Origin of the sequence: Variovorax sp. 160MFSha2.1 (assembly GCF_048305075.1) — a bacterium.
In the GTDB taxonomy this organism is placed as follows: domain Bacteria; phylum Pseudomonadota; class Gammaproteobacteria; order Burkholderiales; family Burkholderiaceae_C; genus Variovorax; species Variovorax guangxiensis.
Map to the genome: position 1 here is coordinate 3,954,569 of NZ_CP157624.1, position 114,284 is coordinate 4,068,852.

99 protein-coding genes and 1 tRNA gene (2 of these 100 running past the window's edge) are annotated in these 114,284 nt (G+C 68.8%); 39 read left to right on the plus strand and 61 right to left on the minus strand.

Annotated elements, in window-relative coordinates; all coding sequences use genetic code 11:
* Positions 1–698: the 5' portion of an alpha/beta fold hydrolase gene (locus tag ABL838_RS17960; protein WP_418121348.1), read on the minus strand. The gene continues 199 nt to the left of window position 1, outside the view; only the first 698 of its 897 coding nucleotides appear in the window; the start codon lies at positions 696–698; the stop codon falls past the left edge of the window.
* A 180-nt stretch (positions 699–878) separates the two neighbouring features.
* Between ABL838_RS17960 and ABL838_RS17965 the strand changes: the two genes are divergently transcribed.
* Genes ABL838_RS17965 through ABL838_RS17975 form a run of 3 tightly spaced genes read left to right on the plus strand, consistent with a single transcriptional unit; the run spans position 879 to position 3,869 of the window.
* Positions 879–1,538: a response regulator gene (locus ABL838_RS17965; RefSeq protein ID WP_418121349.1), complete on the plus strand. Its 660-nt coding sequence runs from the start codon at positions 879–881 to the stop codon at positions 1,536–1,538.
* A 50-nt stretch (positions 1,539–1,588) separates the two neighbouring features.
* On the plus strand, positions 1,589–3,070 hold the full coding sequence (locus tag ABL838_RS17970; RefSeq protein WP_418121350.1) for a sensor histidine kinase: 1,482 nt from the start codon (positions 1,589–1,591) through the stop codon (positions 3,068–3,070).
* Between the two features lie 49 nt (positions 3,071–3,119).
* On the plus strand, positions 3,120–3,869 hold the full coding sequence (locus tag ABL838_RS17975; RefSeq protein WP_418121351.1) for a transporter substrate-binding domain-containing protein: 750 nt from the start codon (positions 3,120–3,122) through the stop codon (positions 3,867–3,869).
* 10 nt (positions 3,870–3,879) lie between these two features.
* Here the strand turns inward: ABL838_RS17975 and ABL838_RS17980 are convergent, their stop codons facing one another.
* Together ABL838_RS17980 and ABL838_RS17985 are read right to left on the minus strand one after the other, a co-directional pair.
* Positions 3,880–4,302, minus strand: a complete 423-nt coding sequence (locus ABL838_RS17980; RefSeq protein WP_369661904.1) for a hypothetical protein — start codon at positions 4,300–4,302, stop codon at positions 3,880–3,882.
* Positions 4,303–4,369: 67 nt separating this feature from the next.
* The gene (locus ABL838_RS17985) at positions 4,370–6,610 is read right to left on the minus strand and encodes a M1 family metallopeptidase (protein ID WP_184637206.1); all 2,241 of its coding nucleotides are present in this window, start codon (positions 6,608–6,610) and stop codon (positions 4,370–4,372) included.
* 308 nt (positions 6,611–6,918) lie between these two features.
* On the opposite strand from ABL838_RS17985, the gene ABL838_RS17990 reads away from it, so the two are divergent.
* Positions 6,919–7,053, plus strand: a complete 135-nt coding sequence (locus ABL838_RS17990) for a hypothetical protein (protein WP_418121352.1) — start codon at positions 6,919–6,921, stop codon at positions 7,051–7,053.
* Between the two features lie 213 nt (positions 7,054–7,266).
* On the opposite strand, the gene ABL838_RS17995 is transcribed toward ABL838_RS17990, so the two are convergent.
* From ABL838_RS17995 to alaS, 20 genes are all read right to left on the minus strand, one after another.
* Complete coding sequence (locus ABL838_RS17995) at positions 7,267–8,613, minus strand: MFS transporter (RefSeq protein WP_418121353.1); 1,347 nt, start codon at positions 8,611–8,613, stop codon at positions 7,267–7,269.
* A 40-nt stretch (positions 8,614–8,653) separates the two neighbouring features.
* Entirely contained in the window at positions 8,654–9,760 is a 1,107-nt protein-coding gene (locus tag ABL838_RS18000; protein ID WP_369661901.1) for a porin, read from the minus strand.
* 44 nt (positions 9,761–9,804) lie between these two features.
* The gene (locus ABL838_RS18005; protein ID WP_418121354.1) at positions 9,805–10,773 is read right to left on the minus strand and encodes a PDR/VanB family oxidoreductase; all 969 of its coding nucleotides are present in this window, start codon (positions 10,771–10,773) and stop codon (positions 9,805–9,807) included.
* A 19-nt stretch (positions 10,774–10,792) separates the two neighbouring features.
* Positions 10,793–11,848, minus strand: a complete 1,056-nt coding sequence (locus ABL838_RS18010; protein WP_126022085.1) for an aromatic ring-hydroxylating oxygenase subunit alpha — start codon at positions 11,846–11,848, stop codon at positions 10,793–10,795.
* A 17-nt stretch (positions 11,849–11,865) separates the two neighbouring features.
* Complete coding sequence (locus ABL838_RS18015) at positions 11,866–12,090, minus strand: recombinase-like helix-turn-helix domain-containing protein (RefSeq protein WP_126022084.1); 225 nt, start codon at positions 12,088–12,090, stop codon at positions 11,866–11,868.
* 34 nt (positions 12,091–12,124) lie between these two features.
* Positions 12,125–13,303 (minus strand): FAD-dependent monooxygenase, encoded by a 1,179-nt coding sequence (locus tag ABL838_RS18020; protein ID WP_418121355.1) that lies wholly within the window; start codon positions 13,301–13,303, stop codon positions 12,125–12,127.
* 27 nt (positions 13,304–13,330) lie between these two features.
* Entirely contained in the window at positions 13,331–14,326 is a 996-nt protein-coding gene (locus ABL838_RS18025) for a Bug family tripartite tricarboxylate transporter substrate binding protein (RefSeq protein WP_418125878.1), read from the minus strand.
* Positions 14,327–14,340: 14 nt separating this feature from the next.
* Complete coding sequence (locus ABL838_RS18030; protein ID WP_418121356.1) at positions 14,341–15,312, minus strand: VOC family protein; 972 nt, start codon at positions 15,310–15,312, stop codon at positions 14,341–14,343.
* A 150-nt stretch (positions 15,313–15,462) separates the two neighbouring features.
* Positions 15,463–16,941 (minus strand): aldehyde dehydrogenase, encoded by a 1,479-nt coding sequence (locus ABL838_RS18035; protein ID WP_418116753.1) that lies wholly within the window; start codon positions 16,939–16,941, stop codon positions 15,463–15,465.
* A gap of 12 nt (positions 16,942–16,953) precedes the next feature.
* The gene (locus ABL838_RS18040; RefSeq protein ID WP_418121357.1) at positions 16,954–17,751 is read right to left on the minus strand and encodes an aspartate dehydrogenase; all 798 of its coding nucleotides are present in this window, start codon (positions 17,749–17,751) and stop codon (positions 16,954–16,956) included.
* Between the two features lie 14 nt (positions 17,752–17,765).
* A complete protein-coding gene (locus tag ABL838_RS18045; protein WP_184637184.1) occupies positions 17,766–19,466 on the minus strand; it encodes a thiamine pyrophosphate-binding protein in 1,701 nt (566 codons plus the stop codon).
* The gene (locus ABL838_RS18050; protein WP_418121358.1) at positions 19,459–20,298 is read right to left on the minus strand and encodes an SDR family oxidoreductase; all 840 of its coding nucleotides are present in this window, start codon (positions 20,296–20,298) and stop codon (positions 19,459–19,461) included. Before ABL838_RS18050 ends, ABL838_RS18045 begins: the two co-directional genes overlap by 8 nt.
* A gap of 10 nt (positions 20,299–20,308) precedes the next feature.
* Positions 20,309–21,154: an IclR family transcriptional regulator gene (locus ABL838_RS18055; RefSeq protein WP_126022078.1), complete on the minus strand. Its 846-nt coding sequence runs from the start codon at positions 21,152–21,154 to the stop codon at positions 20,309–20,311.
* 41 nt (positions 21,155–21,195) lie between these two features.
* On the minus strand, positions 21,196–22,053 hold the full coding sequence (locus tag ABL838_RS18060) for an alpha/beta fold hydrolase (RefSeq protein WP_418121359.1): 858 nt from the start codon (positions 22,051–22,053) through the stop codon (positions 21,196–21,198).
* Positions 22,054–22,067: 14 nt separating this feature from the next.
* A complete protein-coding gene (locus tag ABL838_RS18065) occupies positions 22,068–22,616 on the minus strand; it encodes a cupin domain-containing protein (protein WP_093200616.1) in 549 nt (182 codons plus the stop codon).
* 26 nt (positions 22,617–22,642) lie between these two features.
* On the minus strand, positions 22,643–23,458 hold the full coding sequence (locus tag ABL838_RS18070; RefSeq protein WP_418121360.1) for an SDR family oxidoreductase: 816 nt from the start codon (positions 23,456–23,458) through the stop codon (positions 22,643–22,645).
* Between the two features lie 31 nt (positions 23,459–23,489).
* A complete protein-coding gene (locus tag ABL838_RS18075) occupies positions 23,490–24,473 on the minus strand; it encodes a Bug family tripartite tricarboxylate transporter substrate binding protein (protein WP_184637175.1) in 984 nt (327 codons plus the stop codon).
* Between the two features lie 182 nt (positions 24,474–24,655).
* Positions 24,656–25,915: a D-amino acid dehydrogenase gene (locus ABL838_RS18080; RefSeq protein WP_418121361.1), complete on the minus strand. Its 1,260-nt coding sequence runs from the start codon at positions 25,913–25,915 to the stop codon at positions 24,656–24,658.
* A 54-nt stretch (positions 25,916–25,969) separates the two neighbouring features.
* A complete protein-coding gene (locus ABL838_RS18085) occupies positions 25,970–26,986 on the minus strand; it encodes a 2-dehydropantoate 2-reductase (protein ID WP_184637171.1) in 1,017 nt (338 codons plus the stop codon).
* Between the two features lie 35 nt (positions 26,987–27,021).
* Positions 27,022–29,646: an alanine--tRNA ligase gene (gene alaS / locus ABL838_RS18090; RefSeq protein ID WP_418121362.1), complete on the minus strand. Its 2,625-nt coding sequence runs from the start codon at positions 29,644–29,646 to the stop codon at positions 27,022–27,024.
* Between the two features lie 264 nt (positions 29,647–29,910).
* Here alaS and ABL838_RS18095 point away from each other — a divergent pair, with 264 nt between their 5' ends.
* Entirely contained in the window at positions 29,911–30,735 is an 825-nt protein-coding gene (locus ABL838_RS18095; protein WP_418121363.1) for a ferritin-like domain-containing protein, read from the plus strand.
* A 189-nt stretch (positions 30,736–30,924) separates the two neighbouring features.
* Entirely contained in the window at positions 30,925–31,239 is a 315-nt protein-coding gene (locus tag ABL838_RS18100) for a hypothetical protein (protein ID WP_126022070.1), read from the plus strand.
* 453 nt (positions 31,240–31,692) lie between these two features.
* Here the strand turns inward: ABL838_RS18100 and ABL838_RS18105 are convergent, their stop codons facing one another.
* Together ABL838_RS18105 and ABL838_RS18110 are read right to left on the minus strand one after the other, a co-directional pair.
* Positions 31,693–31,989 carry a hypothetical protein gene (locus tag ABL838_RS18105; RefSeq protein ID WP_418121364.1) on the minus strand — a complete coding sequence of 99 codons (297 nt, stop codon included), beginning with the start codon at positions 31,987–31,989 and terminating at the stop codon, positions 31,693–31,695.
* A gap of 270 nt (positions 31,990–32,259) precedes the next feature.
* Entirely contained in the window at positions 32,260–32,697 is a 438-nt protein-coding gene (locus ABL838_RS18110) for a hypothetical protein (RefSeq protein ID WP_418121365.1), read from the minus strand.
* Positions 32,698–32,813: 116 nt separating this feature from the next.
* Between ABL838_RS18110 and ABL838_RS18115 the strand changes: the two genes are divergently transcribed.
* Positions 32,814–32,887, plus strand: a tRNA-Gly gene (locus tag ABL838_RS18115).
* A gap of 100 nt (positions 32,888–32,987) precedes the next feature.
* Here ABL838_RS18115 and ABL838_RS18120 read toward each other — a convergent pair.
* Positions 32,988–33,800, minus strand: a complete 813-nt coding sequence (locus tag ABL838_RS18120; protein ID WP_418121366.1) for a sulfite exporter TauE/SafE family protein — start codon at positions 33,798–33,800, stop codon at positions 32,988–32,990.
* Positions 33,801–33,911: 111 nt separating this feature from the next.
* Here ABL838_RS18120 and ABL838_RS18125 point away from each other — a divergent pair, with 111 nt between their 5' ends.
* Entirely contained in the window at positions 33,912–34,718 is an 807-nt protein-coding gene (locus tag ABL838_RS18125) for an AraC family transcriptional regulator (protein ID WP_418121367.1), read from the plus strand.
* Positions 34,719–34,743: 25 nt separating this feature from the next.
* On the opposite strand, the gene ABL838_RS18130 is transcribed toward ABL838_RS18125, so the two are convergent.
* A complete protein-coding gene (locus tag ABL838_RS18130) occupies positions 34,744–35,682 on the minus strand; it encodes a helix-turn-helix transcriptional regulator (RefSeq protein WP_126022065.1) in 939 nt (312 codons plus the stop codon).
* Positions 35,683–35,946: 264 nt separating this feature from the next.
* Between ABL838_RS18130 and ABL838_RS18135 the strand changes: the two genes are divergently transcribed.
* Complete coding sequence (locus ABL838_RS18135) at positions 35,947–36,846, plus strand: helix-turn-helix domain-containing protein (protein WP_165909624.1); 900 nt, start codon at positions 35,947–35,949, stop codon at positions 36,844–36,846.
* Positions 36,847–36,861: 15 nt separating this feature from the next.
* Here ABL838_RS18135 and ABL838_RS18140 read toward each other — a convergent pair whose 3' ends face one another.
* The 13 genes from ABL838_RS18140 to sctV form a co-directional block, all read right to left on the minus strand.
* Entirely contained in the window at positions 36,862–37,893 is a 1,032-nt protein-coding gene (locus ABL838_RS18140) for an EscU/YscU/HrcU family type III secretion system export apparatus switch protein (RefSeq protein WP_184637161.1), read from the minus strand.
* 12 nt (positions 37,894–37,905) lie between these two features.
* A complete protein-coding gene (sctT, locus tag ABL838_RS18145; protein WP_184637159.1) occupies positions 37,906–38,688 on the minus strand; it encodes a type III secretion system export apparatus subunit SctT in 783 nt (260 codons plus the stop codon).
* Between the two features lie 24 nt (positions 38,689–38,712).
* Complete coding sequence (locus ABL838_RS18150) at positions 38,713–39,204, minus strand: serine kinase (RefSeq protein WP_418121368.1); 492 nt, start codon at positions 39,202–39,204, stop codon at positions 38,713–38,715.
* The gene (locus ABL838_RS18155) at positions 39,201–40,550 is read right to left on the minus strand and encodes a FliI/YscN family ATPase (protein ID WP_418121369.1); all 1,350 of its coding nucleotides are present in this window, start codon (positions 40,548–40,550) and stop codon (positions 39,201–39,203) included. The genes ABL838_RS18150 and ABL838_RS18155 overlap by 4 nt, the downstream gene beginning before the upstream one ends.
* Positions 40,547–41,188 carry a type III secretion system stator protein SctL gene (gene sctL / locus ABL838_RS18160; protein WP_369661867.1) on the minus strand — a complete coding sequence of 214 codons (642 nt, stop codon included), beginning with the start codon at positions 41,186–41,188 and terminating at the stop codon, positions 40,547–40,549. Before sctL ends, ABL838_RS18155 begins: the two co-directional genes overlap by 4 nt.
* Positions 41,170–41,871: a type III secretion system protein gene (locus tag ABL838_RS18165; protein WP_418121370.1), complete on the minus strand. Its 702-nt coding sequence runs from the start codon at positions 41,869–41,871 to the stop codon at positions 41,170–41,172. The genes sctL and ABL838_RS18165 overlap by 19 nt, the downstream gene beginning before the upstream one ends.
* Before the next feature lie 12 nt (positions 41,872–41,883).
* The gene (sctJ, locus tag ABL838_RS18170) at positions 41,884–42,693 is read right to left on the minus strand and encodes a type III secretion system inner membrane ring lipoprotein SctJ (protein WP_418121371.1); all 810 of its coding nucleotides are present in this window, start codon (positions 42,691–42,693) and stop codon (positions 41,884–41,886) included.
* Positions 42,694–42,700: 7 nt separating this feature from the next.
* On the minus strand, positions 42,701–43,114 hold the full coding sequence (locus ABL838_RS18175; RefSeq protein WP_184637153.1) for a hypothetical protein: 414 nt from the start codon (positions 43,112–43,114) through the stop codon (positions 42,701–42,703).
* A gap of 57 nt (positions 43,115–43,171) precedes the next feature.
* Positions 43,172–43,378 carry a hypothetical protein gene (locus ABL838_RS18180; RefSeq protein WP_021004014.1) on the minus strand — a complete coding sequence of 69 codons (207 nt, stop codon included), beginning with the start codon at positions 43,376–43,378 and terminating at the stop codon, positions 43,172–43,174.
* A 147-nt stretch (positions 43,379–43,525) separates the two neighbouring features.
* A complete protein-coding gene (locus ABL838_RS18185; protein ID WP_418121372.1) occupies positions 43,526–44,728 on the minus strand; it encodes an FHA domain-containing protein in 1,203 nt (400 codons plus the stop codon).
* Between the two features lie 2 nt (positions 44,729–44,730).
* Complete coding sequence (gene sctC / locus ABL838_RS18190) at positions 44,731–46,491, minus strand: type III secretion system outer membrane ring subunit SctC (RefSeq protein ID WP_418121373.1); 1,761 nt, start codon at positions 46,489–46,491, stop codon at positions 44,731–44,733.
* Between the two features lie 17 nt (positions 46,492–46,508).
* Positions 46,509–46,775: a type III secretion system export apparatus subunit SctS gene (sctS, locus tag ABL838_RS18195; RefSeq protein WP_418121374.1), complete on the minus strand. Its 267-nt coding sequence runs from the start codon at positions 46,773–46,775 to the stop codon at positions 46,509–46,511.
* A 44-nt stretch (positions 46,776–46,819) separates the two neighbouring features.
* Positions 46,820–48,892 carry a type III secretion system export apparatus subunit SctV gene (gene sctV / locus ABL838_RS18200; RefSeq protein WP_418121375.1) on the minus strand — a complete coding sequence of 691 codons (2,073 nt, stop codon included), beginning with the start codon at positions 48,890–48,892 and terminating at the stop codon, positions 46,820–46,822.
* 312 nt (positions 48,893–49,204) lie between these two features.
* Here sctV and sctQ point away from each other — a divergent pair, with 312 nt between their 5' ends.
* The 3 genes from sctQ (at position 49,205) to ABL838_RS18215 (ending at position 61,101) form a co-directional block, all read left to right on the plus strand.
* The gene (sctQ, locus tag ABL838_RS18205) at positions 49,205–50,308 is read left to right on the plus strand and encodes a type III secretion system cytoplasmic ring protein SctQ (RefSeq protein ID WP_418121376.1); all 1,104 of its coding nucleotides are present in this window, start codon (positions 49,205–49,207) and stop codon (positions 50,306–50,308) included.
* Positions 50,309–50,336: 28 nt separating this feature from the next.
* Complete coding sequence (gene sctR, locus ABL838_RS18210; protein WP_184637146.1) at positions 50,337–50,996, plus strand: type III secretion system export apparatus subunit SctR; 660 nt, start codon at positions 50,337–50,339, stop codon at positions 50,994–50,996.
* Between the two features lie 250 nt (positions 50,997–51,246).
* Entirely contained in the window at positions 51,247–61,101 is a 9,855-nt protein-coding gene (locus ABL838_RS18215) for a DUF4781 domain-containing protein (protein ID WP_418121377.1), read from the plus strand.
* A gap of 42 nt (positions 61,102–61,143) precedes the next feature.
* On the opposite strand, the gene ABL838_RS18220 is transcribed toward ABL838_RS18215, so the two are convergent.
* Positions 61,144–62,019, minus strand: coding sequence for a helix-turn-helix transcriptional regulator (locus ABL838_RS18220; RefSeq protein ID WP_184637142.1), 876 nt, complete (start codon positions 62,017–62,019; stop codon positions 61,144–61,146).
* A gap of 169 nt (positions 62,020–62,188) precedes the next feature.
* Here ABL838_RS18220 and ABL838_RS18225 point away from each other — a divergent pair, with 169 nt between their 5' ends.
* From ABL838_RS18225 to ABL838_RS18270, 10 genes are read left to right on the plus strand one after another with little or no spacing between them, the layout of a single operon-like run.
* A complete protein-coding gene (locus ABL838_RS18225; RefSeq protein WP_184637140.1) occupies positions 62,189–63,781 on the plus strand; it encodes an ABC transporter substrate-binding protein in 1,593 nt (530 codons plus the stop codon).
* Positions 63,778–64,806, plus strand: a complete 1,029-nt coding sequence (locus ABL838_RS18230; RefSeq protein ID WP_418121378.1) for a M14 family metallopeptidase — start codon at positions 63,778–63,780, stop codon at positions 64,804–64,806. Before ABL838_RS18225 ends, ABL838_RS18230 begins: the two co-directional genes overlap by 4 nt.
* 32 nt (positions 64,807–64,838) lie before the next feature.
* On the plus strand, positions 64,839–65,816 hold the full coding sequence (locus tag ABL838_RS18235) for an ABC transporter permease (protein WP_126022049.1): 978 nt from the start codon (positions 64,839–64,841) through the stop codon (positions 65,814–65,816).
* Positions 65,813–66,730 carry an ABC transporter permease gene (locus ABL838_RS18240; RefSeq protein ID WP_418121379.1) on the plus strand — a complete coding sequence of 306 codons (918 nt, stop codon included), beginning with the start codon at positions 65,813–65,815 and terminating at the stop codon, positions 66,728–66,730. Before ABL838_RS18235 ends, ABL838_RS18240 begins: the two co-directional genes overlap by 4 nt.
* Positions 66,727–67,743, plus strand: coding sequence for an ABC transporter ATP-binding protein (locus tag ABL838_RS18245; protein WP_418121380.1), 1,017 nt, complete (start codon positions 66,727–66,729; stop codon positions 67,741–67,743). The genes ABL838_RS18240 and ABL838_RS18245 overlap by 4 nt, the downstream gene beginning before the upstream one ends.
* Before the next feature lie 4 nt (positions 67,744–67,747).
* Entirely contained in the window at positions 67,748–68,773 is a 1,026-nt protein-coding gene (locus ABL838_RS18250) for an ABC transporter ATP-binding protein (RefSeq protein ID WP_418121381.1), read from the plus strand.
* On the plus strand, positions 68,770–70,557 hold the full coding sequence (locus ABL838_RS18255; protein ID WP_418121382.1) for an NAD(P)/FAD-dependent oxidoreductase: 1,788 nt from the start codon (positions 68,770–68,772) through the stop codon (positions 70,555–70,557). Before ABL838_RS18250 ends, ABL838_RS18255 begins: the two co-directional genes overlap by 4 nt.
* Entirely contained in the window at positions 70,554–73,601 is a 3,048-nt protein-coding gene (locus tag ABL838_RS18260) for an AMP-binding protein (RefSeq protein ID WP_418121383.1), read from the plus strand. Before ABL838_RS18255 ends, ABL838_RS18260 begins: the two co-directional genes overlap by 4 nt.
* On the plus strand, positions 73,594–74,523 hold the full coding sequence (locus tag ABL838_RS18265; RefSeq protein WP_418121384.1) for a DMT family transporter: 930 nt from the start codon (positions 73,594–73,596) through the stop codon (positions 74,521–74,523). The genes ABL838_RS18260 and ABL838_RS18265 overlap by 8 nt, the downstream gene beginning before the upstream one ends.
* A complete protein-coding gene (locus tag ABL838_RS18270) occupies positions 74,513–76,363 on the plus strand; it encodes an FAD/NAD(P)-binding protein (protein ID WP_418121385.1) in 1,851 nt (616 codons plus the stop codon). Before ABL838_RS18265 ends, ABL838_RS18270 begins: the two co-directional genes overlap by 11 nt.
* 19 nt (positions 76,364–76,382) lie before the next feature.
* Here the strand turns inward: ABL838_RS18270 and ABL838_RS18275 are convergent, their stop codons facing one another.
* Positions 76,383–77,792, minus strand: coding sequence for a PLP-dependent aminotransferase family protein (locus ABL838_RS18275; RefSeq protein ID WP_126022041.1), 1,410 nt, complete (start codon positions 77,790–77,792; stop codon positions 76,383–76,385).
* A 355-nt stretch (positions 77,793–78,147) separates the two neighbouring features.
* On the opposite strand from ABL838_RS18275, the gene ABL838_RS18280 reads away from it, so the two are divergent.
* From ABL838_RS18280 to ABL838_RS18315, 8 genes are all read left to right on the plus strand, one after another.
* A complete protein-coding gene (locus ABL838_RS18280) occupies positions 78,148–78,630 on the plus strand; it encodes an MSMEG_0572/Sll0783 family nitrogen starvation response protein (protein ID WP_126022040.1) in 483 nt (160 codons plus the stop codon).
* A gap of 143 nt (positions 78,631–78,773) precedes the next feature.
* Positions 78,774–79,826 carry a Nit6803 family nitrilase gene (locus ABL838_RS18285; RefSeq protein WP_369661851.1) on the plus strand — a complete coding sequence of 351 codons (1,053 nt, stop codon included), beginning with the start codon at positions 78,774–78,776 and terminating at the stop codon, positions 79,824–79,826.
* A complete protein-coding gene (locus tag ABL838_RS18290; protein ID WP_418125879.1) occupies positions 79,789–80,871 on the plus strand; it encodes an MSMEG_0568 family radical SAM protein in 1,083 nt (360 codons plus the stop codon). The genes ABL838_RS18285 and ABL838_RS18290 overlap by 38 nt, the downstream gene beginning before the upstream one ends.
* 2 nt (positions 80,872–80,873) lie before the next feature.
* A complete protein-coding gene (locus ABL838_RS18295; protein WP_418121386.1) occupies positions 80,874–81,434 on the plus strand; it encodes an MSMEG_0567/Sll0786 family nitrogen starvation N-acetyltransferase in 561 nt (186 codons plus the stop codon).
* Positions 81,431–82,444, plus strand: a complete 1,014-nt coding sequence (locus ABL838_RS18300) for a sll0787 family AIR synthase-like protein (protein ID WP_418121387.1) — start codon at positions 81,431–81,433, stop codon at positions 82,442–82,444. The genes ABL838_RS18295 and ABL838_RS18300 overlap by 4 nt, the downstream gene beginning before the upstream one ends.
* Entirely contained in the window at positions 82,435–82,722 is a 288-nt protein-coding gene (locus ABL838_RS18305; protein WP_418121388.1) for an MSMEG_0570 family nitrogen starvation response protein, read from the plus strand. The genes ABL838_RS18300 and ABL838_RS18305 overlap by 10 nt, the downstream gene beginning before the upstream one ends.
* A 41-nt stretch (positions 82,723–82,763) precedes the next feature.
* A complete protein-coding gene (locus ABL838_RS18310; protein ID WP_418121389.1) occupies positions 82,764–84,083 on the plus strand; it encodes an MSMEG_0569 family flavin-dependent oxidoreductase in 1,320 nt (439 codons plus the stop codon).
* 74 nt (positions 84,084–84,157) lie between these two features.
* Positions 84,158–84,763, plus strand: coding sequence for a hypothetical protein (locus ABL838_RS18315; protein WP_418121390.1), 606 nt, complete (start codon positions 84,158–84,160; stop codon positions 84,761–84,763).
* 92 nt (positions 84,764–84,855) lie between these two features.
* Here the strand turns inward: ABL838_RS18315 and ABL838_RS18320 are convergent, their stop codons facing one another.
* From ABL838_RS18320 to ABL838_RS18340, 5 genes are all read right to left on the minus strand, one after another.
* Complete coding sequence (locus ABL838_RS18320) at positions 84,856–85,746, minus strand: amidohydrolase family protein (RefSeq protein WP_418121391.1); 891 nt, start codon at positions 85,744–85,746, stop codon at positions 84,856–84,858.
* Complete coding sequence (locus ABL838_RS18325) at positions 85,743–86,696, minus strand: tripartite tricarboxylate transporter substrate-binding protein (RefSeq protein WP_418121392.1); 954 nt, start codon at positions 86,694–86,696, stop codon at positions 85,743–85,745. The genes ABL838_RS18320 and ABL838_RS18325 overlap by 4 nt, the downstream gene beginning before the upstream one ends.
* 23 nt (positions 86,697–86,719) lie before the next feature.
* Positions 86,720–87,694: a Bug family tripartite tricarboxylate transporter substrate binding protein gene (locus tag ABL838_RS18330; RefSeq protein ID WP_418121393.1), complete on the minus strand. Its 975-nt coding sequence runs from the start codon at positions 87,692–87,694 to the stop codon at positions 86,720–86,722.
* Positions 87,695–87,721: 27 nt separating this feature from the next.
* Positions 87,722–88,360 (minus strand): 4-carboxy-4-hydroxy-2-oxoadipate aldolase/oxaloacetate decarboxylase, encoded by a 639-nt coding sequence (locus tag ABL838_RS18335; RefSeq protein ID WP_418121394.1) that lies wholly within the window; start codon positions 88,358–88,360, stop codon positions 87,722–87,724.
* 80 nt (positions 88,361–88,440) lie between these two features.
* Positions 88,441–89,310, minus strand: coding sequence for an NAD(P)-binding domain-containing protein (locus tag ABL838_RS18340; protein ID WP_418121395.1), 870 nt, complete (start codon positions 89,308–89,310; stop codon positions 88,441–88,443).
* A gap of 196 nt (positions 89,311–89,506) precedes the next feature.
* Here ABL838_RS18340 and ABL838_RS18345 point away from each other — a divergent pair, with 196 nt between their 5' ends.
* Complete coding sequence (locus ABL838_RS18345) at positions 89,507–90,178, plus strand: GntR family transcriptional regulator (protein WP_418121396.1); 672 nt, start codon at positions 89,507–89,509, stop codon at positions 90,176–90,178.
* 136 nt (positions 90,179–90,314) lie between these two features.
* Here the strand turns inward: ABL838_RS18345 and ABL838_RS18350 are convergent, their stop codons facing one another.
* Complete coding sequence (locus tag ABL838_RS18350; protein ID WP_418121397.1) at positions 90,315–91,223, minus strand: LysR substrate-binding domain-containing protein; 909 nt, start codon at positions 91,221–91,223, stop codon at positions 90,315–90,317.
* 108 nt (positions 91,224–91,331) lie between these two features.
* Between ABL838_RS18350 and ABL838_RS18355 the strand changes: the two genes are divergently transcribed.
* The 4 genes from ABL838_RS18355 (at position 91,332) to ABL838_RS18370 (ending at position 94,514) form a co-directional block, all read left to right on the plus strand.
* A complete protein-coding gene (locus tag ABL838_RS18355) occupies positions 91,332–92,612 on the plus strand; it encodes an SGNH/GDSL hydrolase family protein (RefSeq protein WP_418121398.1) in 1,281 nt (426 codons plus the stop codon).
* Between the two features lie 103 nt (positions 92,613–92,715).
* A complete protein-coding gene (locus ABL838_RS18360) occupies positions 92,716–92,919 on the plus strand; it encodes a hypothetical protein (RefSeq protein ID WP_184637098.1) in 204 nt (67 codons plus the stop codon).
* A 21-nt stretch (positions 92,920–92,940) separates the two neighbouring features.
* Entirely contained in the window at positions 92,941–93,462 is a 522-nt protein-coding gene (locus ABL838_RS18365; protein ID WP_418121399.1) for a 2'-5' RNA ligase family protein, read from the plus strand.
* A gap of 32 nt (positions 93,463–93,494) precedes the next feature.
* Positions 93,495–94,514, plus strand: a complete 1,020-nt coding sequence (locus ABL838_RS18370; protein WP_418121400.1) for a phosphotransferase enzyme family protein — start codon at positions 93,495–93,497, stop codon at positions 94,512–94,514.
* A 10-nt stretch (positions 94,515–94,524) separates the two neighbouring features.
* Here the strand turns inward: ABL838_RS18370 and ABL838_RS18375 are convergent, their stop codons facing one another.
* From ABL838_RS18375 to imuA, 4 genes are all read right to left on the minus strand, one after another.
* The gene (locus ABL838_RS18375; RefSeq protein WP_126022023.1) at positions 94,525–95,451 is read right to left on the minus strand and encodes a hypothetical protein; all 927 of its coding nucleotides are present in this window, start codon (positions 95,449–95,451) and stop codon (positions 94,525–94,527) included.
* Positions 95,452–95,540: 89 nt separating this feature from the next.
* Positions 95,541–98,897 carry an error-prone DNA polymerase gene (locus ABL838_RS18380; protein ID WP_418121401.1) on the minus strand — a complete coding sequence of 1,119 codons (3,357 nt, stop codon included), beginning with the start codon at positions 98,895–98,897 and terminating at the stop codon, positions 95,541–95,543.
* Positions 98,890–100,263: a Y-family DNA polymerase gene (locus ABL838_RS18385; protein WP_418121402.1), complete on the minus strand. Its 1,374-nt coding sequence runs from the start codon at positions 100,261–100,263 to the stop codon at positions 98,890–98,892. The genes ABL838_RS18380 and ABL838_RS18385 overlap by 8 nt, the downstream gene beginning before the upstream one ends.
* The gene (gene imuA, locus ABL838_RS18390) at positions 100,232–101,038 is read right to left on the minus strand and encodes a translesion DNA synthesis-associated protein ImuA (protein ID WP_418121403.1); all 807 of its coding nucleotides are present in this window, start codon (positions 101,036–101,038) and stop codon (positions 100,232–100,234) included. The genes ABL838_RS18385 and imuA overlap by 32 nt, the downstream gene beginning before the upstream one ends.
* A gap of 137 nt (positions 101,039–101,175) precedes the next feature.
* Here imuA and ABL838_RS18395 point away from each other — a divergent pair, with 137 nt between their 5' ends.
* On the plus strand, positions 101,176–102,114 hold the full coding sequence (locus ABL838_RS18395; protein WP_418121404.1) for an aldo/keto reductase: 939 nt from the start codon (positions 101,176–101,178) through the stop codon (positions 102,112–102,114).
* On the opposite strand, the gene ABL838_RS18400 is transcribed toward ABL838_RS18395, so the two are convergent.
* The 7 genes from ABL838_RS18400 to ABL838_RS18430 form a co-directional block, all read right to left on the minus strand.
* Positions 102,101–103,066 carry a Bug family tripartite tricarboxylate transporter substrate binding protein gene (locus tag ABL838_RS18400; protein ID WP_418121405.1) on the minus strand — a complete coding sequence of 322 codons (966 nt, stop codon included), beginning with the start codon at positions 103,064–103,066 and terminating at the stop codon, positions 102,101–102,103. The genes ABL838_RS18395 and ABL838_RS18400 overlap by 14 nt on opposite strands.
* 17 nt (positions 103,067–103,083) lie before the next feature.
* Positions 103,084–104,217, minus strand: a complete 1,134-nt coding sequence (locus ABL838_RS18405; RefSeq protein ID WP_418121406.1) for a porin — start codon at positions 104,215–104,217, stop codon at positions 103,084–103,086.
* A 120-nt stretch (positions 104,218–104,337) separates the two neighbouring features.
* The gene (locus ABL838_RS18410; protein ID WP_418121407.1) at positions 104,338–106,038 is read right to left on the minus strand and encodes a dihydroxy-acid dehydratase; all 1,701 of its coding nucleotides are present in this window, start codon (positions 106,036–106,038) and stop codon (positions 104,338–104,340) included.
* Entirely contained in the window at positions 106,035–106,490 is a 456-nt protein-coding gene (locus ABL838_RS18415; RefSeq protein ID WP_418121408.1) for an aconitase X swivel domain-containing protein, read from the minus strand. The genes ABL838_RS18410 and ABL838_RS18415 overlap by 4 nt, the downstream gene beginning before the upstream one ends.
* Positions 106,491–106,551: 61 nt before the next feature.
* Positions 106,552–107,847, minus strand: coding sequence for an aconitase X (locus ABL838_RS18420; RefSeq protein ID WP_418121409.1), 1,296 nt, complete (start codon positions 107,845–107,847; stop codon positions 106,552–106,554).
* Between the two features lie 55 nt (positions 107,848–107,902).
* Positions 107,903–108,760, minus strand: coding sequence for an IclR family transcriptional regulator (locus ABL838_RS18425; RefSeq protein WP_418121410.1), 858 nt, complete (start codon positions 108,758–108,760; stop codon positions 107,903–107,905).
* Between the two features lie 105 nt (positions 108,761–108,865).
* Positions 108,866–110,320, minus strand: coding sequence for an FAD-dependent oxidoreductase (locus ABL838_RS18430; protein ID WP_418121411.1), 1,455 nt, complete (start codon positions 110,318–110,320; stop codon positions 108,866–108,868).
* 155 nt (positions 110,321–110,475) lie between these two features.
* Between ABL838_RS18430 and ABL838_RS18435 the strand changes: the two genes are divergently transcribed.
* Both ABL838_RS18435 and ABL838_RS18440 read left to right on the plus strand, forming a co-directional pair.
* Positions 110,476–111,471, plus strand: a complete 996-nt coding sequence (locus ABL838_RS18435; RefSeq protein WP_418121412.1) for a Bug family tripartite tricarboxylate transporter substrate binding protein — start codon at positions 110,476–110,478, stop codon at positions 111,469–111,471.
* Positions 111,468–112,469, plus strand: coding sequence for a Bug family tripartite tricarboxylate transporter substrate binding protein (locus ABL838_RS18440; RefSeq protein WP_418121413.1), 1,002 nt, complete (start codon positions 111,468–111,470; stop codon positions 112,467–112,469). Before ABL838_RS18435 ends, ABL838_RS18440 begins: the two co-directional genes overlap by 4 nt.
* A 15-nt stretch (positions 112,470–112,484) precedes the next feature.
* Here the strand turns inward: ABL838_RS18440 and ABL838_RS18445 are convergent, their stop codons facing one another.
* Complete coding sequence (locus tag ABL838_RS18445; protein WP_418121414.1) at positions 112,485–113,324, minus strand: alpha/beta fold hydrolase; 840 nt, start codon at positions 113,322–113,324, stop codon at positions 112,485–112,487.
* The gene (locus ABL838_RS18450; protein WP_126022008.1) at positions 113,321–113,881 is read right to left on the minus strand and encodes a cytochrome b; all 561 of its coding nucleotides are present in this window, start codon (positions 113,879–113,881) and stop codon (positions 113,321–113,323) included. Before ABL838_RS18450 ends, ABL838_RS18445 begins: the two co-directional genes overlap by 4 nt.
* Before the next feature lie 147 nt (positions 113,882–114,028).
* On the opposite strand from ABL838_RS18450, the gene ABL838_RS18455 reads away from it, so the two are divergent.
* Positions 114,029–114,284, plus strand: partial view of a glycosyltransferase family 2 protein gene (locus ABL838_RS18455; RefSeq protein ID WP_418121415.1) — the 5' portion only. It continues 1,202 nt past the right edge of the window; 256 of the gene's 1,458 nt are visible here — the first part of the coding sequence; the start codon lies at positions 114,029–114,031; its stop codon lies off the right edge, out of view.

The following is a 114,284-nucleotide window of genomic DNA, read 5'->3' on the forward strand; positions in this document are numbered from 1 at the left end:
GGCAGCACGCGCAGGTCGGCATCGGTCATGCGGCCGGGTGGCCTCGGATGGGCGCGCTGGCAGCGCCAGCGCACGAGCCAGTCGTCCATGGCCCAGGGCGGCGGCTCGGGCGCCTTCGGAGACGACACCAGCGCCCGGAAGGCGCGCACCAGCCGCTCGCTCGGGAAGGCTGCGGCGAAGCCCGCGCGCAGCATCGTGCCGATGCGCACCGACTCCAGGTTCGGCGGCGCCAGCAGCGCCAGCTTGCCGACGCGGCGCATGGTCTGGCGCGCGTAGGCCGCTGCGAGCCATGCGCCGAAGGAGGCGCCGCACAGCCCCACCTTGGGCCGGCCGATGGCGATCAGCACGTCTTCGAGCCAGTTGCAGTAGCCGTCTTCCGTCGCGGGGCGGCGCCCTTCGCTGCGGCCGGCGTCGCCGATGATGTCCACCGCGTAGACCTGCAGCGAGCCCGCGAGCCGAGCGATGTTGTGGATCCAGGTGGTGGCGTTGCCGCCGCCGCCGTGCAGCAGCACCACCGGCGGCGCATAGGCCGGCCCGCAGGCCAGCAGGTGCGTGCGGCCGTAGCGCGTCTCGACGTAGCGGCTCTCGTGCGGCACGGGCCAGCGCGCGAGCACGCGGGCATACGAAGCCAGCAGCGAGGAATGGGCTTCCGGCGAGCGGAAATTGCCGGCGAAGAGGCGCGCTTCGAAGAGGCTCATCGATGTCCCGTTCTGTTCTTTCCTGGTGGTGTGGGGCGAACACCCCGCATGGTGAGCCGCATAGATGAAGGTCTGCTGAAATTCCGCCGGCTGACGCCCTCCTCCCTCCCGTGCGCCGGAGCACGTCTGCGTATCTGTTTCTTTGGGAATCCTTCAGCTTCGGCAGGTAGATTGCCCGCCATGAAGATCCTCCTGGCCGAAGACGATTTCGACCTTGCCACCGGCATTCGCGTCGCCTTGCAGACCCAGGGGATGGAGGTGGTATGGGTGCGCCGCGTCGAGGAGGCGCGGCGCATCCTCGAGACCGAGGGCTGCGACCTGCTGCTGCTCGACCTGGGCCTGCCCGACGGCGACGGCCTCGACGTGCTCGACCGGCTGCGGCGTGACGGCAAGCGGCTGCCGGTGCTCATCCTCAGCGCCCGCGACGGCCTTCACGACCGCCTGCAGGGCCTGGACAGCGGCGCCGACGACTACATGGTCAAGCCCTTCGTGCTGGCCGAGCTGCTCGCGCGCGTGCGCGCCCTTGCGCGACGCAGCTACGGCGGCGATGGCGCCACCTTCGAGGTGCGAGGCCTGTGGCTGCACGAGCCGACGCAGCGCGTGCGCGTGGACGGCGTGCCGGTTTCGCTTTCGCGAAGCGAATTCCGCCTGCTGAGCCTGCTGGTGCGGCGGGCCGACCGCGTGGTCGCGCGCCGCGTGCTCGAGCAGCTCATGGTGGCGGGCACCCAGGGCGCCGTGCAGGGCCAGGGGCCCGGCAGCAACGTGCTCGACGTGCACGTCTCCAACCTGCGCCGCAAGATCGGCGACGGCTACATCCGCACCGTGCGCGGCATCGGCTAAGTGATCTATCTCGCCGCGCAGCAGCAGCAACCGCCGCCGCTGGAGCACACATGAACGCGGTGCTCGCCTCGATAGCGCGTGCCCCCGCGCGGCTGCTGCGCAGCGGCTGGCAGCGCGTCCGGCGGCCCTCGCTGGTACGCCGCCTCATGTTCGCGCAGGTCGGGATGATGACGCTGCTGTGGAGCCTCGCCATCGCGGTGCTGCTGAACTCCGCGTTCAACGAAGACCTCTCGATCATGGACGCCTCGCAGCGCAGCATGCTGGTCGTCGCGCGCAACCTCACCGACCAGCCTGCCCGGCAGTACGAGAGCCTGCGCTCCATGGACATCGCGCTGCGCAACTCCTTCGGCGGCGGCGACGACAACGACGACGCGGCCATGGCGCCCAGCGTCATCGTCTGGCAGAACGGCCACGAGATCTACCGTTCCCGGGGACTGCCGCCCGAGGGCATCGCCAATACCCGCCCCGGCATCGGGGAGACGGTGCAGGTCAACGGAAAGAGCTGGCGCGCGCGCACCATCGAGTCTCCTTCCGGCAAGACGCGCGTCACGCTGGTCACGCCCGGCACCGAGCAGGTGTGGCTCACCTTCCAGTCGCGCGGCTACTACATCCTGCCGCTGGTCATCAGCGTGCCCTTCCTGCTGCTTCCGGCTTGGCTGTCGATCCGCCTGGCGCTGCGGCCGTGGCGCAAGGTGGCCAGCGAGATCGCCTCGCGCGGTCCGCACGACCTGGCGCCGGTGTCGACGCAGCCGCGCCACGACGAGCTGCAGCCGATGGTGCAGAACTTCAACGCACTGATGGAGCGGCTGCGCGCCAGCATCGCGCGCGAGCAGAGCTTCATCGCCGACGCGGCGCACGAGCTGCGCACGCCCATCGCGGCGATGCGCGTGAACGTGGAGGCGCTGCAGTCGCTGCTCATCGAACACATTCCCACCGAGCGGCAGGACGAGCTCTTCGCGCGCGTGCTCAGCAGCAACGCGCGCGCAGAGCGGCTGGTGGGCCAGCTGCTGCGGCTCATGCGCAGCAACGCCAGCGCCTCGGCGCCGCGCGCGCTGCGGCTGGACGACCTGGTGCAGGAGCGCCTCGCGGCGCTGTCGGCGCTGGCGCACGTGCGCGAGGTGGAGATCGAACTCATGGAGGACGAGCCCGTCGAGCTCATGGGCGACCGCGACAGCCTGGTCTCGATGATCGACAACCTGATCGACAACGCGACCAAGTACAGCCCCGTGGGCTCGGTGGTGAGCGTGGGCATCCGGCGCGACGGCGACGTGGCGGTGCTGACGGTGTCCGACCAGGGGCCCGGCATCATGCCGGCACTGCGCGAGCGCGTGTTCGACCGTTTCTTCCGCGACCCGGACCAGACGCAGACCGGCAGCGGCCTGGGGCTGGCCATCGTGCGATCGGTGATCGACGCGCACGGTGGCACCATCGCGCTGGGCGACACCGGCGTGGGGCCGGGCCTGCGCGTCACGGTGCGGCTGCCGCTCGGGCCGCTGGGTTCGCTCGGGATCGTGGCGCCAGCCGGGTCGTAGCCTGACCCGTAAACTGGCAGGCATCTTCCTCCATCGACGCCAGGACGCCATGACTCAGCAGCAGACGACGATCTCCCCCGCCCTCGTTTCCGCCTTCGCGCCCAGCGGCACGCTGCGCGCCTCGATCAATCTCGGCAACCCGATCCTGGCCAACAAGGACGCAGCCACGGGCGAGCCGGTGGGCGTCTCCATCGACCTGGCGCGCGAGTTCGCGCGGCGCCTCGGCGTGGCCATCGAGCTGGTGGTGTTCGAAAAGGCCGCCGCATCGGTCGACGCGGTGAAGAACGAGAAGGCCGACATCGGCTTCTTCGCCATCGACCCGGCACGCAGCGAAGGGCTGCTGTTCACCGCGCCCTACGTGCTGATCGAAGGCAGCTACCTCGTACCCGACGCCTCTGCGCTCACCGACAACGCGCAGGTCGATGCCAATGGCAACCGCATCTCCGTCGGAGCAGGCAGCGCCTACGACCTGTTCCTGACGCGCGAGATCAAGGCGGCCGAGATCGTCCGCCTCCAGGGCGCAGGCCCCGCACTCGCGGCACTCCGCTCGGGCGAAGTCGAAGTGGCGGCCGGCATCCGCCAGATGCTCGAGGGCGAGGCGAAGCGCGCACCCGGCGTGCGCGTGCTGCCGGGGCGCTTCATGGTCATCCAGCAGGCCATGGGCACGCCCGCCAGCCGCGGCACCGAAGCGCAGGCCCTGCTCGCCGCCTTCGTCGAGGAGATGAAGGCCAGCGGCTTCGTGGCCGATGCGCTGAAGCGCCACCGCATCGAGGGCGCGAGCGTGGCGCCCGCTGCCTGAGCTCGCTGCTTCAGAGCTTGTACGCCTCCACCGGCCCGCGCGAATAGAAGAGGAAGTAGCCGGTCGAGGTCTGGAAGCCGTTCTTCTGCCAGCCCGCCGGCACCTTGAATATGCCGAGTTGCTCGCTGGCCACGCCGACGAAGGCGGTGTTCTCCTTGTCGGTGGTGATGCGGCTCCAGTGCTCTCGCGTCACGGGCTTCATCGTCATCTTCGGCTCGCTCCAGTCCGCCGTGCGCACCTTGTCGCGCATCACGTAGCCGTCGCCCTGCCGTTCGATCTTGATGAGCTCCTTGAGCGCGCCGTTCTGCTTCACGGCGTAGGTGCCGACGAGTTCGGCCTCGGGGCCGCCGCTGTTGCCGCTGTTCGCGCCGCAGGCGGACAGCAGCAGCGCCGCCGCTCCCGCAGCCAGCCATTTCAGGAATGCTGTGTTCATGATGGTCCTTGTCGAAGAGGCGCGCACCGCTCTCGCCGAGGGCAGCGCGCGCCGGTTCAGGCGATGCTCAGCGCTTCTCGTTGTCGCGCAGCTTCAGGCTGCCCTGGAAGCGCAGCGCATGCGGGTACGACTCCTTCTCCGCGCCGGTGGCCACCGCCACCATCTTCTGCTCGCTCACCTGCGTCTTCGCCAGCAGCGGCGCCGGCAAGTTCAGCACGCCCTTGATCTGGTCGTACTGCGCCTGTGTGATGCGGCCCACGCTCAGCAGCCGGAACGCATCGCGCTCGATGTTCAGCAAGAGCGGCTTGTTGCCCGCGAAGTTCTGCGCCTTGGCCAGCAGAGCGCTCCACGAGGGGGCGCTGTAGTTGCTCACGTAGTAGTCCTGCCCGGTCGGCCCCGCCAGCACCGCGGTGCAGCCCGGCAGCTCCACCTGCGTACTGTTGCCCGACATCACGAAGGTCTTGCGCTGCTCCATCGAGTCGCCATAGGCCAGCGTGACGGGAATGGTCCAGGTCGATGCCGGGTACAGGTTCTGGTTGGGGAAGGCCTCCTGCGTGATGTTCACGTAGGTGCTGTTGCCCGCGCACTGCGCGTCCACCGTGAGCAGCGGAATGCCGGTCTGGCGGATCAGGCTGTCGCCGATCTCGCTCACCTTCTTGCCGTTGCTGGCCTTCTCCAGCGAGCTCCACAGGCGCGAGGGCGTGACGTTGCCGAAGGCGTAGTCCTTCAGGTAGATGCGCAGGCCCTTCTGCATCGCCTCTTCGCCGATGTAGTTCTGGATGGTCTCCAGCACGTGGCTGCCCTTGTTGTAGACGAAGATCGACGGGCTGATGAAGCCGAACGAGCCCGCGTCGTTGAGGTTGCGCTGCACCGGCACGGCCGTGTTCTTCAGGTCGGCCACGATCACGTTGTGCTTGTCGAGAACGTAGTCGGAGAAGCTGTAGTACTCGGGGTGGAACTTGATCGTGGTGCGCCTTTCGAACCAGCGCGCGAACGACTCGTTGAGCCACACGTTGTCCCACCAGTCGAGCGTGACCAGGTCACCGAACCACTGGTGCGCCACCTCGTGCGTCACCACCGTCACCGAGTACAGCGTGGGCGTGTCGCCCGGCTTGGTGAGCACCGAGTCCGCGAACTCGAAGATCGAGCCCCAGTTCTCCATGCCGCCGAAACCGGTGTTGGGCTTGTTGTCGTAGCTGTCGTTGGCCGCGACGGTGTCGAACTTCTTGAACGGCAGCGGGATGCCCGTGTAGTTGTAGTAGTAGTCCATCGACACCTTGGTCCACTCCATCGCGAACTTGGCCCAGTCGGAGCGGCCCGGCGGCGTGAACCAGCGCAGCGGCATCTCGCTGCCGTCCAGCGGGTTCTTGAACTTGTCGGCCAGGATGTCGAACTTGCCGCCGCCGAAGAAGGTCAGGTACATCGGCATCGAGGGCGTCTTCTCGAAAGCCACGCGCTGGTAGCCGTCGGGCAGCTTCGTCGCCTCGATCTGCGCGCCGTTGGAGACCGTCTTCCAGTCGCCCGGCACCTCGGCCGAGATCTCGAAGGTGTGGCGGAAGGCCGGCTCGTCCCATCCCGGGAACCACTGCCGCGCGTAGTTGGTTTCGCCCTGCGTCACGATGGCATCGCTGCTCACGCCCTCGGGCGTGGAGAGGCCCACCTTGAAGATGCCGGTAGCCGCCGAGCAGAACGGGTTGCGCGCCACCTCGGCAGGCGGGCAGTACTCGGCGTCGGAGAACTGGATCTTGCCGTCCCACTCCATGTGCAGCAGGTACTTGCCCTTGGCGATCTGTCCGTCGTTCAGCCGCAGCTGCACGAAGTCGCCCAGCGTCTGCGGCGTGGGAATGAGTGAAATCGCCTCGCCCGGGTTCGACACCTTGCGCAGCGTGGTGCGGCCCTTCGCGAAGTTCAGGTTGTGCGCGGCGACGACGATGGCATCGACCGGCTTGAGCACTTCGATCTCCACGTCGCCACGACCCACGAAGGTCTTGAGCGCCGCATCGGGCCGGAACCAGAGCTTGTAGTTGCTGGGCCAGACGGTGTCGGGCAGTTCCATCGGCTTTGCGGAGCGGTCGACTGCCGAAGCGGAGTTGTCGGCGAGGTTGGGCGCGCCGTCATCGGGTGCCTTGGCGGTGGGATCGGAAACGGGAGCGGAAACGACCTGGTCAGACGGAGCGCTGAGCCCCGTGCCGGCACCGCCGAACGAAGCGCCACCACTGTCTCCGCCGCCGCCGCAAGCCGTGAGCACGGCAAGGGTCACTGCGGTGATGGCAAGATGATTGACCACGGGTGTATTGAATCTTTTCATGATCGCCTCTGAGTACTCTTGGTAAGAAGAAACATGCGCCGTCCCGCATGCGCCGGCGGATAGCCTGCGATGCACATGACGCGCGCGGTGATGAGTGAGATGAACAACGGGGGAATCGGGAAGAAACGGGCAACACGGCGCCCTCCCGGCGAACTCATCCGTTCGTCAGGACCACACAGTCATGCAGGGTCACACCGCGCGCGAAGCGGCGGTCCCAGGATGCGAGGCGTAAGGGGTTCCATTCCCGGCGATCGCGGGGTGATGGGATGTGGAGGCGGGGCTTGTAGCGCGAAGGCCTTCGTCAGTGCATGCGCATCGTCGGCGCGATGCACGTCCGCGAAGCGGAAACGGTGCGGGCCGTGTTGGCGATGGCAAGACTTGCTGCGGCTCTTGTCGTTGATTTCACGCGCATTCCCTCGTCCATTGATGTCACACAGTTGTAGCTGATGGACGCTGTGCGCTCAACGAATCGCGGAACTTTTCTTTCTCAAAATGTTCGCGCGCCATAGGCCGAATGGCGTCATGGCATGCGGTGCATGCCATGCAATACGAAGATGGTTCAGCCGCCGAAACACCTGCTCACGCAGATGACGGAAAACGGCTCGCGACACTGTGACGCGACGGCCACAGTACGAAGGTACAAGCCTTCGAAAAGCCTATGAAAGCTGTGAACCAGAGACTGTGTGCGCGCCGTGCGAGCGGTCGCGCAGCCACAGCATGAAGCCGCAGCCGAACACGACGATCTGCGTGCCGATGAGCAATGCGAAGCCCGCGAAGAAGCCGGAGGCCGACGAAGCCGCCGATGCGGCGGGACCGGCGCCCACGCCATGCGACATCGCGCCGATCACGCCGCCCATCAGCGCCGGCATGAAGCCCGCCACGAGGCTGCCCACGCCGTTGGTCACGCCGAAGGCACTGGCCGTGTGCTCGGGCCGAGAGCAGTACTGCACCGTGCTCGGAATGGCCGGGCTCTGCAGGCCCCAGAAGAAGTTGGCCGCCACCAGGCAGCACGCAGCCGCATAAGGGTCGCGTGCATTGATGGCCATCAGCACAGACAGCGCCACGCCCACGCTCGCGCCCATGAAGATGAAGGGCACGCGCTCGCGCCCCACCTTGTCGATGAGCACGCCGCCCACGAACACCGCGAGCACGGTGGCGTACTGCGGCAGCGAGGCCAGCCAGCCCATCTCGCGCATCGAGAAGCCGCGCGCCTCGCGCAGGTAGGTCGGCAGCCAGTTGCTGCTGCCCCAGAGGTACGCCAGCGCTGCCGAGGTGAGCAGCGTGATGAGGAACAGGTGCCGCGTATGGAGCGCACCCTTCACGATGCCGCCCACGCGCGACATCGCCTCGCCGAAGGAAGACGGCTTCACGCCATCGGCATGCCCCGCCGGCATGCGCACGAAGGCCAGCACCAGCGGAATGCCGAGCACGATGTTCAGCACGCCGAGCACGTGGAAGGAGCTGTCCCACGCGAACTGCGTGAGCAGCCAGCCCACCAGGGGATAGCCGATGGCCAGGCCCAACCCCGTGCCCATGTTGACGAAGGCGTTGGGCTTGCCGTTCTCGTCGCTGCGGAAGTGCGCCTTGATGTACGCCGAAGCCAGAGAGAAGAGCGGACCTTCGGACACGCCCAGCAGCACGCGCGAGGCCAGCAGCAGGCCGTAGCTGTGGAACATCGGCGAAGCCCATGTCACCACGCCCCAGAGGATCAGCCCGTAGACAAGGCTGCGCCGCACGCCGAAGAGGGCCGAGCAGAACGGCGTGAGCACGAAGGCCGACACGCCGTAGCCCAGCATGAAGGCCGTCGCCAGGAAGCCCTGGCTCACGCGGTCGGTGGCGGCGAGGCCTACATGGCTCAGGAAGGCCGCGTCGGTGATCAGCACCGCGATGTTGATGCGGTCCACGTAGGAGATGGCGACGATCACGAACAGCGTGATGACGCCGTACCAACGAAGGTTCCTGTCGTTCTTGCCGCTGTCGTTGTCGTTTCTGCTGCTCTGCATGGCCGCTCCTGCCGGGCTGAAGGTGATGAGGCGCGCGCGCCTAGAACATGTGGCGCATGCCGAACTCGGTGCCGCTGGAGGCACGGTTCGGCGCGGTGATCGCGCCCGAGAGGGCCTGCGATGCACCGTTGCTGTTGCTGATGCGCGCGATGGTTGCGTACAGCGCGGTGCGCTTCGAGAGGTTGTGCACGTAGCCGATGGCCAGCTTCGACGAGGTCGGCTTCAGCAGCGCCCCCGCCGGCTCCAGCCGGTAGCGCGCATACGAGGCCTTGATCTCGCCGGGCCCGATGGGCAGCTGGAAGCCGACCAGCACGCCCTTGGCGTCGGTGGTGCCTTTCGACTCCTTGTACAGCTCGCTCGTGAGCTTGAGGTTCATGAGCGAGGCGTCGAAGGTGTAGGAGGCGCCGAGGTTGGTCACGCGCAGGTCGCCGCTCGCATAGCGCGTGCGGCCGGTGGCCAGCGCGATGTTGAGGCCGCCGCCCTGGTAGCCGAAGCGCGCGCCGGTGTGGTCGCCGTCGTGCCTGTTCGACACCAGCGTGCCCGGCAGCACCGACCTGGAGTCGTTCTCGCCCATGGCGTACATCACCTGGCCGTAGAAGCCACCGAGGCTGGCCGGCAGCAGGTAGCCGATGCTGTTCGATGCGCGCGTGCCGGTGGGCGCGACGAGGCCGCCCAGGCCCGAGAAATAGATCTGGTTGGCGCCGATGCCGCCGCCCGTGCCGAAGGGATCGAAGATGGCGGTATTCCAGAAGGCCGGCACGTAGTCGCGGCCCAGCCGCACTTCGCCGAAGGGGCCGGCAAGGCTCACGGTGGAGCGGCGGTTGAAGCTCAGCACGCCCGCCGGCCCGTTGCCGCTGGCCTGGTTGTTGGTGTTCGAGGGAAAGCCCTGCGCGCTATCGTTCTGCAGGCCCATCTCCAGCCAGAAGTTGGCGGAGTAGCCACCGCCCAGGTCCTCCGTGCCGCGAAAACCGAGGCGGCTGAACATGTTGCCGCTGTTGCTCAGTTGCGTCTTGTGGGCCGAACCGGGGCCGCTTCCCTTGGTGTAGGTGACGGCCGCATCGACCACGCCGAAGAGCGTGAGGGAAGATTGGGCCAGCGCTGCGCCAGCCCCGCTGGCCGCAGCCAGCGCGATCAGGTACTTTTTCATTGAGTTGTCTCGGGTAGTTTTCTTCTGTCGGCCTTCGGCCCTGTTCAGATGTCGAGCACCAGACGCTCGCCCTTGCAGCGAGAGACGCAGATCATCATGGTCTTGTTGGACGCACGTTCGATCTTGGTGAGGATGCCGTCGTGGTGGTCGATATCGCCTTCGAGCACCGCCGTCTCGCAGGCGCCGCACACGCCTTCCTTGCAGCTGTGGTCGGGGTTGAGCCCGGCGTCGATCAGGCTGTCGAGGATCGACTTGCCCGCCGGCACCTCGACGCTCCTGCCGCTCCTGGCGCACTCCACCACGCAGGCCTGCGAGGCGCCGCCCGATTCCACCTGCACCGCGGCGAAGCGCTCGATGTGCGCGTTGGCATAGCCCAGCTGCTCGCAGCTCTTCTCGAAGGCATCGAGCATCGGCGTGGGCCCGCAGCAGTAGTAGTGGCTGGAGGCGCCCTTGCCCGACAGCAGCTCGACGAGGTTGGGCGGCGCTCCCTTCTCGTCGTCGAAGTGCCAGGTGAGCTCAACCGACTTTTCTTTCGCCAGCGCCTCGATGGCGTCGCAGAAGGCGGCCTCCTTGCGGGTGCGGGCGCAGTAGACGATCTCGACCGGCTTGTCGATGGCCACCAGCCGCTGCAGCATGCACCAGATGGGCGTGACGCCGATGCCGCCGGCCACGAGCACCGAGCGCTCGGCGCCCTCTTCCAGCCTGAAGTTGTTGCGCGGAGCCGAGATGGGCAGCGTCATGCCCACCCGAAGCTGCTGGTGCACGTAGCGCGAGCCGCCGCGGCTCTTGCGGTCGTTGAGCACGCCCACCACGTAGCGCTGGCGGTCGCTCGACGGGTTGCACAGCGAGTAGCTGCGCACCAGCCCGTTGGGCAGGTGCAGGTCGATGTGCGAGCCGGCCTCGAAGGCGGGGAAATCCACCGCGGGCGTGGCCGGCCGGAACTCGACGCTCACGATGCCGTCGGCCTCGTAGCGCATGGTGTGCACCAGGGCGTTGAGCGTTGGGGAAGACATGGCGAAGCTCTCTCCCCTGTCAGGCCGTAGCGGTCTCGCTCGCCTGGGCGAGTTGCGCGACCGCCAGATTGCGCATGTGTCGGCGCAGGCGAACGATGCCCAGGTCGTGCTGGTACAGGTTCTCGTGCTGGTTGGCGTCGGCTTCCATCTCTTCGAGCATCACGCGGTCCTGCTCCAGCACGTGCCAGTGGCGCGCCTCCAGGCGATTGCGGTACAGGAAGCGCCAGGTGTCGCGCTGCCAGCCCGGCTGCAGCTTGCGCACGCGCCAGAAGAAGGTGGCCGTCATGCCCTTCACGATGGGCGAGAAGGCGCCGATGATGATGAAGTTGCCGCCAGGGCCGCCGGTCTTTGGGTACGGAATTTCGAGCCGCATCCAGTGGATGCCGGTGTCGGCCCACTCGGTCCAGTCGAAGTTGACGTTGCGCTGGCCTTCCTTCTCGAAGACGAAGCCGATGTCGGTCTGGCGGATGCCGAACTTCGCGCTCGAATCGCCCTCGGCCATCGAGTGCGACTGCTTGTGCAGGTAGGTGCCGTGCATCGGGTCCATCACGTTGTCGAGCACGTAGCGGTAGTCGCCCTTCCACTCGGTGTAGCAGAGGAAGCTGCTGTATTCGGCCTCGTCGGTGAGCTGCTCGGGCAGCACCAGCGGCGGCGGCACGTCCACCGGCTCTTTCGAGTTGTAGATGAACACCGCGCCCGCGCGCTCCTGCACGTGGAAATGCATCGTGGCCTTGGAGCCCTCGAGCTTGCAGCCGGGGCTGCCGGGCACGCGGGTGACGACGCCGTCGTGGCGCACTTCCACGCCGTGGTAGGGGCACGAGAGTCGGTCGCCCAGCACCACGCCCTGCGACAGCGGCGCGCCGCGGTGCGGGCAGCGGTCTTCCAGCGCGTGCAGCACGCCTTCGCCGTCGCGCCACAGCGCGAGCTTGCGGCCGAGGCGGCGCAGGGAGACGGGGTTCTCCTTGATGAAGTGCGAGGGGCAGATCGGATACCAGAGGTCCTTCAGGCCGATCTCGAGCAGATGGTCGACCGGGTCCGCTGCAGCGTTGCCGGCGGGTTGGATGGCGATGGTCATGATGTTCCTTTTCCCTCTCAGGCGGCCAGCGCCGCCAGTTCCTTGCGATACAGCTCTTCGGTCCATTGCTGGCCGCCCGGCGTGGCCAGGCCGCTGTCGTTCAGGCGCTGCACCAGCCCCGGCAGGTCGTGGATGCCGTCGGCGAAGGCGCGCTCGATCACGTCGCCCAGCAGGTCTTCGTAGGTGGTCGCGGGGCGACGGCGCGCCTGGTGCGGTTGCAGGTAGCGGTCTTGGGTTTGCATCGTGTGCCTCCGTGGGGCGAGGTGAAATGAAGAATCAGGCTGCTGCAGCAGCGGCGGCCATGGCCGGGGTCGCGAGCGGCGCGGCCCAGGCGTCGTAGCCGTAGACCCAGTCGGCGTTGCCGCCTTCGCGCAGCCAGTTGTTGCCGCGCGAGCCGAGCTGCACCTGGCTGGCGCGCTCGATGCGGGCGGTCTCGAAGCCCTTGAGCGCGGCAGGCACATCGGCCATCGCCACGCCGTCGAGGTGGCGCGACAGCACCACGGCGTCCTCGATGGCCATGCCCGCGCCCTGCGCCATGAAGGGCAGCATCGGATGCGCGGCATCGCCCAGCAGCGCCATGCGGCCCTGCGTCCAGGCGGGCATCGGGTCGCGCTCGTACAGCGCGGTCTTCAGCACCGTGTCGCAGGCGTCGAGCAGCGCGCGCGCCTCGGGGTGGTAGGCCACGTACTGCTCGCGCAACTCGTCGACGCTGCCCGGCGCGGTCCACGACTCCAGGTGCCAGCTGTCCTGCGGCGTGGTGGCGAAGATGAAGATGTCCCTGCCCCGGTTCAGCGGGAAAGTGACGATCTGGCTCTGCGGATTCGGCCCCCACCACTTGGTGAAGGCGCCGAGGTTGGGCACGCCGGCCACGCGCTCGGCGGGCACCACTGCGCGGTAGGCCACGATGCCGGTGAAGCGCGGGCTCTCGGCGCCGAACATCGCGGTACGCACGCAGGAGTGGATGCCGTCGGCGCCGATCAGCGCACCGACGCGGGCCTCGGTGCCGTCCGCGAACGAGAGGCTGATGCCCTTTTCATCGGCAGCGATCTTCCCGGCGCGCTTGCCGAGCGCTACCTGCTCCGGCGGGAACATGTCGGCCAGCGCAGCCAGCAGGTCGGCGCGGTGGATGGTGAGCTGCGGTGCACCGTAGCGCTGCTCGGCGGTCTCGGCCATCTCCAGGCGCGAGGTTTCCTCGCCGGTGTCGTAGGTGCGGCTGATGCGGTGCGACGGGCGCGCCGCCGTCACGCGGGCCGCCTCGCCCACGCCGAGGCCGTCGAGCGCGCGCACCGCATTGGGCGTGAGATTGATGTCCGCGCCGACGCGGGCGAACTGCTTCGCCTGCTCGAACACGACCACGTCGTGGCCCGCGCGCCGCAGCGCGATGGCCGCCACGAGGCCGCCGATGCCCGCGCCGACGATGCCGATGGTGGATTCGCTTGTGGTGATGGTCTTCATGGGTGTCTCCCCGGGTCCTTCTTCCGCTTACTCGGCAACGATGTTGCGGGCCTTGATGATCCTGGCCCACACCGCCGTCTCGTCGCGGATGTAGGCGGCGAACTCGGCCGGCTTCATGGCCGCGTCGGTCATGCCCTGCAGCTTCAGGCGCTCGCGCACGTCGGGCTTCGAGAGCATTTCGGCCGCGTCCTTGGCGAGCTGCTCGACCACGGCCGGCGGCGTGCCCTTGGGCGCCATCAGGCCGTACCACGAGGTCACGGTCACGCCCTGGATGCCCTGCTCCGCCAGCGTCGGAATCTCCGGCGCCGCCGCGCTGCGCTTGGCCTCGGTCACGCCGATGGCCACCAGCTTGCCGTTCTTCAGGAAGGGCAGCGTCGCCGGCAGGTTGCTGAACATCAGTGGCACGGTGCCGCCGAGCACGTCGTTGAGCGCGGGCGCCGTGCCCTTGTAGGGCACGTGCAGCATGTCGATGCCGGCCTGCTGCTTGAAGAGCTCGCCCGCCAGGTGCAGGCCGCTGCCCACGCCGGGCGAGGCATACGAGAGCGTGCCGGGCTTGGCCTTGGCCTGCGCCACCAGTTGCTTCGCGTCCTTGATGCCCGATGCCGGAGATGCCACCAGCACGTTGGGCGCCTTCGCGAGCATGGTGACCGGCACGAAGTCCTTCGCCATGTCGAAGGGGAAGTTGGGCATCAGCGTCGGGTTGATGGTGACGTTGCCCGCCGGGATCACCAGCAGCGTGTGGCCGTCGCCCTTGGCACGCTTGACCTTGTCCATGCCGATGTTGCCGGCCGCGCCCACCTGGTTATCGACCACCGCAGCCTGGCCGTAGCGCTTGGCCAGGCCCTCGGAGAGCACGCGGGCCAGCGTGTCGACCGGGCCGCCCGGCGGGAACGGCGAGATGATGGTGAAGCGCTCGCTGGAGAGCTGCTTCTGCGCCTCGCTCTGCTGCGCGTGCACGGGGGCTGCGAGCGTGAAGGCCGCAAGCGCGGCGAACAGGACGGACAAGGAAAAACGTCGTTGCATGAGAGTCGGGGAGTTCATTTCTTTTCGGTCAGGAAGGCGCCCTTGGGGCCTTCCGCGTTCTTCTGGCGGCGGGTGTTGCCGTCGAGGCCGCCGTCCACCGCCCATTCGGCGAAGACCGTCGGGCCCGGCTCGAACTCGCGCGGCTGCCAGTCGGCGGTGAGCTGGTCTTCGTCGGCGTAGTACTCGATGAGGCCACCCGCCGGGTTCTTGAAGTACCAGAAGTACGCGGACGACACCGGGTGGCGGCCCGGGCCGAGTTGCGTTTCCCAGCCGCAACGCGAGAAGTGCAGGCCGCCGCCGAACACTTCGTGGATGTCGCGCACGGTGAAGGCCACGTGGTTCAGCCCGCGCTTGCCCGAGGGAATCTGCAGCAGGAACAGGTCGTGGTGGCCGCCCTCCGCCGCGCAGCGCATGAAGGCGCCGCGGTTGGGGTAGCTGTCGGAGCCCACGAAGCCGAAGCGCTGCGCGTAGAAGGCGCTGGTGGCCTTCACGTCGCTCACGAAGAACACGACGTGGCCCACCTCGATGGGCACCGCGCGCTCGTAGATGGGCGCCGGCTGGTTGATGCGCAGCTTCGCGTTCCAGGTGTTCATGGCGCCGCAGTCGACCTGCACCGCATGCTTGCGGCTGACCTGCAGGCGCACCGCAAGGCCGTTGGGGTCGATGCAGCCGATGCGGCGCGCGCCGTCCACAGTGGCGTCGAAGAAGCCCGGGTCCTGCGCGATGGCGTCGGCGTAGCGGGCGAGGTCGGCCTCGCCTTCCACGCCCCACACCACTTCGCGCAGCGTCGGGCCCTCTTCCATCGCGGGTGGCAGGCCCGGCTTGTCCAGCGCGGCGACCACCACCTTGCAGCCGTTGAGGCACTCGAAGACGAGTTCGTCGGCGGCCTCCGACTTCAGGGAAAGGCCCCAGTCCTGGAAGAACCGGCGGCACGCGGGCAGGTCGTCTGCGCCGTAGGTGATCTGGTCGATGCCAAGTACGCTCATTTCAATCTTTCTGTCATGCCGACCGGCACACGCGCGGCGCCGAACAGCTCGTTCCAGGAATACCGCGGAACCGGCTTTGCCGGGCCGCAGGTATTGCCCCCTGCAAGGGGGTGGGCGAAGCGACACGAAGCGCGCGAAGCCTGGGGGTTTTCATGGTGCTGCCCAAGGCAGGGGTTGTTCGTTGGTGCCCCAGTACATGCTCTTCTGCTCCATGTACTGGAAGATGCCCTCGCGGCCCTTCTCGCGGCCCAGGCCGCTGTCGCGCCAGCCGCCGAAGGGCGTGGACACCGAGAACTGCTTGTAGGTGTTGACCCAGACCGTGCCGGCCTGCACCGCACGGCCCAGCTTCCAGGCGCGCTTGAAGTCGCGGCTCCACACGCCGGCCGCCAGCGCGTAGACGCTGTCGTTGGCCTGCGCGATCAGCTCTTCCTCGCTGTCGAAGGGCATGGCGACCAGCACCGGGCCGAAGATTTCCTCCTGGCTGATGCGGGCGCTGTTCGTCAGGCCTTCGAGGATGGTCGGCTGGTAGAAGTAGCCCCGGTCATAGCCGTCGCCGTGCGGGCGTACTCCGCCCGTGCGAATCCTGCCGCCTTCGGAAACGCCCAGCTCCACGTAGCGCTCGATGCCCTCGCGATGCTTCGCGGTGATGAGCGGCCCCATCTGCGTGCGCTCCGAAGCCGGATCGCCCACGCGCAGCGCGTTGGCGCCTTCGGCCAGCCGCGTGAGGAACTCGTCGTAGATGCCGCGCGCCACGAACAGGCGCGAACCCGCGATACACGACTCGCCCGACGAACTGAAGATGCCGTAGAGCACGCCGTTCACCGCGTGGTCGAGGTCCGCGTCGTCCAGCACCATGGTCGGCGACTTGCCGCCGAGCTCCAGCGACACCGGCATCATCTTGTCGGCCGCGATGTGGGCGATGTGCTTGCCGGTGGTGGTGCCGCCGGTGAACGACACGCGCTTGACCAGCGGATGCTTGGTGATCGCGTCCCCGATCACCGAGCCCCTGCCCGGCAGCACGCTGACGATGCCCTTGGGCACGCCGGCCTTCTCGCAGATGCGCGCCAGCTCCAGCGCCATCAGCGGCGTGACTTCGGCGGGCTTCACGACCACCGCGTTGCCGGCGGCCAGCGCGGGCGCCAGCTTCTGCGCCTCGCTGGCGATGGGCGAGTTCCACGGCGTGATGGCCGCGACCACGCCCATGGGCTCGTGCACGCTCATGGTCACGAAGGCGCCGCGCGAGGGCGTGATGGTTTCTTCGAGCGTTTCCAGCGCGGCTGCGAAGAACTGGAAGGTGCCGGCGGCGCTGGCCACGAGGTTGCGGGTCTCGTTGATGGGCTTGCCGTTGTCCAGGCGCTGCTTCTGCGCGAGCGATTCGGCCTCTTCGCGGATCAGCTGCGCCACACGGTGCAGCACGGCCGCGCGCTCGTGCGGCAGGCGCTGCGCCCAGCCGCTGGTGCGGAAGGCGCGGTCGGCGCCGGCAATGGCTTCCTCGACGTCGGCCAGGCTCGCGGCCCGCAGGCGCGCGATGGGCTCGCCGGTGGCCGGGTAGAGGCTTTCGTAGATGTCGCCGCCGCCCAGGCGCCATTCGCCGGCGATGCAGATCGGAAGGAGTTCGGAAGAGATCATGGAATGTCGGGCTCAGATGGCCAGCGCGGCCACGCGATTGCGCAGCGCGCGCACGGCGCTGTAGACGGTGAGCGCGGAGGTCTTGGGGTTGGCCGCGAGCGGCTTGTTGCGCATGGTCAGCTCGAAGCTGCCGAAGGCGCCCTCGGCTTCGACGGTGTGCACGTTCTCGGCGGTGGCGGGGTCGGCAATGAGCCGCACCATGGTGCGGTCGAGCCCCAGCCCCGCGAGCGAGACCGTGGCGGCCACATTGGCGTTCTTCGGATAAAGCAAGGCCGCTTCGCGCGCGCTGCCTTCGAAGATCACGGTTTCGCGTGCCAGCGCGCCGAGGTCGCGGCCCTGCTCTGCCGGCGTGCCCTTCCACGCCTGCGGCGGCTTGCGGCCGGTGTAGCGCACGCTGTCGAGGCCGCCGATGCGGGCGGCAGCCAGTGCGTCGATGGCGCCGATGGCGCCGGCAATCAGCTGCACCTGCGTCTTGCCTGCAGCGGCTGCGGCTTCGAGCCTCTCGGCGAAGCCCGTGGCCGACAGCGCGCCGACCGAGGCGACCACGCAGGGCGTACCGCGTGCGAGCGCGGGCAGCACGTGCTGCTCGATGGCGGCATGGCCCGCGGTCTCGACCACGAGGTCGATGCCGGCGGCAGGCAAGGCGCTGCCCACCTGCGCGTCGGGCGCCGCCTTCCGCGCGGCGGCAATCGCGTCGGCGGGCACGACGACGGCCACCACCTTCAGGGCCGGATCGCCGTGGAGCAGTTCGAGCACCGAGGTGCCGATGGCTCCGCAGCCGACGAGTGCGATACGCGTGGGAGTGGTCATGGAACGGGCTTCGCTCACTTGCCGGCCGTGCCGAGCGCCGGGATCTGCGTGACCGTGTTGGTCGGCGGGCCGGCGAAGGTGGTCTTGAAGCTGCCGATCGAGAGCATGTCGATCTCCAGCAGGAACGGACCTTCGGCCGCCAGCGCCTCGCCGAGGCGGGCGGGCAGCTCGGCCAGGTCCCGCACGCGGGCATGCGGCAGCGCGATCGACTTGCACAGCAGGTCGTAGTCGGGCGTGTGCAGCTCGGCATAGCACTGGCGGCCGCCGTACTGCGCGTCCTGGATGTTCTTGATGACGCCGTAGCTCTTGTCGTTCATGAGCACGATCACCATGGGCGCCTTCTCCTGCACCATGCAGGCCAGCTCGCCCAGGTTCAGGATGAAGCCGCCGTCGCCGGCCAGGCAGAAGGTCTTGCGGCCCGAGCCCGTCACCGCCGCGCCGATGGCCGCGCCGATGGCCATCGGCATGCCCTGGCCGATGCCGCCGCCCGTGGCGTGCACGCCGGCGCTCGGTTCGAAGACGCGCAGTTCGCGGTTGCCCCAGGTGCTGTTGGAGACGGTCACGTCGCGCACCCAGTTGAAGTTGCGCCCGGCCGCCGACTGGAGCTGGCGCACGAGCTCGGCGTACGGGCCGAGGCCGTCGCGCAGCGCCGCAACCGCCTGGTCGTGGGCGGCGCGCAGGTCGACCAACAGTTGCGGGTCGGCCTTGTACCTGGCGGCTTCGAGGCGATCTGCCAGGCCTTCGAGGGCCAGCGCGGAATCGCCGCAGACGAAGGCTTCGGACGCGTAGCAGCGGCCTTCGGCGGCGGCGTCGGCGTCGATGCGGTACAGCGGGCGCGGCAGCTTCAGTTCGTACTTGAGCGTCTCGTTGCCGCGCAGGCGCGAGCCGACCACGAGCATCGCGTCGCAGGTCTGGTACAGGGCCTCGACCGGCTTCTGGATGTTGTAGGCGCCGAGCGAACCGGCATCGTCCTCGGGCACCGTGCCGCGGCCCTGCGTCGTGGTGACGACACCGAAGCCGAGTTTCTGCAGGCGCTGGATGGCGGCGCGGGCATGGCGGGCACCGCCGCCGACCCACAGCATCGGGCGCCTGGCGGCGGCGAGGCGCGCGGCCAGCGCGTCGAGCGCGGCGGCGGATGGCACGGGGCGCTCGATGGGCAGCGGCGACAGGTCGGCCGGCATCGTGGTCAGCGCCGACTGGATGTCGATCGGGATCTCGACGCTGACAGGGCCCGTCGGTGCCGTCAGCGCAAGCTGCACGGCGCGCTTGAGCGTGCCGAGCACCGTTTCGACGCTGCGCACGCGCAGCGCGGCCTTCGACACGGCCTTGAGCATGGTGAGCTGGTCGGGTGCCTCGTGGATGTACGACATGCCCTTGTCGAGGTACGGCGTCTCGATCTGCCCGGTGATGTGCAGCACGGGCGCGCCGGCCGTCAGGGCCTCGACCATGCTGCCCGCGATGTTGCCCGCGGCGGGCCCGGTGCTGGTGATGCACACGCCCAGGCTGGCGGTGGAGCGTGCGTAGGCGTCGGCCATGTTGCCCGCGCCGGCCTCGCCCCGCGCCGAGATGAAACGCACCGTGCCGCGCTGCGCGAAGGCATCGAGGATCGGCATGTTGTGGATCGAGATCACGCCGAAGGCCGCCTTGACGCCGCACTGTTCGAGAAAGGCGGCGACGACGGCGCCGACGGTGACGGTGTTGCTGGGGTTATGCATGGCGTGACAGGCCTCCGGAGATGTCGATGTGGCTGCCCGTCGTGTACGACGCGAGGGGCGAAGCGAGGAAAAGGATCGCGCGGGCGGCTTCTGTCGGAAGCCCCAGGCGACCCAGCGGAATGTGTTTGTTCTTCGCGATCTGGCCGCTCCATGCGGCCCAGTCGAGCGACTTGTCTTCGCGCGCCTCGAAGCGGCGGCGCCACTGGCCCGATTCGACGAGGCCGATCAGGATGCCATTGACGCGCACGCCCTGCGGCGCGAACTCGGTGGCCATGGAACGCACCAGGTTCAAGAGGCCGGCGCGCGCGGCCGAGGTGGCGACCATGTGCGGCTCGGGCTGGCGCGCCAGCAGCGAGTTGGCGCAGACGATGGAGGCATCGCCCAGCACCGCGCGCTGCGCCGCGAGCTGCGGCAGGAAGGCGCGCGTCGGGTTGATGACAGAGAAGAATTTCAGGTTCAGCTCTTCGGTCCAGGCCTTGTCGTCGGTGTCCGCGAAGGTCGAGACCCGGCCCTGCCCCGCGTTGTTGACCAGCATCGAGGCCGGGCCGAGCGCGGCTTCGCTGGCGGCAGCGAAGGAGCGCACCGAGGCGGCGTCGAGCACGTCGCAGGTCTGCGCGAAGAGCTTCGCGCCGGGGTACTGCCCGCGCAGGCCGGCCACGGCGCCATCGAGCCGCTCGGCATTGCGGCCGCACAGGGCCACCGAGGCGCCGCAGCCCAGCAGCAGTTGGACAGTGGCCAGGCCGATGCCCGACGAGCCGCCCGTGACCACGGCCACGCGGCCGGCCAGCGCATCGGCGGCGAAGAAAGAGGAAGGAAGAGCTTGGGCGGTCATGGTCCCGGAATCAGGCTGAGCGAAGCGGCACCACGTTGGCGGTGCGCGCGGGCGAGTAGTTGAGCAGGCCGGAGATCTCGTCGGCGGTGCCGCGCACGCGCTGCACCATCTCGTCGATGCGGCTCTCCTCGATGTGGCTGGCGGTGACGGTGGCGCCCAGCGCCGCCACGATGTGGCCGCTGTGGTCGCGCACCGGCGCGGCGATGCTGGAGATGTTCGATTCGAAGAAGCCCTCGCCCAGCACGTAGCCGCGCTGGCGGTCGGCCTGCACCATGTCGAAGAGCTCGGTCACGGTCTTCGGGGTGCTCGGCGAGAAGGTCTCGAGCTTGTCTTCGGGGTAGAGGGCGCGCAGTTGCGGCAGCGTGAGGTCTTCCAGCAGGATGCGGCCGAGCACCGTGGCATGGGCCGGCAGCCGCGTGCCCACGGTGACCGAGCTGGCGAAGGGCGTGGGCGGCGCCACCTTGGCCACGTAGACGATGGAGCGGCCGTCGCGCACCACCAGGTTGCAGGGCGTGCGCAGTTCGTCGCACAGGCGGTTCAGCAGCGGCGTGCCGAGCTGGGTGAGTTCCAGCGAGGCCAGGTATTCGAAGCCCAGGCGCAGCACGGCCAGGCCCAGGCGGTAGTCGCGCCCACCCTCGGTGCGCTCGAGGAAGCCCATGTTCTCCAGCGTGGTGAGCAGGCGGAAGACGGTCGAGCGCGGCAGGTCGAAGCGGCGCGCCAGTTCGGGCGCCGAGAGCGTGCGGCTTTCGCGGCTGAACTCGCACAGCACGCGCAATCCGCGCTCCAGCGCGGGCACGTTGTAGCGGTCGGCGCCCTCTTCCATCGCCTCGTTGCCGTCGTTGTTGTTGCTGGCCATGCCTGTGGTTCCTTCCTCGGATGTCTCTGTGGTGGTTGCGGTCAGCCGGCGAGGGATTCGCTCAGCAGCTTCGCGACGGCCTGCGGTTGCTCCACATAGCCGGCGTGGCCCGCATCGTCCACCAATTCGAGCCGCACTCCGCACTTGCGCGCCACTTCTTCGCATGCCGACGGCGGCGTGACCACGTCGAGCGCGCCGCAGGCCACGCGCACCGGCATGGGCGGCGGCAGGTCGGCCAGCAGGTCGGCGTTGCACAGCAGCTCGACGGCCTGGCGGTAGCCGTGGTCGTTCAGGCGGGCCATGTTCCAGCGCACCCACTGGCGGGCGTGCTCGGAGGCCTTGTCGGAAACCAGCCGGGCCGAACGCTTCGCGGCCATGCCGGCGATGCCGAGTTCGTCGAGCGTGGCGAGGCGCTCGGTGCGGACCTTGGCCCGCGCCTCCGAGCGCGAGGCAGCGCCGTAGCCGATGGCGGGGCTCACCAGCACCAGCCGGTGGATGCGCGCATCGGAGCGCGCGGCCGAAGCGGCGGTGATCGCGCCCAGCGAATGGCCGACCAGCACGCAAGATTCGATGCCGAGCGCGTCGAGCAGTTGGCCCAGCCGGGCCGCGTAGTCGGCGGCGGACGGCGCGGCGGCTTCGAGCGGTGTCGAGCTGCCATAGCCTGGTGCATCCCACGCGATCACGCGGGCCTGTGGAGTGAGCAGCGCGGCAGTGTCGATCCACGATGCGGCGCCCGAACCGATACCGTGCAGGCACACGATGGCCGGCCCCTGGCCACATTCGCGCACCGACACCACGGCGCCGCCGCCGACCGCGACTTCGCGGGCCGGGAAGCTGGCGTCGAGCCGTGCGAGCTCGGAGGCCGGCAGCGTCGTCAGTGCGTCGGTGGAGACGTTCATGGCTGTGCGTCCGCTCAGCGCTTGATCTTGGCCAGGGGGTGGTCGGCGGGATAGGTCGGCGTGACGGGCTTCTTCGCACCCAGCATCACGCACATCAGCGCGTCCTCGTCGCCGATGTTGATCTCCTCGCGGTACACACCGGGCGGCACCGAGATCAGGTCGCGGTCGGTCATGATGGTCTCGAAGCGCTCGCCGTCCTTCTCGATCACCACCTTGAGCTTGCCGCGGATCAGGAAGAACACTTCCTCCACGTCGGTATGCAGGTGCGGCGGGCCTTCGTGGCCGGCGGGGATCACCATGGTCGAAAAGGTGAAATGCTCGGCGGGGACGGTGTTGACGTCCTTCGCGACGCCGGTGCCGCCGGTGCCCACGTAGCGCATCTGGGCGCGGCGGAACTTGGGATCGAAGTCGGCCTGGAACTTCAGCGCGTCCCAGTCGTACTTGCGGGTTTCGTAGCGCGCGATGCGGGTGTTCATCCACTCCGCGAGGCTGCTGCCCTCGGGCTGCGCCAGGCTGCTGGCGGCGGTTTCGTTGATCTTCTGCTGTTCGGACAGGTCGCTCATCGGGTGTACTCCTTGGTCGGAAAAATTCAGTGCATCGCGAAGCCGCCATTGACGGCCAGCAGCTGGCCCGTCACGAAGCGCGCGAGCCCGGAAAGAAGAAAGACGGTGGCGCCGCACACGTCGGCGGCCTGCTGCTCGCGCGGGATGGCGCGGCCTTCGAGGTACTTCTGGTGGCGCGCCATCGGCACGTATTCGGTGGCCTCGACCAGCGTGAGGCCCGGCGCCACGGCGTTGACGGTGATGTTGTCGCCGCCCCATTCGCGCGCCAGCGAGCGCGTCATGGAAATGACGGCGCCCTTGCTCGACGCGTAGGCCAGCAGGTTGGGCGCGCCCCACAGCGCGGTGTCGGAGGCGAGGTTGACGATCGAGCCGCGTCCGCTCCCGGCCAGCGCCTGGCGGCAGGCACGGCCCATGAGCCAGCTGCCGCGCACGTTGACGTTCATCACGCGGTCCCACACGTCGATCTCGAGCTGGTGCGCGTCGCGGCCGCCCGAGTTGGTGATGGCGGCGTTGTTGACCAGGCCGTCGAGGCCGCCGAGCAGGCGGATGGCTTCGTCGGCGCAGGCTACGATGGAGCCGGGGTTGGCCAGGTCGACGGGCAGCGCATGCGCGTTGCGGCCGGCTTCGCGCAGCGCCTTCGCCTCGGTCTCGGCCAGCTCGCCGAGGATGTCGGCCAGCAGCACGCTGGCACCCGCGGCGGCGATGCACTGCGCGAAGGCGAGCCCCAGGCCGCGCGCGCCGCCGGTCACGAGCACGCGGCGGCCGGCCAGCAGGTTGGCAGGCAGCTCGGCGAGCAGCGCCTGCAGGCTCGATGGGTCGGCGATGGCTTTGAGTTCGGTCATGGAAATGAGGTCCGTGGATCGGTCGCGGGGGTCAGTCGGCTTGGATGCCGAGTTCCTTGATCACCTTGCCGAAGCGCGCGTAGTCGGCGGCGTTGGTCTTGCCGAGCACGTCGGCGTCGCCGCCCACGGGCGTGGTGCCGAGCACGGCCATGCGAGAGACGATCTCGGGCATCTTCAGGATCTCGTTGAAGTGGCCGTTGAGCGTCTTCACGATCTCGGGCGGCAGGTTGCGCGGACCCCAGAGGCCGTTCCAGGCCGTCACCTCGACGTCCTTGTAGCCCTGCTCGGCCAGCGTGGGCACGTTGGGCGCGAGCGGCGAGCGCTGGGCCGAGGCCACGGCCAGCGGGCGCAGCTTGCCGTTGGCGATGTACGGCGCCACCGGCCCCAGCGTGATGAAGGTGACGGGCACGTGGCCGCCCAGCACGTCGTTGATGGCGGGCGCCACGCCCTTGTAGGGCACGTGCGCGAGCGTGGTGCCGGATGCGCGGGCGAACATCTCGCCCAGGATGTGCATCGGCGAGCCGCTGCCCGGGCTCGCGTAGCTCAGCGTCTTGCCGCCCTTGGCCGCGGCCACGGCGTCCTTCACCGTGGAGAGGCCGCTGTTGCCGCCGGCCACGAGGAACAGCGGCTGGCTGCCCGTCTGCACGATGGGCGTGAAGCCGTTGAGCACGTCATAGCCCGAGCCGTTGGTCTTGAGCACCAGCTGCGCGATCGAGAAGGTGCTGGGTGCGAGCAGCAGCGTGTAGCCGTCGGGCGTGGCCTTCGACACGTAGGCGCTGCCGATGATGCCGCTGGCGCCGGGGCGGTTGTCGACCACCACGGGCTGGCCGACGCGCGTCGACAGCTTCTCGGCGAACAGCCGCGCCAGCGCGTCGGTGTCGCCACCGGCCGGATAGGCGACGACCAGCGTGATCGGCTTGACGGGGTAGCTGTCGGCTGCCCAGGCGAGTCCGGAGGCGCAAGCGGCGGCCATGGAAATGGCGGCGGCGACGGCAAGGCGGCGTGTCTGTTTCATCGTGTCCGTTCGGCTCGGTTTTGTTTCACTAAAGAAACAACGATTTATTAATGGAACGCCACGAAGAATATCGAAGAAGACAACTTCATGACTAAGGGAAAACCCCAATCCTTGTGTCACAACGAAAACAGGGCGGCCTTTCGGGCCGCCCTGTCCTGGCGTCGAGGAGAAGGAGCGAAGCGTCAGCCGCCGTAGCGCGCCACGGTGAGGCCCTCCATGTCGATGCCGGGCGCCCTGCCCCCAATCAGGTCGGCCATCACGCGGCCTGTGCCCGCGGCCATGGTCCAGCCGAGGGTGCCGTGGCCGGTGCTCAGCATCAGGTTGGGAATGCGGGTGGAGCCGATCACGGGCGTGCCGTCGGGCGTCATGGGGCGCAGGCCGGTCCAGAAGGAAGCGTCGCGCACGTTGCCGCCCTTGGGGAACAGGTCTGTCACCACGTGCTCGAGCGTGTCGCGCCGGCGCTCGTTGAGCCGCAGGTCGAAGCCCGAGAGCTGCGCGGTGCCGCCCACGCGGATGCGATCGCCCAGGCGCGTGACCGCCACCTTGAAGGTCTCGTCCATCACCGTCGATTCGGGCGCGCCGCTGGCGTCGGTGATCGGCACCGTGATCGAGAAGCCCTTGACCGGATACACCGGCAGCCGGATGCCCAGCGGCCTGACCAGCTCGGGCGAATAGCTGCCGAGCGCGACCACGTAGCGATCGGCCGTGAAGCTGCCGGCATCGGTGCGCACCGCAGTGATGCCCTTGACCGCGTCGTACTCGAGAGCCTGGATGTTGACGCCGAACCTGAACTTCACGCCCTCGGCCTCGGCCAGCTTCGCCAGCGCCTGCGTGAACTTGAAGCAGTCGCCGGTCTCGTCGCCCGGCAGCCGCAAACCGCCGACGAACTTGCCCTTCACCGCCGCGAGCGCGGGCTCGTACTGCACGCAGCCTTCACGGTCGAGCAGTTGGTAGGGCACGCCCGAGGCCTGGAGCACTTCGACGTCCTTCGAGGTGCCGTCGAGCTGCTGCTGCGTGCGAAAGAGCTGAAGCGTGCCCTGCATGCGCTCGTCGTAGGCGATGCCGGTGTCGGCGCGCAGCTCCTTGAGGCAATCGCGGCTGTATTCGGCGAGCCGCACCATGCGGCTCTTGTTGATCTCGTAGCGCGCCTGCGTGCAATTGCGCAGCATCGCAAGGCCCCAGCGCCACATCGCCGGATCGAGCATCGGCTTGATGACCAGCGGGCTGTGCTGCATCAGCATCCACTTGACGGCCTTTACCGGCACCCCGGGTCCGGCCCAGGGCGCCGAGTAGCCGGGCGAAACCTCGCCCGCGTTGGCGAAGCTGGTTTCGAGCGCGGGCGCCGGCTGACGCTCCAGCACCGTCACCTCGTGACCGGCACGCGCCAGGTAATACGCGATCGAGGTGCCGATGACACCGCTGCCGAGAATCAGGACCCGCATGAGAACAACCCTTTTGAAGCTGCCGTGACGCAGCCGAGGGTACAGGGCCGGACGTTACAAGCCCAGCGCGTCCTGCAATTGCCGTGCCGTCCAGCGCTTCGGCTGTTGCGGCCAGGCCTCGAGCAGCGAAACCATGCGCGAATTGCGCGGCGCGCTCAGGCCGTGCTCCTGCGCGAGGCGCACCACCTCGCCGCTGAGCGCGTCAATCTCGGTGCGGCGGCCTAGCGCAAGGTCGTCGGCCATGCTCGAGCGCGCCTTGGCATCGATGCGCAGCATGCGCGCCGCCACGATGCGGAAGATCCAGTCGGGCAGCCGCAGCAGGCTCGCCAGCCGGTGCGCCGGCACCGCCGCGACCTGCGCCGGCGCGATCCCCGCGACGTTGAGGATGCCCAGCGCCTCCTCGATCAACGAAGCGAAGCAGCGGCGGTAGCCGCGCTGCATGAGCTCCTCGCGCAGCGGCAGGCCCGAAAGCGCGTTGACGGGGTTGTTGAGATTGAGCATGAGCTTGCCCCACTGCACGGGCAAAAGGTCGGCATGCAGGTCGAGCGGCACGCCCGCGCGCTCGAATACGGGAAGCCATGGGCGAAGCACCGCGTCGTCTTCCGCGGCCAGGCGGCCGCCGGTGCCGCGGTGGAAGGCGCCGGGGCCGATCTCGGCCACGTTGTAGGGAACCATGCCGGCGCGCACGTTGAGCGAAGGGCCGGTCTGCGCGGCGGCCGCGCAGTTGGAGATGCCGTTCTGCAGCGAGATCACCGCAGTGCCTGCCGGCAGCGAGAAGGCCAGTTCGCCCGCGGCCTCGGCCGTGGCGCCGCTCTTCACGCACAGCAGCACCAGCGCGGGCCGTGCGCCGGCGGGCACCTGCCCGCTCAGGCGCAGCCTGTCGGCAGGCAGCCTGTGCGTCGCGCCGTCGATGTCGGTGAGCGTCAGGCCATGTTTGGCGAGCTTCTCGAGCACGCGCGGACGGCCGACGAAGGTGACGGGCACGCCCGCCGCCGCCAGGCTTCCGCCGATGAAGCACCCGATGGTGCCCGCCCCCATCACAAGCACTTCACCGGGGATCGCTTCTGGCATGGGTGGCGTGCTCGTTCCGGTGGCGCTGCCGGCCGTCAGGCGCGTTCGGAGACCCAGGCCTGCACCGACTGCAGCGCGGCCGGAAGGCCTGCCGCGTTGGTGCCGCCGGCCATGGCCATGTCGGCCTTGCCGCCGCCCTTGCCGCCGACCTGCTGGGCCACGAAGTTGACCAGCTCGCCGGCCTTGACCTTGGCCGTGCTGTCGGCCGTGACGCCGGCCGCGATCTGCACCTTCTCGCCGTCGACGGCGGCAAGCACGATGGCTGCCGTCTTGAGCTTGTCCTTGAGCTTGTCCATGGTCTCGCGCAGCGTCTTGGCGTCGGCGCCTTCGAGCTTGGCGGCCAGCACCTTGATGCCCTTGACGTCCACAGCCTGCAACACGAGTTCGTCGCCCTGCGACGAAGCGAGCTTGCCCTTGAGCGCGCCCACTTCACGTTCGAGCGCCCTCACCTGCTCCAGCACCTGCGAGAGCCGGCCCTGCAGCTCGGCGGCCGGCGACTTGAGCGTGGCGGCCACACTCTGCACGGTCGATTCGAGATCCTGCAGGTAGGAGAGCGCATTCGCGCCGGTGACGGCCTCGATGCGGCGCACGCCGGCGGCCACGCCGCCTTCGCTGACGATCTTGAACAGGCCGATGTCGCCCGTGCGGCCCACGTGGGTGCCGCCGCACAGCTCGCGGCTGGTGCCGATGTCGAGCACGCGCACGGTCTCGCCGTATTTCTCGCCGAACAGCATCATCGCGCCGGTCTTCTGGGCCGACTCCATGTCCATCACGCGGGCATGCGTCTCGGTGTTGGCGAGGATCTCGGCGTTCACGCGCTTCTCGATCTCCAGGATCTGCTCGTGCGTGACGGGCGCGTTGTGCGCGAAGTCGAAGCGCGTCTTGTCGGCATCGACCAGCGAGCCCTTCTGCTGCACGTGGCCGCCCAGCACTTCGCGCAGTGCCTTGTGCATCAGGTGGGTGACCGAGTGGTTGCGCATGGTGGCGGCGCGGCGCGCGGTGTCGACCGCGGCCTTGACCGTGTCGCCGACCTTCAGCGTGCCCTGGGTCTGGGTGCCGTGGTGGCCGAACACGTCGGCCTTGATCTTCTGCGTGTCTTCCACGCCGAACTGCACGCCTTCGGCCACGAGCACGCCCTGGTCGCCGACCTGGCCGCCGCTTTCCGAATAGAACGGGGTTGTGTCGAGCACGACGATGCCCGGCTGGCCTTCCTTGAGCTCAGCGACGGCGGAGCCCTCGAAGTACAGAGCGACGACCTTGGCGCTTTCTTCCAGCTTCTCGTAGCCGGTGAAGACGTTGCCCGCGCCGGCGTAATCGATGTTGCGGTCCATCTTGAACTTGCCGGCAGCACGGCCCGCGGCCTTCTGCTTTTCCATGGCGGCGTTGAAGCCGGCCTCGTCGACGCTCACGCCGCGTTCGCGGCACACGTCGGCCGAGAGGTCGAGCGGGAAGCCGTAGGTGTCGTGCAGCTTGAAGGCCACGTCGCCTGGCAGCACCTTGGCGTCGCCAGCCAGCGCCGCGTCGAGGATTTCCATGCCGTTGGCCAGCGTCTCGAAAAAGCGCTCTTCCTCGGCCTTCAGCGTGTCGGTGATGCGCTTCTCGTCGGCGACCAGCTTGGGGTAGGCCTCGCCCATGAGCCGCACCAGTTCGGGCACCAGCTTGTGGAAGAAGGGCTTCTTCTGGCCGAGCTTGTAGCCGTGGCGGATGGCGCGGCGGATGATGCGGCGCTGCACGTAGCCGCGGCCTTCGTTCGACGGGATCACGCCGTCGGCCACCAAGAACGAGGTGGCGCGGATGTGGTCGGCGATCACCTTGAGCGAGTTGTTCGACAGGTCCTGCGTGCCGGTGGCCTGCGCGGCGGCCTTGATGAGCGCGTCGAAGATGTCGATCTCGTAGTTGCTGTGCACGTGCTGCAGGATCGCGGCCAGGCGCTCCAGGCCCATGCCGGTGTCGACGCAGGGAGCGGGCAGCTTGACCACGCTGCCGTCGGGCTGCATGTCGAACTGCATGAACACGTGGTTCCAGATCTCGATGAAGCGGTCGCCGTCCTCCTCGGGGCTGCCCGGGGGGCCGCCGGGGATGTGCGGGCCGTGGTCGTAGAAGATCTCGGAGCACGGGCCGCAGGGGCCAGTGTCGGCCATCATCCAGAAGTTGTCGGACTTGTACTTGCCGCCCTTGTTGTCGCCGATGCGGATCACGCGCTCGGGCGGCAGGCCGATTTCCTTGGTCCAGATGTCGTAGGCCTCGTCGTCCTCGTGGTAGACGGTGGCCAGCAGCTTGTCGGCCGGCAGCTTGTAGACCTGCGTGAGCAGCTCCCAGCCCCAGGTGAGCGACTCGCGCTTGAAGTAGTCGCCGAAGCTCCAGTTGCCCAGCATCTCGAAGAAGGTGTGGTGGCGGGCGGTGTAGCCCACGTTCTCGAGGTCGTTGTGCTTGCCGCCGGCGCGCAGGCAGGCCTGGACGGAGGCCGCACGGTTGTAGGGGCGCTTGTCGGTGCCGAGGAACACGTCCTTGAACTGCACCATGCCCGAATTGGTGAACATCAGCGTCGGGTCGTTGCCCGGCACGAGGGGGCTCGACGGCACCGCCGTATGGCCCTTGGAAGCGAAGAAATCGATAAAGGTCTTGCGGATGTCCGCGACCGTGAATGTGGGCTGGCTCATCTTTGGATTCGTCTTCTGCCGTCGAGGGCGGCGCGGCGATGGCGACCCTCATGTCGAACCCACTGCGGCGAACCGGCCTAACTGCTTGATTTGCTTGAACAAACGATTATAGGTTTGGCCATGCGGCCCGCGCCGGCCAAGGGCTGCCGGACGACACCACGATCCGTGCTCCACGGCTAATATGTGTCCTGGCGCAAAAAAAGAGAACCAACGAGGGTCTGCGCCATCCGTACTTGTACGGACAAAAAAGATCAAGGAGTTCGCATGGCAAGCCAAGATGCCGAAAGGCACTGGACGATCGAAGACCTGGATTTCTCGCGCATCGCGCTCGACAAGGTACGCCCGGACGAGAACCTCTTCTACCTGGTGACCTCCGCCTCCTTCATCGAGAGCGGCTCCGACCTGTACACGCATAACCTGGTGGACTTCTTCAAGGGCGACCAGGAAGTCACCGACTGGCTCTCCCAGCACTGGGAACTCGAGGAACTGCAGCACGGCAAGGCCCTGCGCGCCTACGTGCGCCACGTGTGGCCGGAGTTCGACTGGGACACCGCCTACGGCAACTTCCTGGAGGAGTACGCGACCTACTGCAAGGTCGAACTGCTCGCCCCCACCCGAGGCCTCGAGATGACCGCCCGCTGCGTGGTCGAGACCGGCACCGCCACCTACTACCGCGCCATGGCCCGCTGCACCGACGAGCCCGTGCTGCAGGATCTGGCGACCCGCATCGCGACCGACGAGGTCAATCACTACAAGCACTTCTACCGCTACTACCGGCGCTACCGCGAGCAGGAGAAGCTGGGCCGCCTGCGCGTGATGGGCACCATCGGCCGGCGCACACTCGAACTCAAGAGCGAGGACGCCGACTGCGCGATTCGCCACGTGGTCAGGACACGTTCGCCCGAACGCGCCGACGACATCGCCTACGTGCAGCGCCTGAGCGCCGACATGAACAGCACCATCCGCACCCACCTGAGCCCGGGCACCACGCTCAAGATGCTGATGCGGCCGCTGGAGCTGCCGGCGAAGGTGCAGACGGTGATCCAGTACCCGATCAGGCAGTTCATGGAACATGTGTTCCTGCGCTGACCGGCGCGCAAGGCGTTCACGCATAGCGACAAACCGGAACCCGGATTCCATTTCGCACAACAGGTGCTTGGCTAATATTTCCGGTCACCCCTTTCTATCCTGATAGAGACAAGACCCGAGACCTTCGGACAAGCGCGGCTGCATGCGCCGCTGGCAAGTCGGCTCGCGGCCTTGTTGCATGCGCGTCCGATGTTCGATCACTCAGCCAACCGCGAGCAGCTCTACACCATCCGGCTGGACGGCACCAGCCTGACCATCCGGGACCTGATGGAGGTGCGCTTCACGTTCCTGCGGTTGCTCGAGCAGCGCATCGGCCCCTCCTCGCGCCTGGTGAAGTGCTACCGGGCATGGCTGAACCAGCTCGAATCCGGCATCGACTCGATGAGCGAATCGCAGATCGCCAACGCCCGCCTCTGGCGCGAGGCGTGGGAGCACGCGAGCGAGATCGCGACCCCGCTGCTCAGCCAGCCGCAGACCACAACCTTCCGGTTCGAGCTTTTCTGAAGGGGGAAACGACAAGACGCCGCAAAAAAAACCCAGCGCGAAGGCTGGGTTGAACCTCTTGGTGCTGTCACGCACAGAGAACTCGCACTTCAAAGCGAGCCCACAAAATCTAGGGCTTCATGCGCCGCCGCCTTGTCGGACAGGACCGACACTTCGAAGCGACGAAGCCGATCGCAGGGCCCTCAAAGGCCCGGTAGCAGCGCAAATCTGCCAAATAGTTCACGTTTTAATAAGTGTCCTACGGCGACTACCTGTTTCCGGCTGACACGCGCTTAGAGGGCGAGCGCCGACGATACCGACGCTGTCACGCAACAGGGCCGCATAAAAGAAGAGCTCTCTGTCAGTGCTTAGAGCGTGCCCACAAGGGCAACTCGAACCCGCTTCGGCGGGTATTTTTTTGGCCACACCGCAATGCGGCCCCGACACGGGCCGAGGCTGTCGCCCCCTTCTGACTCAGCTGGCCGAGGTCAGCCCCGGCTTGCGGCTTCCGTCCAGCGAATACAGCTGGGGCCGCTCGTCCGCGGAGCCGGCTTCCGCCGCCAGCCCTGCTCCGTGCGCCGCGCCCTGCGGCTGGCGATAGAGCTCGTTCTCAAGACGCCTGACGCGTTCGGCGTACATCCGGGCAAGCGCGCTGTGATGCTCTGCCGCCGCCTGGTGCTCGATGCGCGCCATCTGGGCTTCTTCCAGGAGGGCCGCCGCGCGTCGAAGGTACGCGGTGTGATTCGGGCGAAACAAGAAGTCGAACGTCATTTCACGCTCCTTTCCGCAGGGATGCGGTGAAGCCATGTTCCTCCCCGCGCGTCGCCGAGTCTGTCGGATCGCGCCTACCCTCGGGCTACCCTTTTTCTCACCTCAAATCCCCTTACCACAAGCCCATGACAGGTTTTCCCGCCTCGATGGGGACAATGCTGTGGAAAACTGTGTGCGCATCGCTCGGAAGCCTTGCCTGGCGTGGCTTGCAACACGATGCCCGCCAAAGAGGCAACACCCGAAAAAAATTTCGCAGCGCTTGCCGACCGGCTATCCAAGATCCGACCGCTTGCAATCGAAGACCCTGCCCGGATCGATCGCCCGCAGCGTCGGCACCTTGCCGATGAACACCACCCCCGCGCTGATCAGCCGCCACTCGCCCGCCTTGAACAGCCTGAAGAGGTTCGTGGCCTCGTCGCCCGCAGCCGGAATCGCGTTGAAGACGTAGGCGGGCTCGCCGCCCTGGGTCTCTTCCATGCCCAGCAACTCCGCCCTCATCTTGCCCATGGTGTCCGTGTCTTTTGTCCTATGGCGGACGACGTCCATGTTGACGGTGCGCGAGTGCTCGTCGATGGCGATCTTGCGGATCCAGGGAGCCGGGCCGGTGCCGCCCGGCGCGGGGACGCAGGTGATCGTTCCGGCAAAGGCCGAGCCTGCGGTCACGGCCAGGAAGGCGTTGAGGGCGAATCGAAAGGGCTTGGATTTCATGCTCGGTATGGCGTGTTGGGTCGGCTGGCCCGCGCGGCGGCGCGAACCTCGGATGGCATGCATCTATACTCCCGCTTGTCGCCGGCTGCAGCCTTGCAATCGGCGGCTTGCCAGATGCGGGTGTAGTTCAATGGTAGAACGGCAGCTTCCCAAGCTTCATACGAGGGTTCGATTCCCTTCACCCGCTCCAACCAAGGGTCCCAGGCGATCCTGAAGGCTCCCGAGAAGTCCTCACCAAATCCGATCCGATCTCGGACGGAGTCCTCCACTTGGCTGGTCTCTGGCCCCGCTTAGCCGATCAACATCGACGCCACCACTGCAACCAGCAGCCCGACATACACCCTGGCGTGTACCTGATCGGGAATCCGCCCGATGAACGGCGAAGCCATGCGTATCCCGGCATATGAGCCCGCGACCAGGGCAAGGAACGCCCTCAGGTCCACGTAGCCCACATACCCGGCCCCCACGGACGCCATTCCACCCCAGGAAAGCGCCGCGTAAGTCGCGGTCCCGGCCAAGGCGACGGGAAGCGTCAGCGGATTGGCCATGGCCGTCGCGCCGGTCATGCTCACTCCTCTGCGGCGAAGCAACGGGACTGTCATGACGCTGCCCCCCACTCCAAGCAAGGCCGCGATCCAGCCGATGACGATGCCCGTCAATGCGTTTCGTGCCCGGGCGGGCCGGGCCTCTCGCGCCGGCTGCAGGAGAAAGCCGGGCCGGAGCCAGCAGTCCAGAACGGTCAGGCTGACGTAGGCGATGAAAGCCCAGCGCAACCAGCTGCCCTCCACCGCGGCCGCGGTTGCTGCCCCGAGCACGCTGCCGGCGGCAATGGCGAAGACCAGCGGCTTGATGACCGCCCAATCCAGCGATCCCGCGCGCTGGTGCTTCGCCGTTGCCATCGCCGATCCGAAGATCATCACGCACGTCGAGGTCGCAACCGCGATCTGCATCGCATGGGATGCAGCCGGTGTTTCCGCTCCGCGCATGTGCGTCAGCAAGTGGTAGAGCAGCGGAACCACCACGAAGCCACCGCCGAAACCGAAGAGCACCGTGGTCACGCCGGCGAGCGTGCCGCAGGCGGCAAGCCAGAAGTAGAGTTCCATCGCAATCAGTCCTTCGATGCCTGAAAGGTTATGGCTGCTGGCGCTGTCCGGCTTTCGGAGTCTGGACAAGAATGTTCGCGTTTCAGCCAACAGCGGATTTCGCGGATTTCGATGAGAAACGTACCTTTGGACAGCGTCGACGCACTCGAACGCGAAGTGCTCGCCATCGGCACCGACTACGCGCGCGGAACGCTACTGGAGATGCATCAGCATCGTCGAGCGCAGTTTCTCTACGGCGCGACGGGTCTCATGGAGGTAGGCACGGACGACGGCGCGTGGGTCGTGCCTCCGCATTGCGGGGTGTGGGTCCCGGCGGGCAAACCGCATCGCGTACGCATGGTGGGTGTCAGCACACGCAGCCTCTATATCGAGCCGAGGGCTGCGCCGCGCGAAGGGTCTCGCTGCGAAGTGCTGCTCGTCTCGCCTCTTCTGCGGCAGTTGCTGCTGGAGGCGACGGACGTGAAGGCGCTCTATGACGAACAAGGCAGGGACGGCCTGGTCATGCGCCTCGCGCTCGCGGAGATCGCGCGCGCGGCCACGCTCCCGATCTTCGCGCCGCTGCCCAGGCACAGCACGCTTCACGCCCTGTGCGTGGAGTTTCTCTACGCACCCGACATCCGCGCCACCGCCGGCGAATGGGCGCAGCAACTGCACCGCAGCGAACGCACGTTCACGCGCTTCTTCCGCGCCGAGACCGGCATGGCCTTCGGCGAGTGGCGCCAGCACGCCTGCCTGATATCGGCGCTTTCCAGATTGGCCGAAGGGCAGCCGGTGACGGCCGTCGCGCTAGAACTCGGCTACGACAGCCCTGGCGCGTTCTCGACGATGTTTCGCCGCCGCCTGGGCTTCAGCCCGTCCGAGGTTGCGCGTTCGGTGTCCGGTCAACGCGCAGGCTGGCAAGTCGAATTGGGGCATTGAAGGCACGGACAGCCTCCCGGCGAACTCAGTTCTCGCTGAGCACTCCGAAATCGCTGTCGCCCTGCTGCACGGCATTCACCAGCTGCACCCGATTGCGCGCGGCAAAGCGGCGCCGCAGCTGCCGCATGTGGTAGTCCACGGTGTGGGACGACAGGTCCAGCCGGTTGGCGATCTCCTTGTCGCTGCGCCCCTGGAGCAGTTGCTGGAGGATGTCCTGCTGCGTCGCGGAGATCTCGATGCGGCCCGCGCCCGGCGCACCGACGATGCGCGTGTGGCGCGACACGTATTCGTGCACGCCCAGCCCGAGGATCAGGCCCTGCCCGATCACGCTGTCGCTGATCCAGTCGCTCCCGGGCCTGCGCGACAGCAGGCTGATCACCGTGTGCTGGTTCACATGCGTGGGGGACGCCAACCGGAACAGCAGCCCGCTGCGGATGCCGCTGGCATACAGGTCATCGAGGAACCGCTGCCGCTCTTCGCTCAGCTCGTCCGAAATCTCCGCCGCCAGCGCCTCGAGCCGGGCCACGTCCCACGCCAGTGGAAGGCTCGACGCGGGCACGCCCTGCTGCCGAAGATCGACGCCGCAATAGTTGTGCGCGAAGTAGCGTCTGGTCCACTCGGGATTGGCGTAGGCGGTGAAGAAGCTCAGCGGCCACCAGTGGCCCCGCATGTACGCCACCGTGCCGTAGCCCAGCCAGTCGAAATCGAGCGCATGGAGCATGCTGCGCACCAGCGCCGCGCGGGCTTCGCTGCCGGGTGCATCCATCAGATTGCCGACGATGGCCGGCACGCCGCCAGCGTGAGGCGGCACGCTTCGCGGCATGTACAGGTGTTCTTCGGCATAGAACTGCGGAACCGGATTGGCGGGTTGCGGCTCCGCTTGCGGCCGCGGCACCGGATCGAATCCCTGCGCCTCGGAGGCCGGCGCAGGCGAGGCACGATGAAACAAGGTGGACAGAATCATGGAAGGCCTGATGGATGTGCCGCCATGCCGGAAAGGACGACGGACCTGGGTCAAAGTACCGCAAGGGCGTTGTCATCGCCTTGTAAATTTTTAGCTTCCGACGCATTTGCCAGGGCTCGCGCATCCAACTGAGTACCTTTGCTTGAACAATGCGCGACCTGCGCGGGTCCTCGCCGGGCCAAGGCTTCACAGATGACGACGGCGCTGGCATGCTTGCTGCACACAGCGCGAGGCAAAAGCCGAACCTCCGCACATCCCCCTTCCATGGCATTGCCCGCCTCCCAGTACTGGCGAGACACGGATCTCGCAGGACTCCAGTTCACAACCAACCGGTTTCGCCATCGCGAAGTCCGGCCACACCGGCACGTGGGCTTCACGCTCGCGGTGGCCGACACCGAACTCCAGGTGCGCAGCGGCACCCGCGTCACCGTCGTGCCGCCGGGTGCCCTGTTTCGCATTGCGCCGCATGTCTGGCACTCGGTGCAGGCGCGCACACATGCCTGGCGCGAAGACGCCCTCTTCTGCAGCCTCGCCGTGGCACGGTGCATCAGCCCCGCGGAAGATACCCCGCCGCTGGCACGGCTGGAGGACGATGCGGGAGTCTCGGTCTTCATCGACGCCTCCGCGGCGCTCGAATTCCTCGAATGCCACCGCCTGCTCTTCGTCCCCACGAGCACCGGCGATCCCGAGGACATCGCGGCGGGCCGTGCACTGCTTCGCCGGCGCCTCTCGCAATGGCTTCCCGCCCCTTCGCCCACGGAGGACGGAGCCCACGACGCAGAGCGCCCGCATCCCGACAGCGGCGACGAGCGCCTGAACCGGCTCTATGCCCTGATCGCATCGGGCTTTCATCAGCGCATGACGCTCGACAGCCTCGCCGATGCGGTCGGCTGGCACCCCGTGCACGTGCAGCGCCGGTTCACCGCCGCATGGGGCTTCACGCCGCACGAGATGCTGGTGGGCCACCGCATCGAGTACGCCCGCGACCTGATCGCCGGCGGCGCCCACGTCACCTATGCGGCGCATGCGGCAGGCTTCACCGACCAGAGCCATCTGCACAAGACCTTCATGAGCACCTATGCCGTGCTGCCGGGCGACTACCGCAGGCTCGCCGCGCTCGATGCGCTCCAACCGCCCTCGGCCAGGAACGGCATCGCCGGCTAACTCGACGCCCCGGCTTCATCCGATGCCCTGCGCCCAACGCAGGAGCCTGGCGACGGGTGCATACAGCGAACGTGGAATCGGCTGGTCCACCGGCACCTCCGCATAGATGCGCTCGGCCAGCGAGGGCTCGAACTCCATCGGCACCAGGCCCTCGCCGGCAAAGCGCCTGATCTGCGCGGCCACCTCGCCCTCGCCGCGCGCGATCACGCGCGGCAGGTCGTTCTCGCCGAGGTACTGCAGCGCGACGGCGGTGCGGGCCGAATGGATCACGGCCGAGGCCATGCGCACGCGGTCGCCCAGGCTGGCGTACACCGCCTCGAAGTGCGCGGAGCGGCGGCGCGACTGGTTGACCGGATCGCCTTCCACCTCCTTGTATTCCTGCCGGACCTCTTCGATCGACATGCGCTGCTGCTTCATGAACTCGTAGTGCTCGTGCGTGTAGTCCACCGCGGCCATCAGCGCGTAGATCACCGTTGCCCAGCCGAAGGCCACGAGCACCATGTGCGCCGCGGCGGTCATGGTGGCCGCCGGGCTCGCGTAGCCGAGCTTGAGCGAGGTATCGACGAAGCCGCGCACGATCACGAACATCAGGCCCGCGAGCAGCATCGTCTTCAGGCTCATCTTCAGCAAGTTGATGAGATTGCGGGTGGAGAAGATGCGCTGCAGCCCCTGGGCCGGGTTCATGCGGTTCACGTCGGGCTTGAGGCGCTCCCACGCCGCCACGCCGCCCACCTGGGCCAGGGAGCCCACGATGCCAGCCACGGCAGCGATGGCCATGATGGGCAGCGTGCCCCACAACAGCGCCTCCCCGGTATGCAGCAGCAGCTCGTCGAAGCGGTCCTCCGGCCGCGTCAGCAGGCTGGTGCTGGTGGCGTGCAGCCAGAGCTCGCGCAGCAGGCTGTAGAGCACCCCGCCGCCCAGCCACATGCAGACCACGACCACGGCGAACACCGCCGTCGAGGCCACGTCCGAACTGAAGACCACCTCGCCGCGCTTTCGCGCGTCGCGCAGCCGCTTGGGAGTGGGGTCCTGGTCTTTCTCCGCCATGGCCGAAGGGCGCTAGAGCGTGGCACGCAGGAAGTCGAGCACGCCGTTCTCGGGCCGCAGGAATTCCTGCAGCGACTCGTACACGAAGAAAACGAACAGCAGCATCATCAGGTGCGCCAGCAGGCTCTTGAGAGGCTGCGAGAACACGAACACGTTGAGCTGCGGCGCCACGCGGCTGACCAGGCCCATGCCCAGCTCCACCAGCAGCAGCACGAAGATGACCGGCGAGGCCAGCTTGACGATCCACAGGAACAGCGTGTCCCCCTGGCGGATCGCGAACTGCTCGATCACCAGCCCCAGGTTCGGAAAGAACGAGGCCACGGGCCACAGCCGGTAGGAGTCGACGACTACGCCCAGCATCGCGAGCAGCCCGCCGGCCGAGACGAACAGCGTGATCACCATCCAGCCGAGGAACTCGCCCGTGGGCCCGTTCTCGTGACCCGCCACGGGATCGAAGAAGGACGCGTTGCTGGAGCCGGTCTGGAAGTCGATCAGGTCGCCCACGCTCTGCACCGCCCAGATGAAGATGCCGAAACCCAGCCCCAGCATCAGGCCGATGAAGGCCTCCTTGCCCGCGATGAGCACCCAGGTGCCGATGGAGGCAGCAGGCATGTCGCCCGCCACCGGCGACATGAACAGAGCGAGCATCAGCAGCAGGCCGTTGCGCACGGTGCCGGTGATCATGCCGCCGGAGAGAAAGGGCACCACCGCGAAGATCGCGAAGAGCCGCGGCAGGGTCAGTACCACCGACGAGAAGAATCTCTCGAAGCTGGCCAGTTCGATGGAGGGGTCCATGGCGATCCGTGCGTTCCCGCGCGCCTAGGCCGAACGCCGCGCGGCCCATGCCTGCGACGTGGTTTCCTCGGCCGCTTCGTCGAGCCGCTGTTCCTGCAGGCGCTGCCGCTCGCCTCGGCTGCGCTGCTTCATCTGCTGCGCCTTCTCGACCTCTGCGCTGGCGGCGCACAGCTTGCGGCGGCTGGCTTCCAGCGTGCTCTCGCGCAGCGCGTGGGCGTGCCCGGCCTGCGCGGCAAGCCGGCTCGCCTCGACGATCCGCGCATCGAGGGCGGCGCTCCAGGCACCGGCGTGGCGCAGCTGCGCCACGCTGCATTGCCCGTCCGTCAGCGCGCCGGCGGTCGCCTGCCAGTGCGCGGCCTTGCTCTGCACCTGCTGCTGCTGCCACGCCTGGGCCTGCTGCAGCTCGGCGCGGCTCTGCTCGGCGGCGGCCCGGTCGCGCGCGACGACACCCATGGCAACCGTCTTCTGGCGCTCGCGCACGCCCACCAGCAGCTTCCAGTCGATGCCTGCGCTCATCGGCCCGGCTCCCACGAGGCGCCGCCGAACCGCTGCAATGCCTCGATCGACTGCGCATAGGGCAGGCTCGCATCCGGCGGCTGCGACAGGAAGTCGAGCATCGCCGGCCGCGCACCGATTGCCTCGTCGGCCAGCGCGTCGCCGCCTGCCTTGTATTCGCCGATTTGCACGAGCAGCTCCATCTCCTGGTACTTGGCCAGCAGGCTGCGAAAGTGCGCCGCCGCCGCGCGGTGCTCGCGCGAAGTCACCAGCGGCATCACACGGCTGATGCTCGCCAGCACGTCGATCGCCGGATAGCGGTTGGCCGCAGCGGCCTTGCGCGACAGCACGATGTGGCCGTCGAGGATGGATCGCACCTCCTCGGCGATGGGGTCGCTCTCCTCGTCGCCCTCGGTCAGCACCGAGTAGACGGCGGTGATGGAGCCCGTCCTGCCCTGCCCCGCGCGCTCCAGCAGCTGCGGCAGCATCGAGAAGATCGACGGCGGATAGCTGCGCCGCGTGGGCGGTTCGCCGCTGGCCAGGCCGATCTCGCGCTGGGCGCGCGCGAAGCGCGTGAGCGAATCGACCAGCAGCAGCACCTTCTTGCCCTGGTCGCGGAAATGCTCGGCGATGGTGGTCGCGGCATAGGCGGACTTGATGCGCTCCATCGGCGGCCGGTCGGAGGTCGAGACCACCATCACCGTCTTCGCCAATCCCTCGGCGCCGAGGTTGTGCTCGATGAACTCCTTCACCTCGCGCCCGCGCTCGCCGATCAGCGCGATCACGTTCACGTCGGCCGTCGCGCCGCGCGCGAGCATGCCCAGCAGGGTGCTCTTGCCCACGCCCGGCGGCGCGAACACGCCGACGCGCTGCCCTTCGCCGAGCGTGAGCAGGCTGTCGACCGCGCGGATGCCGGTGGCCAGCGGCGCCTCGATCATCCGGCGCGCCAGCGGGCTCACGGGATCGCGGTGCACCGGCAGCAGCGTGCGGGTCCTGAGCGGGCCCCGTTCGTCGATGGGCTGGCCCAGCGCGTCGAGCACGCGCCCCAGCAGGCCCGCGCCCACCGGGCAGACGTGGCCGCGCCCCGTGGGCAGCACTTCGGTCAAAGCCGAAATGCCGGTGATCGGCCCGAGCGGCGTGAGGACGGCGGTGTTGTCGCGGAAGCCGACCACCTCGGCCAGCAGCGGCGGCTCGCCCGGCGTGACCAGTTCGCACAGCTCGCCCACATGGGCCTGGATGCCCGATGCGTCGATCAGCATGCCCACCGCCTTGCTGACGCGCCCGCGGATCGCCACCGGCGTGACGCGGCCCAGCGCCTGTTCCAGTTCGGCTACGATGCCAAGCGCCGCGTCGGACACCGGGTTCACGATTGCGCCCCCTCCCGGGTCTCGGCGAGGCCGCCGCGCTCCACCGCGCGCCGGAACGCGGCGAGCTGCGCGTCCACGCCGATGTCCAGCACGCCGGAGGCCGTCTGCACCACGCACGCGCCGACGGGCAGCGCCGCATCGGCCACGAAGTGCACGGTCATGCTCCAGTTGGCCTCGCCGCGCAGGCGCGCGATCACCCCGCGCAGGATCGCCTCCTGCGCGGGCGCCACGCGCACGGTGATGAAGGGCTCCTGGCGGATCAGCGTGTCGACGCGCAGCAGCGCCGCTTCGAACAGCGCCGCCGGGTCCGCATCGGCGATGAACTGCCCCACGGCCTTGACGACGACCTGCGCCATGGACGTGCGCAGCGCATGCAGCTGTCGCTCGGTGGCCATGGTGTCCGTCACCAGCTGGGTCGCGTATTCCTCCTTGGCGCGCCGCAGGCCCTCCTCGTAGCCCTGCCTGCGGCCGGCCTCGGCGTCCTGCGTGGCCTGCTGCACGATGCGGCGCGCCTCGCGCCGGGCCGTCTCGACCACGGTCGATGCGTCGAGCAGCGCCGCGTATTCGTGCTCCTTCAGGACCTTGCGCTCGCTCAGGAGCTGCAGGTTCTCGGTGGTGATCAGAAAAGCCAGTCCCATTGCGGCAGTCTTTCGGGGACGATGCACGAGAGCATCAGTTCGTTGAGTTGCTGGAGTTGGCGCTGCTGCAACTGCGGCACGCCGAGCGCCGAGACGCGGCGCGGCAGCTTGTGCCCCAGGCGGCGGCGGACCGTCTCGCCTTCGGCCGCAGCCGTGGCAAGCAGCAGCCGGTGGCCGCGCTCGACGGCGACCCGGCCGGCCGACAGGGGCCGCTGCTGCAGCAGCGCGTTGTCCATGCGCAGTTCGGTGAGCAACGGCACCCGGTCGAGCACGAAATCCACCGCATCGGCATCGAAGCGGCGGGCCTGGCGGCGGATCTGCGCACCCGCGCCGCCGCGCAGCCGGAACAGCGGCAGGTGCACGCAGAAGCCGAGGTAGGCGGCGAGCCGCCGCAGCGCGTCGGCATCGAGCAGCGCCACGCGCTTGAAGCGTGCGTCGAAGTTGTAGTCGGCGCTGCCGGCGTCCGGCCCCTGGGCTCGCCGCAGCTGGTCGGCGAGCACCGCGCGGCCCGCCTCCCCCAGCCGTGCCGGGACGCGGTGGCGCGACGGCCAGTCGGCAGGCAGCCAGCTTGGGTGAAGACCGATCTCGGGGTGCAGGTTGAAGCGCGCCACCAGGCGCACGAGGTCCATCGGGCCGGTTCCGGCCTGCGGGGCTTCGTGGGTGGCGGGGGTAGGTGCCGGCATTCCTGTTCCGGGTCAGCGCCTGAACACCTGGCGGCGCGTCCAGCTGCGCCAGTCCACGCCCTGCCTGCGCAGCAGCGCCGGCAGCACCAGCAGGCAGACGGCGGCCAGCAGCAGCAGCCCCAGCAGCACCATCGCCGTCGACGCGGGGAACAGGCCCAGCACCATCGCACGCTCCCTGGCGCCGCCCGCCAGGGCCGCAGCCGACGCCACCGGCCGGCGCGCCTCGAAGAGCGACAGCGATACCTGGTCGTGGCTCAGCCCCTCGATGCTGTGCGCCACCATGTCCTTCACGGTCGGCGCCAGCAGCCGGATGTCCACATCCGGCCGGTGCTTGATGAACACCGCGGCCGACGACGGCCGCATCTTCTCGCTCAGCGGGTCGTTGGCCGGGATCACCACGTGCACGCGCGCGGACACCACGCCGTCCACGTTGCGCAGCGTCTGCGACAGCTCCTGCGAGACCGCGTAGATGTAGCGCATGCGCTCCTCGGAGGGCGTGGACACCAGGCCCTGCTTCTGGAACACCTCGCCCATGGTGGCGAAGCGCTCGTGGGGCAGGCCCTGGGCACGCAGCACGTCGAGCGCGACGCCCATGCGGCTCTCGTCCACCTCGACCTGCCAGTTGCTGCCCTCCACGCGGCTCTTGGCCGCGTCGATGCCCTCGGCCGACAGCGCGGCGACGATCTCGTTGGCCTCCTGCTCGTTGAGGTTGGAGTACAGGCCGACCTTGCAGCCGCCCAGCGCCGCCAGCAGGGCCAGCGCCGAGAGCCAGCGGCCGCGGCGCGGAAAGAATGAAGAAAAGGTGCGGGACAGCAGCTTCACGGCATCCTCATTGCTGGTTCTTCAGCAAGGTGCCGAACAGGCTGGTGGCGGCGCTCGCCAGGCCCGTGGAAATGTGCATCTTCGCGAACATCATGTGCGCCTCCATGGCGTGGTCGGTCATCGCGAACATGGTCTTGATGGGGTCGGACATGTCGATCGACTCGAGCATGCTGTGGCGCATCTCCTCGTAGGAGCGCACGTTGCCGGAGAACTGGGCCGCGAGCGCCTTGGCGGCGTCGCCGAGCGCGCTGGGCGCGGCCACCGAGGACGGCGGCGCCTGCACGCCCTGCATCATGTTGGCGAACATCCGGGTCTCGCCCGGATCGAGGCGCGAAGGCGCGCCGGCCTGCTGCTGCGCGGCTGCCGCGGACACGCCGGCCGGCGGCGCGCCTGCCGCGACCAGCGCGGTGGGATCGGTCATGGTTCACCTCCTGGGGGAAAAGGCCGCGCGATGCGACAGGGCATCGCGCGGACCTGCTTACGAGGACTTGGCCGACTGGCGGATGTCGTTGCCGGTGGACTTGGCCACCTCGCCGCCCGCGGCGCTCGCACCATTGACCGTGTGCGCGGTGGATGCCGCGCCCTGGATGCTGGTGGAAGCGGCCATGCTGGCCGACATCAGCCGCGCGTTGTCGGCTGCGGCCTGGTTCATCTGCTGGATAGAGCTGTCAACTGCGCCTGCCATGTGTATCTCCTGGTCAAGAAAGGATTGATTTACGAGGGTTGAAGCGCTCCGCCCCGGCGGGACGGAACCATTCCACGCGGCGCACGGATGCGGCGCCGCATGAAATCCGGGGTGCGCGCGAGGCGGGCTCTGCCGATGGCCATGCCTTCACCTCCCGCGCCTGTTGTTGCTGTCGGGCACGCCACCGCTCAGGACCAGCCCGTCGGCGTCGATGCGCTTGAGTTCGGCACCGGATCGCAGCACCGCACCTTCGTAGTAGCGGCTGCCGTTCGACAGCTGGATGTGCCGCAGGCCGTTGCCGTCCTCGGTGATGCTCACCATGCGCGCCGGCAGCACGCTCTGCCAGCCGTCCCACTGCGCGCGCACGTCGGCGTCCTTGTTCTCGGCCACGGGCTTCTCCCGGTACTGGACCTTGTCGAAGACCAGCACCGACGGATGCAGGTCTTCGCTGAGCCTGCGGATCTTCTGGCGCACCGCGGCGTCCTCCACCGTGCCGGTGAGCACCAGCCGGCCCTGCCCCGTGTACGCGACCGCCACACCGGGGTCGCCCACATAGCGGCGCGCCTGCTCGACCATGTCCTCGGCCGAGTGCACGTTCACGCCGACCTGGCTGCCGAAGGGCTCCATCGCCTGCTGCAGGGCCTCGCGGCGCTGCCTCGACTCCACGTAGCCCTTCACGCCGAGCCGCCCGCCCTGCGCGGCCACCACTTCCACCTCTGGGAACGGCACGAGCGCCTTTTCCACCGCGGCCAGGTCCACGTGCCCGGCGCGGCGCGCGCTCGCGCCCGCGTCGCCGAGCGACACGGCGGCCAGCCCGATCACCGCAAGCAGGGCCATCACGCCACCCGCCCAATAGCCGAGGCGCCGCCGCGAGGAAGCCCCGGACGTGCCCGCCAGCGCGCCCTCGCCGGGCCGCGCCTCGTACTCCGGGGCGAACATGCGGTCCTCGCGCACGTCCGGCACGTAGCTGCGGTCGAGCTGGAAGTCGATCTGCCCGAGGCTCACCACGTCGCCCGCGACCACGCTTCTGCGCGCCTGCCGCATGTCCTCGCCGTTGAGCCGCGCCGAAGCCGTGCTCAGGCGCTGCATCGACACCACCAACTCGCCCACGGTGAACGCCAGGTGGCGCGGCAGCACGTCGCCGCCGGGCAGCATCACCTCGCAATCGCCGCCTGAGCCCAGCACGTTGAGCCCGGGCTTGAGCGCGATGGTGCGGCCCTTCACCGCGCCGCTGAGGAAGCGCAGGCACCAGCCGTCACCGGGTGCCGGCCGCTGCGCCCGTGCCGTGCCGGCCGCCTGTGCCTGCCCGTCGCCGCCGTCGCCGAAGGAAATCTCTTCCGGGTCGTGCATGCTCAGCCTCCCACTTCCGGCAAGGGCAGCGCCGGCACGTTCGCCGTGGCGCCCGGCAGCACCAGGCGCGGCGTCAGCAGGTAGAAGCGCTCCATGTTGGACTGCTTCTTCTCCGTCGACCTGAAGAGCCCGCCGACGCCGGGAATGTCCTTGAGCAGCGGCACGCCCGTGACCGCATTGCTCTTCTCCTCGGACGAGTAGCCCGCGATCAGCAGGCTCGCGCCCTCCTCCACGAGCGCCTGCGTGTTGACCGTGCGGCGCCGCACGATCGGGATCTTGTCGACCGACATCGGACTGAGGTCGCCGTCGACGATGTCGATGGACATCATCACGCCGCGCGAGGCCTTCTCGTCGATGACCAGCGGCGTCACCCGCACCGCGGTGCCCGCCGTGATGCTGAACAGCCCCGCGTCCTGGAAGCCGTCCACCCGCACGTAGAACTCGCTGAGGTTCTCCAGCACGGCCTCGGTGTTGTCCAGCGTCATCACCTTCGGGCGCGCCACGAAGTTCGCATTGCCGTTGGTGGCCAGCGCGGTCACGCGGGCCAGCAGGTAGTTGCGCGCGCTGTTGCCGATGGCGGCGGTGAACATGCCGCCCAGCGGCGTGAGCGGATTGCCCGAGCCGTCGGCGCTGCCGATCTGCCCTGCCTCGCTGCCTGTGCCGCCCCAGGTCAGCTGCCCGCGATCGCCGCGGCCGGTCTGGAAGTCGGCGTGCCGGCCATGCAGGCGCCAGTCGATGCCCAGGCTGTTGAGCGTGTCGGAGCTGATGTCCATGATGGTCACTTCGATCTCGACCAGCCGCGGGCGCACGTCCATCGACTCGATCAGCTTCGCGTACTGGGCCATCTTGTCGGGCATGTCGCGCACCAGCACGGCGTTCATGCGCGTATCGGCCTGGAACTGCGGCAGTTCGCCGCCCGCGAGGTTCGCGATGCCGCCCTGCGCGATGGCTTCGCTGCCGGCCCCGGCGATCTCGACCTTGGGCGCGTTGATGGTCTCGCCGCTGCGCAGCTTGATCTGCCGGTTCGGGCCCAGCGACATGCCGCCGCTCATGCCTCGCGGGCCGCCGCTGCCGCTCGGCGCGTTCCCGCCGCTGCGGCCATAGAGGCTGCGCAGCACGTTGGCCACGCCGGGAATGACCGTTTCCTTTCCCGAGCGGTTGATCCGGAAGTCCGAGGCCCAGGCGTACTTGAGCGGAAACAGCCGGATCTCGGCGCCCTCGGCCATCGCGCTCTTCTGGTCGGCCAGCTTCACCGCCTGGCGCACCATCTCGACGTAGCGGCGCGGCCCGGTCACGTACACGCTGGCGTCGCGCTCGCTGATGCTCAGCGGATAGCGCTCGTCGGAGATGTGCAGGCGCACCAGCGTCTCGGCGATGCGCCCCGCGTTCTCGGCCGCGATGGGCAGCACCTCGCTTTTCGCGTCGGAGGCCAGGTCGACGAACAGGAAGGCGCCGTCGAAGTACCAGGTCAGCCCGTTGACCGCGCACACGCTGTTGAGCGTGCTCAGGGCGGGGCCGGCGAACTTGCCGCTGATGGTGCCGGCCACCTTGGAGTCGACCACCGCCGTGATGTTCTGCGACGAGGCCAGCTCGCGCAGGAAGTCGGCCAGCGGCTTCTCGTTGGCAACGATCTGGAACGGCCGATTGCTCCAGCGCAGTTCGGCCGCACGGGCCTGCGCGCACATGGCCAGCAGCACGAGCGCGGCGCAGCCCCACAGCACGAGGCGGCGCTGGCAGAAGGCTTTCAGGCGCGGGGCGGTCATTTCGGGGAAATGCATCTTCACGGCAGGGAACTCAGTGCCTGGATGGCACGCTCCGCGAAGCGCATCACGTCGCGCCCCATCCAGCCCGCGGTGGCGATGATCGCGATCATTACCGCGATCAGCCGGATCGACTGGCCGATGCTCTGGTCCTGCACCTGCGTTACGGCCTGCAGCACGGCCACCACCAGGGCAGTGACCGTTGCCACCGCCACCACCGGCAGCGAGATCCACAGCACGAGGAGCAGGCCTTCGCGCGTGATGTCCAGGATGTTCTGCGGAGTCATGGCGTTGTTTTCGCGGTGCGCCTTCGAAGGCAATTGGATGTTCATCAATGGGCCTGGGGGTTGGTGACCCAGCCCACCGGCTGCAGGGCCACGTCTTCGTCGACTTCCTGGTAGGACAGCACCGGCAGCAGCGGCGCCACCGGCTCGATCAGCGTCTTGATGTAGCGGCGCACGTCCGACGAGGCGATGGCCACCACGCGGGTCGCGGCCGATCCGAGGATGCGGCGCACCTGCTCGCGGATGTCCTGCGTGACGGCCGGGCTCAGCAGCAGCAGGTTGCCGCGCGGCGAACGCTCGATGGCGTTCTGCACCCGCTCCAGCAAGCTGGACTCGAACAGGATGGCCTCGAGTTGGCGGTTCGGGCCCACATAGCGGCTGGTGATGTAGCGGCCGAGATCGATGCGCACCAGTTCGGTCAGCGCTATCGCGTCCTGCTCCTTCGGCGCCCATGTCGCGAGGCACTCGAATATCGCGTGCAGGTTGCGAATCGGAATGCCCTCCTGCAGCAGCCGGCGCAACACCTCGGCGATGCGCTGGCTCGACGCCACCCGCGCCACCTCGGCCGCGAGCTCCGGCGCGTCGCGCTGCACCGAATGCAGCAGGCGCTGCACTTCCTGCAGGCCGATGAGCTCGCGCACATTGCGGCGCACGGCGTGGTCCAGGTGCAGGCCCACCACCTCCTCGTTGTCCCAGCTCGTGGAGCCGGCTGCTTCGCCCTGCACCCAGACGACCCGAGCGAAGGGGCCGAAGGGCTCGGCCACCTCTGCGCCTGCCGGCGGCGCCGTAGCCTCGGCCGGATCGAGCATGCGCCACCCCGGCCTGAGCGTGCCCTGCGACACCGCGACGTCGTGCACCAGCACCTGGTAGGCGTGTTGGGCCAGGCCGTCCGCGTAGGCGAGCTGCAGGCGCGGGAACACCGGGCCGAGATCGGATTCGACCGCGGTCTTGACCCTGGCCAGCTGCAGGTCGAGCGCGTGGCGGTCGACGCCGCCGCGCAGGCCGCTGGACAGCCGCACCGCCAGTGGCGCCGCGATGGCATGGTCGCCGTCGGCGTCCTCCAGGGCGTCGCCCTCGCGGTGCGAGATCCAACCCGGCGTCTGGTTCTTGCGGCGCCGCATGCGCACCGCGAAGCCCAGACCCAACAGCGCCGCCGCCAGCAGGCCGAACACCCACTTCGGAAAGCCCGGCACGACCAGGAAGCTCGCGACCGCGAGGCCCGCGATGATCAGCGCTCGCGGATGCGCCATGAGCTGCTGCCCGATCTGGCTCGCCAGCTGCGTGTCGCGGCGCTCGCCGGTGCTCACGCGCGTGATGACGATGCCCGCCGCGATCGACACCAGCAGTGACGGGATCTGCGAGACCATGCCGTCGCCCACCGTGAGGATCGCGTAGCGCTGCAGCGCGCCGCCCAGGCTCATCTCGTGCATCATCGTGCCGATGGCGATGCCCGCGAGGATGTTGACCAGCGCGATCACGATGCTCGCGATGGCGTCTCCCTTGACGAACTTCATCGCGCCATCCATCGCGCCGTGGAGCTGGCATTCCTGTTCCAGCATGTGGCGGCGCTTCTGCGCCTGTGCGGACGACAGCACCCCCGCGCGCACGTCGGCGTCGATGCTCATCTGCTTGCCGGGCATCGCATCCAGCGCGAACCGCGCCGCCACCTCGGCCACCCGCTCGGAGCCTTTCGCGATCACGATGAACTGCACGATCGCGATGATCAGGAACACCACGCCGCCGACCACCACGTTGTTGCCGACGATCAGCTTGCCGAAGGTGTCGATGATGTGGCCCGCATTCGCGTGCAGGAGGATCAGCTTGGTCGATGCGATGTTGAGCGCAAGGCGAAACAGCGTCGTGAACAGCAGCAGCGACGGAAAGGTCGACAGCGACAGCGCCGATGGCACGTACATCGCCACGATCAGCAGCACCAGGCTGATGGCGAGGTTGCTCGCGATCAGCAGGTCGAGCAGCGGCGTCGGCAGCGGCAGCACGAAGAGCGCGACGATCACCACCAGCAGGCCCGCCAGCAGCAGATCGTTGTAGCGGCCGGCGCTGCCCAGAAGGTCGCGCACGCCGCCGCGGTAGGCGGCAAAGGATCGCGGAGAACTCGCCATGGTGTCTTTGTCTTGCGGGTGTCCCGAAGTACCGGGCGGTGCCTGTCGCATCGCTTCGCTTCGTCGTCGGTCGCGAGGAATGTCGCGTCGCGACGGACTCTATGCGCCGCCCTCCATTCGCGGCAACCACGAGTTTTCGTAGATCGCCGCCGTGTGTGGCGCGCGCGGCACTACGTGTTTGCGGACTACCTCCGCGCAACACCTCTGGCTAAGCTGCCGGTCCCGATGCGAACCGAATCGCATTGCTCCAAGGCGTGAAGAAGGTGAAGAAGAACAGAGCCCCCCGCATCGGCGCATCGAACGAAGGCGTCCATGCCTGACGCCGTCACGGAACTCGGCGAAGCCCGCGCATTGCCGCGCGCCGACGCCGCCAATGTGCGCGCGCTGAACCGTCTGTACGGCGCGTCGCCGTTGCCGGACATCGCGGCCGCACGCGGTGCCCGCTACCGCATCCGCTGGCACCACGACACGGCCTTCGCCCTCACCGCGCGCGAGAGCTTCCGCTTCAGGCTGGGCTCGCACGTCGGCCATCTCGCAATGGACGCACCGAGCCTGCAGGCATTGCTGGGAGAACGCCGCATCGACCTGCTGCCGCGCGACCTGCGCTACATCCTGCTCGCCGATGCGCTGCATCCGCTGATCGACGCGCTCGAGAAAGCGCTGCGCCTGCATTTCGAGTGGCAGCCTTCGGAAGCGGAAACGCGCGACATGCACGAACACAGCCATCGGGCGCTGCCTTTGCAGGGCGATCCCGGGCACGCGGCCTTCTTCGTCGCCATGCCCCTGGAAGGCAGCACCGTGCTGCGCGGCTACGTGCAGTTCGAGGACGCGACCACGCTCGACACGCTGGTGCCCGCAGCCACCGGCCCGCGTCACAACGCCTACGCAGCCGACGCCTTCGACGCGCTGCGCCTGCCCGTGAGCTTTCGCCTCGGCAGCACGCCGATCCGCCTGCGCGAGGTCGGAAGCATCCGGCCCGGCGACATCGTGGGCATCGAGCAGTGGAGCTCCTCCGGAGCCGCCATCGTGGTCACGGCGGAGCTGGGAGGTTCCGCCGGGCGGCATCTTTCCGCCTTCGCCGAAGGCTCGCGCATCACCGTCCAGCAATCGAGAAACAGTGCCATGAAGCCAGACATTCCCGCCCTCGCGGCCGATACCGCGGACAACGCCAACCTGCCGATCGACCGGCTCGACGCGCTGGAGGTCACGCTGCGCTTCGAGGTGGGCGACCTGTCCGTGTCGCTCGGCGAACTCAGGAGCATCCGCGCCGGCCATGTCTTCGACCTGGGCCAGCCGCTCAACCGCCGCCCCGTTCGCATCCTTGCGCACGGCAACGTGCTGGGCAAGGGCTATCTCGTCGCGGTGGGCGACCGGCTGGGCGTGCGCGTGTCGGAGTTCGCGCCCGGCGAAGTCTGAGGGGCCGCCCCTCATCCGGTCCATACCCATGCAAGGCGGACTTCCCGAACCCCTCATCCTGGTCGCGCTGATCGTCGCCTTCGGCATCGCGCCGTTCGTGGCACTGATGGTGACGAGCTACACCAAGCTGGTCATCGTGTTCGGCCTGCTTCGCACTGCCCTGGGCCTGCAGCAGACACCGCCCAACATGGTGCTCAACGGCATCGCGATCATCCTGTCGGTCTACATCATGGCGCCGGTGGGCATGGACATCGGCGATGCCCTGCGCGGCCGCAGCTTCGGCGCCAAGGGCGAAGGGCTCGGCGACATCATGGCCGTCATCGACGCGGCCAAGGCGCCGGTGAAGGAGTTCCTACAGAAGCACACGCACGAGCGCGAGCGGCAGTTCTTCCTGAAGTCGGCGGCCAACATCTGGCCGAAGGCGCGCGCGGAACAACTGAAGGACGACGACTTCATGGTGCTGGTGCCCAGCTTCACGCTCAGCGAGCTCACGCGCGCCTTCCAGATCGGCTTCATCATCTACCTGGTGTTCGTGGTGGTCGACCTGATCGTCGCCACGGTGCTGCTGGCGCTGGGCATGTCGATGATCTCGCCCACCACCATCTCGCTGCCGTTCAAGCTGCTGCTGTTCGTGATGCTCGATGGCTGGACGAGGCTGGTGCACGGGCTCGTGCTGTCGTACCGATGACCTTCCTCCACGCATGCCTCTTCGGTTGCTGCATGCAGGAGAAGCTGCTTCGGATTCGCCGCGCGAGCACTCCCGTCTACGAGAACTCGTTGTTGCCCACGCACGGGGCGCCACTTAGAGTTCGCGCGGCATCGGAGCCGGCCGGGTTGTGCCGCGAGCCCTTCTTTCAATCTGCAACTTCATCCGGGGTCCTATGGTTCTAGCAGTCAGCAGCGATGGGTCGGGAACGCAATCCGCCGCACAGGCAGCGATGGAGGCATTGGCGGCCGCCAGGGCTGCCGAAGAGTTGCGGCGCCAGGCGGAAGCCGCGGCGAAGCGCGCGGCCGAGGAGGCACGGCGGCAGGCCGAGGAAGCGCGCAAGCAGGCCGAAGCCGCGCGCCGCAAGGCGGAAGAAGCGCGCAAGGCCGCGGAAGCCGCCGAGGCCAAGGCCGAGAAGAGCAAGGCCGAATCCGACCAGCAGGAGGCCACCAAGGCGCGCGGTGCCAGCGACGCGGCCGAGCGCGATGCGCTGAAGCAGGAAGCGGCGAGCAACCTCAAGGAGAAGCAGTCGACGCTCGCCGATGCCAAGCTCGACGACATCCGGCAGCGCCGTGCGGACAACAACCCTTCGGAAGCCACGCGCGCCGCGCAGGGCGAAGTCGACGCGGCGCAGAAGATGAACGCCATCTTCGAGCCGCCAGCCAACCAGCCAAAGAGCCAGCCCCCCGCGACCAGCCCGGGCACGCAGGACCTGCTCGAGAAGGCACAGACCGCCGCCAGGCCGGTGTTCAAGGCGCAGGCGAACGGCGGCGACGGCAGCAAGGAACAGAAGGCCGTCGTCGACACCGCCATGACGAACTGGCTGCAGGCCGCCGAGCAGGACATGCGCAAGGCCAGCCTCAAGGCGATCGCCGAAGGCAAGGACCCGAACGACGCCATCGACAAGGTTGCGGCCGACGCCCATGACGCGCTCGACAAGGGCGGCGTGTTCGACCCGAAGAGCATCGGCAAGTACATCGACAAGGCGCGCGACGGCGTGCGCGCCGACTCGCCCGAGGTGCGCCAGCTGCGCGGCGAGCAATACGACGCCGCCCAGGCGGGCAAGGCGCGCGTGGCCGATGCGCGCAGCCACGCGCAGGACACCGATGCGGCCGCGACCAAGGCCGAGAAATACGCCGCCGGCTTCGGCACCGGCGGCGGCGGCGGCGGCGGCGGCAACGACACGATCATCACCGCGCAGCAGAACGCCAAGGCCGAAGCCGAGCGTCTGCGCGCCGTGGCCAACCGCGCCAAGTCCGAACTCCAGAGCGCCGAGAAAGCCTTCGGCACCACGGATCCGACTGACCCGCAGAACCCGAAGACGAACACCCTCGGTACGGTCGATGCCGACTACAACGCGCGCGTTGCCGACGCCGAGGTCAAGGAGCTGAGTTTCAAGTACGACCAGGCGGTGGCCGGCGGCGATGCCAAGGAGATCCAGAAGGCCGACGCCGCACTGCGCGACGCGCAGCAGGGCCAGCGCTACATGCACGCGCTGCGCGACGACCTCGACGCCAAGCTCGGCGCCAGCGACGCGGAGAACGCCAAGACCGACGCCGAGAGCGCATGGAATACGGCTTCGCTGCAGCGCCCTGCCCGCGTCACGGTGACCGAGCACGACGGCGACAAGACCACGACGCGCAACATCGACCCCGATGGCTACGATCCCGCGTTCTGGGCCAAGCCCGGCAGCGAGGAAGGCAAGAAGGTCCAGAACATCGAGGGCAAGTACTTCTACGTCGACGGCGACAAGAAGACCGAGCTCGATCCGTTGACCGCCGCGCTGTACGCCGCGAACGAGAAGCACGATGCCGCCAAGGCCCGCAGCGACCAGACCGCGACCGCGCTGAACGCAGTCAAGGAGGATCTCTTCGGCGGCGCCGACGGCAGCCGCGCCAAGCTCGACGAGGCCGGCTATCTCGATCGCGCGGACAAGATCAACCAGGGGCTCACCGACGCCGACAACGCCGTCGCCAACGCCAAGCCCGAGAACCTGGGCCGGGCGCTCGAACAGCAGCGTGCCGCGCAGGCCGACGCCAAGGCACTGAAGGCCATGCAGGAGCTGCGTGCGGCCGAGCGCGACCAGGCCGCGGGCAAGACCGTGGACGCAGGCAAGCTCGACGATCTGCGCGTGGCCGCGCGCGAGGCCCAGCGCCTGGCCGACGCCGCGAAGCCGAAGCTCTCGGCCGACGACGAGAAGAAGATGCGCGAGGCGCAGCTGCCCGCGGCGAAGGAGGCCTACGACAAGAAGGCCGCGGAGGTGACGACGCTCACCGCGCCCGGCAGCAAGGCCACCGAGGCCGAGCAGCAGAAGGCGCTCGACGAACTCGACGCGCTGGACCTCTCCAAGCGCGACATCGAGACCCAGCTCGGCCTGATCGACGCCGAGCGCGCCTGGTATGCCGCGCGCTACCAGTACGATCGCACGACCTTCGCCAAGCCGCAGCTGACGATGTTCATGGACGGCGACAAGTCGACCACCGGCGACGTCTACCCGAAGAACTACGACCCGACCTGGAACATCAAGCGCGGCGAGGACGGCAAGGTCAGCGCCGAGGGCCTGCCGCGTGGTCTCTCGCCCGACGACATCGAGGTGCACGCGGACTGCAACGGCGGCTACAACGTCACGATCAAGAAGGATTCGAAGGTCTTCGGGTGGCAGCAGTCCGACCAGGGCAAGATGGTCGACTTCTCGGTGCGTGCCGGCACCTACAAGATGAACCCCGCCACGGCCGCGCGGTGGAAGACTTCCGAGTTCGGCGACGGCGACCTGGCCAAGGCGCGCGGTGCGCGCGCCGACGTCGAGAAGCGCCTGGCGCAGGCCGCGGCCGATGCGCCGCCGCAGCCCGGCGCGCAGCCGGCGCCCGGGCCCGACGGCAAGCCCGCGCCCACGCTGAACTTCGGCGACGACCTCGCGCCGCGCAAGAAGACGGTGGACCAGAACCTCACGGATGCGATCAAGGCGCGCGACAAGGCGCAGGCCGACTACGACGCAGGCTCCGGCGACCGCACCGCGCTGGGCAACGACCTCGACGACGCCAAGGCGCGCGTCACCATCGCCCAGAACGAGCAGCTCGCGGTCGATGCCGCGATCGCCTGGCAGGAGGCCAACCACGCGCGCCAGCGCATCGAAGCCGACAAGCGCGCGGGCCGCGCGCAGATGTGCTACGCCACCTCCCCGCAGCAGACCGCCGACGATGCGCGCGACAAGGCCGACGCCGCGCGCAAGGACTGGCTCAGCTCGGTCAACAAGTTCCACACCGACACCGCGGCGCGCGATCTCGCCGCGGCAAAGTCGGCGCACGAGAAATGGAAGAGCGCCAACCCCGGCCTGGCCGAGACCGGCAGCGACACCTGGAAGAAGCTGCAGGCAACGCAGGCCCAGTCGGACGCGGCCGTGCGCTACCAGGCAGCCGGCGCACGCGACAACGCCTACGCGCAGCAGCAGGAATTCACCATCCAGAACCTGCCGTTCAACCAGCGCGAGGACAAGCGCGCGCTCTACCGGCTCTTCGAGCAGAACCCGCAGGTCATGGCGCAGGCCATCATGAACGACCAGTTCGTGCAGTACGGCGGCGGCCCGATCGAGATGAAGAGCCGCACGCAGCTCGAGAACGAGATCGGCCTGGCGCTCGGCTGGAACCCCAGCCGCTCGCTCGATGCCGCGACCCAGGCCGACAGCGACCGCATCCGCCAGAACGAGCGCCTCTTCGGCAAGCTCGGCGACGCGCAGAAGGACCTGCTCTCGAAAATGGTCGACAAGGTGGTGGAGGTCGGCGGCGAGCACGCGCGCGTGACCGTGCTGCCCGTGGTCTACGCGCTCGACAGCGACGACGGCGGCATCATCAAGACGGCGATCTTCAAGGTGGAGAGCAAGGACAAGCCCGGCGAGACGCAGCTCATCGACGAGCAGGCCTGGACGTACAAGGACCTCACCGACTACCGCGCCAACAACAGCCTGCCGGTCGAAGGCGTGAAGCTCGTCACGCCCGAGGACGCCAGCTACTCGCTGGACGCCAACGGCAACGTCAAGCTCTTCGCCGGCGACGCGCGCACCGAGACAGGGTGGCAGACCTTCCGGCGCGAGACCCACCTGGACCTGGTGGTCGCAGGCGTCGGCCTCGTGGCCGGCGTGGCACTGACGGTGGGCTCCTTCGGCACGCTCGCGGCGCCGGGCGTGATGCTGGCGGCAGGCGCGTTCACCGTGCTCGCGGCCGGCTACGGCGTCGCGACCTCGGTCGAGGACCTGAACAAGCTCAGTGCGCACGGCCAGAGCATCAATCCGGCGAACAGCGAGCAGGCGCGCATGGACTGGCTGAACCTCGGCTTGTCGACGGTCAGCGTGCCGGTGGTGGGCGCCTCCACGCGCGCGACCATGGCCGCGCTGCGCGCGGGCCGCGCCGCCAAGGCGGCCACGGCCGCGGAAGCCGCCGGCGATGCCGTGACGGCACAGGCGCGCGCAGCCGATTTCGCGCGCTACGCGCAGACCGCCCAGGCGTGGGGCAAGCCCGCGGCGATGGCCTCCAAGCCGCTTGCCGCCGGCAGTGTCTACGCCACCGGCGAAGGCGCGTATTCGCTGGCGAAGAATTGGGACCACATGACCCCGGCCGAGCGCGAGCAGCAGATCATGATGCTCGGCGTCAACGCCGCAGGCTTTGCCTCGCCGATCTTCGCCAAGGGCTATGTGCGCGTGCACAACGCCATCAAGCCGCCGGCCGTGAGCACGGCGCGGCCGGCGGTTTCGAACCGGCCGGCCGGCACGGTGACCGACGAGACGGCGAACACGGCGCCCACCGATGCGGCCCTGCCCGCGCGGCCGGCGCAGTCCGCGTCGCCCAAGCCTGTCGATGCGGCCGATACTGCAGGCGCCGTGAAGCCCGCAGAGGCACCCGATGCGCTCACCCCGTTCCGCGAGCCGCCACGCTTGAGCATCGCGTGGCCGTCGACGCCGCGCGTGCTACCCGCCGACGTGGCCGGCCCGGCGGCGCTCCCGTCCATCGTGACCGATGCCTCGTTCAACCCGGTCATGGCCTCGGTGCGGCGCGCGGGCGACAGCGCCGACACGCCGGGAACCGCTCGCGCACCGGCGGGCTCACGCAGTCCGCAAGACAGGCGCGGGAACGAGACTACGAACGCCGCGGACGACGCGCCGCTCGCCAATGCGCCTTTCGTGCGCTCGGCGCAACGCATCGAGCAGAAGCAGAACGCAGGCACGAAGGATCAGACGAGCGTGAAGTCCACGCCGGCATCGCCCGCCAAGGGCGATGAGGGCAGCTTCCCCGCCTACAAACCGGCGCAGGACCCCGAACTCGGCGGACCCACGAGCTATCCGCTGCCGGCGACTGAACGCCTCGGCAAGACCAACTGGTCGGATTCGCTGCTCACCGTGTTCGCCGCCGGCGGCGAAGCCGAGGGCGTGCGCTACTACGTCTATCCGCGCACCGTTGACGACAACGGCTTCGTCTTCGCCGCGCACCGCGACGGCTTGCCTGCCGGCACGGACAGCCCCAGTGCCGCCCAGCGCGCCAGCGACCATGCACGAGGCGAAAGCAGCGGCGACTTCTCCAATGTTCTGCCCGCCCACTACGCCACCCTCGACGAAGCGCTCGCGACGGTGCAGCCTGAGGGCTTCGTCGCGCTGGGCGACGAGATCGCGATCGTGCACGCGGCAAGCATTGCGCCGGACGGCAGCGTCCCGCCCTCGGCCGTGATGGCCACCGTGAAAGTCGAAACCACGCAAGGCGGCCCCGCGAAGGCCACGCAGGTCACCGCCCATCCGGACAGGCCAGCCCTGCGCATCGCCTATCCGGAGGGCTATGCGCCGGGCCAGCCGCTGATCTACACCAGTGCCAACGGCCGGCGCGTCGACCTTCTGAACACGCAGCCCGGCCGCAGCGAGATGGGGATCAACGCCTTCCGCCGCCGCGTGCCCGATCTCGACATCTTCGCGCTGGGCGAGCGCCCCGTGCGCAGCGGCGACGGCAAGCCCGCGAGCGAGGCGGTTCCGATTCCCGAAGGCTATTTCGCGGTCAACGGCCACGGGCTCGAGGGCATCATGACCGGTGCGGACGGCAATCCGCTCACGGCCGAAGGGCTGGCGCGGGCCATCGTCGCGCACGAGAACTATCACGGCCAGCCGGTGCTGATGCTGTCGTGCCTGAGCGGTGATGGCGCGGTGCCGCTGGCGCAGCGCCTGGCCACGCTGCTGGGTCACGACGTGTACGCGGCGACCGAGTCGGTCGTGATGAACAACCGCGACCAGACCGCGCCGGGCTTCGTCTACACCCGGCGCGTCTCCCTGAGCAACGAAGGCAGCTCCTACAACGGGGGCGCGCTGAAGGCCGGGCCGCTGCAGTCGCTGCCCATCGTCGGAATCCGCGAGAACGGGCGCACCGTCTACGACGACATCGCGCTGCAGGGTGCGCCGGTCTACGCGCGCTTTCGCCCGGGCCTGTCGATCGAGCCGGCCGGTGCGCAACCCGCCGCGCCGCGTGCCGCATCCGCCATGCCGGAGCCTCCGCGCGCGGCCCGGCCGATCGCGCCCGAGCGGCCGCGCACCGCCGGCACCGGCCGCGGCGATACCGACACGCCCTCCGTCAAGACGGGTGGCCAGCCAAGGGACCCCGCTGCCACCGGCGTGGACGCGCACGGCGCTCCCCTGCCGCCGACCACGCTGGGCACCGGGCGCAGCTGGCCGCAGGTCGCGCTGCGCGGCGACAGGCTCGTCGCATTCCACCAGCGCGCCGGCGAGCCCGGCTCGGGACTGCGCCCGTTGCAGCCGTCACCCGACGAGGCCGCGGTGACGGCCCGCATCACCGAGGACCCCGATGCGGGTTCGAACGTGCGCTTCGCGGTCCACCCGATGGCGCCGGGCGAGACCATGTACGGCGGCACCGGCGTGCGCGCCAAACGCAACAACACCTTCGGGACCTTCGCCGAGGCCTCCGCCGCGGCGCAACAGAAGGGCGGCGCCTGGGTGTACCGCATCCATCCCGACGGGAGCATGGCACCGCTGACGAAGCGCGGCCGCGCGACGCCCGAGGAGATCATGGGTTCGGTGCACGTCGGCGCGGACGGACGGCCGATGCCCATCGGCATTCCGAACGTGCATTCGGCCGCATGGCGCGACGGCGCCACCGCGCCCGCCGCACCGAGCAGAGCGGCGGGCAACCACCAGGCCGGCGAATCCACCGGGCTCGCGATGGTCGAGCCGGACATGGACGCGCTGCTCGAAGGGGGCAGCGACTACACCAAGCCGCGGCCGGCCTACGCGGGCCCGGCCACGATGCGCGAACTACAGGCGAGCAAGGCCCCGGCCACGCCCGAGGACGTCGAACAGACGCACTACCTCGCAGGCGCCGGCTCGCCGGACGGCCATGCCGCGCGCGACATTCCGCTGCGCTCGCGCTTCATGCAATGGGCACGCGGCCAGGCGCCCTCGTTCATCGGTGCTCCGGACTACGTCGGCGGGCGCTACGTGCTGGCCAGCGATGGCGCGGCAATCAACCAGGGCGCACCCGACGCGACCTTCGCGCTGCTCGACCGCTCGCACGTGTACTCCAGCTTCGAGACCGCGCGCGCGGCAGCGGCCGCGCATGCCAACGCCGAAGGCAGCAGCCTGGTGGGCGTGGTCCGGCTGATCGGCCCGAAGACCGAGATGGCGCAGGTCGCGGCCACCGGACGCTTCACCCAGGCGCAGGTCGACGGCATCGTCGGCGTGCGGCCGGACGGCGCGATACATCCGGTCAGCATCAGCAACCGCCAGGCCGCGCATGCACCGAAGCCCGGCGAGGTGTTCGTCGATCCGCACAAGACGATGGAGCAGAACGATCAGGTCATGACGCCGGCGCAGAAGAGGAAGATCTTCCTCAAGTCTGTCGGCTACATGGTCGGCACCGGCGCGGCCTTCTATGGCGCGGTCCGCTTCGGCGGCGCGGCACTGGGCCTGCACATGACCAATCCGGCGCTCGGCGTTGCCGGCGCTTCGCTCGGTGGTTACGTCGGTGCGCGCGCCGTGTTCCTTCGCTACGCCTACGAAGCCTTCTTCTATCGCGGCAGCATCGCGGGCCTGAAGCAGGGCGGCAAGATCCGGCTGCAGAAGTACCTCAACCCCAAGGACCAGGACACCTTCACGCTGATCGCCAACATCGCCGATCCAGCCAAGCGCGAAGCCTCGCTGTTCCAGCTCAAGAGCCAGCTCGACAGCTGGCACGCGGCACGGCGCGGCATCCAGGGCCGCCACGACTATGCCAAGGCGCTGAGGATACTTTCGAGGAACCCCGACAGCACAGCCGCCCTCGACACCCTCTACAAGGGCGCCATCGAGCGCAGCGCTCGTCCGGTGATCGGCAAGCGCGGCTGGCTGAACCGGATACCGCCAGCTCTTCGCAACGACTACGCGCAAGCGCTGAAGGCCTTCACTGCAAACCCCCGCGACACCCAGGCTGCGGCGTTGCTGATGACCGCGCCGGAAGTGGGACGCGGCACCCAGCATGCGGGATTCGTGCGCGGGCGCCTTCTGCGCAACGTGCCGGGCGCGGACCGCGCGCGCTACCGCGACGCGGTGCAGACCATGGCGAACAAGACCGGCGACGTCAACGCCGCGCTCAAGACGCTCGAGGGCATTCCGCTCGACACCGTCGCGCGCCAGACCACCGGCGCCCGCGGCGCATTCCGCGGCATTCCGAAGGCCGACCGCCAGACCATCGCGATGGCCACGGAAACACTGCGCGCCAACCCGTCGGACGAACGTTCGCGCGCCGTGCTGGACCAGAGCCCCGGCAAGCTCACCTCGCCGAACTCGCCGGTGGGCCGCGCGCTGTTCGGCGCACGCGTGCTGAGCTTCGGGTTGAGCCATTCGGCGGGCACGAGGCTGTACCTGAACCCCTTCTTCGATGCGCCGAGCCACCAGTGGACCTGGGACATCACCACGCTCGACGGCGTGCGCCAGTGGATCAGCAACGAAGGCAGCCTGCACTATGCCGTGGGCAACGCCACCGGCCTCGGCGCCAGCGTGGCGAACCGCTATGCGTCGATCGCGCAGGCGCGCGGCGGGCATGTCATGAGCGAGCGCGGATCGACCGAGGCGCCGGCACCCAAGGCCGGCGAGACGCCACCACCCAAGGCCACCACGCCGCCGCTCGACAAGGACGGCAATCCGCTGCCGGTCTACAAGGCCACCAACGGCTACTCGTGGTTCAGGCGCGCCCTCATCGGCCTGGGCAACCCGAAGGCCGTCACCCACGACGGCGTGGCGCCCGATGGCGGCCCGATGGTCAAGCGCACCTTCACGCAGCGCCTGGCGCAGTTCTCGTCGTGGGGCGACTCCAGCGGAACCATCGGCCTGACGATCTCCGACAGCATCCAGGCCTACATGTACATCCGCGCCGGCCAATGGGATCTCGCGACACCGCAGTTGCTGAAGGTGGCGAGCGACATAGGCATCTTCCGCGGCACGCAGAAGGACTACCTCGACGAATACCGCTCGAACCGGCAGATGGGACCGATGGTCTATCACTCGCGCCTGACCAACTACTTCAACGCCCCGCTCGGAGAGGCCAGGACGAATCCGACCGAGACCTCGCACGGCTGGATCCGCCGCGGCACGGCGCCGCTCGTGCTGCTGGGCGTGGCCGTCGCTGCACGGGTGGCGGCCGAGGAATGGTCGATGCACGAGAAGAACAAGAAGCCGCAGCAGAACCAACCGGCTCCTTCACCCGCGCCGGCGCCCACGCCTTCGCAGACGACCACGCCGGTGCCGACCCCGTCCCCTACCCTGACGTTCACTCCGACGCCGATACCGAGATCGACGGCAACGCCCAATCCGACACCGAACCCGAAACCGACCCCGACGCCCAAGCTGACGCCAACGCCGACGCCGACGCCGACGCCGACACATCCCCAGCGTGGTGGCGTACGCTTCATCGTCGACACGATGCAGCCCACGGCCGTCGAACTCCAGGCGATGCTCGATGCGGGTACGGCGCAGGACCCGCTGCAGCCCGTCAACCCGGCGCTGTCGGACTTCCTCAACGTCGACCCGGGCCACTCCCAGCGCACGAAGGCGGCGGAGGTATTGCTCGCCTGACGTGGACGCGCCCCATGCGGGGCCGCGTGGGGTCGCGCAGCGTCAATCGACGATGCCGTTCCTCGCCGCCGGCGGTTGCAGCGCATCGAGCGCCGACAGCCGCCGGTACTCGCTCGGCGCCACGGCGTAGGTGCTCATGAAGGTCTTGTGCAGGTGGCTCTGGTCGCTGAAGCCGGCCGCGTGCGCCGCATAGGTCACGCGAGCGCCGCCGGCCATGAGGTCGCGCGCGTATTCGATGCGGTGACCCACCAGCAGTTCGTGCGGCGTGAAGCCCCACGTGTCCTTGAAGCGGCGGTGCAGATGGATCGGATGCCAGTTGACCGCCTCGGCGAGGTCGTCGAGCGTCAGGCGTTGCTGGAAGCCGGTGGCGATCAGGCCGTAGGAGCGACGCAGACGATCGTCCGCGTCACCTGACTCGGTCGTCCAGCCGGCTTGCAGCGGTATCCACTGCGCGAGCAGGCGACGCACCAGCGCGCGCGCCGCGATGCCCGCGTCCTCGCGACCCGTGTCCGCGATCTCGTGCAGCAGCCTGTGGCATTGCGAGAACTCGCGCCCCCAGGGCTCGCACGCGAACACCGAGACCGGTGCGGGCTCGGCGCCGGGCATGCCGTCGTCCGCCTCGGGCACCGGATTCACGCAGCGCGCAACCGCCACGCTGCAATACATCGCGTCCTCTCGCCATGGCGTGCTTCGCGCCTTGATCGAGTGCCAGACCTGCGGACCGATGCGCAACAGTGCACCAGGGGGCACCACAGTGACGCCGGCGCTGGTTCTCACATGCAACTCGGTGTCGGAAACCGACAGCGTGTAGCCCCCATGCCGGTGCGCCCGGATCTCTCGCTGAACGAATCGGTTGGCGGTGAACTGCAGGCCTGCCAACTCTCTGTCGCGCCAATAGGAAGATGCAAGAAGTTCCATGGAAGCTAAGAATCTACATGGCGGGAAAGCCGCCGCTTGCTAATGTCCCGGCATCGATTTGCGCCCACGGATCCAACGATTCGAGCGCATGAATGTGTGTCGATGGCGGGCTGGATTCTATGAATCCCCATCCGTTGCGACAACCTGAATTCCAACGGAGACAGAACCCATGAGACCGATCCTGCGTCACTGGCGCGCACTGCTGTGCGGTGCGCTTCTCGCATGCCTCGCATGCCTTTCCAATGCGCAGGAACTGCGTATCGGCCTGAGCAGCAATCCTTCGTCTGTCGATCCGCATTTCGTCAACAACGATGCGATCAGCGCGGTGGTGAGCCATGCCTACGAGACCCTCGTCGCGCTCGACGCCGATGCGCGCCTGACACCCGCGCTCGCGACCTCGTGGCGCGCCATCAACGACACCACCTGGGAGTTCAAGCTGCGCGACGGCGTGAAGTTCCACGACGGCAGCCCGCTCACCGCGCAGGACGTGGTGTTTTCGCTCGAGCGACCCGCGACCATCGTCAACAGCCCGAGCTCGTTCTCCGCCTATACGCGCTCCATCACGGGCAAGAAGATCGTCGACCGCCTCACGCTGCAGCTGACGACCGCCACGCCCGCACCGCTGCTGCCTAACGATCTCACACGCATCTTCATCGTCTCGAAGAAGGCGGCCGAGAAAGCCACCAGCGACGACTTCAACCAGGCGAAGGTACAGGCCGGCACGGGCCCCTTCAGGCTGGTGAAGTTCACGCCCGGCACCGGCGTGCAGTTCGCGCGCTTCGACGGGTACTGGGGCGACAAGCCGATGTGGTCTGGCGTCACGCTGCGGGCCTTGCCGGCCGAATCGGCGCGCATGTCGGCACTGCTGTCGGGCGACGTGGACGTGGTCGAGAACGTGCAGGCCAACCTGGTCTCCCAGTTCCGCCAGCGCAAGGACCTGCGCGTCTTCACCAAGGTGTCGAGCCGCGTGATGTTCCTCTATACCGATCATCGCGAGACCTCGCCCTTCGTCACGGACAAGGACGGAAAACCGCTCGAGCGCAATCCGATGAGGGATGCGCGCGTGCGCCAGGCGATCTCCCTGCTGATCGACCGCGCAGTGCTCGCCGAGCGCGTGCTCGATCAGCTCGGCGTGCCTGCCGGCAACCTGGCCCCGAACGGCATGTTCGGCTTCAACCCCGAGCTCAAGCCCGACAGCGTCGATGTGCAGGGCGCGCGGAAGCTGCTCGCCGAGGCGGGCTATCCGGCGGGTTTCGGTCTCACGCTGTTCGGCCCGAACGACCGCTATGTCAACGACAAGCAGGTCACGCAGGCCATCGGCCAGATGCTCACCCGCGGCGGCATCGTGACCAAGGTCCAGGTCTCGCCGATGGCGACCTACGTCGGGCGCGCGTCGAAGAAGGAACTGGGCTTCGGCCTGCTCGGCTGGGGCGTGGGCGGCGGCGAGCCCTCCGGGGCCCTTCGCGGCCTGCTCGCCACGCCCGACAGGGAACGCGGCATGGGCGCGACCAACTGGAGCAGCTACAGCAATCCGCAGTTCGACGCGCTGCTGAACGAAGCGCTCAACACGGTGGACGACGCGAAGCGCGAGGCCCTGCTGCAGAAGGCCACCGCACTCGCGCTGAAGAAGGACTACGCGATCATCCCGCTCTATCACCAGGTGTCGACCTGGGCCGCGCGCAAGGGACTGACCATAGTGCCGCGCGTCGACGAGTTCACGCTGGCCCAGCAGGTCCGCGCCGAAGTGGAGGACCGCAAGTGAGCGGAATGTCCAGCCTCCCGCTGGTGCTCGATCACCTGCCATCCGGATTCATGAGCGCTTCGGCGCGCACGCTCCACCAGGTCGTGCCCTCCCCGGCGTTGATTCACCTGCCCGGCCTTCAGCCGCGGCCCGTCTTCGTCTCGGTGCTGCTGCACGGCAACGAGGACGTGGGACTGCTCGCGCTGCAGTCGGTGCTCTCAAGATACGAAGGCCGCCCGCTGCCTCGTGCGCTCTCGATCTTCGTGGGCAACGTCGAAGCCGCACGGGCGGGCGTTCGCCGGCTGGAAGACCAGCCGGACTACAACCGCATCTGGCCGCGCAGCGCGCCGGCCACGCCGCACCAGCACATGGCCGCGCGCGTGATGGACGCCATGCGCGAGCGCGAAGTCTTCCTCGCCATCGACCTGCACAACAACTCGGGACGCAACCCGCTCTATTCCTGCCTGAGCGCCACGGGCGCCGAGCATCTGCGGCTCGCGCGCATGTTCTCGCCGCTGGCCGTCCTGATCCAGGCGCCGCAGTCGCTGGGCGCCGCTTTCACGCCGATATGTCCCACGGTGTGCTGCGAGTGCGGCGAGATCGGCAACGCGCAAGGCGTGGCGCAGGCTGCGAAGCTGATCGAGCGCTGTCTCGCGGATGATTTAGGCGAGGGCACGGCGCACGACGACGCGAAGGCGCTCGACATCTTCCAGGCCTTCGCGATGCTCAAGGTCGCCGAGGGCCTCACGCTGAGCTGCGACGGCGAGGCCGCCGACCTGCAGCTGCCGCCCGAGATCGAGTCCTTCAATTTCCAGGCGCTCGAGCCCGGACACGTGATCGCCACCACGCTCTCGCACCCCGACGTCGAGCCGCTGCGCGCCTACCGGCTCGACGGCGAGGCGATGGCGGGCATGCTGGTGCGCAAGGGCGCCGACGTCTGTCTCTCGACCCAGGCCGTCGCCGCAATGTTCACCCGCGACCTGCGCGCCATCCGCCAGGACTGCCTCGGCTACCTGATGCAGCGCGTGCCCTCGCACGCGCTGTAGGCCGTGCGCGCATCCATCAGCACGGGACCATCATGCTGGCTTATGTGATCCGCCGCCTGGCGCAGAGCGTCGGCGTACTTCTGGCGATGTCGATGCTGGTGTTCGCCAGCGTCTACCTGATCGGCAATCCGGCCGACATCCTGATCAGCATGGACGCCGATCAGGCCGAGCGCGCGCGGCTGGTGCAGGCCATGGGCCTGGACCAGGCCCTGCCGCTGCAGTACTGGAACTTCCTGCGGCACGCGCTGCACGGGGACCTGGGCAACTCCTTCGTCCACGGCGTGCCCGCGATCGCGCTGGTGTTCGAACGGCTGCCCGCCACGCTGGAGCTCGCCTGTGTCGCGATGCTGATCGCGATCGCGCTCGGCGTGCCGCTGGGCCTCTGGGCGGGGCTTCGGCCTCAGTCGTGGATCGGCAGGAGCATCATGACCGGCTCGATCCTGGGCTTCTCGCTGCCGACCTTCTGGGTCGGACTGATGCTCATCGTCGTATTCGCGGTGCAACTGGCCTGGCTGCCCGCCGGCGGACGCGGACCGACGCGCGAAGTGCTTGGGCTGTCGCTGTCGGTCTTCAGCCTGGAGGGCTGGAAGCACCTGCTTCTGCCTGCCGTGAACCTCGCGCTCTTCAAGCTCGCGCTGGTCACGCGGCTGACCCGGGCCAGCACGCACGAGGCACTGACGCAGGACTACGTCAAGTTCGCACGTGCCAAGGGCCTCGCTCCGGCGCGCGTGGTGGGTGTGCATGTGCTCAAGAACATCCTCGTGCCGATCGTGACGGTGGTGGCGCTGGAGTTCGGCGCGCTGGTGGCGTTCGCCGCGGTGACCGAAACCATCTTCGTCTGGCCTGGCGCGGGCAAGCTGATCATCGAATCGATCTCCTCGCTCGACCGCCCGGTGATCGTCGCCTACCTGCTGGTGGTGGTGTCGATGTTCACCCTGCTCAACCTGCTCGTGGACATCGCGTACTCGAGCCTCGACCCGCGCGTTCGCCTCGACGAACAAGGCGCATGAAGAAAACGACCATGACCGAAGACGACGAATCCCCGCTGCGCCGGCTGCTGCGCCAGTACGCCCACTCCAGGCTCGCAGTGCTCGGCGCAGCCGTGCTGCTCGGGCTGCTGCTCGCCGCCCTGCTCGCGCCCTTGCTCGCGCCGCAGAACCCGTACGACCTGGCCCAGCTCAACATCCTCGACTCGCGCCTGCCGCCCGGCTCGCACGGTGCCGACCATGCGTCCGGCCCCGGCAAGCTCTACCTGCTGGGCACCGACGACCAGGGCCGCGACATGCTCTCGGGCATGCTCTACGGGCTGCGCATCTCGCTGGGCATCGGCGTGGTGGCCACGATCGCGGCGCTGTCGCTCGGCACCGTCCTGGGCCTGCTCGCGGCCTACACCGGCGGGCGGCTCGATGCGCTGCTCATGCGCATCGTCGACATCCAGCTGTCGTTTCCCGCGATCCTGGTCGCGCTGGTGCTGATCACGCTGCTCAAGCCCGGCGTAGGCAACGTCGCGATCGCGCTGGTGGCGGTGCAATGGGCCTACTACGCGCGTACCGTTCGCGCCGCCGCGCTGGTCGAGCGCAGGAAGGAATACATCGAGGCGGCGCAGGGCCTGGCACTGGGCGACGCACGCATCGTGCTGCGGCACCTGCTGCCCAACTGCCTGCCGCCGGTGATCGTGGTGGCCGCGCTGCAGGTGGCCAACGCGATCTCGCTGGAGGCCACGCTGTCCTTCCTTGGCCTGGGCGTGCCGATCACCGAGCCCTCGCTAGGGCTGCTGATCGCCAACGGCCAGCAATACCTGCTCGCGGGCAAGTACTGGATGTCGCTCTATCCCGGCATCCTGCTGCTGCTCACGATCCTGGCGATCAACCTCGTGGCCGACCAGCTGCGGGACGTGTCGAACCCACGGCTGCAGAAGCAATGACGAACGCCTCTCACCCCGTCCTGCTCGTCGAGGGCCTGAAGACGCAGTTCGCCACGCGCGCGGGCATCGTGAAGGCCGTGGACGACGTGTCCTTTTCCATCGAACGCGGGCAGATCATGGGCCTGGTCGGCGAATCGGGTTCCGGCAAGTCGATGACGGGCTACTCGCTGATCGGCCTGATCGACCCGCCGGGCCGCGTGGTGGCGGGCCGCCTGCGCCTGGCGCTGCGCACCGGCGAGGTGCTCGACCTGCGGAGCCTGTCGCCGCGCGCGCTGCAGGGCGTGCGCGGCAACCGCGTCGCGATGATCTTCCAGGATCCGATGATGACGCTGAACCCGGTGCTTCGCATCGACACGCAGATGATCGAGGCGGTGCGCGCGCATCACAAGGTCAGCGAGCGCGTAGCGCGCGAACGCGCGGCCGCCGCGCTCGTGAAAGTCGGCATCGCGTCGCCGCACGAGCGTCTGCTGGCCTACCCGCACCAGTTCTCGGGCGGCATGCGCCAGCGCGTGGCGATTGCCATCGCGCTGCTCAACGAGCCCGACGTGATCATCGCGGACGAGCCAACCACCGCGCTCGATGTCACGGTGCAAGGCCAGATCCTCGCGGAGATGCAGGCCCTGTGCCGGGCGTCGGGCACCGCGCTGATCTGGATCTCGCACGACCTGTCGGTGGTGGCGGGCCTGGCCGACACGGTCAGCGTGATGTATGCCGGGCGCATCGTCGAACAGGGCCCCGTGGCCGAGGTGCTCGACCGGCCGCGCCACCCGTACACGCGAGGGCTGATCGCGAGCGCCCCGTCGCGCAACCCGCGCGGACGTCCGCTGCAGCAGATTCCCGGCATGACGCCTTCGCTGCTCGCGCTGCCCCAGGGCTGCGCATTCCAGGCGCGCTGCGCCAACGCCGATGTCGTCTGCCGCAACGAGCCGCCCTTAGTGGCGCTCGACGGCCGCCGGCTGCGCTGCTTCCATCCGACTCCCCTGCCCTCCTCCTCCGCCGCGATCGCGAACTGACACCATGGAATCCGTCACCCCGTTGCTCGAGCTGCGCGCCAGCTCCAAGCGTTTCGTCCGCAAGCCCGATGCCGCGGCGAAGATCGCGCGCCTCTTCGGCGCCCAGGCGCCCGCGCGCACCGTCCATGCCGTCGACGGCGTTTCGCTCGCGGTGCGTCCCGGCGAAGTCGTCGGGCTGGTGGGCGAGTCGGGCTGCGGCAAGTCCACGCTCGGACGCATGGCCGCGGGCCTGCAGGCGCTGAGCGAAGGCGAGCGCTGGTGGCAGGGAGAGGACGCCGAGCTGCGCAGGCGGCGGCTCTCGGCTGCCGAGCACCGGCGCGACATGCTCGGCGTGCAGATGATCTTCCAGGACCCCTATGCGAGCCTGAACCCGCGCATGCGCGTGCGCCAGATCATCGGCGAGGCACCCGTGGCGCACGGGCTGATCGACGCGAAGGATCAGGAAGAACTCGTGGCGGCGCTGATGCGCAAGGTCGGGCTCGACGCCGGCTTCATGCGGCGCTTCCCGCACCAGTTCTCGGGCGGCCAGCGCGCGCGCATCGGCATCGCCCGGGCGCTGGCCGTGCAGCCCCGGCTGCTGATCTGCGACGAGGCGGTGGCGGCGCTCGACGTTTCCATCCAGGCCCAGGTGATCAACCTGTTCATGGCGCTGCGCGAGGAACTCGCCCTCACCTACCTGTTCATCAGCCACGACCTCGGCGTGGTGCGGCACATCAGCGACCGGGTGGTCGTGATGTACCTCGGGCGGGTGGTCGAATCGGCCGGCGCGGACGCGCTGTTCGAGCAGCCGCTGCACCCCTACACCGAAGGCCTGCTGTCCGAGGCGCCGAAGCTGGAGGTGCGCAAGAAGACGTTCGTGGCGATCCGGGGAGAGATTCCCTCTCCCCTGAATCCGCCGCGCGGCTGCCATTTCCACCCGCGCTGCCCGCGCTCCACGCGCCGCTGCGCCGAGGAGGTGCCCGCGCTCGCGCGAGTCGCCGGCGACCGCTGGGTCGCGTGCCACCTGGTCGACCGGGCGGGTGGCGCATGAAGATCGTCGTCATGTGCTGGCTCGCGCGGGCATCGGCCGATGTCTTCGTGGCGCGCAACATCGTGCTGAGGCCCGACCTCGCGGCCAAGGCGCCGCACCAGGTCGCCGCGGAGCTCGCCGCGCTCGCGCCCGACGTGGTGATCGCGCGCGAGGCGCAGTACGAGGCGGTCTCGGCCATCGCGGCCGGGCTCCCCGGCTGCCGCTTCATCTTCTGCGGCCTCTCGGCCTCGCGGGTCGCCATCGATCCGTCGACGCTCCAAGGGCGCTGCGCCTTCGTGACCGGATCGAACTGGGAGCGCGCCGAGTACGAAGCCTTCGTGCTTGCGGAATCCATGTGCCGGCCGAGGCATGGGCCGTCCGCCGAGGCGGTGGCCGGTGCGCCGGGCGAGGTGATGCTGGTCGGCGCGGGCGTCGTCAACCTGGTCACTGCGCTGACGCTGTGCCGGCGCGGCCATCGCGTGTCGGTGTACGACCGCATGGCCGATCCGCGCCGGGGCGACACGCCGCACGCCGAGCGCGCCGGCGCGACCTTCGGCGGCAGGGACGCGCGCATCTTCTCGTACAACGAGTCGCGCCATCACCTGGCCTGTTCGCCGCTCTACACGCCGCAGGACACGCCGCGCTTCCGCCTTGGAATTTCGCGGGACGGCTGGCTGTCGCGCGACTACCAGACGATGTCGGACGCCGACCGCCGCTGGATCGACCAGCTCGAACAGGTGCCGCCCTGGGCGGCGCTGCTCTATGGCAACGACATCGTCGGCTTCAACCGGCAGAGCCACCGGCTGTGGCGCGAGCTCTTCAGCCTCTATCCGGAGCTGCTGCGCGAGACACACCACGTCGGCCGGCTGCTGCGCATCTACCCGAGCGAAGCGTCCCTGCGCGCGGCGCAGACGGCCGAGGCCGAGATCGGTGCGCTGATCGGCACGGTCCCGCTCACGCGGTTGCGCGAGCGCGAGCCCGCGCTGGGCAGCGCGATCGACGAGGGAGCGATCGCGGGAGCGCTCGATGTGCAAGGGTTCTCGCTCAACATCGTCTCGTTCTGCCGCAACCTGATCGGGCTGCTCGAGCGCCTCGGCGCGCGCTTCCACTGGCAGCATGAGGCGAGCGAGGTGCGGCATGCCGGTTCGGGCGCGGTGACAGGCATCGTCGTCAACGATGCCTTGCGGCGGGCCGACCACTATGTACTCTCCCCCGGCGCGCAGGCACACACCCTTGCCGCGAGGACGGCGGGGCTGCCCGCCATCGGCGCGATGGTCGGCATGTGGGTCACGCTGCCTAACGATGGCACGCCGCTGCAGACGCCGCTCAAGGTGCGCCGGCGCGCCTTCGGCAGCAGCGAGGCGGCCCAGGGCGCCAACGTCGTGCCCGGGCGCGATGCCGCCGGCCGGCCTGTGCTGCACTGCAGTTCGGGGCACGGCTTCGTCGGCGCCTCGGCCGAGGACGTGCGCCTGGCCGACCTGCCAGAACTCGCGCGCTGCGTGATGGAAACGGCGGAGGAACTCTTCGGCGACAAGTTCAGGCGTGCCAGGGAGTCCGGCATGCTCGGCGAGCGTCCGGGCTTCTGCGTGCGGCCCTGGACGCCCTCGGGCCTGGGAGTGCTCGAAGTTCAGGAAGCGGACGCAGGCGGCAAGATGGTGCTCAGCGGCGGCCACAACACCGGCGGCTTCGCGCAGTCGCCGGCCGTCGCGGAGGCCGTGGCCTGCGCGCTGGAGGCACGCCCACATGCGATGCACACGCTCTACCACCCACGCCGCTTTGCCGACGTGTTCGAGGTGACACTGTGAACGCGCCGCAACCATCGCTCACCGCGCTGCTGCGCGACGGCCTGCGCACCGGTGCGGCGACGCTCTGGATCGACGACGAAGGCGCCATGAGGCGCGACGACTTCGCGGCGCTCGTGGTCGCGCAGGTGTCGCTGCTGCGCCGGCAAGGCGTGGAGGCTGGCGAGCGCGTGGTGCTGCATGGCATGGCTTCGCGCGGACTGGCGGCGATGCTCGTGGGCTGCCTGCTCGAGGGCGTGGTCGCCGTGCCGGTCGACGCGGCGCTGCCGCCGGCGCGCAAGCAGGCGATGCTGGACGCGGCGGCCGCCACGCTGGCCATCGAGTTCGCGATGCAGTCGCCGCTCGGGGCCGACGGCATCCGGCGCGTCGCGGGCGCCGCATCGCCGCAGGCCGGGTGGACGCTCGACGACCTGGGCCTGCCGGAGATCGCGCCCGATGCGGGCTGCTACATCTTCTTCACCTCCGGCACGACCGGGCGGCCCAAGGGCATCCTCGGGCGGCGCGGCGGCCTTGCGCATTTCCTGGCCTGGGAAGCCGGCATGCTCGGCCTCCAGCCCGGCGACCGCGTGGGTGTGCTCACCCGCCTGTCGTTCGACGTGGTGCTGCGCGACCTGCTGCTGCCGGTCGTCGCGGGCGTGACCGGCTGCCTGCCACCGGCAGACGCCCCGCCGACACCGGCTGAAGTGCCGGACTGGCTCGCCAGGATGGGCGTCAGCGTGCTCCACACGGTGCCGTCGCTGGCGCAGGCCTGCCTGGCGGCGCTGCCCGCGGGCGCGCGCAACGCCACGCTGCGCCACACGCTGTTCGCGGGCGAACCGCTGGGCAGTGCGCTGGTCGGGCGCTGGCGCGCGGCGTTTCCTTCGAGCGCGGTCTACAACCTGTACGGGCCGACCGAAACCACGCTCGCCAAGTTCTGCTCCCGCGTGCCCGACCCGGCGCCCGAGGGCATCCAGTGCTGCGGCCTGCCGCTGCCCGGGGTCGACGTGCGCATCCTCGACGAGGCGCGGCAGCCCTTCGAACCGGGCGAACCCGGCGAGGTCGCGATCCGCACGGTGCACCGCTCGCTGGGCTACCTGGACCCGGAGGAGCCCTCGGCCGCGCGCTTCATCGTGCTCGACGGGCAGCCGGCCTACCTGAGCGGCGACCTCGGCTTTCTGGACGCGCAGGGTGCGCTGCACCTGCGCGGACGCAAGGACCATCAGGTGAAGATCCTCGGCACCCGCATCGAGCCCGCGGGCGTCGCGGCGGTGCTGCAGTCGCACGAATCGGTGACCGACGCGGCCGTGGTGTGCGTGACGAACGAGGAAGGCTGCGCGCAGCTCGTGGGCTACTTCAGCACGCGGGCCGATGCACAGGCCGTGCGCCGGAGCCTGCGCCCTTTCCTCGCGGAGCGCTTGCCTGCGGCGGCCATTCCGAGCCACCTGATCGCGCTCGATGCGCTGCCGCTCACGCCCAACGGCAAGCTGGATCGCGCACGCCTGCCCGCGCCTGCGCCGCGCGCGGACGCCGCCGCCGCCTCCGACGCGGATGCCGACGAGCTCGCGCTCGGCGTGGCCGACGCGATTGCACGGGTGCTGCGGCAGGCGCATGTCGGCGTCGACGAGGACTTCTTCGCGCTCGGCGGCGATTCGCTCGCGGCGATGCGGCTGTGCGCCGAGCTCGAAGCACGGCTCGGCGTGCATGCGCAGCCGCTGCTGCTGATGCACGCGCCCACCGCGCGCGAGCTGGCGCGGCAGCTGCAGGAGGCCGGTTCGGCTGCGCCGGCGCCGATCCCGCCCGCCCCGCGCACCCGCTGGTTCGCGCTGAGCCCGCAGCAGCGGCGCTACTTCCGCACCTTCTGCGCGGGCGGCAACCGCAACTGGTGCAACATGGTCGCGCTGTTCGAGCTGCCCGACGGCGTCGATGCCTACTCGGTGGGCCGCGCGCTGACCGAGATCGCGCTGCGCCACGACAGCCTGTGCCTGCGCTTCGGCCATGACGAGGAAGGAGCCGTGCGCCAGTCGATCGTGCCGACGGAAGACGTTCCTGTGGCTCTGTGCGACCTGAGCGCCCTCGACGCGGAGGCATTGGCGCGCCGCATCGACGCGCTGTGCGTGGCCGAAGGCGAGGCGGAGATCGCGCTGTTCTCCGACGCGCCGCTGTTCCGCGCGACCCTGCTCGTCCTGCCCGGCAGGCGGCGCCGGCTGCTATGGACCGTCCACCACCTGGTCAGCGACGGCACGAGCCAGGGCCTGCTCGGGCGCGAGCTGGCCGCCCGGCTCGCGGGCCGACCCTGGACGACGGATGCCCCGCCGTCGATGCGCGACATCGCGGCCTGGGCCGGCGCGCGCAACGCCTCGGCACAGGCCGCGCGCTCGCATTTCCGCGAGCTGCTCGCCGCGCCCTACCGCCACCGCTACCTGCCCGACAGGCTGCGCTGCGACGATCCGCAACGCTGCCATGCCATCGAGGCCGCCGTGCGCGGCACGCTGCGCGATGCGGTCGTGGCGGCGGCGCGGCGCCTGAAGTGCACGCCCTATGTGCTGTACGTGGGCGCGTATTTCCGCTGGCTCGCGGCGCTGACCGAATGCGACGACCTCGTGGTCGTGACGCCGCTGGCCGGCCGTGCCCACCCGCAGGTCGCGCAGGCCATCGGCGATTTCATCAACCTGGTGCCGCTGCGCGTCACGGGGCTGGGTGCGCTGTCGCCCGGGCAGCTCGTCGAGCGCGTGCGCGACGGCATCGCGCTGGCCGCGCGCCACCAGGACTTCCAGTTCGACCAGGTGCTCGACGAACTCGGCCTGCCGCCCGGCGCAGACCGCAACCCGCTGACCGGCTTCTCGCTCAACTTCATGCCCCAGGCCGATGGCGACGCGCCCGGACTTGCGACGCCGCGGCACGCCGATCGCGGCTACCGGCTGAAGTACGACCTGCTCATGCTGATCCGCGGATGGCACGACGCCACGCACGTCGAGTTCCAGTACCGCGCCGGCCTGCTTTCGCCCTCGGAGATCGAGGAGTGCTTCACCGACTACTGCTCACACCTGGAGGCGCTGAGCCATGCCTGAGAAACAAGGGACAAGGGCCCCGGCGCCGCCGGGCGAATACATGCTGCTGGTGCTGCTCGCGATCCTCTGGGGCGGCTCCTTCACGCTGATCAAGGTGGCAGTGGCCGACTATCCGCCGGCCACGCTGGCTGCGGCGCGCATCCTGCTCGGCGGCGCGCTGTTGACGGCGCTGGCCCTGGCGAAGGGCTTCACGCTCCCGACGCGCCCCGGCCGCTGGGGGGCGCTCTGGGTGCAGGGGCTGCTGCAGGGCGCGCTGCCGTTCACGCTGATCGGCTGGGGCGAGCAGCACATCGCAAGCGGGCTCGCGGGCGTGCTCAACGCCACGGTGCCGCTGTTCGCCTTCATGCTGTCGGTGTTCGTCGTCGGCTCGGCGCCCTTCGTGTTCACGAAGTTCGTGGGCGTGCTGCTCGGCCTTGCGGGCGTCGCCGGGATCGCCGGCCTCGGCTCCCACGCTGCGCTGGGCGGCAGCGACTTTCTCGCGGTCATGGCGGTCCTGGGGGCGAGCGCGTCGTATGCGTGCGGGGCTGTGTTCGGCCATCGCTTCGGCGACCAGCCCGCCGTGGTCACCGCGGCCGGCTCGCTGCTGTGCGGCGGCCTCACCATGCTGCCTTTCAGCCTGGCCATGGACCGGCCCTGGACGCTCACGCCAAGCCTCGAGGCCACGCTGGCACTGCTGGCCCTCGCGGTGCTGTCGACCGCGCTGGCCAGCGTGATCTTCTTCAGGCTGATTCGCACGCTGGGCCCGGTCACCACCACCAGCAACGCATATCTGCGGGCACTGGTGAGCGTGGCGTTCGGCGTGGTCTTTCTCGCCGAGCCCCTGAGCTGGAGCCTGCTGGCCGCGAGCGCGCTGATCGTCGCCGGGGTGATGCTGGTCACGCTGCCGGGCAGGCCCGACGGGGAGCTGCGCCGTGCGGGTTGAGATCGCGATCGTCGGCGCCGGCCCCTGGGGCCTGGCGGTACTCGACCGGCTGGTCACCGCCGCGCGCCGGCAGCCACGGCTCGCGCTCACCGTGCACGTGATCGACCCCGACGAGCCGGGCCCAGGCCTGCACAAGCCGCAGCAGGAAGACTTCCTGCTGCTCAACACCGTCACCGGTCAGCTCGACAGCTTCAGCGCACGCCATTTCGGCGAAGCGCCGCTCACGGGCGCGATGTCGTTCATCGACTGGCTGCGCGAAGAGCGCGACATCGCAGCCGACCCCAACGGCTTCCTGCCGCGCGCGCTCTTCGGCGCCTACCTGCGGCACGTGTACGCGGTGCTGTGCAACAACGCGCCTTCGCATCTTCGAATCTCGGAGGTGCGCCATCGCGCGCTCGATGTCTCGCTCGTGGCCAACGAGCGGGTGCACGTGCGTCTGGGCGGCGGTTCGGCGCTCACGGTGGATCACGTCTTCCTCTGCACCGGCCATGGTCTGGCACGTTCCGGCGGCGAACGGCCGGCATCGCCTGCAAGGCCGATGGCCCCCTACCCGCCGGCACCGCTGCAGGCGCGCATCGAGGCCGGGTCTGCGGTGGGCATCTCGGGCACCGGCCTGGTGGCGGTGGACGTGGTGGCGGCGCTCACCACGGGCCGTGGCGGCCGCTTCGTGCGCGAGGACGACGGCATGCTGCAGTACTTGCCGAGCGGCCGTGAGCCCGTCATGTTCGTGCACTCCCGCAGCGGCATGCCGTTCGCGTGCCGGCCGGCGCAATCGCTCGACCTGTCGGGCAGCTTCGCGCCGATCTTCTGCACCGATGCCTACCTGGCCCTGCGGCGCGCGGCACGCGGGCCCGAAGGCTTGCTGCTCGAGGAAGACCTGTTGACCGTGCTCTCGGCCGAGATGCGCGCGGCCTACCTGATGCGAGCGATGGCGCTGTCGCAAGGCGCGGACGCGGCGGCGGCTTGCCGGCGCGTGCTCGCCCTGCTAGCGCCTGCCGAAGTGAAGGCCTTGTGCGAGAAGACCCTGCCATCGATGGCCGGGTTCTCGCCTGAAACGCTGCTTGCATCGGAATCCGTCCCCAGGCCCGCGCCTTCGCCGCGCAGCGGCGCGGAATTCAGCGCAGCCTTTGCAGCGCGCCTGCGCTTCGACGTGGACGAGGCGCTCAAGGGCGAGGCGCACAGCCCGTACAAGTACGCGGTGGAAATGCTGCGCGTGCTGCGCGGCTTCATCCGCCAGGCGGTGGAGTTCGACACACTCGCGCCGGCGTCTCGCCGCCGTTTCTTCGACGTGGTGGCGCCGCGGATCTCACAACTGGTCGTGGGGCCGCCGATCTCGCGCGGGCTCGAATGGCTGGCGCTGATGCGTGCCGGCCTGCTGCGCGTCGACCTCGGCCCGGCCCCCGCGCTCGAGCGCGACGCCGCGCTCGGCGTCTGGCGGGCGCGATCGAGCGCCTTCGAGACGCCCTTCGTCGCTTGCCTCGACCATCTGGTGCACGGACGCGCGGGGTACGGCGCGATCGACACCACGGACGATTCACTGCTCGCCGCGCTGTGCCGCTCGGGCCTGTGCGCCGGCTCGCCGCAGCCGCCTCCGGCGGACGAACGAATGACGGTTCCGCTCATCGACGCCCTCGGGCATCCGGTCGACGCGACAGGCCTGCCGGTGCGCCAGCTCACGCTGCTGGGCGTGCCGACCGAAGGCCGGCGCTACTTCAACCACTACCTGCCTTCGCCCAGGAGCCGGTCGCGGGTCTTCGACAGCATCCAGTCGGCGCTCGACGCGCTGTGGGAGCGGCCAGCACCCCAGATCGTGATGCAACAAGTGATCAATCCCGTGTGAGTCCACCCTTCCGGTGCGCTCACGCACCGTGATTGCCGTCTCGAAGCGTCGCATGCGGATGCATCGGATGCGCCAGCGTGTCGGCGATCAGCCGCAGCGCCTGGTCGCACTGCTCGCGCGACATCGGCCCGCCCAGGCAGATGCGCACCGCGTCGGGCGGATCGCCGTCGGTGGAGAAAGCCGCGCTCGCCACCACGCCCACGTTCTGCGTGCGCAGGTACGAGGCGAACTCCACCGGACTCCAGCCTGGCGTGAGCGGCAGCCAGGCATGAAAGCCCTCTGGGTGCGCCTGCAGCCCGCTGTCGCCCAGGTAGCGCACCGCAAGCGCCTGCCGCGCCACCGATTCCGCGCGCACGGCCTGCAGCATCTCCTCGGCCGTGCCGTCTTCCACCCACAGCGTGGTCAGCGCATTGGTGATCGGCGAGGCCATCACGGTGGTCGCACGCATCGCGCCCGCCAGCCGCTGCGACTGCACCACCGTCGGCGAACACACGTAGGCGCTGCGCAGCCCCGCGCCGAAGCACTTGGAAAAGCCGCTCACGTAGTACGTGAGCCCCGGCGCCAGCGTGGCGAGCGACGCGGGCGTCTGGCGCGGCAGCATGCCGTAGGCGTCGTCCTCGATGATCGGCACCGCATAGCGCAGCGCCACGTCGGCCAGTGCCTCTCGCCGCGCGCGCGAGACGGTCGCGGCGGTCGGGTTCAGCAACGTGGGGTTGCAGTAGAGCGCCTTGGGCTTGAGCGTCTTGCAGGCGTGCTCGAAGGCGTCGGCGATGGGGCCGTCGTCGTCCATCTGCAGCGCATGCAACTGGACGCCGAGCTGCGCCGCGATGGCCTTCACGCCCGGATAGGTGAGCGACTCCACGCAGACCAGCTCGCCCGGTCGCGCGAGCTGGGAGAACAGCGCGGTCAGCACACCATGGATGCCGGGACACACCAGGATGCGGTCGATGCCGGCATCGGGCACGAAGCGCCGCAGCCAGTGCATGCCGGCAGCGCGGTCGTGCGCGGTGCCGCCGAAATCCTGGTAGCGCAGCAGGTCGTGGAAGTCGATCTGCGCGAAGGCGCGGCTGGCGCTGTCGTGCAGCCGCGCCATCAGGTGCTCGTCGTCGGGCTCGGGCGGCATGTTCATCGTCATCTCGGCGCCGCTGCCGCCGCGCAGCCGCAGGCTGGGGCTGCCCGAGCGGATGAAGGTGCCGGTGCCGGCGCGCGAGTCGATCAGCCCGCGCTTGCGCGCCTCGGCGTAGCCGCGCGCCACGGTCGTGTAGTTCAGCTCGAGCTCGGTGGCCAGGTCGCGCAGCGTGGGCAGGCGGTCGCGCACGCCGAGGCGGCCGGTCTTGATGTCGTCCGCGATCAGGTCGGCCAGCAGCAGGTAGGCCGGGCGCGAGGTGTTGCGCAGTTGCTTGCGCCAGTGGGCGGTGATCGTGGTCATGGTGGGCGCTCCGGCAAAGTTGATCGCATTCATTGATTGCATCCGGCCACCGATCAACATGCATGAACCGCGCCCGCTCCTCGGGAGAGAAATGCTTCGATCAGGTGCGATCAACCCCATTGATCGGGTGCATTGATCGCATGGAATGCGCGTCGTCACGGTGCGCGACAGGCCTCCCGGGCTCGCCCCGTTCCCGCGTTCGAAGGCACCCAAAAGATTTTTTCGCCCGCGCGGCCCGCGCCGCCGCGTGTTGATCGCGCATTGATCGCACGAGGCCGCCGGAACGCTGGCACATCGCCTGCGAAGGAGAAGGCACGCAAGACCTGCGTACCCACCACCCAACCCGGAGTACCCCATGCCCAAAGTCACCCGCCCCCGCAACGAAAAAGGCGAGTTCCTCGTCGACTACGAAGAGAAGGTGTTCGAAGACGTCAAGGCAGAGCCTGGCGAGAAGGCACTCGTCACCTTCCACACCGTGGCCTTCGAAGGCTCGATCGGTTTCGTGAACCTGCTGCAGGCCACGCGGCTCAAGCGCAAGGGCTACGACACCTCCGTCCTGCTCTACGGCCCCGGCGTGACGCTGGGCGTGCAGCGCGGCTTTCCCACGCTGGGCGACGAGGCCTTTCCGGGTCACCAGAACTTCAACAAGCAGATCGCGAAGTTCATCGAGGAAGGCGGCAAGGTGTATGCCTGCCGCTTCGCGCTGCAGGCGCTGTACGGCCACGGGGAAGGCGCGCTGATCGAGGGCATCACGCCGATCAACCCGTTGGACGTGCTCGACCTCGTGCTGCTGCACAAGAAGGCCGGCGCGGTCGTCATCGACACCTGGACGCTGTAAATGCTCACCCCCAGTCTTCGCGCACTTCGTGTCGCTTCGCCAACCCCCTCGCCGGGGGCAACACCTGCAGCCCGGCAAAGCCGGTTCTGCCGTGTTCCCCGAATTGGCTTCGCTGCGCTCGCCGTCGTGGACAGGGGATGACCATGACCTCTTCTCACCGCATCGTGCGCGCCGCGGCGATCCAGATCGCGCCCGACTTCGAGCGGCCCGAAGGCACGCTCGAGCGGGTGTGCGGCGCCATCGACGAGGCCGCTGCCAAGGGCGCGCAGCTCGCGGTCTTTCCCGAGACCTTCGTGCCCTACTACCCCTACTTCAGCTTCGTGCTGCCGCCGGTGCTGCAGGGCGCGCCGCACCTGCGGCTGGCGGAGCGCGCGGTGGTCGTGCCCGGCCCCGTCACGCAGGCGGTGGCCGAACGGGCCCGCGCCCGGAGCATGGTCGTCGTGCTCGGCGTGAACGAGCGCGACCACGGCAGCCTCTACAACACGCAGCTGGTGTTCGATGCCGACGGCACGCTGGCGCTCAAGCGCCGCAAGATCACGCCCACGTACCACGAGCGCATGGTCTGGGGCATGGGCGACGGCGCCGGCCTCAAGGTGGTCGACACGGCCGTCGGCCGCGTGGGCGCGCTGGCCTGCTGGGAGCACTACAACCCGCTCGCGCGCTACAGCCTGATGGCGCAGCACGAAGAGATCCATTGCGCGCAGTTTCCCGGCTCGCTGGTCGGGCCGGTCTTCGCGCAGCAGATGGAAGTGACCATCCGCCATCACGCGCTCGAATCGGGCTGCTTCGTGGTCAACGCCACCGGCTGGCTCACCGACGAGCAGGTCCGCTCGGTCACGCCCGACGCCGACCTGCAGAAGGCGCTGCGCGGCGGCTGCCACACGGCCATCGTCTCGCCCGAGGGCAAGCACCTCGCGCCGCCGCTCACCGAAGGCGAAGGCATGGTGGTGGCCGACCTCGACATGGCGCTGATCGCCAAGCGCAAGCGAATGATGGATTCGGTCGGCCACTACGCGCGGCCGGAGCTGCTGTCGCTCGCCATCAACGACCGGCCGGCGCAGACCACCGTGCCCATGCACCCCACGCAACCCCTCGTTCACCGGAGCCCCGACCATGACCACACCCTCGACGACGCAGCAGCCCGACAGCCGGCAGCTGATGACCGAACTCCAGTCCTTCGGGTTGCGGCTGGTTGACCCCTCGGCCGGCGTCGCGAGCCGGCGCGGCGGCGCGGGCCCCTCGGACCACAAGGCCGTGACGGTGGACGGCCACACGATCATGGTGCCGGTCCACACCTCGACCGCCTGGCACTCGCCATTCACGGCAGAGGCGCCCGACGCCACCGGCGTGAGCCGCGTGATGCGCGGCAGCATCCCCATCGCGAGCATCAGCTTTCCGAGGCAGCCGCGCTTCTATGCAATGCAGACCTTCGACGGCGTACCCTACTCGCACATCGCCACGCTGCATGGCAGCGACGTACTGGCCACCACCGTGCTGCAGACCTGCATCCGCTACGAGAGCCGCAGGAAGAGCTGCAAGTTCTGCGCGATCGGCCAGTCACTGGCGGCCGGCCGCACCGTGGCGCGCAAGACGCCCGAGCAGCTCGCGGAGGTGGCGCGCGCCGCCGTGCTGCTCGACGGAGTGAAGCACATGGTGATGACCACCGGCACGCCCAACGCCACCGACCGCGGCGCGGCCGTGCTGTGCGAGAGCGCGTTCGCCATCAAGGCGGCGGTCGACATTCCCATCCAGGGCCAGTGCGAGCCGCCGGACGACGACCAGTGGTTCCACCGCATGAAGGCCGCGGGCATCGACACGCTCGGCATGCACCTGGAAGTGGTCACGCCCGAGGTGCGCGAACGCATCATGCCGGGCAAGGCCAGCGTGCCGGTGTCGCGCTACATGAGCGCCTTCGAGGCGGCCGTGGGCGTGTTCGGCCGGGGGCAGGTCAGCACCTACATCCTGGCCGGGCTGGGCGACACGCGCGAAGCCATCCTCGACACCTGCGACCAGCTGCTGGCGCGCGGCGTGTACCCCTTCGTCGTTCCCTTCGTGCCCATCAGCGGCACGCCGCTGGAAGACCACCCGGCGCCCACGCCGGAATTCATGAAGTCGCTGCTCGCGCCGCTGGGCGAGCGCGTGGTGGCGGCGGGCCTGCGCTCGGCCGATATCAAGGCCGGCTGCGGCAAGTGCGGCGCCTGTTCGTCGTTGTCGATCTACGAAAAGGAAAGCGAAATCTGACCATGCTGTGCATCGACGACCTCTGCGAGATGGCGGACCACTACGCACCCGTCGAGTACCTGGTGCGCGAGGCCGCCCAGCAATGGGAGCGCGACGAAGCGATGGCGCTGCGCCGCGCGGTGTTCTGCATCGAGCAGGGCATTTTTGCGCGCGACGACCGCGATGCCGTCGACGAGCATTCGCGGCTGCTGGTGGCGATGTCGTGCAACGGCGGCATGCCCGACCAGGTGGTGGGCACGGTGCGCATCCATCGCGGCGAAGCGGCCGGCGAATGGTGGGGCTCGCGCCTTGCGGTGCACCCCGCCTTCCGCAGCCAGGGGCACCTGGGCGCGACGCTGATCCGGCTCGCGGTGTCGCGCGCCCATGCGCTGGGCTGCAGGATCTTTCTCGCGCAGGTGCAGATGCAGAACGTGCCGCTGTTCGAGAAGCTGGGCTGGACCGCGCTCGAGGAAACCACGGTGCACGGCCGCCCGCACGCACGCATGCGGGCCGACCTCGGCTGGTATCCGCCCTGCCACGATCCGCTGAGCGGCTTCGTCACGCGCTCGAAGGTGCTGGCATGACGCAGCAGCATGTACATGACATCGCCGAGGCTCTTCGCGCCACGCGCGGCTTCGCCCACAAGCGCGACATCAGCGACGTGGTGTCGGCGCTGGGCCATTCGCTGCCCGGCGGCCACGGCGCGCTCGCGCAGGCAGTGCCGATCGGCGACGACTGCGCCGCCATCCCCGACGGCCATGGCGGCTACCTGCTGTTCGCCATCGAGGGGCTGGTGGAAGACTTCATCGTGCGCATGCCGTGGTTCGCCGGCTACTGCGGCGTGATGGTCAACGTGAGCGACATCTACGCCATGGGCGGACGCCCGACGGCCGTGGTCGACGCGCTTTGGAGCACCGGCATGAACCCGGCCGACGACGTGCTGCGCGGACTCGCCGAAGCGGCCGTGCGCTACGGCGTGCCCATCGTGGGCGGCCACAGCAACAACCGCAGCGAGAAGCCGCAGCTGGCAGTCGCGATCCTCGGGCATGCGCGCCGGCTGCTGACCAGCTTCGACGCGAAGCCGGGCGACCTGCTCGTGATGGCGACCGACCTGCGCGGCGCCTACGAAGAGCCGTTTCCGTACTGGAACGCCTCGACGCGCGCGCCCGCCTCGCGGCTGCGCGCCGACCTGGAGCTGCTGCCAGCCATCGCCGAGGACGGGCTTTGCTGCGCCGCCAAGGACATCAGCATGGCCGGCGCGGTGGGCACGGCCATGATGCTGCTGGAATGCTCGGGCGTCGGCGCGCGCATCGACCTCGACGCGCTGCCCCGGCCCGATGGCGTGCCGCTGCTGCGGTGGCTGTCTTCGTTTCCGAGCTATGGCTTCGTGCTCAGCGTGGCACCCGCGCAGGTCGCGGCGGTGATGGCACGCTTCTCGGCCCGCGACATCGCCTGCGGCGTGATCGGCGAGGTCGACGCCACACGGCAGGTGCGTCTGCGCGCGGGAGGTGAAGAAGCGCTGCTGTGGGACTTCGGCAGCGATGCTTTCATCCAGCCGTCCACCACGCTGCAGGAGCCCGCCGCATGCCAGTGACGCACTTCCGCGTGCGCTGGCCCGACGCCAGCGAAACCCGCTGCTACTCGCCTTCCAGCGTGGTGCGGGAACACCTCGCGCCCGGCCAGCGCTACGCCCTCGACGACTTTCTGCAACGCGCACGCGAAGCGCTGGGTATTGCCTCCGAGCGGGTGCGCGCGAAGTACGGCTTCGCCTGTTCGCAGGCGATGGACCAGTTGGCCGAGATCGAAGGCATCGCCGCGCGCTTTTCAGCGACAGCCGATGCGCAAGTCACCGTCGTCGCCTTCGACGATTGACCCGCCCCACATCCAGAGACAGAGATAAGGAAAGAGCACCCATGTCACACCCTTACGGCGGACGCAGCCACTACAGCGTCGTCATCGTCGGCGGCGGCCAGGCCGGCCTGTCGCTGAGCCATTGCCTGCAGCAGCGCGGCATCGACCATCTGGTGATCGAGAAGCGCAGCCTGGTCCACACCTGGCGCACGCAGCGCTGGGACTCGTTCTGCCTCGTCACGCCCAACTGGCAGTGCCAGCTGCCGGGCTGGGGCTACATCGGCAGCGATCCACACGGCTTCATGGTCAAGGACCAGATCAACGAGTGGCTCGCGGGCTTCGTCGAGCATGTGAAGGCGCCGGCCATCGAGGGTGTGACCGTGGAGCGTGTGTTCCGCGTGCCGGGCACCGGCGGGCGGGAACACGAGCGCTTCACCGTGCAGACCGACGCGGGCCTCTACACCGCCGACCAGGTGGTGGTGGCCTCGGGCGGCTATCACAAGCCGATCGTGCCGCGCCTGGCGGAAAAGCTGCCGACGGACGTCGCGCAGTTCCACTCGGCGCAGTATCGCAACCCCGCGCAGCTGCCGGAAGGCGCGGTGCTGGTGGTGGGCTGCGGTCAGTCGGGCGCGCAGATCGCGGAAGACCTGCACCTGGCCGGGCGAAAGGTTCACCTGGCAACGGGCAACGCGCCGCGCTGCGCGCGCTTCTACCGGGGCCGCGAGGTGGTCGACTGGCTCGCCGACATGAAGTACTACGACATGCCCGTCACCGAGCATCCGCTGCGCGAAGGCGTGCGCGACAACACCAACCATTACGTGACCGGCCGCGACGGCGGCCGCGACATCGACCTGCGGCGCTTCGCGCTCGAAGGCATGGAGCTGTACGGGCTGCTGGAAGGCTTCGATGGCGGCCGCTTCGAGTTCCAGCCCAACCTGCGGGACAACCTCGACCAGGCAGACGAAACCTACAACCGCATCAACGCATCGATCGACAGGCACATCGCCGCGCAGGGCATCGATGCGCCGCCGCCTTCGGTCTACACGCCGGTGTGGGAGCCGCCGGAAGAGCGCACGCGGCTCGACCTCGCGGCGGCGGGCATCACCAGCGTGGTCTGGTGCATCGGCTTCTCACCCGATTTCGCGTGGGTCGATGCGCCCGTGTTCAACGGGCGCGGCGCGCCCGTGCACCTGCGCGGCGTGACGAACGAGCCGGGGCTCTACTTCCTCGGACTGCCGTGGCTGCACACCTGGGGATCGGGGCGCTTCTCGGGCGTGGCGCGCGATGCGGAGTTCCTCGCGGAGGCGATCGAGCGGCGGAAGACGGAACGCCGCGATGCGCGCACAGAAGAGATGCCGCTGCGAGGACTTCATGCCGCCTAGCGAGTCGCGAAGACGCCTTCACCCTGCCTTGCCGATCACGTAGCATCCGGCTTCCCCACTCCCGGAGCTAGTTCATGAGACTGCTGATCGCCGCGTTTCTCTCCGTGCTTCTGTGCGCATGCGCCAGCGCTCCGGGCACGGCGCCGTCGGCCACGGAGCGGGCGACCGAATCCGCGCCAGCCCAGCCCACGGGTGTGCAGTGGCGCTACATCAATTCCAAGTCGTACGAAGCGGCGAACGCCGGCCTGGGCAACAGCCATCGCTTCGAGAGCAGCGTCGGCTGGATCGACGTCTACGTCTACGACATGAAGCGCAGCTGGCAGCCGGGCGTCGGCGATCCGCAGTTCGACGATCACTTCCGAAGCACCATCGCCGAAGTGCAGCGCGCCGCCGCGCAGGGCGTGTATGCCAGCGCGAAGATCGGCCCGACGAAGGACGTGCGCATCGAAGGGCTGACCTTCCGCACCGTCTCTTTCCGCCTCGTGCATTCGCGCGACGGCAAGGCCTATGACTCGTTCACCTACCTCGCGGTGCGCAACGGCAAGCTGCTGAAGTACCGCATGTCCTTCAACACGCCAGCGCCGGCGAACGTGGATGCGATCTCGCGCGAGTTCATCGAGCGCAACGTGCGCACCGGCCCCGACACGCCCGTCGGCACGCGACAGCTACGCAGCACCTGAGCCGGGGCGCCCGCCCTCCGCGGCCAGCGCGCAGCCGATTCAATCCTTGAAAAACTCGCGCGACTCTGCGGGCGAATTACTGGCACAGAACACTAGATGTCGAATCCGTACAGGGCGCGTGGGTTGTCGACCAGGATTCTGGTGATTTCGTCTGCAGAGAACCATCGCGAGAGCAGCCCCATGAGCACAGCGTCGTCCGGCTTGTGCCCACCCTCGGTCACATGGGGCCAGTCCGTTCCCCACACCAGCCGGTCGGGGTACATGGCAGATAGCCTCTGCGCGAAACTCTCAAGATCTTCGTAGGCCGTCGACTGGGGCGACGCAATGTACGGCGCCGACAGCTTGAGCCACGCGCAGCCGGTGGAAAGGAGACGGAACACGCTGTCTTCCAGGCTTGGCCTCAGCTCCGGCAACACATTGAGACGCGCATAGTGGTCGATCACGACCGGAACCGGCAGTCGAGCAAGGCGGTCAGCGAGGCCGATCAGCGTGGCTGCGTGGGCATGGATCTGGATGTGCCAACCAAGGGGCCGGATGAGTTGGGCGACGTCTTCGAGCATGCGCTCGTGCGTGGCACCCGCCTGTACAAGGTTGAACCGAACTCCGACGACCCCAGCGTCCTCGAGATCGCGCAACTGCGACGCAGTTGCCGTCGGGTCGACGACGGCAACTCCCCTGGCGCTGTCGCCCAACGCTTTCAGGCCTGCCACGAGGACGCGGTTGTCCAATCCGTAGCTGGAGGGCTGCACCACCACGTTGCGAGACGTGCCCAGGCGCCGCTGGAGCGCCCGGTAGTCTTGCGGCGTCGCATCCGGATGCTTCAGGACATCGGGGCCGGCATACGGCAACGCGCTGTCGAACAGGTGCATGTGACAGTCGCAGGCGCCCTCCGGCACGGCAAATGCCGGAGCGTGCGTGCCGGTCGAGAAGGGTGCGTCCATGCTGCCATCACGCCCCGAAGCCGCCGAAGCGATGGACGTCATTTCTTCTGCTTCGCGGCATCGTTCCAGAACGCGTACGACCTGGCCAGCTCGGCTGCAGACTGGTTCAGGTCGGTGGGCGCCAGATCGAGCGACATCTCCTTGATGCGCGCCTGGACCTCGGTGTCCTTGAGCACGGCACGCAACGCAGTGTTGAACTTCTCGGCCAGCACCGGTGACAGGCCCTTGGGCGCGAAGAAAGCGTTGAAGCTGTTCACGTCGACACCGGTGAAGCCCAGCTCCTCGAAGGTTGGGACCTCCGGCAGCAGCGAGGAGCGCTTGCCGCCCGAGATGGCCAGGATGCGGACCTTGCCGCCACGCGCCATCTGGACGCCCTCCGGCTCCCCGGTCACCCCCGAGGCGAGCTGACCTCCGATGAGCTGGGGCATCAGCTGCGCCGAACCGCCGAAGGCGATCGACTCCATCTTCACATTCGCCTTGCGCGTGATGGCCGCACCGATGATGTCCGGCACACCGCCCTGGAGCGGTACACCATAGTTGCCGCTTTGCGGATCCTTGCGGACCATTTCCACGAACTCGGGAAGAGACTTGGCGGGACTGGTCAGCGGTACCGCGAACGTCCATTGGAAGCGGGCCACCTGGCCGACGGGCACGAAGTCGCGTACCGCGTCGTACCCCGCCGTGGGCGTGATCAGTGGAACCACGACCACCGAATGATCGAGCGCGAGCAGGAACGTGGAGCCGTCGGCGGGCGCAGCCTTGACGGCCGCAGTACCGATCTGGCCGCTGGCGCCGGGCCGGTTGTCCACGATGACCGTCTGGTTCAGTTCCTTGCTCAGCCTGGGCCCGAGCAGCCGGGCGAGTGCATCCGTGGCGCCACCGGGCGCGAACGGCACGACGATCTTGATGGGGTTCCTGAAGTCCTGGGCACCAGCGGCCAGGGCGGCGAGTGCTGCGACGGCACCCACGATCAGCGTTCTTTTGTTCAGCATGATTTTCGTCTCCTCTATGGTTGTCATTCGACCTTGGCGCCGGTCTCCTTGATGACCTTGGCCCAACGCTCGCCTTCGAGCTTCATGTAGTCCGAGTACGCCTTGGCGCTGCCGCCCAGGATCACCGAGCCCTGCCCCGTGAGTCGCTCCTGCGTGGGCTTGTCCGCGAGCGTCTTCTTCAACGCCAGGGCCACCTTGTCGACGACTTCCCTCGGGGCGTCCTTGGGGAGCATCAAGCCCTGCCAGGCGCCCATGTCCATGGTCGTCTTGCCCGTTGCCTCGCGGATCGTCGGCACTTCCGGCAGCAGCGCCGATCGCTTCTCGCTCGTGATGGCCAGGGCACGGAGGGCACCGCTCTTCACGTGCGCAATGGATTCGTTGATCGGCAGGAACATGAACTGGATGGTGCCGGCGAGCAGGTCGGCAACGGCGGGGGCGCTGCCCTTGTAGGCCACGTGCGTCGCCTGGATGCCTGCCTCCTTGGTGAACAGGGCGCCGCCCAGGTGGAGCAAAGCGCCCGATCCCGACGAGCCGTAGTTCATTTCCCCGGGCTTCGCCTTGGCGAGAGCAATGAATTCATCGACGGTTCTGGCGGGCACCTTGGGGTTCACCACCAGCAGCAACGGGATGGTCGCGGTGAGCGAGACGGGCGTGTAGTCCGCATAGGGGTCGAAGCCGGGCTTGGCGTACAGGGAAGGCGCAAGCACGACGGCGGAGGTCGCGTAGAACATCGTGTAGCCGTCCGGCGCGGCGCGCTTGACCTCGACCGCACCGAGGTTGCCCCCGGCGCCACCCTTGTTGTCGACGACGATGGTGCCGTTGAGCTCCTTGCCCAATTCCTGGGCGACGATGCGCGCATTGATGTCGGCCGAGCCGCCCGCGGCGAAACCCACCACCATGCGGATGGGCTTCGACGGGTAGGCATCCGCGGCCTGGACTTGCGACAGAGGCGCCAGAAGGGCGGCGCAGCAAAGCGCCATGGTCATGAACTTGCGCATGCGATGTCTCCTTGTTTGATGAAGCGCTCAGACGAGGCCGAAGCGCTTGAGGGTGTCGGTCAGGTTGAGCAGTTCGGCCGTCATCGCGCCCTGCTCGATCGCCTTGCGCTGGCCGGCTTCCTTCTCTTCCCTGGCCAGGCTGCTGGAGATGGCCGAGGCCACCTCATCCCGGGGAACGACGGCGACGCCGTCGCGGTCGCCCACGACGATGTCGCCGGGATGAATGAGGACATCCCCGAAGCTGATCGGCACATTGAGCCTGCCGGGCTGGTTCTTGGCCGTCCCCTTGATCGACAGGCCGCGGCAGAACACTGGGAAGCCGAGGTCGATGATGAGGTTCGCGTCGCGCACGCAGCCGTTGATGACCAGGCCCGCGATGCCCACCTTCATGGCCTGGATGGTCAGCACGTCGCCCCACGGACCGGCTTCCATGAAACCCTTGGCATCGACCACGAGGACGTCGCCGGGCGCGGCCTTCTGCACGGCGTAGTGCAGCATGAGGTTGTCCGCGGGACGGCAATCGACGGTGAGCGCGGGGCCCGCCAGCCGCAGCGTCGGGTCGATCGGCTTGATGCCCTGGTCGAGCGCGCCTTTGGCGCCCTGGGCCTCGTAGACGGTTGCGGCTCCGAGGTCGCGAAGCTGTTTGATCTGGTCTTGTGTTGCCAATGTGTTCTCCAAAATAAAAACGAACGAGGACGAGCGCCGGGGGCGTTCGGCACCCGGAACAAGCAGGGGTCGAGGTCAGGCTAGGAGCCGGTGGGGGCGGTGGCGAGCAACCAGTCGATCGCCTGTTCGACGCTCGGGTCATCGCAAGGCAGCGGCGTGTGTTCGAGCGCGGATGCGGTCGCCAGGAATCGCTGCGCCACGCCGGGCAGAACGACGGATGACAGGCCCTGAGCCGTCAGTTCGCCCTGGGCGTCATGGACCTCATGCGCTCGCCGCCTGGCATGCACCACATGCGTTCGGACCAGCATGTCCATGAAGGACCGCAGCGGCGTCTGGTCGATGTCGGCGAGCTGGGCGTACAACTCGCTGCGCACGCCCTGCTTCTCGGCGCTCATGAGCAGTTCCACGCACAGCGCTTCCATGCCCTTGGTGAAGATGCTGCGCAGGATCTTCAGCGAGATGGCGTCGCCGGCCCTGGCGCCGTCGATCACCTGTACGCGCCCGCCGGCCTGCTCCATGAAGGCCTTGAAGTCGCCGGCACCTTCGCCGGACACCAGCAGCGGCGTGCGCACCAGATTCAACGAGATGGCACCCATCACGGCCGTGTCGACGTATCTGATGCCCGCGGCCGCCGCCTTGGCCGCAGCCTCGCGCTTGACTGCCGGACTGGCGGTCGTGAAGTCGGCGACCGATGCGCCGTTCGCGAGATGGGGCAGCACCGCTTCCAGCACCGGCAGCGCCGTCGTGCCAGTGACGCACGACAGCACCCACTGCGCCTCGGCCAGCCATGCTCCGGGGCCTGGATGGATGGGCACGCCCATGGAAGCGGCAAGCTCCTCGGCCGCGGCAGCCGGTCGAACCTCGCAGACGCTGACCTCGAAGCCAGCGGCATGAAGCGGGGCAGCGAAGCAACGCCCCAGCTCACCCAGACCAATGATTGCGATGCGCATTGAATTCAATCCTTGAAAGTACAAAAATAATACAAACAAAGAACACCCGAATCAATGCCTCAGGGGTTTTCACTTAGAAGCCAAAACAAATGACATCAAGAAAGAACAAACGGAGTACATATACTTGAACCCGCCCCTCGGGCAGTGCGCGCTTGGTCCATGCCTAGAATCCAGGCGGGCCAACGAAGATCACGACATGCAAGGCAGAGACAAGGCATATGAAGTCCTGAGGCAGCGGCTGGTGGGAGGCCACTACACCCCTGGCACGCAACTCAAGGAGGAGCCGCTCGCGCGCGAACTGGGCCTGAGCCGCACGCCGGTCCGTACGGCGCTCAAGCGCCTGGTGGCAGACGGGCTCGCCACCGACAGCATGGGACAAGGCATCCACGTGGCCGAGTGGTCTGAGTGGGACATCGAAGAGACGTTTCAGCTGCGGATGCTCCTCGAACCGTACGCTTCATCGCTGGCGGCGCAGCGTGGCGGCGAGCAACTGGTTTCCCAACTCACGGCCAGCAACGACCGGATGGCCGCCGCCATCACCGCTGGCGACGCGGGAAGCATCGCCATCATCCAGGACGCCAACCGCACGTTCCACCGGTCCTTGCTGGAGGCCTCGGGGTCGTCGCGGCTGAGGGCGATGCTGGAGACGATGATCGACATGCCCATCATCGTGCGCTCCTTCTACATCTACACGACGGCCGAGCTCGAGCAGAGCCTCCACCACCACCGCGATCTCACGCTCGCTGTCGAGGCAGGCGACGGCGAACTGGCGCGCCAGGTCATGCAGTTGCATCTGCGGATGTCCTACCACCGCTTCATGAAGCACCGCGACGAATTCGCCCGCGCACGAAACCGGGACGCGGCCTGATCGCCCGCCCCTGATGACGCCTGAGCCAGGCTCGGTGTTGGTCATCAGCCTGCCTCGCGGTGCGCACCGACCCGGAGACACCGGGCGTTGCGCCCGCTTCCCTTCGCCGGTGGGTGCGCTGCTGGCCTCGGCCTTGTCAGGCTGCCTGATGCGCCGACGCCCCCGGCAGCTTCGCCACCCGCTCGGCGAGGAAGTCCACCAGCACGCGCACCCGCTGCGGCTGGTGGCGACGCGGCGCATAGAGCAGGTGCATCTCCTGCGCGGGACCGGTGTGGCGGCCGAGCACGCGCACCAGCCGGCCCTGCGCGAGCAGCTCCGCCACCATCCAGGTCGGCTGCAGCGAGATGCCTGCGCCGCCCAGCACGGCATCGAGCATGGCCACCGCGTTGTTCACGCGGTAGCGGCTGCGCACCGGCACCGGGACGGGGCCTTCGGGGCCATCGAGCAGCACGCCGTCGTCGCCGGCCGCGTAGCGCAGGTAGTCGTGCGACAGCAGGTCCTGCGGCTTGCGCGGATTGCCGCGTGACGCGATGTAGTCCGGTGAAGCGACCAGCACGCGCGGCCACGAACCGAGCCGGCGCGCGACCAGGTCGGGCGGCAAGGTGCCGCCGACACGCAGCGAGACGTCGATGCGGCCCTCCAGCGGATCGACGAAGCGGTCGTCGAGCACCAGCTCCAGTTCGATGTCGGGGTACAGGCCCAGGAACTCCAGCGCCATCGCGTTGAGATGCCGCTGCCCCAGCGTCACCGGCGCGCTCACGCGCAACAGGCCGCGCGGCTGCCGGATGCCTTCGCGCGCGTCGGCCACCGCATCGCCGTAGTCCTCCAGCACGCGCCGGGAGCGCTCGTGGAAGCGCTGGCCCTCCTCGGTCAGGCTCAGGCCTGCGGCGGTGCGGCGCAGCAGGCGCACGCCCAGCGAGCGCTCCAGCCCCGCGACCAGCTTGCTGACCGTCGGCTGCGTGGTGCCGAGCGCGCGGGCCGCGCCCGAGAGGCTGCCCAGTTCGACGCTGTGCACGAAGGCTTCGAGGGCGCGCAGGGTGTCCATGGTGTATTCGAGTATGGAATGGTCTGGATGCAATTTTGCCTTCTACCCATCCAGATGAGCATGAATGAAAGTGAAGGCCTCGCTTCAACTTTCATCAGGAATAACTCCATGACCACGTCCGCTCTTGCCTCGGCCCTGCGCCACGGCGCTCTCGCGCTCGCCCTTGTCGGCTCGGCCGCGACTTCTGCCGCCGAACCCTCTCCGGCCACCTACTGGAGCCCCAGCTGGATGGCCAGCACGCAGCCCGTCTGGAACGGCGATTTCGTGCTGCCCTCGGGCCTGCCCTTCCAGTTCAACCGCCAGACCGTGCGGCAGGTCGCGCGCCTGAGCATCGGCGGATCGCGCCTGCGCGTGGTGATCAGCAACGAAGGCGGCACGGTGCCGCTGTACATCGGCGCCGCACGCGTGGCCCGCCATGGCGGGGGGTCGGCCATCGTCGAGGGCACGGACCGGCCGCTGCGTTTCGGCGGGCAGGCCGACGTGACCGTGCCGCCCGGCGCGCGCCTCGTCAGCGACCCGGTGGACATCGCCCTGCCCGCGCTCGCCGAGCTTGCCGTGTCGCTCTACCTGCCGCGGCCCAGTCAGCCCGCGGGCTTCCACTTCGACGCGCGACAGACCGCCTACGTCGCCGACGGCGACCTGAGCGGCGCGGCCCGCCTGCCCTCGGCGGCCACGCAATGGAGCACCCGCGTCTACTTCAGCGGCCTGATCGTCGAGACACCCCGGGCACCGGCCACCGTCGTCGCGCTCGGCGACTCGATCACCGATGGCAACGGCTCCACGCCCGGCGCCAACACCCGCTGGCCCGACGCGCTGGCCGAGCGGCTGGCGGGGCGCAATGTCGCGGTGCTGAACGCCGGCATCTCCGGCGGCCGCCTGCTGAAGGACGGCATGGGCCGCGCAGGCCTGGAGCGCGCCGGCCGCGACGTGTTCGCCCAGCCGGGCGTGCGCGCCATGATCGTGCTGCTGGGCACCAACGACATCGGCTGGCCCGGCGGCCCCTTCGCGCCCGACGAGCCGGCCATGCGCGCCGAAGCCGTCATCCAGGGGTTGCGGCAGCTCGCCGAGATGGCCCGCGCCCACAACGTGCGCATCATGGCCGGCACCATCCCGCCGAACGAGCGGGCGCTGCAGGGCACGCCGCTCGAAGGCCATCATTCGCCGGCCAAGGACAAGGTGCGCCAGGCCGTGAACCGCTGGATCCGCGAAGGCGGCGCCTTCGACGCCGTGGTCGACTTCGACGCCCTGCTGCGCGACCCGGCGAACCCCTCCCGGCTCAAGGCCTCGATGGACTCCGGCGACCACCTGCATCCGGGCGATGCCGGTTACAGGGCGATGGCTGCGGCTGTCGATCTGGAGGCCCTTCTGGGCACATCCGCGCAGCCCTGAGGAACCTTTTTCTCAAGGGTTTGCGGACCCTCCGGATACTGTACATACATACAGTATTTCTCTAGAATTCGTCGTCTCCAAGAACAACATCGAGGCGACGCCCATGACCACCGCCAGTCCACCTGCGCCCACGGCGCAGGTTCTTTTCTTCTCCAGGCTGCAACGCTTGCAGCCATCCCGCACCCGCACAGGCCGCATCTCGACCTGGCCCTTCAAGGTGGGCCACAACAGCACGAACGACATCCGCGCCCAGGCGGCGCGCGTCATCCGCACGACGGCCGAAAGCTGGTGGCCGCCTGAACCCTGAAACCAGCTGAAGGAGCACGCCGTGACCGAGCCGAATCAACTTCTCGTCGGACTCTTCCCCACCGTTCAGGTGCAGGCCGAAATCGAGGCGCATCGCAAGGACTGGTGGTGGCCCAGGGACTGCTCCTTTCCACCTGAAGAGCGCCTGCACCTCACGCTTCAGTATCTCGACGATCAGCAAGGCGATGCCGAACGCCGGCTGCGCGCTGCGCTCGCCGCAGTGTGCGCGCGGCGACTGCAACTGACGCTCGACAGCTCCTGCACGTGGAACAACGACGTCTCGGTGGTTCAGCCCTCGGAGCACGAAGGCCTGCGCCGTCTTCAGCGCGATATCAGCTGCGTGCTGCTGCAAGCGGGCTTTTCCCTCCAGGTCCGTGGGCGCGGATGGAATCCACACGTCACCATCGCGCGAGACTCCGAGCGAGCCGCAAGGCCCATTTCGCTGAAGCCCATCCGTTGGACCGCAACGGAATTCCGCCTGGTCCGCTCCCACTTCACACACCCGTTCCGCCACGAAGCGCTCGCCTCCTACCCGCTGCACTGAGGCTGCCTTTCGTCCGGCGCTAAAGTCCCCGGATGCTCACGCCTCTCGACCTGCCGCACGAAGCCATCGCGCAATGCCTTGCCGGTGCCTACAAACTGCACGACATCCGCGCCGAGTTCCTGCCGCTGGGCGCCGATGTGAACTCCGCCGTCTTTCGCATCGACGCGAATGACGGCGCCACCTGCTTCCTGAAGCTGCGCCGCAATGGCTTTGACCGGAGCGTGGTCGCCGTGCCGGCTTTCCTGCACCACGACAAAGGCATCGAAGCGGTGATGGCGCCGCTGCCGACGACCGGCGGCCAACTGAGCGTGCAAGGTCACGGCTTCGACTGGGCGCTCTATCCCTTCTTCGAGGGCAGCAACGGCTTCGAACGCGCGTTGACAAGCCGGCAGTGGGTCGCGCTCGGCGCTGCGGTAGGCGCGATCCATCGCACCGAGTTGCCTGAAGCATTGTCGGCTGCCCTGCCCCGCGAACGCTACGACCACCATTGGCGCGAAGGCGTGCGCCGCTACCAGCGTCGCTTCATCAACGACGTGAAGGGCGACGACATCGCCATGCGTTTCCTCGCCTTCTGGGAAGAGCACGCGGAAGAAATCGACAACATCGTCTACCGCAGCGAGCAGCTCGCATCCATCCTGCTCGAACGCCCGCCGCAGTTGGTGCCGTGCCACTCCGACCTGCACGCGGGCAACGTGCTCGTCGGCGACGACGACCGCCTGGCCATCGTCGACTGGGACACGCTCATCCTCGCGCCGAAGGAGCGCGACCTGATGTTCATCGGCGGTGGCGTCGGGCACGCATGGAACCAGCCGCACGAAGAAGCGCTGTTCCACGAAGGCTATGGTGCAAAGAAGGAAGACATCGACGCCGTGGCCCTCGCCTACTACCGCCACGAACGCATCGTGAAGGACCTGCTCGAGTTCTGCGACCAGATGTTCGACGGCACCGCCAGCACGCAAGACCGCGAAGAGGGCCTGCGCCAGATGCAGAACCAGTTCCTGCCCGACGACGTGGTCGCCATCGCGCACCGGAGCTACGACGCCATCACCTGAACTGGTTTCTTCAGGCCAGCATGTCCTGCGCGTCGTCCTCGAAGCCCGGAATCGGCTGGGCCTTGGCCAGCGCCAGCCATACCGCGAACGGAATGCGCTCGAAGGCGCGATGCACCGCCGCGCGCGCCACCACCAGGCGATCGCCCTCCAGCACCATCACGCCGCATTCGGCAGGTATCTCATCCGGCTTGGCGATGCAGCGGCCCTTCGCATCGTTGCCCAGCACGTACCAGCACTCGCCGCCCAGGTCGAGGTAGGCCGCGCGCTTGTCGGGCTTGCGCAGGTCGCCCAGCAGGTCGGCGCGGCTCACCTTCACCTCGTGAACAATGGGGTGCGCATAGGCCTCCACGCTGGTATTGCGGATCGAGAACACGTCGGGCCGCGCCATGCACCAGCGCGGCTTGCCGCCCTCTTCCAGCGGCGGCAGGCGCGCCCGCAGGCCCAGGCCGCGCCAGGCGATGCGGCCGCCGCGCGTCATCTCTCGCGCCACGCGTTCCACCAGCGCCTCGTGCGGCGACAGCGCAGCGCGGTTGATGGTGAGCGTGGCGGCGATGCGCGCGATGCCGGCATCGGTCACGCGCAGCGTCTCGTGGCCATGCGCCGTGCGCACGCGCTCCAGGTAGCCGCCCGCGAGCAGTTCGACCTCGATGGTGTCGCAGCACGGCCAGCCGGCCGAGCGGTAGATCTCGCGCAGGCGCCGCGCATGCAGCTTTCCGAAGGGCACTGCCGCCTCGGCACGCTGCATCGGCGGCGGCTCCGTCACCGGAGGCGGAAAGCCGGGGTCGGTCACCGGCGGCTCGGCCGGAGGCGGATCGCCCTCCGGCGGCGGAAAAGGCGGCTGGTGCGGCGGCGGCACGGGAATGGGCACGTCGGGCGCGGGAGGCGGCGGCCCGATGGGGCCGGCGGCGGGGGGGGCGAGAACGGCGGATTCGGACATGGCGGAAACAGGTTAGCGAAAAGAGCCGCAAGGCGCGAGGCGCAAAACGATCGGTTGCATTCGACTCCTCTGCCGGATCTTTAGCCGCGTCAATGGAAATCCCGGCTCGTGTTGCTCTGCGCGAGCCGCCCCATGAGCGGCGTCAGGTCCTTGAAGCCGGTGGCGATCAGGTGCTGCACCTTGCCGCCGCTGTCGTCGTCGCGCTGCCAGGTGCCCTGCACCGCGAGCAGGTGCGACTTAAGCAGCGGCTCGCGCCAAGCCTCGATGACGTGGCTCCAGACGATCACGTTGACGTTGCCGGTCTCGTCCTCCAGCGTGACGAAGATGGTGCCGTTGGCGGTCTGCGGGCGCTGCCGCCCCTTGACGATGCCGCAGGCGCGCACGGTCTGCCCGCTGGAGAGCGAACGCAGCTCCGCCGCGCTCATCAGCTTCATGCGCGCCAGGCGCGGACGCAGCAGCGCGAGCGGATGGCGGCGCAGCGTGAGCCGCAGCGCCGCGTAGTCGCCCACGATCTCCTCGCCCTCCGACGCGGCTGGCAGCAGCAGCGCCTGCTCGTTGATCGGCACACCTCGCAGCAGGGCCGGCGCGCGCCGCTGCGCGGTGGCGTCCCACACCTGCTGGCGCCGATGGCCCGAGAGCGAGATCAGCGCATCGGCCGCGGCCAGCGCGGCCATGTCCTTGCCGTCGAGTTCGGCACGCAGGGCGAGATCCTCGGTGCTCGTGAACTGCGCCTGCGCGCGTGCCTCCAGCAGGCGCTTGGCCCCGCCATCGCTGAGGCTCGCGATGCGGTTCAGGCCCAGCCGCACCGCGGGCTGGTTCTCTCTGCCGAGACGGTCGGCATAGCGCTCGTCGGTGCCGGGCGGCATGCGCGGCGCGCCGGGGTCGCGGGCTTCGAGCGTGGTGTCGATCCCGCTGCGCGTGACGTCGACCGGGCGCACCTCCACGCCATGGCGGCGCGCGTCCTGCACCAGCTGCGAGGGGCTGTAGAAGCCCATCGGCTGCGAATCGAGCAGTGCGGAGAGAAAACAGGCCGGCTCGTAGTTCTTGAGCCAGCTGCTCACCGTCACCAGCAGCGCGAAGCTGGCAGCGTGGCTCTCGGGGAAGCCGTAGTCGCCGAAGCCCATGACCTGCTTGAAGATGGCTTCGGCGAAGCTGGCCTTGTAGCCGTTGAGAACCATGCCGTCCACCAGCTTGTCGTGGAACTTGCCGAGGCCACCCTTGCGCTTCCATGCGGCCATGGCACGGCGAAGCTGGTCGGCCTCGTCGGCAGTGAATTTGGCCGCGATCATCGCGATCTGCATCACCTGCTCCTGGAAGATCGGTATGCCCAGCGTGCGCTCCAGCGCTGGGCGCAGTTCGTCCTTCTCGTAGCGGATGGGCAATTTCTTGGCGACCCGCTCCCGCTGCTTGAGATACGGATGCACCATGCCGCCCTGTATGGGCCCCGGCCGCACGATGGCGACCTCGATCACCAGGTCTTCGTAGGTGCGCGGCTTCAGGCGCGGCAGCATTGACATCTGAGCGCGGCTCTCGATCTGGAACACGCCGATGGTGTCGGCGTCGCAGATCATGTCGAACACCTTCTGGTCGTCGGCCGGTATCTGATGCATCTCGATGGCCGAGTTGCGCCAGCTGTTCATGTGCGCAAGCCCCCGGCGGATCGCGCTGAGCATGCCGAGCGCCAGCACGTCGACCTTGAGCATGCCCATCGCCTCGAGGTCGTCCTTCTCCCACTGGATGACCGAGCGGTCCTTCATCGACGCTTTTTCCACCGGCACCAGCCGCGTGAGCTTGGTGTGCGTGAGCACGAAACCGCCCACGTGCTGGCTCAGGTGGCGCGGAAAGCCCTTGAGCCGCCGCGTCATCTCGATCCAGTGCTCCAGCTTGAGCTCGTCTTCCTGCACGCCTGCGCGCGCCGACGCCCGCTGCAACTGCTCGCCGAGCACAGCTTCGTCGAACCAGTAGTGGTCCTTCGCGAACTCGTCGATCAGCCGCTCGTCGATGCCGATGGCCTTGCCCACGTCGCGCAGTGCGCTGCGGGAGCGGTAGCAGATGACGACGGCAGCGATGGCTGCGCGCTCGCGGCCGTATTTTTCGTAGATGTACTGGATGACCTCTTCGCGCCGCTGGTGCTCGAAGTCGACGTCGATATCGGGCGGCTCGCGGCGCTCGCGGCTCAGAAAGCGTTCGAACAGCAGCGTGGCCTTGTCTGGATTGATGGCGGTGATGCCGAGGCAAAAACAGACCGCCGAGTTGGCTGACGAGCCGCGCCCCTGGCAAAGAATATCCTTCGAGCGGGCGAAGCGCACGATGTCTTCCACCGTGAGGAAGAACATCTCGTATTCGAGCTCGACGATGATGTCGAGCTCTTTCTGCACCTGTGCCTGTACCTTCTCGGGAATGCCGCCTGGATAGCGATTCCGCGCACCTTCCCACGTCTTGCGCACCAGCGTCTGCGCCGGCGTCTCATCGTTGCCCAGGTTTTCCAGCGGGTACTTGTAGGTATCCCGGATCACCTTCGGATCGAACCTGCACCGCTCCATCACCACCAGCGTGTTCTCCAGCATCTGCGGCAGATAAATCTCCGCAAGCCGCACGCGCTGTCGCAGATGCCGCTCGGCATTCGACTGCAGCGCGAAGCCGCACTCGGCCACCGTCTTGCCTTCGCGAACGGCCGTCAGTATGTCGTGCAGCGGCTTGCATGAACGCGCATGCATGTGCACGTCGCCGGCAGCCACGAGCGGTACGCCCGCGTCCTCGCCTGCCTGCATCAGCGTGACGAGCCAGAGGTCGTCGTCGAGTTCATTGAACAGTTCAACCGCCAGCCAGAGGTTCCCGCAGTACAGCGCCTTGGCGGCCAGAAGATCTTCGTGCAGCGTGGCCGTATCCATCGCGCCGCCGGGGTTGCGATTCGGTACGAAGAGAACCTGGCAATGCTGCAGCGAAGCCACGTCGCTCTCATCCCAGTCCACTCGGTACTCGCCCTTGGGCAGCTCGGTGTTGCGCGCGGCGGTGATGAATTCGCAGAGGTTGCCCCAGCCCTCGGTGTCGTTCGCTATCACAACGAGCCTGAAGCGCTCGAACCGGAACTCGCTGCCGAACAGCAGGCGGAAGCTCGGGTTGCGCGGGATCTTCGGCTCGTCGGGGTGCTCGCGCTCGTATTCGCAAAGCTTGTTCTCCATGTCGCGCAAGCACACGTGCGCCCGCACGATGCCGGCCACCGAGCACTCGTCGGTGATGGCCAGCGCCTTGTAGCCGAGCTGGTAGGCCCGGTCCACGATGTCCTCGGGCGTCGAGGCGCCGCGCTGGAAGCTGAAGTTGGTCAGGCAGTGCAGCTCTGCATAGTCGGGCAGCCTGGACTCAGGTGCCTTGCGCAGCGGCACCGGCAGCGCATGCACCTTGGCGGGCTGCCGCCTGCTTTCCTGCTTGCCGCTGAGCTCAGGCATAGAAGCCCTGCAGGTACCAGCGAACCTCGCCGGAAGAAAAGCGCGCGGCGGGCCGCTCGCGGAAGATCCACACCAGCCCGGCCTCGGGGCTTTCCGCGACGTAGTAGTCGCGCATCGCGGGCTGGCCGCCCTCTTCCTTGTCGCCCCACCAGCCGGTCTCGACGCGCTGCGGTCCGATCAGCCGGCTCAGCGGGCCGCGGTAGCACGGGCGCTCGCCGTCCATCTCGAGCAGCAGCGGCTCGGGCAGCAGCCATGGCGGGTAGACGGCGTCGGGCTGCGAAGCTGCCGCGGCAGCCTCCTTCCGGCTCTTGTCGCCGGCCGGCTTCTCCTTTTCCTTCTCCTTCTGCAATGCAGGCCACCATGCCTGCTTGCGCTCGGGCCGGTGGTCGGCCCGCGCCGACGGCACCACCACCTGCTGCGGCCCGAGCCGCACGCTGAGCCGCTCGACCATCTCGTGCAGCCTGTCGCCCTTGCGGTTGTCCTCCGGCAGGAAGCTGGTGCTGGCGCCGGCCCAAGGATCGGTCTCGAGGGTGCGCAGCCTGATCCAGCTCGCAGGCGCGGCCAGCGTGGCGAGGGCCAGCTTTTCGGACAGCAGCCGGCGCAGGTGCGCCATGTCCTGCGTGGGTTCTGCCGTGCGCACGGTGAGCTGCTCGTGCGGAGGCAGGTTCACGCCGTTGAGGCGCCGCAGGTCGAGCGTCCATTGCAACTCCAGCGCACGCGCGCCGCGCTGGCGGGCACGCAGCCAGAACTGCAGCGAGGTCAGCAGCCGATTGGCCGACCACATGAGCTCGGGCGCGGTCTCGGCCAGCGCCGGCAGCTCCAGCTTCTGCTCGAACACGTCGGGCAGCGTGAGCCACGAATGGCTTTCGGGGCGCAGGCCCCAAGCGATGTCGAGCGCCTCGCGAAGACCGGTGCCGAAGCGCCGCGTGAGTCCGCCGCGCGGCAGCGCAGCCACATCGCCCCAGCTGCGGCAACCCAGGCGCGCGAGCAGGTCGAGGTGCTCATGGGCGGCGGTCAAGGTGTCCAGCGGCAGGCCGGCGGGTATCTCCTTCGGCCGCTTCTCGTCGCGGGCGAACAGGCGCAGCCGCGCCAGCGCGATCAGGCTGGTGGCGCCCTGTGCGCCCAGCATGCGCGCGTCGGGCACGGGGTTGTCGGCCAGCAGCAGGCGCATCAGCGTCATGCGCCCGCCCCAAAGGCGCTCGCAGGCGGAGACTTCGAGCATCAGGGCTTCGTCGAGCCAGGCGACGTGGGGCGTGTACTTCAGGGCCCACCAGCCCAGGGACTCGGGCGTGGGCATCGCCGCCAGGGCTTCGGGCGTGTCGGTCGTACCGGCTTCAGGCAACCACCGCAAGGCGATCCAGTGCATCCGGGCCTCCTTTCCATGCGTCGATGCGCACCACCGTGGCCGAGGCTGCCGGCTCGCCCGCAGGGGCCACACCCTGCTGCTGCAGGCGCAGCTTGCGCCGCAGCCGGGCGGCGGCCAGCAGCGCGGTCATGCGCTCGTTGCGCGCCGGCAGCATCACCGGCGCGGCCAGCGGCGGGCCTCGGCGCTTGAGGATGTGCAGTTCGATCTGCGACACGTCGGCTTCGCTGCGGTCGGCCTGGATGCGCAGCCGCGCGGGCGATGCCGACAGCGCCACCGACTCGGGCCGGCACACGAAGAGCAGCACCTCGTGCTGCGCGGCCGCCAGCTGCAGCCGCCTCAGCTCGCCCACCCGCGCCTGCGGCAGCCAGGCCAAGACAGCGGACACATCGGCGCAGCGCAGCGCCTGTTCGCAGGCCCACAGCCGCGCGGCCGGGGCCTCGCTGCGCACCCACATCAGCGCCTCCACCGGCAGCCCCTGCGCCGCGAGGGAGGCGCCGCAGGGCTCGTAGGGCGCGCCGATCAGCACCACCGGCCCGCCCCGCGCGACCACCGCCTGCGCCAGCGCGGGCAGCAGCAGCCGCCAGACATGGGCTTCGGGCGCAGGCAGCAGCAGTTCCGTCATCGCGCCGACCGGCCAGCCGCCGCCCGGCAGTTCCGCGTCGAGCGCGGCATGGCCGGTGGCGATGACCTGCGCGTCGGCAAGGCCGAGTTCGTCGGCATGCCAGACGCCACGGCCCGCGGCAGCGGAGAAGGAATCGAGGAAAGGGAGGCCCATGGCGATGACTGTTAACTGTATTTTCATACAGTATTTCATGAGCCACAACCAGAAGCCCGGAAAAGCCGTTTCTTCTTCACAGAGCGTTTCACATTGCGGCGAGCTGCGCCTTTCCCATCGTCGGATACTGGCCACGGATGCAGCCCCCGACGATTCCTTTCCACCTCACCCGCGCCGAACTGCTGCGCATGGGCGCCGCGCTGTGCGCCAGCGCCGCGCTCCCCGCCTTCGCCCAACCCCAGTCCAAGCCAGCCATGAACACCCGCCCCATCCCCTCCACCCGCGAGGCGCTGCCCGTGATCGGCTGCGGCACCTGGATCGGCTTCGACCAGCGCCCCGGCACCGAGGAATACGCGCGCCTGCCCGGCGTGCTCGAGGCTCTCTTCGCAGCCGGCGGCACGGTGATCGACAGCTCGCCGATGTACGGCCGCTCCGAGGAAACCACCGGCGAGCTGCTGGCAGCATCGAAGCAGCAGGTCAGGCCCTTCCTCGCCACCAAGGTGTGGACCTCGGGCCGCGAGGCCGGCATCGCGCAGATGGAGCAGTCCTTCGCGCGGCTGCGCACGCAGCACATGGACCTGATGCAGGTGCACAACCTCGTCGACTGGCGCACGCATCTCGCCACGCTGCGCGGCTGGAAGGAAAAGGGCCGCGTGCGCTACATCGGCGTCACGCACTACACGGCCTCGGCCTACGGCGAGGTCGAGGCGGTGCTGAAGGCCGAGAAGCTCGATTTCCTGCAGATCAACTACTCGCTCGATGCGAGCGAGGCCGAGCAGCGCCTGCTGCCGCTGGCCGCCGAGCGCGGCGTGGCGGTGATCGTCAACATGCCCTTCGGCGGCGGCGGACTGCTGCGCCGGCTGCGCGACAAGCCGCTGCCGCCCTGGGCCGCCGAGATCGGCTGCAACAGCTGGGCGCAGGTGCTGCTGAAGTTCGTGCTGAGCCACCCGGCCGTGACCTGCGCCATACCGGGCACCAGCCGCCGCGAGCACATGGCCGACAACGCGGCCGCCGGCGCGGGCAGCTTTCCCGACGCGGCCTTCTGGCGCCGCGAGGCCGCTGCTATTCGAACTTGACGTTGTGCTCGCGCACGGTGGCGCCGAAGGCGTCGTACTGCGTGCGGAAGAACTCGGTGAACTTCGCGGGGCTCATGCCATAGCCCTCGAAGCCCTGCTGCACCAGCTGCGCGTGCACCTCGGGGCGCTTGAGCGTGTTCTGCAGTTCCTGCGAGAGCCTGTCGGTGATCGCCTGCGGCAGCCCCGGCGGCCCGAAGAAGCCGGCCCACGGCGTGATGGTGAGCTTGCCCAGCCCCAGCTCGCCGCCCGTGGGCACGTCGGGCAACAGGGCGCTGCGCTGCGGCAGCAGCGTCACCAGCGCGCGGATGCGCCCTTCCTTCACGAAGCCCGGCGCCAGCGTGCCGGTGGTGAACATCATCTGGATCTGCCCACCCAGCAGGTCGGTCATGGCCTGCATGTCGCCCTTGTAGCGCGCGTTGACCACCTTGCGGTCGCCCAGCAGCTGCAGCATCGCGAGCTCCGAGGCGCTGTTGCTCGACGCCGAATTGAGCGCGCCGGGCTTCGACGCCACCAGCGCGAGCAGCTCGTTCACGCTCTTCACCGGCAGGCTCGCAGGCACCACCAGGAACATCGAGAACTGCCCGGCCGAGCTGATCGGCGTGAAGGCCTTGAAGGGGTCGTAGGGCGGCGTCGGCCGTAGCGTGGGCGCGGCCACCATGGCGGTGTTGGTGCCCATCAGCAGCGTGTAGCCATCGGGCCTGGCCGACGAGGTGGCCTGCGCGGCCAGCACGCCGTCGGCGCCGGGGCGGTTCTCCACGATCACCTGCTGGCCGAGCTGCTTGGACAGGCCCTCCGCGATGATGCGCGTGAGCACGTCGGCGCCGCCGCCGGCCGCGAAACCGACGATCAGCTTCAGCGGCTTGTTGGGGAATGTGTCGGCGCTCCATGCCGCCGTGCCGGGCAATGCCGTGGCGGCGGCAAGGGCCGCCAGGGCGAGTGTTCTGCGTCGCATGATGACGGCCCTCCGCTTCAGAAGAGATGGCGCACGCCGAATTCCCAGCCGGTCGAGCGATGCCCGGCCGCCGGCGCCACGCCGCCGCTGACCACGTAGCGCGCCTGCCCGCTGTTCATCAGCCGTGCGTAGGTGCCGTAGAGCGCGGTGCGCTTGGAGAGGTTGTGCACGTAGCCGATGCCGAACTGCCGCGCGTCGTCGCGGTTGCGCGGCATGCCGTTGGCGTTGCGCAGGCTCTCGTCGCTGCGGTCGTCGAGGTAGGCGTAGCTGATGCGGATGCGCCCCACCTCGAAGGCCGGGATGTGCGCGCCGATCTCGGCCGTGTTCTTGCGCACCGTGCCGGCCGCCAGCTTCACCGTCACCTTGTTGTAGAGCGCGAAGAACTTGGCGAAGCCCGCGTCCCACGAGCCGCCGATGTTGGCGTGCGTGTAGTTGCCGACAGTGGCGGTGGCATTGAATTTCGAGCGCGTGACGGCCGCCGCCACGTCGAAGGCGCCCGATGCGAAGCCGAAGCGCGCGCCCGCGAAGTTGCCGTCGTGGCGGTTCGCCAGGGTCGAGTCGTTCTCGCCGATGCCCACCATCGCCATGCCGTAGAAGCCGCCGAGGTTGGGCGGCAGCCAGTAGCTCACCGTGTTGCTGCCGGTGATGGTGGTGGGCAGCGGCCCGGTGCCCACGGCCGCGAAGGTGAGGTTGCCCGCGCGCGCCACGCCGTTGGCGTTGAACGGGTCGAAGTAGATGCTGTTGTAGTGAGTGGGAATGAAGTCGTGGCCCAGCCGCAGCTCGCCCAGCTTGTCCGACGACAGGCTCACGAAGGACATGCGGTCGAAGGTGATGGGGCCCGCCGTGCCCGCGCCGCTTGCCTGATTGTTGGAATTGCTCGGGCGGCCGGTGCCGGTGTCGGGGTTCAGGCTGCCTTCGAGCCAGAAACCCGCGCGCAGGCCGCCGCCCAGGTCCTCGGTGCCGCGAAAGCCCAGCCGGCTGGTGGAAAGCCCGCCGTTGGACAGCGACTTCACCGAGCCGCCGCCCGGACCGGCGCCGTTCGTGTACTGGATGCCGAGGTCCATCACGCCGAACACGGTCACGCTGGATTGCGCCTGTGCAACGCCGGTGCCGGCCAGCCCCAGCGCCGACCACATCAAGATTCTCTTCATGGTTTCTTGTCTCCTGCTTCTTCTCTTGGGTTGAAAAACTCGGAACGACCGCGCAGGGCTGCGCCACCGGATGCGGACGGGGGTCCGCACCGGTTGGCGAAAGCCGTGATCGGAAGAGGTCTAGCCCGGGGGCGCGGTGCGCTCGACGCGCACGAGGACGGCGCCCTTCGAAAGCGGCCCCACGTTGCGCCGGTACTGCTGCAGCCAGCCGGTGTCGTGCACCGGCGGCGGCGCCTGCCAGTCGTCGCGGCGCGCCTGCAGTTCGGCGTCTGTCAGGTCGATGTCGAGCCGGCGCGCGTCGAGGTCGATGGTGATGACGTCGCCGTCGCGCACCAACCCGAGCGGACCGCCGAGCGCGGCCTCTGGCGACACCTCGGCCACCACCAGCCCCTTGCAGACCAGGCCCGAGAGATGCCCGTCGGTCAGCAGCGCCACCTGGTCGCCCAGCCCCGCGCCGTCGACGGCGAAGACCACGCGCGACGCCCCGCCGCCCATCGCCGGGCCGCCGCAGGCACCGGCGCCGCGCATCACGACGACCTGGCCGGGCACGATCTCGCCCTTCTTCAGCGCGGCGATGGCGGCGTCCGAAGTCCAGAAGCACACGGCCGGGCCGGCGAAGCGCCGCACCTTGCGCTCGGCGATGCCGGTCTTGATGAGGCCCGACTCGGGCGCGAGGTTGCCGCGCAGCAGCACGATGGCCGGCAGCGGCGCCACCGGGCGGCCAATGGGGCGGATCACTTCGGCGTTCGCCACCTCGGCATCACGCAGGTTGTCGGCGACCGTACCGCCGGTGACGGTGCGCGCGCCGGTGTCGAGCAGCGGCTCCAGCTGCTTCATCAGCGCGCGGCAGCCGCCGGCCGCCTCGAAGGCTTCGATGGAGTCGTTGCCGATGGGACGCACGCCGGCCAGCACCGGCGTCTCGGGGCCGAGGCGCTCGAACATGCCGTACACGTCGACACCGGTCTCGCCCTCGGTCGCCACCGCCTGCAGGTGCTTGGCGGTGTTGAGCGAGCCGCCGATGGACAGCACCGCGCGCACCGCGTTGGCGAAGGCGCCGGGCGTGAGGATGTCGCGGGGCTTCAGGTCGTCCCACACCATCTGCACGATGCGCGTGCCGGCCGCGCGCACGTCGGCCATCATCTTCGGGCTCAGCGCCGCGACCGGCGCGCTGCCCGGCAGCGCCATGCCGAGCGCCTCGCAGACGATGTGCATCGAGTTCGCCGTGCCCAGGCCCGAGCACACGCCGGGGCCGCGGATGGCCTCCCGGCTCATGCCCACGAGTTCTTCCACCGGCAGGTTGCCGGTGACGGCGTGCATCGCACCGATGAACACCTCCTCGATGTCCATGTGGTGGCCCTTGTACTCGCCGCTGGGCTGGTAGCCGCAGGGCACGAGCAGCGTCGGGATGTTCAGCCGCGCGGCCGCCATGAGCTGGCCCGGCACGGTCTTGTCGCAGGAGGTGAGGCAGACCATGCCGTCGAGTTGCGCGCCTTCGACGGCCACCTCGATGTCGTTGGTGACGAGGTCGCGCGCCGCCAGCATGTAGGCGCCGCGCGCGCCGGCGCCGGTGATGAAGTCGCTGGGCGCGGCCGTGCGGATCTCGAAGGGCACGCCGCCCGCCGCGCGGATGGCCTCCTTGATCTCCGCCGCCACGCGGTCGAGGTGGCTGAAGCAGGCGGCCAGCTCGGAGGAGCTGTTGACGATCGCGATCTTGGGCTTCTCGCAGTCCTCCTCCGGGATGCCGAGCGCGCGCCAGTGCGCGTTGCGCACCGACCAGAGGTAGGAGCCGCGCGGGAAGTTGCTGCGTAGCGGTCGGGTCATTCGGCACCTTCCTGTTTCTTCTTCGTGATCTCGACCACGCCGCGGTCGGCGTCCACGCGCACCCAGTCGCCGGTCTCTATGCATTCGAGCGGGTCGCGCTCGAAGTCGGTCATCGAAGGCGCATGCGTGACCACCGCGCCCAGCGCCATCTTGGTCGTCATCTCGTTGAACAGGAAAGCGGCCGGCGCCGATTTCATGAGCCGCGTCATGTGGAACATGGCCGACCAGCCCGAGGAGCCCTTGGCGCCCGGAAACACCAGCACCTTGCCCGCGAAGCTCTGCCCGCGCAGCTCGTGCCGAGTCTCGACGACGGTGCCGGTACGCGGGTCGATGCCGCCCCAGCCCGAGATGCGGTCGCGCGTGACCAGCGCCTCGCCTTCCGCGACGCCGCCCACCACCTTGCGGCCGCGGATGACGATGGTCCGTTGTTCGGTAATGACTTCGGCGTTCATTGCAATACCTCCGTGCTTCGCACTGCGGTGCGAGCTTGCTTGGGGCGGCCCGGCGCGGCGCTCATGCGTAGCCCCCGTTCCAGCGGCCCGTGCATGCAGCATCGATGCATTCGGCCGTGCTGCCGAACCAGGCCTGCACGCCGAGGATGGCGGGCAGGTAGTGGGCCTGCTTGGCCGAATCGAGCGCGACGGTCTTCGTGCCCTTGGGCATGGCGCGGCTCATGGCGGAGCAGCTGTCGCCCATGATGATGCCGCCCGCGTCCTCGATGATCCTGGTGTAGCCGTTGCGGTCGGCCAGCGCCTTGATGGCGCGGGGCGTGAAGATCCACAGCTCGCAGTCGGGGTGCACCTTGCGCCCTTCGATGAGCTGCGCGGCCTCCCAGATCTGCTCGATGGTGTAGTGCGGGCAGCCCAGCATCACGTACTGCACCTCGACGTCCTTCGCCGTGATGTTGATCTTCTCGTAGGTGGCGCGGCGCTCGGCCTCGCCGTAGCGCAGCACCTGCACCGGGGCGCGCCCGCCCAGTGCCTGTTCGAGCGTGAGCGCCTCGGGCGTGACGCCGGCGATGTGATACATCTCCACGCCGCCCGAAGACGACGCCGCCGCGCCGAAGTGCTTGAGCCTCGGCAGGTTCGGCACCCGCGAGATGCCGCGCCGGCTGTGCACCACCGGCACGCGCTCCTGCACGTGCTCTCCGATGTAGTAGCCCAGCAGGCCCCAGTCCTGCACCGACTCGACATCGATGTCGAGCTCGACCACGTGCGTGGCGTGGCGGTTCTGGTCGAGGTGGTAGCCCCAGTAGGGAATGCGGCCGGTGAGCATGGCCGCGCCAGTGCTCTCGCGGCCTTCGGTGTTGGTGCGCGCGCCCAGCACCGAATTGCAGTACACGACCGCCGACGACTCCATCCATGCGCAGTGCTCGCCGCGCGTCGGGATGTTGCCGACCTGGTAGGGCGTGCAGGTGTTCATGATCTGCGCGCCGAGGCCGGCGGCGTGGCGCTCGCTCTTCTCGTAGAAACGCACGATCTCCTCGCTCACGCCCATGCGTTCGGGCTGGCCGGGGTCGAAGCCCAGCTGCAGGTGGCTGGTGAAGACCTTGAACTTCGGGATCTCGACGGTCTCCTGGCTGTCGAGGCTGAATTCGGAGAACACCGCGTCCATGCCGCCGCCCTTGGCGAGCGCGAAGTCGCGCTGGAAGGGCGTGGTCGAGGTGATGGTGGCGCAGACGTTGCGCGTCTCGACCAGTCGCTCGGCGCCCAATGCTTCGCCGTAGCGCACCAGCAGGTCCATCGCCTTCTGCACCGCCGGGCCGTCGCGCCCGTCGTACATGGCCTTTTCTTCATCGCTCAGGTGCATGACCTGTGTCTCCGTTCTTTCTTGTGTCGTGGGGATCGGGCCCCGGCCGGGCCTGCTAGCCCGGCGAGGGTGTGGGTGTGGGCGTCGGCACGTGGCCGCCGATGTCTCGCGCGATGCTCAGCGCGATGTCGTGCAGGCGCGGCGCGAGTTCGTTGCGCAGGCGCTCCTCGGTGAAGACGAAGGCGGCGCCGCCGCCGTTGAGCGCCATCACCTCGCCGTCGGGCCCGATGAGCGGCACCGACACCGAGTTGATCTCGCGGTGGAACTCGCCCAGCGAGAGGCAGTAGCCCAGCCGCTTCGATTCGCCGATGGCGCGGTTCATGCCAGGCGCGATGCTGTCCCACTCGGGGCCGCGCAGCAGGCGCATCGAATCGATGAGCTGGTTGCGCTGCGCCTCCGGCAGCGCCGAGAGGTACGCGCGGCCGAGCGCCGAGTTGGCCAGCGGCGCGCGCGAGCCGACGTCCAGCCGCGCAGAAAGCATTGACGAGCGCGGGCGGCAGGCTTCGATCAGCACCATCTCCATGCCGTCGCGCACGGCCAGGTAGACGGAGGCGCCGACCTCTTCCGCCATCGCTTGCATGCTGGGCCGCGCGGCGGCGCGCACGTCGAGGCTGCCGAGGAACACACGCGAGAGCGACACCACGCCCGGCCCGAGCATGAAGCGGTCGGCCGCCTGCGCCGGCTTGAGCATGCCCAGCGAGAGCAGCGTGGCGACCAGCCGGTTGACGGTGGCGCGCGGAATGCCGGTCATGCGCGCCAGGTCGGCATGGCCGAGCACCGGGCGGTCTTCGCTGAAGCAGCGCAGCACGGAGATGCCGCGCTCCAGCGCGCTCACGGTGTCGGAGCGCTCGCCGCGCGCGTCGGCCTGCTGTTCGGCCGGGGGGAAAGAGGTGTCGTTCTTTTCGGTGGACATGGAGGAACCCTTCGCAAGACTCTCAGGATCGGGACTCCCGAATGTAGAGGCTCGCGGACGGAGGGTTGCCGGGTTCATGGCCGCGCGAGTTCCAGTGCAGGCCCATCAGGCGCCGGCCTCGGCCGTGGCCAGCGGGGCGCTGTCGCCCTGCCCGGCACCGGCACGCAGGTACACGCCCTGCTCCAGCAGCGCGGACTGCAGCGCGCCCACGTCGACGAAGCGCGGCGCGATGTCGCCGCGCGAGGCCAGCGCCGCGGCCATGCCTGCCGCCTGGCCGGTGATCCAGCACTGCGGGATCTCGCGCATGAAGCCATGCGAGTTGCGGTCGCAGGAGATGTGGCGCCCACAGGCCAGCAGGCCGTCGAGCTGCCTGGGCACCAGCGCGCCGTAGGGAATGGAGATGTTCGGGAACTTGGGCGAGACGGCGGGCGACACGCCGATCTCGTCGGCCAGCGGCACGCCGTCGGGCCACTGGCTGCGCAGCACCGAGCCCACGCCGACGAGGCGCCGCGCATGGCGCACGCCGATCTGCGGCGCGCTCAGCATCAGGTAGGCGTTCTCGAAACCCGGCGCATGGGCGCGGAAGTAGTCCAGGTGCGCGGCCATCGCGCGGTGCGAGCGCACCTCCACTGCCGTGAGGTCGTCCACGTCGAGCGCCGAGTAGCCCGACTGGCGCGGCCCCATGAAGAGTGCCACGTCGTTGCGCCAGGAGACGAAGGGCCGCTCGAACAGGCCGCACTGCTCGCGCCCGCCCGCCATGAAGGCGGTGAAGGCCTCGGGCTGGCCGGCCTTGAATTCGATCCAGCGGTTCATGTCCACGCCGCCGAAGAGCCACGAGGTGTTCATGCAGTGATGCACGTCGGCCTCCTCGATGTCGTTCACGTACTCGGCGCCGGCGCGGGCGAACAGGTCGCCGTCGCCGGTGGCGTCGACCACCACGTCGGCCATGATGGCCATGCGGCCTTCCTTGCTCTCGAACACCACGCCCTTGACGGCGCCGTCCTGCACGATGGGAATGGCGGCCCACGAGTGATAGATGAGCTTGACCTGGCGCTCCAGCACGATCTCCTGCGAGAGCAGCTTGAGCCGCTCGGGGTCGATGGTGGGCGACCAGGTGACGACGCCGTGGTAGGCGGCGGTGCGCTGCGACCAGTGGGCGGCCTTGGCGGCGTCCTGCGAGCCCCAGTCCTCGCGCGCCGGGCCGGCGATGGCCTCGGCCGGCAGGCGGTCGAACAGCTCCTCGGCGAAGCCGCGGATGACCAGCTTGCCTTCCCAGTCGGTCATGCGGTCGATCCAGATGACGAGCCCGCCGGTTGAAAGACCACCCAGGTGGTTGTAGCGCTCGAGCAGCGCCACGTCGGCGCCCGCGCGGGCGGCGGCGGCGGCGGCCGCGGTGCCGGAGGGGCCGCCGCCCACCACCAGCACGCCGCAGCGGTGATAGACCGGGATGCTCTTGCCGGGCTCGGCCCAGCTGCCGTGGTCAGGCCGCTTGACGCGGCTGTCGCGGTCGAAGATGTCGGAGGACAGGATGCGTTCGTCGGTACGGACGACAGTTTTCATGAATGCGTTCTCGGCTTGGCTTGTTTCGTCGTATTTTGATTTCACTTTCCATTTTTTGAAAGTTAAAAGTCCAATATTTGGGGTATTCCCTAGTAAATATGGATTTTTATGGATTTCAAGATCAATATTAAAGAAGCATTCCAACGGAGACATCGATGAAGAAACCCCACGGCACCCGCCGTGCCTTCGGCTCGGCCATCGGCGCCGCAGTCCTTCTGGGCCTCGCGCCCCTGGCCATGGCGCAGGACTTCCCGGCGCGCGGCAAGCCCATCCGCATCGTCGTGGGCTTCACGCCCGGCGGCGGCACCGACGCGCAGGCGCGCATCGTTGCGCAGAAGCTCGGCGAGGTTCTGAACACCAGCGTGATCGTCGACAACAAGCCCGGCGCCAGCACCATGCTGGCGGCCAACGAGGTGTCGCGCGCCCAGCCCGACGGCTACACGCTGCTGTACGCGCCCTCGTCCACCATGGCGCAGAACCCGCACACCTTCGCGCAGGTGCCCTACGACCCGTTCAAGGACTTCACCGCCATCTCGATGGGCGGGCGCGGGCCGCTGGTGCTGTCGCTGAGCACCAGCGTGCCGGTGAACAACGTGAAGGAGCTGGTGGCCTACGTGAAGGCACACCCGGGCAAGGTGAGCTATGCCTCCTTCGGCGCGGGAACCTCTTCGCACATCTACGGCGAGGCCTTCGTGAAGAAGACCGGCATCGACGCGGTGCACATTCCGTACAAGGGCGGCTCCGACGCGGCGAAGGACCTGATCGGCGGGCGCGTGCAGTACATGTTCGACTCGGCCTCCTCGGCCATCATCACGGCCTCCAGCGGCAAAGTGAAGATCCTCGCGGTGGCCTCCAATGCGCGCATCGCGGCGCTGCCCGACGTGCCCACGTTCGCCGAGCAGGGCTACGCCGGGCTCGACCTGCCGAGCTGGCTGGGCTTCTACGGTCCGGCGCGCATGCCGGCGCCGGTGGTCGCGAAGCTCAACACGGCACTCACGAAGGTGCTGGCGATGCCGCAGGTGCAGGAGTTCTATCGCAGCGGCGGTTACGAGGCGGGAGCGACCTCGCCGGAGGAATTCGCCAGCATCACGCGCTCCACCTACGACAGTTGGGGCGCGATGGTGCAGCAGGTGGGGCTGGTCAAGCAATGAACGACAAGCCCCTTTCCCGCCGCCGGATTGCCGCGTGCCTCGCGCTCGGTGCCGCCATGCCTGCGCTGCTTGCGCATGCCACCGCGCCCTTTCCGGAAAAGGGCCGCACCATCCGCATCGTGCTGGGCCTGGCGGCCGGCGGCGCCTCGGACGCGCAGGCGCGCTTCGTCGCCAACAAGCTCGGCGAGGTGCTGCAGACGCCGGTGATCGTGGAGAGCCGGCCGGGCGCGAGCTTCATCCTCGCGACCGAGGAGGTGATCCGCGCCGCGCCCGACGGCTACACCTTCATGTACGCGCCCTCCTCCGTGGTGACGCAGAACCCGCAGACGCTGGCGCAGGTGCGCTACGACCCGTTCAAGGACCTCACGCCGATCTCGCTCGGCGCGCGCGGCCCGCTGGTGCTGACCGTGCATGCGAGCGTGCCGGCGCGCACGGTGCAGGAACTGGTGGCGTACATCAAGGCCAACCCGGGGAAGATGAGCTATGCCTCCTTCGGCACCGGCACCTCCTCGCACATCTACGGCGAAGCCTTTGCGCGGCAGGCCGGGCTGGACGTGGTACATGTGCCGTACAAGGGCGGCGCCGACGCGGCCAGGGACTTCCTCGCGGGCCGTGTGCAGTACTACTTCGACGCGGCGCCCAATGCCATCCAGAACACGGCCACCGGCAAGGTGCGCATGCTGGCCGTGGCCGCACCGAAGCGCAGTCCGATGCTGCCCGACGTGCCCACCATGGGCGAACAGGGCGTGAGCGGCGTCGACATGCCGAGCTGGCTGGGCTTCTATGGCCCGGCGCGCATGCCGGCACCGGTGGTCGAAAAGCTCAATGCCGCGCTGGCCCAGGTGCTGGCGATGCCCGCCACGCGCGACTTCTTCCGCCAGGGCGCGTACGAGGCCGAGTCGTCGAGCCCGAAGCAGCTGGCCGACCTGACGCGCTCGACCTACGACCAGTGGGGCGACATCATCCGCAAGCTGGGGCTGGTGAAGCAGCAGCAATAACAGCTGCAGCGAGGCTCAGCGGAAGAACTCCACGAGCCGCGCGTTGACCTCGTCGGCGCGCTCGTACTGCGCCCAGTGCCCGGCGCCGTCGATCACCACGCCTTCGCGCGCCGGCCCTTCGGCCGCCAGTTGAGCCACCAGCGGGCGCGGATCGGCCGTAACGTCGAACTCGCCCCACAGCAGCAGCGTCGGCACACCCATCGTGGCCAGCGCCTGCTGCAGCCCGCCCGACTGCGACACCTCCTTGCTGCGAAAGCGCGTGCCGTGGCAGGAGACGTCGTGGATGGCGAACGCCAGCTCGTCGATGGCGGCCGCGTCATGCAGCATCAGCGCCGCCAGGTTGTGCAGCAGCGCCGCGCGCTCGGCCTCGCGGTCGGGGGCGGCGCGCCAGTTGATCATCTGCGCCGTCATGCGCCGCAGCGTGCCGTGGCCGCCGCTGCCGATCAGCGCGAGGCGACGGACCGCACCGCGACCGGCGCCGAAGCGCGCGGCCGTCAGCCCGCCGAAGGAGAAGCCGCCCAGGTCGATGACGGTACCTGCGCCGATGAGCCGGTCGAGCGTGCCGCCCAGCGCGGCGAGCAGCGGCTGCAGCGGATCTTCGCCGGATGCCACGCGCGGCGGTGCGTCGGATTCGTTGAAGCCCGGCATGTCGGGCAGCCACAGCGTGCGGCCGGCCGAGAGGGCTTCTGCATTGAGCAGCCAGTGCATCCAGCTGCCGTGGCCGCCGTGCAGCAGCACCAGCGGTGGCCGGCTGGCGTCCGTGCCGAAGCGGCGCCAGCGCACGCGCACGCCCTCGTGCACCGCGTCGTGATGGGTCGAGAGCGCGTCGATGCGCGCGATGAGGTCGGCGTTCATGGCCACATCCTCTGCAGTTCGCGTTCGCCGTCGAGGAACTGGTGCTTCAGCGCGGCCAGCACGTGCAGCCCGACTAGCACATAAAGCACGTAGCCGGCCCATTCGTGCACGCCGCCCAGCACGGTGTGCCAGGTCTCCTTCACCGTCGGCTCGATGGCCATGATCCAGCCGATGCGCGGCCATTCGAACAGGCCGAAGAGCTGCATCGGGTGCGTGGCGGCGTCCTTCCAGGCCGAGTCGTGCATCCAGCCCGACAGCGGCAGCAGGATCATCAGCACGTACAGCGCGCCGTGCGCCAGGTGGGCGGCGAAGCGCTCGAAGGCGCCGTAGGAGCCCGGCATGGCCGGCGGCCGGTGCGTGGCGCGCCAGAGGATGCGCATGATGACCAGGCCCAGCACCGTGATGCCTATGGACTTGTGGGTGTCGACGGCCGGGCGCACCCAGTCGTCGGGATAGCGGTCGACCAGCAGGATCAGCGCGATGTTGACGATCATGAGCACCGCGATCAGCCAGTGCAGCGCGATCGCGGTTCGGGTGTAGCGGGTTTGTGCGAGCATGCGGGGAATTTTCGGGCGGGGGCCGACTCAGTCGGGAGCGCGTGCGATTGTCCGGGCATTCCCCGGGCTTTTCGAAACCGCAGGCCGAGTATTTGCGTATCACGAACCTCCGACCGACCGATCGACAGCCGCCCGGGCCCACTTCCCTTGAACGATCCTCTACAAAGCGCCTTCCTGGCCGCGTCGCCGCGCCTGTCTCCCCCCGCCACGCCGCTGCGCAGCTGGCTCATCCATGGGAGCGTGCTCGTGCTGTGGGTGCTGCTCTTCGCCATGGCGTTCAAGGCGGTCGATGTCGGGGCGTGGTCGGTGGGCGTGGCCTACGTGCTCTACGACACGGTGCTGCTGCTGTTCGTCGCGTGGATGACGCTGCCGATCCTGCGGCCCCGGCCGACGCCTTCACCCG

Bases quoted from the DNA above. Each gene is read 5' to 3' on its own strand.
- ABL838_RS18020 (WP_418121355.1), bottom strand. From the start codon at position 13,303: ATGAAGACCATCACCACAAGCGAATCCACCATCGGCATCGTCGGCGCG.
- alaS (WP_418121362.1), bottom strand. From the start codon at position 29,646: ATGAGCCAGCCCACATTCACGGTCGCGGACATCCGCAAGACCTTTATC.
- ABL838_RS18060 (WP_418121359.1), bottom strand. From the start codon at position 22,053: ATGAACGTCTCCACCGACGCACTGACGACGCTGCCGGCCTCCGAGCTC.
- ABL838_RS18165 (WP_418121370.1), bottom strand. From the start codon at position 41,871: ATGCCGGCACCTACCCCCGCCACCCACGAAGCCCCGCAGGCCGGAACC.
- imuA (WP_418121403.1), bottom strand. From the start codon at position 101,038: ATGGGCCTCCCTTTCCTCGATTCCTTCTCCGCTGCCGCGGGCCGTGGC.
- ABL838_RS18435 (WP_418121412.1), top strand. From the start codon at position 110,476: ATGAAGAAACCCCACGGCACCCGCCGTGCCTTCGGCTCGGCCATCGGC.
- sctL (WP_369661867.1), bottom strand. From the start codon at position 41,188: ATGGGACTGGCTTTTCTGATCACCACCGAGAACCTGCAGCTCCTGAGC.
- ABL838_RS18100 (WP_126022070.1), top strand. From the start codon at position 30,925: ATGTTCGATCACTCAGCCAACCGCGAGCAGCTCTACACCATCCGGCTG.
- ABL838_RS18350 (WP_418121397.1), bottom strand. From the start codon at position 91,223: ATGGACACCCTGCGCGCCCTCGAAGCCTTCGTGCACAGCGTCGAACTG.
- ABL838_RS17975 (WP_418121351.1), top strand. From the start codon at position 3,120: ATGACTCAGCAGCAGACGACGATCTCCCCCGCCCTCGTTTCCGCCTTC.
- ABL838_RS18235 (WP_126022049.1), top strand. From the start codon at position 64,839: ATGCTGGCTTATGTGATCCGCCGCCTGGCGCAGAGCGTCGGCGTACTT.
- ABL838_RS18150 (WP_418121368.1), bottom strand. From the start codon at position 39,204: ATGAGCGCAGGCATCGACTGGAAGCTGCTGGTGGGCGTGCGCGAGCGC.
- ABL838_RS18080 (WP_418121361.1), bottom strand. From the start codon at position 25,915: ATGCGGGTCCTGATTCTCGGCAGCGGTGTCATCGGCACCTCGATCGCG.
- ABL838_RS18015 (WP_126022084.1), bottom strand. From the start codon at position 12,090: ATGCAAACCCAAGACCGCTACCTGCAACCGCACCAGGCGCGCCGTCGC.
- ABL838_RS18295 (WP_418121386.1), top strand. From the start codon at position 80,874: ATGCTGTGCATCGACGACCTCTGCGAGATGGCGGACCACTACGCACCC.
- ABL838_RS18035 (WP_418116753.1), bottom strand. From the start codon at position 16,941: ATGATCTCTTCCGAACTCCTTCCGATCTGCATCGCCGGCGAATGGCGC.
- ABL838_RS18315 (WP_418121390.1), top strand. From the start codon at position 84,158: ATGAGACTGCTGATCGCCGCGTTTCTCTCCGTGCTTCTGTGCGCATGC.
- ABL838_RS18320 (WP_418121391.1), bottom strand. From the start codon at position 85,746: ATGACGTCCATCGCTTCGGCGGCTTCGGGGCGTGATGGCAGCATGGAC.
- sctC (WP_418121373.1), bottom strand. From the start codon at position 46,491: ATGACCGCCCCGCGCCTGAAAGCCTTCTGCCAGCGCCGCCTCGTGCTG.
- ABL838_RS18075 (WP_184637175.1), bottom strand. From the start codon at position 24,473: ATGAAACAGACACGCCGCCTTGCCGTCGCCGCCGCCATTTCCATGGCC.
- ABL838_RS18415 (WP_418121408.1), bottom strand. From the start codon at position 106,490: ATGAACGCCGAAGTCATTACCGAACAACGGACCATCGTCATCCGCGGC.
- ABL838_RS17985 (WP_184637206.1), bottom strand. From the start codon at position 6,610: ATGAAAAGATTCAATACACCCGTGGTCAATCATCTTGCCATCACCGCA.
- ABL838_RS18120 (WP_418121366.1), bottom strand. From the start codon at position 33,800: ATGGAACTCTACTTCTGGCTTGCCGCCTGCGGCACGCTCGCCGGCGTG.
- ABL838_RS18340 (WP_418121395.1), bottom strand. From the start codon at position 89,310: ATGCGCATCGCAATCATTGGTCTGGGTGAGCTGGGGCGTTGCTTCGCT.
- ABL838_RS18095 (WP_418121363.1), top strand. From the start codon at position 29,911: ATGGCAAGCCAAGATGCCGAAAGGCACTGGACGATCGAAGACCTGGAT.
- ABL838_RS18105 (WP_418121364.1), bottom strand. From the start codon at position 31,989: ATGACGTTCGACTTCTTGTTTCGCCCGAATCACACCGCGTACCTTCGA.
- ABL838_RS18265 (WP_418121384.1), top strand. From the start codon at position 73,594: ATGCCTGAGAAACAAGGGACAAGGGCCCCGGCGCCGCCGGGCGAATAC.
- ABL838_RS18025 (WP_418125878.1), bottom strand. From the start codon at position 14,326: ATGCAACGACGTTTTTCCTTGTCCGTCCTGTTCGCCGCGCTTGCGGCC.
- ABL838_RS18305 (WP_418121388.1), top strand. From the start codon at position 82,435: ATGCCAGTGACGCACTTCCGCGTGCGCTGGCCCGACGCCAGCGAAACC.
- ABL838_RS18180 (WP_021004014.1), bottom strand. From the start codon at position 43,378: ATGGCAGGCGCAGTTGACAGCTCTATCCAGCAGATGAACCAGGCCGCA.
- ABL838_RS18110 (WP_418121365.1), bottom strand. From the start codon at position 32,697: ATGAAATCCAAGCCCTTTCGATTCGCCCTCAACGCCTTCCTGGCCGTG.
- ABL838_RS18385 (WP_418121402.1), bottom strand. From the start codon at position 100,263: ATGCACTGGATCGCCTTGCGGTGGTTGCCTGAAGCCGGTACGACCGAC.
- ABL838_RS18065 (WP_093200616.1), bottom strand. From the start codon at position 22,616: ATGAGCGACCTGTCCGAACAGCAGAAGATCAACGAAACCGCCGCCAGC.
- ABL838_RS18285 (WP_369661851.1), top strand. From the start codon at position 78,774: ATGACCTCTTCTCACCGCATCGTGCGCGCCGCGGCGATCCAGATCGCG.
- ABL838_RS18220 (WP_184637142.1), bottom strand. From the start codon at position 62,019: ATGGAACTTCTTGCATCTTCCTATTGGCGCGACAGAGAGTTGGCAGGC.
- ABL838_RS18055 (WP_126022078.1), bottom strand. From the start codon at position 21,154: ATGGCCAGCAACAACAACGACGGCAACGAGGCGATGGAAGAGGGCGCC.
- ABL838_RS18395 (WP_418121404.1), top strand. From the start codon at position 101,176: ATGCAGCCCCCGACGATTCCTTTCCACCTCACCCGCGCCGAACTGCTG.
- ABL838_RS18130 (WP_126022065.1), bottom strand. From the start codon at position 35,682: ATGATTCTGTCCACCTTGTTTCATCGTGCCTCGCCTGCGCCGGCCTCC.
- ABL838_RS18045 (WP_184637184.1), bottom strand. From the start codon at position 19,466: ATGCATAACCCCAGCAACACCGTCACCGTCGGCGCCGTCGTCGCCGCC.
- ABL838_RS18375 (WP_126022023.1), bottom strand. From the start codon at position 95,451: ATGTCCGAATCCGCCGTTCTCGCCCCCCCCGCCGCCGGCCCCATCGGG.
- ABL838_RS17965 (WP_418121349.1), top strand. From the start codon at position 879: ATGAAGATCCTCCTGGCCGAAGACGATTTCGACCTTGCCACCGGCATT.
- ABL838_RS18240 (WP_418121379.1), top strand. From the start codon at position 65,813: ATGAAGAAAACGACCATGACCGAAGACGACGAATCCCCGCTGCGCCGG.
- ABL838_RS18125 (WP_418121367.1), top strand. From the start codon at position 33,912: ATGAGAAACGTACCTTTGGACAGCGTCGACGCACTCGAACGCGAAGTG.
- ABL838_RS18300 (WP_418121387.1), top strand. From the start codon at position 81,431: ATGACGCAGCAGCATGTACATGACATCGCCGAGGCTCTTCGCGCCACG.
- ABL838_RS18445 (WP_418121414.1), bottom strand. From the start codon at position 113,324: ATGAACGCCGACCTCATCGCGCGCATCGACGCGCTCTCGACCCATCAC.
- ABL838_RS17980 (WP_369661904.1), bottom strand. From the start codon at position 4,302: ATGAACACAGCATTCCTGAAATGGCTGGCTGCGGGAGCGGCGGCGCTG.
- sctV (WP_418121375.1), bottom strand. From the start codon at position 48,892: ATGGCGAGTTCTCCGCGATCCTTTGCCGCCTACCGCGGCGGCGTGCGC.
- sctT (WP_184637159.1), bottom strand. From the start codon at position 38,688: ATGGACCCCTCCATCGAACTGGCCAGCTTCGAGAGATTCTTCTCGTCG.
- ABL838_RS18135 (WP_165909624.1), top strand. From the start codon at position 35,947: ATGGCATTGCCCGCCTCCCAGTACTGGCGAGACACGGATCTCGCAGGA.
- sctS (WP_418121374.1), bottom strand. From the start codon at position 46,775: ATGACTCCGCAGAACATCCTGGACATCACGCGCGAAGGCCTGCTCCTC.
- ABL838_RS18255 (WP_418121382.1), top strand. From the start codon at position 68,770: ATGAAGATCGTCGTCATGTGCTGGCTCGCGCGGGCATCGGCCGATGTC.
- ABL838_RS18215 (WP_418121377.1), top strand. From the start codon at position 51,247: ATGGAGGCATTGGCGGCCGCCAGGGCTGCCGAAGAGTTGCGGCGCCAG.
- ABL838_RS18005 (WP_418121354.1), bottom strand. From the start codon at position 10,773: ATGTCTTCCCCAACGCTCAACGCCCTGGTGCACACCATGCGCTACGAG.
- ABL838_RS18050 (WP_418121358.1), bottom strand. From the start codon at position 20,298: ATGACCGCCCAAGCTCTTCCTTCCTCTTTCTTCGCCGCCGATGCGCTG.
- ABL838_RS18245 (WP_418121380.1), top strand. From the start codon at position 66,727: ATGACGAACGCCTCTCACCCCGTCCTGCTCGTCGAGGGCCTGAAGACG.
- ABL838_RS18450 (WP_126022008.1), bottom strand. From the start codon at position 113,881: ATGCTCGCACAAACCCGCTACACCCGAACCGCGATCGCGCTGCACTGG.
- ABL838_RS18290 (WP_418125879.1), top strand. From the start codon at position 79,789: ATGACCGAACTCCAGTCCTTCGGGTTGCGGCTGGTTGACCCCTCGGCC.
- ABL838_RS18410 (WP_418121407.1), bottom strand. From the start codon at position 106,038: ATGACCCGACCGCTACGCAGCAACTTCCCGCGCGGCTCCTACCTCTGG.
- ABL838_RS18370 (WP_418121400.1), top strand. From the start codon at position 93,495: ATGCTCACGCCTCTCGACCTGCCGCACGAAGCCATCGCGCAATGCCTT.
- sctR (WP_184637146.1), top strand. From the start codon at position 50,337: ATGCAAGGCGGACTTCCCGAACCCCTCATCCTGGTCGCGCTGATCGTC.
- ABL838_RS18185 (WP_418121372.1), bottom strand. From the start codon at position 44,728: ATGCACGACCCGGAAGAGATTTCCTTCGGCGACGGCGGCGACGGGCAG.
- ABL838_RS17970 (WP_418121350.1), top strand. From the start codon at position 1,589: ATGAACGCGGTGCTCGCCTCGATAGCGCGTGCCCCCGCGCGGCTGCTG.
- ABL838_RS18070 (WP_418121360.1), bottom strand. From the start codon at position 23,458: ATGACCGAACTCAAAGCCATCGCCGACCCATCGAGCCTGCAGGCGCTG.
- ABL838_RS18010 (WP_126022085.1), bottom strand. From the start codon at position 11,848: ATGACCATCGCCATCCAACCCGCCGGCAACGCTGCAGCGGACCCGGTC.
- ABL838_RS18275 (WP_126022041.1), bottom strand. From the start codon at position 77,792: ATGACCACGATCACCGCCCACTGGCGCAAGCAACTGCGCAACACCTCG.
- ABL838_RS18085 (WP_184637171.1), bottom strand. From the start codon at position 26,986: ATGCCAGAAGCGATCCCCGGTGAAGTGCTTGTGATGGGGGCGGGCACC.
- ABL838_RS18280 (WP_126022040.1), top strand. From the start codon at position 78,148: ATGCCCAAAGTCACCCGCCCCCGCAACGAAAAAGGCGAGTTCCTCGTC.
- ABL838_RS17990 (WP_418121352.1), top strand. From the start codon at position 6,919: ATGCGCATCGTCGGCGCGATGCACGTCCGCGAAGCGGAAACGGTGCGG.
- ABL838_RS17995 (WP_418121353.1), bottom strand. From the start codon at position 8,613: ATGCAGAGCAGCAGAAACGACAACGACAGCGGCAAGAACGACAGGAAC.
- ABL838_RS18250 (WP_418121381.1), top strand. From the start codon at position 67,748: ATGGAATCCGTCACCCCGTTGCTCGAGCTGCGCGCCAGCTCCAAGCGT.
- ABL838_RS18345 (WP_418121396.1), top strand. From the start codon at position 89,507: ATGCAAGGCAGAGACAAGGCATATGAAGTCCTGAGGCAGCGGCTGGTG.
- ABL838_RS18425 (WP_418121410.1), bottom strand. From the start codon at position 108,760: ATGTCCACCGAAAAGAACGACACCTCTTTCCCCCCGGCCGAACAGCAG.
- ABL838_RS18030 (WP_418121356.1), bottom strand. From the start codon at position 15,312: ATGAGCGTACTTGGCATCGACCAGATCACCTACGGCGCAGACGACCTG.
- ABL838_RS18405 (WP_418121406.1), bottom strand. From the start codon at position 104,217: ATGAAGAGAATCTTGATGTGGTCGGCGCTGGGGCTGGCCGGCACCGGC.
- ABL838_RS18430 (WP_418121411.1), bottom strand. From the start codon at position 110,320: ATGAAAACTGTCGTCCGTACCGACGAACGCATCCTGTCCTCCGACATC.
- ABL838_RS18360 (WP_184637098.1), top strand. From the start codon at position 92,716: ATGACCACCGCCAGTCCACCTGCGCCCACGGCGCAGGTTCTTTTCTTC.
- ABL838_RS18175 (WP_184637153.1), bottom strand. From the start codon at position 43,114: ATGACCGATCCCACCGCGCTGGTCGCGGCAGGCGCGCCGCCGGCCGGC.
- ABL838_RS18325 (WP_418121392.1), bottom strand. From the start codon at position 86,696: ATGCTGAACAAAAGAACGCTGATCGTGGGTGCCGTCGCAGCACTCGCC.
- ABL838_RS18225 (WP_184637140.1), top strand. From the start codon at position 62,189: ATGAGACCGATCCTGCGTCACTGGCGCGCACTGCTGTGCGGTGCGCTT.
- ABL838_RS18440 (WP_418121413.1), top strand. From the start codon at position 111,468: ATGAACGACAAGCCCCTTTCCCGCCGCCGGATTGCCGCGTGCCTCGCG.
- ABL838_RS18040 (WP_418121357.1), bottom strand. From the start codon at position 17,751: ATGACCACTCCCACGCGTATCGCACTCGTCGGCTGCGGAGCCATCGGC.
- ABL838_RS18330 (WP_418121393.1), bottom strand. From the start codon at position 87,694: ATGCGCAAGTTCATGACCATGGCGCTTTGCTGCGCCGCCCTTCTGGCG.
- ABL838_RS18140 (WP_184637161.1), bottom strand. From the start codon at position 37,893: ATGGCGGAGAAAGACCAGGACCCCACTCCCAAGCGGCTGCGCGACGCG.
- ABL838_RS18355 (WP_418121398.1), top strand. From the start codon at position 91,332: ATGACCACGTCCGCTCTTGCCTCGGCCCTGCGCCACGGCGCTCTCGCG.
- ABL838_RS18420 (WP_418121409.1), bottom strand. From the start codon at position 107,847: ATGCACCTGAGCGATGAAGAAAAGGCCATGTACGACGGGCGCGACGGC.
- ABL838_RS18000 (WP_369661901.1), bottom strand. From the start codon at position 9,760: ATGAAAAAGTACCTGATCGCGCTGGCTGCGGCCAGCGGGGCTGGCGCA.
- ABL838_RS18380 (WP_418121401.1), bottom strand. From the start codon at position 98,897: ATGCCTGAGCTCAGCGGCAAGCAGGAAAGCAGGCGGCAGCCCGCCAAG.
- ABL838_RS18400 (WP_418121405.1), bottom strand. From the start codon at position 103,066: ATGCGACGCAGAACACTCGCCCTGGCGGCCCTTGCCGCCGCCACGGCA.
- sctQ (WP_418121376.1), top strand. From the start codon at position 49,205: ATGCCTGACGCCGTCACGGAACTCGGCGAAGCCCGCGCATTGCCGCGC.
- ABL838_RS18310 (WP_418121389.1), top strand. From the start codon at position 82,764: ATGTCACACCCTTACGGCGGACGCAGCCACTACAGCGTCGTCATCGTC.